Raw genomic sequence first — 112,069 nt, forward strand, 5'->3', positions numbered from 1 at the left:
GCTTCGGCGCGACCTATGGATTACGGCGGGCGGTCGCGCCGAAGCGGCGCTCCTACGAGGCCTGGTGTCGGCGCAGCGCCCACTCCACGTGTTCACGTACGACGGGATCGTCGCTCTCGCTTCGCGATTGCAGCGCGGCCACCACGTCGGGCGACGTGGGCGCGTTCCCGAGCGCCACCGCGATATTGCGCAACCAGCGTGCATAGCCGCTGCGGCGGATCGCCGAGCCCTCGGTGCGTTCGAGGAACTCCTGCTCGCTCCAGGCGAACAGTTCGGCCAGCGTCGCCCGATCCAGATCGTTGCGCGCGCGGAAGTCCGGTTCGTCGGTCTTCTTCGCGAACTTGTTCCACGGGCAGACCAGCTGGCAGTCGTCGCAGCCGAAGATGCGGTTGCCGATCAGTGGGCGCAGCGCTTCGTCGATTGACCCTTCGTGCTCGATGGTCAGGTAGGCGATGCAGCGGCGCGCGTCGAGCCGGTAGGGTGCGGTAATGGCTTGGGTCGGGCAGATATCGATGCAGCGGCGACAGGTTCCGCAGTGTTCGGTGGCGGGTGCGTCCACCGGCAACGCCAGGTCCACATAGATCTCGCCGAGGAAAAACCACGACCCGCCGTCCTTGTCGATCAGGCAGGTGTGCTTGCCGATCCAGCCCAGGCCCGCGTTGCGGGCCAACGCGCGTTCCAGCACCGGCGCGGAATCCACGAACACACGATGTCCGAATGGACCCACCAGTTCCGCGATACGTCCGGCCAGCTTCTGCAGGCGCTGGCGCATCAGCTTGTGGTAGTCGCGGCCCAGCGCGTAACGCGCCACGTAGGCACGCTGGGGATCGCGTAGCGTCGTCCATGCTTCATCCGGGTCGCGGCCGTAGTCGAAGCCGACCGAAATGACGCGCAGGGTTCCCGGAATGAGCTCGTCCGGACGCGAGCGCTTGTCGCCATGTTGCGACATCCAGCCCATCGAGCCATGCAGACCCTGCGCCAGCCATTCGCGCAGATGCGTCTCGTCCTGGCCCAGGTCGATGCCGGCGATACCGCAGCGCTGAAATCCCAGTTCGCGCGCAAGCGCCTTGATCCTCAGCGCAAGCGATGCCGGATCGACAGCGTGGTGTTGCGGTGGCTGGGCGGCGGTCTGCACGATGGCGCAAGTATAGAATCCGGCGATGCACCCGCTCTCGCCCCTGTTCGACGTTGCCGCGCTGCGCAAGGTGGAAGCGCAGGCCTGCGCGGCGCTGGGCGGAGACGAGGTCGAACTGATGCGGCGTGCGGGGCAGGCGGCATGGCGCTACGCGCTGGAGCACTGGCCGCAGGCGCGGCGCATCGTGGTCGCCTGCGGCCCGGGCAACAACGGTGGCGACGGCTATGTGCTGGCGCGACATGCGCTGGTGTCCGGCCGCGACGTCCAGGTCGTGGCCCTAGGGGCGGGCTCGCCGCAGTCCGCGCCGGCCGCACGCGCCCACGCCGAATACGTGGATGCGGGTGGCCGCGTGGCGGTATTCGAAGGCGATCTTCCGCCGGGCGATCTCATCGTCGATGCGCTGTTTGGCATCGGCCTGACGCGTGCGCCGGCAGGCCAGGCCGCCGGGCTGATCGAGGCGATCAATGCAGCACGCCGGCCGATCCTTGCCCTGGATGTGCCGTCCGGCATCGATGGCGATACCGGCCACCGCGCGGGCGTCGCGGTGCGGGCCGCACGCACGCTGCAGTTCATCGCTGCGCATGTCGGGCTCCAGACCGGCGATGCGCTCGACCACGTTGGCACCTGCGCCGTGGCCACGCTCGAAGTACCGGCGGAGGCATGGAGCGGCGTTGCGCCGATTGCCGAGTGGCTGCAGCCTCAGATGCTGGCGGCTTTCCTAGGGCGCCGGCCGCGCAACAGCCACAAGGGCAGCAATGGCCATGTGCTGTGCATCGGGGGCGATTCGGGCATGGGTGGAGCGATCGCACTCTGTGCGCAGGCTGCGCTGCGCTCGGGCGCCGGCCTGGTGAGCGTCGCCACGCGCGCCGCGCACGTGCCCACGCTGCTGGCGCGCAGCCCCGAATGCATGGCGTCCGCCGTGGAATCCGCGCATGAACTCGCCGAACTGTTCGAGCGTGCGAATGTCGTTGCCATCGGGCCCGGGCTGGGCCGGCACGACTGGGGACGGAACCTGTTCCATGCCGCGATGGCCAGCGGCAAGCCCGTGGTGCTGGATGCCGATGCACTCAACCTGGTGGCCGAAGCATCCCGGGTCCTGCAGGACGCGGTGCTGACACCTCACCCTGGCGAGGCTGCGCGTCTGCTCGGCATCGCAGCCGCGCAGGTTCAGGCGGATCGTTTGAACGCCGCGAACCGGCTTGCGCGGACCTTCGATTGCGCCGTCGTGCTCAAGGGAGCGGGCAGCATCATCGCCGCGCCAGGGCGCACGCCGCAGGTGGTCGGCGCCGGCAATCCCGGCATGGCGGTCGGCGGAATGGGCGACGTGCTGACCGGTGTGATCGCGGCGCTGCGTGCACAGGGGCTCGATCCGTTCGATGCGGCGCGTTGCGGTGCATTGCTGCATGCGCATGCAGGCGATGTCGCAGCGCGTGACGGCGAGCGCGGGCTGCTGCCTTCGGACGTGCTGGCTTGTCTGCGCGCCGCGGCGAATCCATGATCCTAGGCGTGAACGCTCCAACGCCGCAGCTGTTCCTCGCCGATACCGACGCCACCGAGCAACTCGGTCGGGCACTCGCGGCAACCCGCCCACCACGCGCGGTCGTGTATCTGCGCGGCGAACTCGGCGCGGGCAAATCGACGCTGGCGCGCGCGCTGCTGCGTGCGCTGGGCGTGACGGGCGCGATCCGCAGCCCCACCTACACCTTGGTCGAACGCTATCCGCTGGGCGACGGCGGCGAAGCCCTGCACCTGGACCTGTATCGCATCGGCCATGCCGAGGAGCTGGAGTTCCTGGGCTTGGGGGATGCGGAGCCGGAGCTGTGGCTGGTGGAATGGCCGGAGCGGGGCGCGGGCGGGCTCCCGGACGCGGACCTGACCGTGGAGCTCGCGATCGAGGGCGCCGGGCGTTCCGCCCGACTTCGGGCGGAAAGCGGCGCGGGACGGGGCTGGTTGTCGCGGCTGGAAGAGGTTGGCCGGTTGCACGCTGTTTCTTCCGTTACCTGATAGGAAGTAACTGCAGGTTACGGATTATTAAGGGAAATAGGATTGCATTTCCCGATAACAGGTGCTTAACTTCCGGTCATGCGCGTCAAGGGGGCCACGCTTCAGAATCTGCTGCTCGGGCTGGCATTGCTGGCCGGAGTCCTGTGGAATTTGGCGCACGCCAGTGAAATCAAGGACTTGCGCGTTTCGACCGGAGCGACCGGTACGCGCGCCGAAATCCGGCTCGACGCCGAATCCGCCTTCCAGGTCATTTCGCTCGCCAATCCCGATCGGCTGGTGGTGGATCTGCCGGGCACCCGGTTCGCCAGCGGCGTTTCGCTGCCGGCCCCGGGCGGGCTGGTCAAGGCGATCCGCAAGGGACAACCGGTGGCAGGCACGACCCGGATCGTGTTCGACCTGGCCAGCCCGGTGGTCGCGCTCAAGCCGCACTTCGAACCGGGCGCCGGGGGCCCTCGGCTGGTGGTGGAATGGCCGGACGACGGCGCGACCGATGCCAAGGCCTCTGCGCCTGCGTCCGCTGCTGCCAGCCCCGCCCCGGATCCGGCCCCGCCCCAGGTCGACCCGGCCGCTGCCTCCGCTGCGGCGACCTCGCGCCTGATCACGGACCTGGCCAAGGCGGCATCCAGCACTTCCGCGGCCAACAGCTCCGCTTCAACTTCTCCGGCATCGCCGCAGCCGCCAACCACGAGCGATCCGTCGCGTGCGGTGCCGGAATCCCAATCAGGCTCATCGCTGCTGAAGCAGGGCAGCGGTACGGTTGCGACTGGTGTGCCGACCCGGATTGCGACCGGCGTCCCCACGCCCGCGCCGCAGGGGGAGACGCCGGCGCCCACGTCCAGCCATGCGCCGGTGCGCACCATGCAGGACGTGATGCGCCGTGGCGGGCTGCGACCCCTGGTGATCGCCATCGATGCCGGTCATGGCGGGCAGGACAGCGGCGCGCGCGGCGCAAGCGGGGCACGCGAGAAGGATGTCACCCTGCAGATCGCGAAAGAGCTGGCACGCCAGGTCAATGCGACCCCGGGCCTCAAGGCCTATCTGACCCGCGATTCGGATTTCTTCATCCCGCTGTCGCAGCGCTACCAGAAGGCGCGCGCGCAGAAGGCCGACCTGTTCGTCTCGATCCATGCCGACGCGTTCACCAATCCGGCGGCCAGCGGCTCGTCGGTGTTCGTGCTGTCGCAACGCGGCGCGTCGTCGCAGGCCGCCAAGTGGCTGGCCAACCAGGAAAACGCCGCGGACCTGGTCGGTGGCGTGCGCCTGCACGACAAGGACAACACCCTGGCCTCGGTGCTGCTCGACCTGTCGCAAAGCGCCACCATGAAAGCGTCCGAGGACATGGCCAACTACGTGCTGGGCGGGCTCAAGCGCCTGGGCAAGACCCACAAGCCGCACGTGGAACGCGCCAACTTCGTGGTCCTGCGTTCTCCCGACGTGCCGTCGATGCTGGTCGAGACCGCGTTCATCACCAATCCGGACGAAGAGCGCCGCCTGCGCGATCCGGCGCACCAGCGGCGCCTTGCGACCGCGATCCTGGATGGCGTCAATACCTACTTCACCCGTCAGCCGCCTCCGGGCACGCTGTATGCCGCACGCGCCAGCGCAGGCGGGGCCGTCGGCGGCGGCAGTCCATAACGCAATTTCCCGTGCCGGCGCTCAGCCGGCCGGTTCGGTGTATGCGGGTTCGGCCGGTTCTCCCACCTCGTAGTCGCGTTCCCATCCTTCGTTCTGGAGAATGATGGACTGGATCGCGACGCTGCTCGCGTTCGCATCCAGATCGGGCAGCGCCTGGTACTCGGATACCCAGCAGCGATACGCCTTGTAGGCGAGCACGAGTTGCCCGGCTTCGTTGTAGAGCTCGATCACCACGTCCTTGCGGAAATCCTTGAGCGACACCTCGGCACCGGGTCCTGCGCCGAAGTTCCAGACCTTGTTGGCCCAGCGTTCGAATTCGGTGTCGTGGCTGATGCCGCGCTCCAGCACGATCGGTTCGAACGTGGTCCGGCCGGGGGATTTGCGCCGCATGCTCGGATCCCCGCCTTCGCGGTGCTCGATCACTTCCGTGGTCCGGCGCAAGGCACTGATCCGGTGGACGCCGGCGACGTAGCGGCCATCCCACTTCACCTTGAACTTGAAATTCTTGTAGGGATCGTGGCGATGCGGATTGACGGTGAATTGCGCCATGGCGTTTGCGTGGTCGGGGGATAACGCAAGCTAACGCGCCGGCGGACACAGAGCGGTCAAGCCGACGTTGCCGGACGGTGCAGCCGCTATCATGCGCGGCGTGCCGATCCGACCGCTGCCCGAGACCCTGATCAACCAGATCGCCGCCGGCGAAGTGGTCGAACGACCCGCATCGGTGGTGAAGGAGCTGGTCGAGAATGCGCTTGATGCCGGTGCGCGCCGCATCGACATCGATCTGGAAGAGGGCGGCGTGCGCCTGATCCGGGTGCGCGACGACGGCGCCGGCATGCAGGCCGATGACCTGCCGCTGGCGATCCAGCGCCATGCCACCAGCAAGATCGCCTCGCTCTACGACCTCGAGGCGGTGGCCACGCTCGGGTTCCGGGGCGAAGCGCTGCCGTCCATCGCCTCGGTCAGCCGGTTCATGCTCGCCTCGCGCCGCGACGGCGATGCGCATGGCACGGCATTGCAGGTCGAAGGCGGGCGGGTCGGCGCGCCGACGCCCAAGGCGCATCCGCGCGGCACCACGGTCGAGGTGCGCGAGCTGTTCTACAACGTGCCCGCGCGGCGCAAGTTCCTGCGCGCCGAGCGCACCGAACTGGGGCATATCGAGGAATGGCTGCGCTCGCTGGCGCTGGCCAGGCCCGACGTGGAACTGCGCGTGTCGCACAACGGCAGGCCATCGAGGCGCTACAAGGGAGACACGGAGCTGGGGCTGGGTGGCGGCTTTCCTGGCGAACGCCTGGTCGAAACCCTGGGCGCGGATTTCGCGAAGAGTGTGCTGCAACTCGACCACTCCGGCGCGGGCCTGCGTCTGCGCGGCTGGATCGCACAGCCTGCCTACAACCGCGCCAGCGCGGACCAGCAGTATCTCTATGTCAATGGCCGGGCGGTACGCGACCGCAGCGTGTCGCACGCGATCAGGCAGGCCTATGCGGATGTGCTGTTCCATGGCCGTCATCCAGCGTACGTACTGTTCCTGGAACTCGATCCGCGCGGCGTGGACGTCAATGTGCACCCGGCCAAGCATGAAGTCCGCTTTCGTGACGCGCGCCTGGTGCATGACTTCGTCTATCGCACCCTGTCTGCCGCGATCGCAGAAACCCGCGCGGGCGCGCACGTAGGGGCGACCGTAGGAGCGACGTCAGTCGCGAGCTCTTCCCAGCACCCCACATCCGACGCAGCGCTCGCGGCGCACGCCGCTCCCACGCAAAGCGGCGCCTGGCAGGCGCCGATGCGCCTGCCCCTGCCGCGCTCGGGCGTGGGCGAGGTTCGCGCTGGATATTCCGCACTGTACGGCCGCGACGATGCGCCTGCGCAATTCGACCGCGATCGCCATCCGGTCCACCAGCCCCTGCCATCGCAGGGCGACGGCGCCGTTCCTCCGTTGGGCTATGCGATCGCCCAGCTGCATGGTGTCTACATCCTGGCCGAAACCGCGGAAGGCCTGATCGTGGTCGACATGCACGCCGCGCACGAACGCATCGGCTACGAGAAGCTCAAGGCCGCGGCCGACGGCGAAGGCCTGCGCACCCAGCCACTCCTGGTGCCGCACACGATTGCGGTCTCGGAGCGCGAGGCCGACATCGCCGAGCGCGACGCCGCGGTGCTGGCGGGGCTGGGCTTCGAGGTTTCGCGCAGCGGCCCGACGTCGTTGGCGCTGCGCAGCGTACCCGCGTTGCTGGCCCAATCCGACGTGGACGCCCTGCTGCGCGATGTGCTGGCCGATCTGCGCGAACAGGAGGGCGCGGCTTCGCCAGGAGCCGATCGCGTCACCGCGGCGCGCGACACGCTGTTCGCCACCATGGCCTGCCATGGTGCGGTGCGCGCGCAGCGCCGCCTGACCATTCCGGAAATGAACGCGTTGCTGCGCGAGATGGAAACCACCGAGCGTTCCGGCCAGTGCAACCATGGCCGGCCGACCTGGGCACGGTTTTCGATGGCGGAAATGGATCGCTGGTTCCTGCGGGGTCGCTGAGATGAGATACGCCTGCGTTCTGGTGCTCGCGGCGTCCATGACGTCGCTGATTGCCTGCCGCGACGCGGACGCCCCTGCCTCCGCTAGTGGCGGCGGATCGGTCAGCGCTGGCCCGACACCCGCAGCTGTCGCCTTCGCACGCGAACAGCGGCGGTGGCGCGCGGCCCGGCTGGCCGACGTGACCCGCCCGGACGGCTGGACCAGCCTGGTCGGCCTGCACTGGGTCGGTCGCGGCCCGCATTACGTAGGCAGCGCGCCCGACAACGGCATCCGCATCGCCAAGGGACCGCCGCAGCTGGGCATGCTCGAGCTGCGCAAGGACGGTGCGCTGCGGCTGGTGCCCGCCAGTGGCGCTGGCCTGACCCTGGATGGAGCCCCGCTGACAGCGGCCGCCGAGCTCAGGAGCGATGCGGACGAGCACGGCCCGAGCGCGATCGGCTTCGACCAGGGCAAGGGCATTGCCATGGTGATCAAGCGCGGCGATCGCTATGCGCTGCGGGTCAAGCATGCCGACGCCGAAGCCCGCACCGGCTTCGTCGGCCTGGACTACTGGCCGGCGTCGCCGCAATGGCGCATCGCTGCGCGTTTCCTGCCGCATCCGCCGGGCAGGACCATCCCCATCGCCAACATCACCGGCGGCATCGACGACACCCCGAATCCGGGTGTCGTCGAATTCGCGCATGGTGGCCGGAGCTGGCGCCTGGAAGCGCTGGATGAAGGCGACGGCGAGTTGTTCCTGGTGTTCGCTGATCGCACCAACGGCCGCGGCAGCTACAGCGCCGGCCGTTTCCTCGATGCCGGCAAGCCCGATGCGCAAGGGCGCGTGATGCTGGACTTCAACCGCAGCTACAATCCGCCGTGCGCGTTCACTGCGTTCGCCACCTGTCCGCTGCCGCCCCCGGAAAACCGCCTCAACCTGGCCATCCCCGCCGGCGAAAAGGCCTATGCCAAACCGTCGCATCCCTGACCGAAGGATTCGCATGCGCGCCGTCCGCCTCCTGCTCTTCACCGGCATCCTCGCCCTGGCCACTGCCGCGCATTCGCAGGCACCCGCCGCCAAGCCCGAGGCTGCGCCCGCCAAGGCTCCGCCGGTGCCGCTGTTGTGGAAGGTGTCCGATGCCGACAACGCGGTGTACGTGCTCGGCTCGTTCCATATGCTCAAGCCCGACGACTATCCGCTGTCGAAGGACGTGGATGCGGCCTTCGCCGATGCGGAGCGGGTGGTGTTCGAGCTGTCTCCTGAAGAAATGGCCTCGCCGACCCTGGGCGTGCAGATGGGGCAGGCGGCGATGCGCACGGACGGCACGACGCTGGACAGCGAGTTGACTCCGGAGGTTGCGGCGAAACTGAAGGCCTGGATCTCGGCCAACACCGAGCACCTGCAGAAGTCCGGCATCCCGGCCCAGGCGCTGCAGATGTTCGAGCCCTGGTTCTCCGGGCTGATGATCACTCTGACCGAAATGGGCAAGATGGGCCTGGATCCCAAGCTCGGCCTGGACGCCCACTTCGCCGCAGCCGCGAAGCAGGCCGGCAAGCCCACCGAAGGCCTGGAGACCGGCGCGCAGCAGATCGCCTTCCTCGATGGCATGAGCAAGGACGAGCAGCTGCAGATGCTGGCCGAGGCGCTGGACGAGTCGGAGGAAGGTCGCACCGAGATGGAAAAGCTGCATCGCCAGTGGCGCGAAGGCGACGAGCGGGGCATCTGGGAAGGCATGGTCGCCGAGATGCAGGTCGAGTATCCCAAGCTCTACCAGCGCATCAACGTCGAGCGCAATGACACCTGGGTCGGACAGATCGCACAGCGCCTGGAGACGGACAAGGACGACACCCTGCTGGTGGTCGGCGCGCTGCACACGCTGGGCAAGGACGGCGTCGTGCACAAGCTCAAGGCCAGGGGCTACACCGTGGAACGCATCTGCTCTGCCTGCGAAGGCGCTGGCGAATCCGGCAAGAACTAGCCTCGACCCAGCCGCGCACGCCTAGGGCGCCGCCGGCTCCAGCACGATGCAGTCCACCGGGCACGCCGGCAGGCACAGCTCGCAGCCGGTGCATAGCGGTGCGATCACGGTATGCATCAGCTTCGATGCGCCGACGATCGCATCCACGGGACAGGCCTGGATGCACTTGGTGCAGCCGATGCAGTCGGCTTCGACGATCAACGCCACCTGCGGCGGCTTGTACGTGCCGCGGCTGCGGTCGTAGGGCTTCGTATCGACATGGAGCAGGCGCGCCAGGGCCAGGGCGCCGGCGTCGCCGCCGGGCGGGCAGCGGTCGACATCGGCCTCGCCACGGGCCATGGCTTCGGCATAGGGCCGGCAACCCGGGTAGCCGCACTGCCCGCACTGGGTCTGCGGCAGCAGGCGGTCGATGCGTTCGACCAGAGCGGGGATTGGGGATTCGGGATTTAGCTGGTTCATGGCCCTGGGTGGCGAGTGCGAAGGTGCCGCACTCATGGATCCCGAATATCCAATCTCCAATCCCAGCCCTACCGCACCGGCATGCCCGGCTGCGCGGCCGGGTCGGCGTCGAGCAGCGCCAGCGCGCCGCCGTCGAAACCGGCCGACAGGATCATGCCTTCGCTGACACCGAAACGCATCTTGCGCGGCGCCAGGTTGGCGATGAACACCACGTTGCGGCCGACCAGGGCAGCAGGCTCCCCGTAGCTGGCGCGGATGCCGCTGAAGATCTGGCGCTTGCCCAGTTCGCCGGCGTCCAGTTCGAAGCGCAGCAGCTTGTCGGAGCCTTCGACGAATTCGCAGGCCAGGACCTTGCCGATGCGCAGGTCGAGCCTGGCGAAATCCTCGATGGCGATGAAATCGCCATTCGCCGGAACGGCTTCAGCCGCGGGCGTCTCCGCTTTCGCCGGCTTGCCGGTCGCGGCTGAAGCCGCTTCTGCGCGCGTGCTGGCTTGCAGCGTGTCCTTGCTGGCTTCGGTCATGGCTTCGATACGCTTCGGGTCGATGCGGGTGAAAAGCAGTGGATAGGAAGAAGCAAGCGTGCGGCCTGCGAGATCGACGCGCCTGTCCAGCGCCAGTTCGACGCCGAGGTAATGTTCCGCCTTGGCAACTGTCGCTGGAAGGATTGGCTTGAGTGCGCTGGCGATATCGGCGAAGGCCTGCAGCGCCGTGCTCAGGACGACATGCAATTCCTCGCGGCGTGCCGGATCCTTGGCCAGCGTCCATGGCGCAGTATGGGCGATGTATTCGTTGACCTGGTCGGCTGCGGTCATCGCATTACGGGCGACAGCCGCGAAGTTGTTCTCCGCATACAAATCAGCTGCGAGCGTATATGTGTGGGCGGCAACGCTGCCGAGCAGGGTTGACTGTCGTGTCCATACATCGCCCAGGGCATCGGTTTCGCTGCCGAGCGATGGTGGTACCCAAAGCCTGTTGTCGAAGTGGTTCTCCAGGAGCTTCGCGCAACGGCTGGCGATGTTGACGAACTTGCCCACGATGTCGCTGTTCACGCGGGCGACGAAGTCGGACAGATTCAGGTCCAGGTCGTCCACGCCGCCAGACGACTTGGTGGCGAAGTAATAGCGCAAGGCTTCCGGATCCAGGCCGCTGTCCAGATAGGTCCGCGCCATCACGAAGGTGCCGCGCGACTTCGACATCTTGGCGCCATCTACGGTGAGGTAACCGTTGACGTGCAGCCGGCGGGGCGGCTTGAAGCCCGAACCGGTCAGCACCGCCGGCCAGAACAGCCCGTGGAAGTTGACGATGTCCTTGCCGATGAAGTGGTGCAGCTCGGCGGTGCTGTCGTGCGCGACCAGGCCGTAGAAGTTCAGCCCGTCGCGCTCGCACAGCGTCTTCAGGCTGCTGAGGTAGCCGATCGGCGCATCCAGCCACACGTACAGGTACTTGCCCGGATGTCCGGGGATCTCGAAGCCGAAATAAGGCGCGTCGCGCGAGATGTCCCAGGGTCGCAGGCCGCCTTCGCCATCCAGCCACTCCATCAGCTTGGCTTTCACGCCCGCCACCGCGACGTCGCCGGCGAGCCATTCGCGCAGGAAATCGGTGAACTGTCCCAGCTCGAAGAAGAAATGTTCCGACTCGCGCAGCTCGGGCGTGGCGCCGCTGACCACCGAGCGCGGCTCCTTCAGGTCGGTGGGTGCATAGGTCGCGCCGCAGTTCTCGCAGTTGTCGCCGTACTGGTCGGGCGTGCCGCAGTTGGGGCAGATGCCCTTGACGTAGCGGTCGGGCAGGAACATGCCGCGCACCGGGTCGTACAGCTGCTGCACCAGGCGCCGGGCGACATGGCCGTTGTTGTCGAGCTTGGCGTAGATCGCCTCGGTGAGCTGGCGATTGCCGGCCGAGTGGGTCGAATCGTAATGGTCGAAGGCCACGCCGAAATCGGCGAAGTCGCGCTCGTGCCCGGCCTGCACGCCCGCGATGAACGCCTCGGGCGTGGTGCCGGCCTTCTCCGCGGCCAGCATGATCGGCGTGCCATGGGTATCGTCGGCGCAGACGTAATGCACGATGTCGCCCGCCATGCGTCGCGCGCGCACCCAGATATCGGCCTGGATGTAGCCCACCAGGTGCCCCAGGTGCAGCGGGCCGTTGGCATAGGGCAGGGCGTTGGTGACGACGAGCGTGCGCGGCATGCGATAAGCCTGATAACGACGGGAAATTATCGCATGCCAACGCAAACGGCCCGGCGAGTGCCGGGCCGTCTGGATGCTGCCGGGAGCGGGAATTTTACTCGCGCACCCAGGTCTGCTCGCGGCAGATGAAAGCCAGGCAGCCGGACACGCCGAGTTTGTCGGCGCTGAGCATCTTCGCCTTCGACTTGTAGGTCTTGCCCTTGGCGGGATCCAGGATCGTGCCGCCTGCCCAGCCGGAACCACTCTCGCGCAGGCCCCACAGGATGGTCATGCCCTTGACCGGCTTGCCCTTGTTGGCGCCATCGCACTTGTCGCACTTCGGATTGGGGCCGCGGTCGGAACTCAGGACGTCGACCACCTTGCCCTGCAGGGTGCCGTTGGTCATCTGCTGGATCTCGACGATCGACTTCACCTTGCCGGTCTCGTCGTCGATGGTCTTCCAGCGGCCGATCGGCGAGCTCTGGGCGAATGCCGCGACCGGCAGGATGGCGAGCAGCGCCGCCACGAACTTCATACGCATGTTGTCCCCTCCAGGAGTTGCGTGATGCCGGAGGCGATGGAGCCATCCGGATGCGCGCCTTTATACCGGATTCGGTGGCGTATGGAGTGCGCGGACGCGCTGGTTCAGCCCACGGCGCGGAAAACACGGGGTGGCATTCACCTGTTCGTTAAGATGGCGCTATGTCGACCATCCATGCCCATGCCGTCCAGCCCACGCTCAGCCCGTTGCCGCGGGTCCGCAACATCATCGCGATCGGTTCGGGCAAGGGTGGAGTCGGCAAGTCCACCACCGCGGTGAACCTGGCCCTGGCGCTGGCCGGCGGGGGCGCGCGGGTCGGGCTGCTGGACGCGGACATCTACGGGCCGAGTATCCCGACCATGCTCGGGCTCTCCGGCCGTCCGGACAGTCCGGACGGAAAGGCGATCCTGCCGATGCGGGCGCACGGGATCGAGGCGATGTCGATCGGCCTGCTCGTAGACCTGGACACACCGATGATCTGGCGCGGGCCGATGGCCACCTCCGCACTCACCCAGTTGCTGGGCGAAACCCTGTGGGGCGGCGACGAAGGGCTGGACTACCTGGTGGTGGACCTGCCGCCGGGGACCGGCGACATCCAGCTGACCCTGGCGCAGAAGATCCCGGTGGCCGGCGCGGTGATCGTGACCACGCCGCAGGACATCGCCACGCTCGACGCCCGCAAGTCGCTGCGCATGTTCGAGAAGGTGCACGTGCCGGTGCTCGGGCTGGTGGAAAACATGGCGGTGCATGTTTGCAGCCAGTGCGGGCATGCCGAGCATCTGTTCGGTCAGGGCGGCGGGGAACGGATGGCGGCGCAATACGGCATTCCCCTGCTGGGGTCGCTGCCACTGGAGATCGGGATCCGCGAGCAGGGGGATGCAGGCGTGCCGATCGTGGTTGCCCAGCCGGACTCTGCCGCCGCGCAGGCCTATCGCCAGACCGCACAGAACCTGGCCGAAGCCCTCGCCCAGCGCCCCCGGGCCAAGCCCTCGATCGCGGCCAGCCTGGCCGGTTAAGGACCCGAAACGGACCTGCTGCATTGCAGCATGCAAACCCGTTTCCGATGTGACCAAATCCGTCACACGCGGCCTGAAGGCCGCGTTTCTTGTCTACTCAACCGGGAGTTGTGCCGCGTGAATCGTTCGATCCGTCGTGCCGCGCTTGCGAGCGCCGTTGTTGCTTCCCTGGGAATGAGCTCTGCCGCCATGGCTGGCGGCCGCCCCGACCTGGTCATTGCCGGCCTCAACCAGGGCCGCCCACATCAGGCCGGGGAGTTACTGGTCAAGTTCCGCGACGGCGTGGGTCTTGCGCAGTCTTCTGCGTTCATCCGCGGCCTGGGTGCGCAGAAGATTGACACCGTGATCCGTGGCAATGACAAGCGCGGCGAGCTCGCGCTGCTCAGGCTGCCGGCCGGGCTGACCGTTGCCGCCTCGGTACGCGCGCTGGCCAACGACCGCTACCTCGAGTACGTGGAACCGAACTGGACCTACCGGCACCAGGCGGTGTCGAACGACACCTATTACACGAACGGTTCGTTGTGGGGCATGTACAGCGCCACCTCGACCCCGGCCAACCAGTACGGATCGCAGGCGGCGAACGCCTGGGCTGCCGGTCACACCAGCTGCAGCGGCGTGCTGGTCGGCGTGATTGACGAAGGCATCTACCACCCGCACGAGGACCTGGCCGCCAATATCTGGACCAACCCCTACGACCCGGCCGACGGCGTCGACAACGACGGCAACGGCTATGTCGACGACGTGCGCGGCTGGGACTTCGACGGCAACAGCAACGACATCAATTCCGGCGGCGCCAACGACGACCATGGCACGCATGTGTCCGGCACCATCGCCGGCGTGGGCGGCAACGGCAAGGGCGTGGCCGGCGTGTGCTGGAGCGGGGTCAAGCTGATCTCCGGCCGCTTCCTCGGCCGCCGCGGCGGCACCACCGCGAACGCGATCAAGGCGGTGGACTATTTCAGCGACCTGAAGACCCGGCACGGCCTGAACATCGTGGCCACCAACAATTCCTGGGGTGGCGGCGGCTTCTCGCAGGCCCTGCAGGATGCGATCGGCCGCGCCAACAATGCGGGCATCCTGTTCGTCGCCGCCGCCGGCAATTCGGGCGCCAACAACGACACCACGGCGAGCTATCCGTCGAACTATCCCAACGCGAACATCATCGCGGTCGCGGCCCTCACCAGCTCGGGTGCGCTTGCCAGCTATTCGCAGTACGGCGCGGTGACGGTCGATATCGGCGCCCCGGGCTCGGGCGTCTACTCGACTGTTCCGGCCAAGTCGGGCAAGAACCTGGTGTCCGGCTACGCCAGCTACAGCGGTACGTCGATGGCGACCCCGCACGTGACCGGCGCCGCGGCGCTGTACGCGTCCTCGCATGCGGGTGCCAGCGCCGCCGATATCAAGGCGGCCATCCTGGGCTCGGCGGTGCCTACGCCATCGCTGAGCGGCAAGGTAGTAACCAATGGCAGGTTGAACGTCACCGGGTTCTGACCGGTCGGGCGTGCGTCATCGGCAGGCCCGGGTTTTCCCGGGCCTGCTTCTTTTGGCGGCAGGCGAAGCCCGTAGAATGTGCGCTCCGCAGCCCGGGTGAGCGCATGAGCATCAAGAGTGACCGCTGGATCCGCAGGATGGCCGAGCAGCACGGTATGATCGAGCCGTTCGAACCCGGCCAGGTCAAGCATTCCAAGGGCGGGGCAGGCGAGGGACACCGGATCGTCAGCTATGGCACCTCGAGCTACGGCTACGACGTGCGCTGCGCGCGCGAGTTCAAGATCTTCACCAACATCAACTCGACCATCGTCGACCCCAAGGCGTTCGATCCGACCAGTTTCGTCGACATCGAGTCGGACGTGTGCATCATCCCGCCCAATTCCTTCGCGCTGGCGCGCACGGTGGAGTTCTTCCGGATCCCGCGCGACACCCTGGTGGTGTGCCTGGGCAAGAGCACCTACGCGCGCTGCGGCATCATCGTCAACGTGACCCCGCTCGAGCCGGAGTGGGAAGGTCACGTCACCCTGGAGTTCAGCAACACCACCCCGCTGCCGGCGCGCATCTACGCCAACGAGGGCGTGGCGCAAATGTTGTTCTTCCAGGCCGACGCCGACGACATCTGCGAGACCAGCTACCGGGATCGCGGCGGCAAATACCAGGGCCAGACCGGGGTCACCCTGCCGAAGACCTGAGCCCGTCCTGACAGCGCCGCCGCGCCGCGCATCGGACCGGCGCTGGCGGTCACGGCTTTTGGTAAGTGACGAAGAACCCCTGCAGGTCGCCGTTTTCGATGTACGGCTCCACGCTGACCACCTTGTAGCCGCGCGCGGCGAAGGCCTTGTGGGCTCGGGTCAGGTCGTTGGCTGCGCCCTGGTTGCGAAACCCCCAACTGGCGTCGACCCAGATCGTGGTCGCGGGCGCGTTCTCGCTGACCGCCTGCTCGGCGGCGCGCTCGGGTGACTTGCCGAACAGCGCCGCTTGCGCGGGCAGCGTGCAGGCCAGCAGCGCGACGGACAAGGCGAGGGTCGGGAATATTTTCATGCGTGCTCCAGAGGGGTCAGTATTCGGCGCCTGCGGCGACGCGCGGATCGTGGCGGGTGGTCAATGCAGTCGAGATCGCGATCCGCAGCGCCTCGGCCACCCGCTGCAGGGTGAGGCCCGTGTCTGCGGACGTTTCCGCGGCAGGATAGGGCACGTGGATGAAGCCGGCCCGAACCGCGGGGCGCCGTCGCAGTGCATGCATCAGGCCGTAGAACACGTGGTTGCAGACGAAGGTCCCGGCGCTCTGCGATACCTCGGCGGGAATCCCTGCTTCGCGCAGCGCCACCAGCATGGCCTTGAGTGGAAGCGTTGCGAAATAGGCCGCCGGTCCGTCTTCCACCACGGCGACATCCACCGGCTGCGCGCCGGCGTTGTCGGGGATGCGCGCATCGTCCACGTTGATGGCGACGCGTTCCAGCGAGATCCGCTCGCGACCTGTGGCCAGGCCCACGCACAGCACCAGCCTGGGTTTGGTGTCGCGTATCGCCGCGCGCAACACCTTCAGCGATGCGCCGAACTCGGTGGGCAGCTCGCGCGCGACGATCCGATGGCCGGCGATGCGCCGGTTGCGCAGTGCGCGCACCGCCTGCCAGCTAGGATTGGTGGTGGCGCCCTCGAATGGAGCGAAGCCGGTCAGCAGGATCGTCGGCACAGGTTTCAAGGCGGGCATGACTGCATTGTAGGAGCGCCGCTCCGGCGCGACAGTGGCCGAAGATCGCAGATCGCGCCGAAGCGGGCCCTTACAGGCTGTGGCGGAACACGATGAAGTACATCAGCGCGATGTTGCATGCCAGCAGCGGCAGCGCGGTGCCCACTTGCTGGCGGATCACCGCATTGGGATCCTTCAGTTCCAGCAGCGCCGCCGGCACCAGGTTGAAGTTGGCGGCCATCGGCGTGAGCAGGGTGCCGCAGTAGCCCGAAAGCATCCCGATCGCGGCCAGCGGTGCGGCGTCGGCGCCGTGCAACTGCACCAGCAGCGGCAGCCCGACGCCGGCGGTGAGCACCGGAAACGCGGCGAACGCGTTGCCCATGACCATGGTGAACAGCGCCATGCCCAACGCGTAGGCCACCACCACGACCAGCCGGTTCTCGACCGGAATCACGGCGCGCACCAGCCCTGCAACGGCCTCGCCGACGCCCGCGGCGGCGAACACGCTGCCAAGGGTCGCGAGCAGCAGCGGCAGGATCGCCGCCCAGCCCACCGCATCGATCAGGCGCCGCGACTGCTCGACCGCGCTCCACGGCGTCTGTCGTGTCAGCCGGCAGGCCGCAATGGCCGCGACCACGCAGGCGATGCCCAGCGCGATCAGCGTGGTCTGTTCGCTGCCGAGCAGGCGCACGCCGCCGATCGCGGCGTCCTTGAACACCACCGCCAGCAGCACGCACACGCCGGGAATCAGCAGCGCCGGCCAGAACAGGCGGTTGCCCAGGCGCGCGGCCTCAGCGCGTTTTTCGGCTTCGCCCGTTTCCGCATAACGCCCGCGCCCCAGTCCGCCGAAGCCGGCCAGACACGCCAGGGCCAGCACGACCACGCCGACGGCCGCCGCCGGAAGGCGGTCCGCGGCCAGGAACATCGCGCCCAGCAGGCCCCAGAACAGGGCCGTCGTGATCCGGCGCGGATTGCCACGATCGCGCAGTCCCAGCGCCGCGACGCAAAGCACATAGCCGCCGGCCAGCCAGTAGATCCACTGCAGGGTGATCACGGCGCGGATCCTGCCGCGGCGCGCGCACGCAGGGCCTCGATCTCGCGCGCCAGGCGCGCGTCCATGCGCAGCAGGCGCGAGGCGTGGATCACGAACGCGCAAATCGCCGTGGGAATCCCCCAGAGCGCGATCTGCAACGGCTCGAGCGCGATCCCGTTTTCGGCGAAGAAGCCCTGCATCAGCAGCACCGCTCCGAACGCGATGAACACGTCCTCGCCGAAGAACCGGCCCACGTTCTCGCTCGCGGCGGTCATCGCCTGCAGCTTTTCGCGGGTGGCTTCGGGCAGTGCGCCGTGCGCGTTCTCGGCTGCGCCCAGCACCATCGGCGCCATCAGCGGGCGCACGGTCTGCGCGTGTCCACCCAGATCGTAAAGGCCGAGCGCGGACACCAGCTGGCGCCCGGCCAGGTAGGCGACCAGGGCGCGGCCGGCGGTCACGCCGCGCAGTTTCGCGATCCACGCTTGCGCGCGCTCTTTCAGGCCGTGGCGTTCGAGCAGGCCGATGGCCGGCAGGGTGAGCAGGAACAGCGCCAGGTAGCGCTGCTTGGTGAACGCCTCGCCCAGCAGTTCCAGCACCTGCACCGGCGTCTTGCCCGCGACCAGGGCGGTGACCACGCCGCTGACGACCACCACCAGCGCCGGGTTCATGCGCAGGACGAAGCCGATCACGACCAGCGCCACGCCGATCAGCGGCCAGTACGTCGACACCTCGCCGATCATGCCGGGGCGGCCGGGGCCAGGATCCTGATGCCGTCGGCTTCCAGCGCCTGCCGCAGCGCCTGCGCAAAGGCCGGGGCGTCGGCGCGATCGCCGTGCAGGCACAGCGTGTCGGCACGGACCGGGACGCGCTGGCCGGTGCGTGCGATCACGACACCATCGCGCAGCATCGTGCGCACCTGCGACAGCGCGGTGTCGACGTCCTCGATCACCGCATCGGGTTCGCTGCGCGGCGTGAGCCGGCCATCGGCTTCATAGCGGCGTTCGGCGAAGACCTCATGCGCGACGCGTACGCCGGTTTCCGCAGCCGCGGCCGCGCCCTGCGAACCGGAGAGCATGAACAGGATCAACGACCCGTCGAACTCGAGCACCGCTTCGGCGATCGCGGCGGCCACGTCACGGTCGCGCGCGGCCAGGTTGTACAGCGCACCGTGCGGTTTGACGTGCTGCAGCCGGGCACCGGCCGATCCGCACACCTGCGCCAGGGCCTGGATCTGCCGGCCGACCATCGCCGCGATCTGCGCGCAGGGCAGCTGCAGCTCGCGGCGCCCGAAGTGCTCGCGATCCTCGAACGAGGGATGCGCACCGATCGCAACGCCGTGCTCCAGGCACAACCGCACCGTCGTGCGCATCGATGCCGCATCGCCGGCATGCCCACCGCTGGCGATGCTGGCCGAACTGATGAACGGCATGATCGCCGCGTCGCTGCCGCAGCCCTCGCCCAGGTCGCAGTTGAAGTCGATGCGGCGCGCGGGCATGGCGGCTACTTGCGTTGCCGGAACAGCAGGGACACGCCGACCGCGATCAGGATCAGCGGCCACCACGTGGAGAGCAGCCGGCTGAGGTCGAGATCGGTCCAGCCCAGGTTGCGGGCCAGGAACAGGATCCCCAGGGCGATCAGGATCAGGGCAGTGACGAGGTGTTGGCGCATGAGGGACCAGAAAGGAAAGGGCGCCGCGAGACTAGGCAATCGCCCGCCGCGCCGCAAATGTCAGCATGCGCGCGATCGCCCTTCGATGGCCAGCGCCAGCCGTGCGAAGCGCTGCCTTTGCAGCTCCAGCGCACGGCGCGCGGCCGCCGGCGTGCAGCTCCGGAAGCTGAGGCTGTCGCCAGGCCGCAGCTGGGCCAGCTTGGGCCAGTCTGCGCGGATGGCATGGGCGATGCGCGGATAACCGCCATGGGTCTGGGCGTCGGCCAGCAGCACGATCGGGCGTCCGTCGGGCGGCAGCTGCACGGTGCCGGGGAAGACCGGTTCGCTGATCCGCTCGCGCGCGGTATCCGGCGTCAGCGCCTGCCCCTGCAGGCGCAGCCCCTGGCGGTTGCTGGCGGCGTCGACGCGCAATGGCCCGTCGCAGAGCGCTTCGATGACATCCGGCGCCTCCCCGGGCAGGATCCGGATGGTCGGGAACGGATCGTCGTCCGGCGCCTGGTCGATCCACCACGATGCGGCATGCACGGCCGCCACCGCGCGCGTCGCACGCGATGCCAGCGGGAGCACGTCGCCCATGGCGAGCGCGCGCCCGCGCATGCCGCCGAAGCCGCCGCGCAGATCGGTGGACTTGCTCCCCAGGATCTCGGGGACCGCGAATCCCCCTTCGACCGCCAGGTAGGTGCGCGCCCCCTCGTGGCATGCGCCCAGTTCCAGCACGGTGCCCGCGGGCAGGTCGACCGGACGTGCCATCGGGATGGCCTGCGCGTCCACTCGCGCATCGATCCGTGCGCCGCACAGCGCGATGCATGTGGCCACGTCGAAACGCAGCACAGGTCCGCTGAGCGTGATCTCCAGCGTGGCCGCGTCGTCGGTATTGCCCGCGATCCGGTTGGCCAGGGCATGCGACCACGCATCCAGCGCGCCTGCCGAGCCCACGCCCAGATGGCGCCAGCCCGGGCGCCCGGCATCCTGCAGCGTGGTCAGCAGGCCCGCCGCGAGCACATGCACGCTGTTCACCTGCGGCTCCTGCGCGCCCGCGGCGCGGCCAGCCGAGCGAACTCGTCCGCATCGATCGGCACAAAGCGCACTTGTTGGCCGGGCGCGACCAGGTTCGGTGTCGCGCGCGCCGGATCGAACAGGGTCAGTGGCGTGCGGCCGATGATGCGCCAGCCCCCAGGACCCTGGCGCGGATAGATCCCGGTCTGGGCGCCGCCGATACCGACGCTGCCGGCGGCCACGCGCGTGCGCGGAGTGTCCAGGCGCGGCATCGCCAGGCCGCGATCCAGGCCAAGCAGATAGGGAAACCCGGGCGCGAAGCCGAGCATCGCCACCCGGTAAACGCCTGCCGCGTGGCGCGCGATCGCCTCGTGCGCGCTGAGTCCGGCGTGTGCGGCAAGCGCCTCCAGGTCGGGTCCGTACTCGCCGCCGTAGCACACCGGCACCTCGAACAGCGGCAGCGTGGCTTCCGTCGCTTCATGCGCGTCGAACGCACCCTGCCGCAGCCAGTCCCGCGCATGTTGGAGTGCGTCTGGGGCGGCGACGGCGTTGGGATCGATCCCCAGCGCCAGGCTGGCGAAGCCGGGCACCAGTTCGCGCAGCCAGGCCGGGCGCCGGCTTTCGATGGCGGCGGCCAGCGCGTGGACGCGCTGGTTGATGGCCGGATCCAGGCGCTGCTCGAAGCGCAGCAGCAGGGCGTCTTCGCCCAGCGGTTCGACGCGCCACTCCCGCTCGTTCACCCCCGCAGCGCGTCCTGCAGCGCGGCGATGCGCTGGACCAGCGCCTCGGGTGAGTAGGGCTGCGCAGCGACCCGGCCCCAGACGGGTGCGGGCCAGGCGGGATCCTCGCGGAAGCGCGCGATCACGTGCACGTGCAGTTGCGGCACCAGGTTGCCCAGTGCGGCCACGTTGAGCTTGTACGGACGGAACGACCTGCGCAGCGCATGTGAAGCCGTGTCGATCTCGTCGCTCAGCCGGTGTCGCTGCGCCGTGTCCAGATCGAGCAGCTCGACCGCATCGGCCACGCGCGGCACCAGCACCAGCCACGGATAGTTCGCATCGTCCATCAGGCGCAGCTCGCACAGCTCGAGCGTCGCCAGCGGATGGGTGTCGTCGGCCAGCTGCGGGTGCAGGTGCCAGCCATTCATGACAGCTGCGCCTCGAAGAAGGCGAGCGTGCGCTTCAATGCAAGGTCCGCGCTTTCGGCATGGAAGTGGGCGGGATCCACGTCGCGGTTGAAGGCATGGCTGGCGCCCGGATACACGTACAGTTCCGCATCCGGGTGCGCGCTGCGGTGCGCCTCCACATCGGCCGGCGGCGTGCTGGCATCGTCCGCGCCGAAGTGGAACAGCATCGGCGCCCGCAGCGGTTCCTGCAGGAACGGCACGGTGCGCGCGCCGTAATAGCTCACCGCCGGCAGGCCCAGGCGCGTATTGGCGAGATAGGCCACGCTGCCGCCCCAGCAATACCCCACCACGCCGACCTTCAGGCCGTCACCGCGCAGGCGCTCGGCGGCCGCGGCGACGATCGCCAGGGCGCGATCGAATCCGAGCTGGGCCGCCAGCGCGCGCCCGCGTGCGAATCCGTCTTCCCCGTAACCCAGTTCCACATCGGCCTGCACCGGATCGAACAGCGATGGCGCCAGCGCGCGATAGCCGCTGGCCGCGAAGCGCTCGGTGACGCTGCGCATGTGCTCGTTGACGCCGAAGATCTCCTGCACCACCACCAGCGCGCCGCGCGGCGCGCCGTCGGGTTCGGCCAGCCAGCCGTCGACCAGGCCGTGCGAGGTTTCGATCGCGATATCGCGGCCCATGCGCCGTCCTTCGTTCGGTTCGGGACGATTCTAGCGCCGTGGCTCCTATAATTCCCCGATGTCGCTCGCCAATCCAAAAGTCGGTTTCGTCAGCCTCGGCTGCCCCAAGGCTCTGGTCGACTCCGAGCGCATCCTCACCCAGCTGCGAGTCGAAGGTTACGATCTTGTGCAGAGCTACGACGATGCCGACGTGGTGGTGGTCAATACCTGCGGCTTCATCGACTCCGCGGTGACCGAATCCCTGGACGCGATCGGCGAGGCCATGGCCGAGAACGGCAGGGTCATCGTCACCGGCTGCCTGGGCAAGCGCAGCGAAGTGATCCGCGAAGCCTATCCGGACGTGCTGTCGATCAGCGGCCCGCAGGACTACGCCAGTGTGATGGAGGCGGTGCACACCGCATTACAGCCCAGGCACGATCCGTTCGTCGATCTGGTCCCGGACTACGGTCTCAAGCTCACCCCGAAGCATTACGCCTACCTGAAGATCTCCGAAGGCTGCAACCACCGCTGCAGCTTCTGCATCATCCCGTCGATGCGCGGCGACCTGGTCTCGCGCCCGGTCGACGAGGTGCTGCGCGAAGCCGAAAAGCTGGTGCGCGGCGGGGTCAGGGAGCTGCTGGTGGTCTCGCAGGACACGTCGGCCTACGGCGTCGACCTGAAGTATGCAGAGCGTGAATGGCATGGCCGGCCGTACCAGACCCGGATGCAGGCGCTGTGCGAAGGCCTGGGCGAACTCGGTGTGTGGACGCGGCTGCATTACGTCTACCCGTATCCGCACGTCGACAGCGTGATCCCGCTGATGGCCGAAGGGAAGATCCTTCCGTACCTGGACATCCCGTTCCAGCACGCCAGCCCGCGCGTGCTGAAACTGATGAAGCGGCCCGGCGCGGTGGACAAGACCCTGGAGCGGATCCAGCGCTGGCGCGCGATCTGTCCGGAGCTGACGATCCGCAGCACCTTCATCGTCGGCTTCCCGGGCGAGACCGAAACCGAGTTCGAGGAACTGCTGGATTTCCTCGACCAGGCGCAGCTCGATCGCGTCGGCGCGTTTGCCTATTCGCCGGTGCAGGGCGCAGCGGCGAACGCGCTGCCCGATCCTGTCGACGAAGCAGTGAAACAGGAACGACTGGCGCGCTTCATGCAACGGCAGGAGCAGATTTCATCCGCCCGGCTGGAAGCCAAGGTCGGCAGCGTGCAGCGCTGCATCGTCGATGCCATAGACGGCGAGCTCGCCATCGCCCGGTCGATGGCCGACGCGCCGGAGATCGACGGCCTGGTGCAGGTGCAGAACGGGCTCGAGGCCGGGCTGCAGCCGGGCGATTTCGCCGACGTCGAGATCATGGGCAGCGACGAGCACGATCTGTACGGTGAGGTTGTGCCGGAGCAAACGGCCTAGGGTCCCGGCGCCACGCGATCGGCAAGATCGCAATCGCGGAGGGGCGCCCCGGGGAACGTCCGCGGCCTCGCGGGAGTAAGCTTCTCCCGGCCATGGCATCGACCCCGGAATCCGAAGGCCGCCTCATGCAACCGGCGCGCACGGTGCTGCGCCACCGATGGCCCTTGCGGCTGATGCACTGGATCAACCTGGCCTGCATGCTGGCCCTGGTCGGCAGCGGCCTGCAGATCTTCAACGCGCATCCGGCGCTGTACTGGGGCGAGGCTTCGCACTTCGATACGCCGCTGCTGGCGATGGAATCGGTGCGCGGCGCGGACGGCAAGGGGCAGGGGGTCACCCGCCTGGGCAATGCGACCTACGACACCACCGGGCTGTTCGGTGTTTCGGCGAATGCCGAAGGTCGCAACGTCAGGCGCGGATTCCCCGAATGGGCGACGATCCCGGGCCCGCGTTCACTGGCTCTGGGCCGGCGCTGGCATTTCTTCTTCGCCTGGGCCTGGGTGATCAACGGCATCTGCTATCTGGCCTGGTCGCTGGCCAGCCGCCACCTGCGCGATGATCTGGCGATGCGGCGCCGCGACTGGCGCGAGGTGCCGCGCTCGGTGCTCGACCACCTGCGCTTCCGGCACCCGCAGGGTAGCGAGGCCCTGCGCTACAACCCGCTGCAGAAGCTCGCCTATCTCGGCGTGATCTTTGTGCTGACGCCGCTGGTCCTCCTCACCGGCCTGTCGATGTCACCGCAGCTCGACAGTGTGATGTCCGGATTCATTGCACTGGTGGGCGGCCGCCAGTCGGCGCGCACGCTGCATTTCGTGGCGATGTCGCTGTTCGTGCTGTTCACCCTGGTGCATGTGCTGATGGTGGTGTACGCAGGCCCGATCAACGAGATGCGTTCGATGATCACCGGGCGCTTCCGGGTGCGCGGTGAGCAGGGAGGAGCAGCCCATGCCGAATGAGGATTTCGCCGCCAAGCGCCGCCGCTTCCTGCGCCTGTCGCTGGGCGCCGGCGCGGGACTGCTGGCCGGTTGCGATGCGCTATCGCAGCGCGAGGGCTTCGTCGATGCGCTCAGCCTCGCCGAGCCGCTGAACCGGCGCATGCAGCGCCTGCTCACCGGCGACTGGCTCGCGCGCGAATTCCCGGCCGGCATGATCTCGCCGGTGTTCAAGCCCAATGGATCGATCGATCCGCGCACGCCCGAATACCTCGCGTTGAAGGCGCAGGGTTTCGCCGGCTATCGCCTGCGCATACGCGGGCTGGTCGAGCGTCCGCTGGAGTTCGCGCTCGATGCGCTGCAGGCCATGCTCGCGCGCACCCAGATCACGCGCCATGACTGCGTGGAGGGCTGGAGCGTGATCGGCCAATGGACCGGCGTGCCGCTGGCGCATCTGCTGGGCCTGGCGCGGCTCAGGCCAGGCGCGCGCTATGTGGTGTTCCACTGCTTCGACGACCTGCTGGGCGACGGCAGCCGCTATTACGAAAGCATCGACCTGCACGATGCGTTGCACCCGCAGACCATCGCCGCGTACGCGCTCAACGGCGCTCCGGTTCCGGTGGCGAACGGCGCGCCGCTGCGCATGCGCATCGAACGCAAGCTCGGCTACAAGCAGCCCAAGTACGTCCACACCATCGAGGTGGTCGACGGCTATGCGCGGCTGGCGGGCGGGAAGGGCGGTACCTGGGAAGACCAGGGATACGACTGGTACGGCGGGATCTGAGCTGGTCGCTGGTGGGAGCGGCCTCGGCCGCGAATGCTTTTCTCCCGTGGCCGATTGCAGCGAAAAGCGTCGCGGCCGAGGCCACTCCCACAGAAGCAGAAATCGCGGCCCAGGCCGCTCCCACGTCAGGCACCTCCGCCAATTGACGCGGCTTTGGCATTACGCGCGCACAATCCAGTCCGTACCCGCATCGGAGCCGCGCCATGGCGCAAAGGAACCTGTTCACCCGCATGGCGAACGCGGCCTCCCGCTTCGCCGGCAGCCCGGTGAGCTTCGTGCTGGCCTTGTTGGTGGTGCTGGCATGGCTGGCGAGCGGCCCGCTGTTCAAGTTCAGCGACACCTGGCAGCTGGTGATCAACACCGGCACCACCATCGTCACCTTTCTGATGGTGTTCCTGATCCAGAACAGCCAGAACCGCGACAGCCGGGCGCTGCAGATCAAGCTGGACGAACTGATCCGGGCCACGCGCGGCGCGCACAACAAGTTGCTCGACCTGGAAGAGCTGGAGGAGTCGGAACTGAAGGCCTTCCAGGACCGATACGAAGCCCTTGCCAAGCGCGCGCGCGAGTGCGACTCGCAGGAAGAGGAGGACATTGGTTCGCCCGAGGTCGACGAGCCGCGGCGCAGTACTCAATCGAAGTAGCGCACCTCGACGATCGCATAACGGACGATGCCGCCCGGCAGCACGGCATCGAACTCGTCGTCGAAGCGCTTCTTCAGCATCGCCCGTGCCAGCGGCGAATCGATGCTGATCCAGCCGCGGCCGGCGTCGGTTTCGTCCGGGCCGACGATGCGGTAGATCACCATCTCGCCGGTCGCGGTGTTCTCCAGGGTGACGTGCGCGCCGAAGAACACGGCCCCGCGGTCGGAGGGCGGCGCATCGACCACGCGCAGCGATTCCAGGCGCTTGGTCAGGTAGCGGACCCGGCGGTCGATCTCGCCCAGCTGCTTCTTGCGGTAGGTGTATTCCGCGTTCTCCGAGCGGTCGCCTTCAGCCGCGGCGGCGGCGAGCGCCTTGACCACCTCGGGGCGTTTCACCCGCCAAAGCTCGTCGAGCTCCGCCTTCAGCCGTGCGTGGCCTTCGCGCGTGATCAGTGCGGTGCTCTTTTCGGCGGGGGGGCGCCAGCGCGACATCAGGAAGCCGGAAGGAACAAGGGGCGGTGGTTATCGCAGACCACCGCCCCGGACTCAAGCGACGGTTTGCTTATTTGTCAGCTTGTTCGACCAGTTGCTCCGCGGTGTAGGGCCCGGACACGAGGGTATCGGTGTGATAGGCCATGACCTGCCTGAATTCCAGCGAGGCGCGTGCGCCGGTGGTCAGGCCGCGCTTTTTTGCCTCGGCGTCGCTGCGCTCGGATGTCGCCTCGTCCAGATCAGGCGCGATGGCGATGTAGTCCCAACTGTCGCCGCTCAGGTGCGCATACCACTGGGTGGCGGCGACGCCGATCTCGCGATCCACCGCGTCGCGCGCGGCCATCCATTTGAGGAACTCGAGGTGCTTGCCCGGAGCGACCCGATAGAGGGAGACGATGCTGTTGGGTGCCTCCTGGGCAGCGGTTGGCAGGGTAGTGGCGAAAGCCGCGATGCCGAGCACGGTCGCGGCCAGCAGGTGCGAGGGACGTGTCATGACGGACTCCATGCGCTTCAGGCGAAGCGCGTTCCGGACGAGGGATCGATGGCGCCGCATGGTCCGGGGCAGCGGTACCGCCGCGCATGCGTGTGCCAGCCATGCGCCCGCTACAACGCCGGTCGTATGGCGCAGCGGCCAGCGGAGACAGGTCCGGTAACGGGCTGGGCGGTACCGGCGAAAATGCGCACCGGTGCGCGGGCGGATCAGTCGCTGCGGCGACGCAGCGTTTGGCCGCCCTCGGTCTGGGTGATTTCGTCCTTCGATACCACCGTGTAGCTGCGGTCGGGCTCGGACTTGTCGTCCGAATCCAGCAGCAGGGTCTTGCCGTCGGCTGCTGCGCTCCAGGTGCCCGTGCTCTCGAGGTCGGCGTCGGCGCTGGCCGCGTGCACGGTCATGGCGTAGCGCCCGTCTGCCTTGAACTCGATGCGCGCGCCTTCGGTGGCGAAAGTGCCGGCGAAGCCCTTGGTATCGACGCCGCCAATCGTATTCTCCGCCGGTTGCACTCCGGCCTCGGCCGGCGTGTTGTCGACCGCGGCGATCGCATCGGTGCCGGGAATCTTCGCCGGCTCGGCCGGCGCCGCTTCCGGTGCGGCCTGCGCCTGCGCCTGCGCTTCCGGCGCTGCGGCGGGCGCGGGTGCATCGCGGGTGCAGGCGGCGAACGCGAGCGAAATGACGGCCAGGGCCGTGAGGCGATGCGGGTTGGATGACGTCATGATCCGGCCTCTTTGTCGAAGGAAAGAAATCAGCGCTTGCCGCCGAAAATGCCGCCGAGCACGCCGCGCAGGATCTGGCGGCCGATCTGGCTGCCGATGGTGCGCGCGGTCTGCTTGGCCATGGTCTCGACCATGCCCTGGCGGCGCCTGGTGCCGAACACGGCGTCCTTCACCGCGCGGCCGAAGCCGCTGTCCTCGGCCTCGTCCTGCGCACGCGTCTTCGCCGCGGGCGCCTTGGCCTGTTCGGCCGAGGCTTCGGCCTTCTTGGCCAGCATCTCGGCGGCGGATTCGCGATCGACGCGCTCGTCGTATTTCGCACCGACCGGACTGCCAGCGCGCACCTGCTGGCGCTCGGCGTCGGTGATCGCGCCCATGCGGCAGCGCGGCGGCGCGATCAGGGTCTTTTCGACCGGCATCGGCACGCCTTTGTCCTGCAGAGTGGAGACCAGTGCCTCGCCCACGCCGAGCTGGCCGATCACCTTGGCTACGTCCAGGTCCGGATTGGCGACGAAGGTTTCCGCCGCGGTCCTGACCGCCTTCTGGTCGCGCGGCGTGAATGCGCGCAGCGCGTGCTGGAAGCGGTTGCCCATCTGCCCGAGGATCTCGTCGGGCACGTCATCGGGAAACTGGGAGCAGAAGTACACGCCCACGCCCTTGGACCGGATGATCCGCACCACCTGCTCGATGCGCTGCTGCAGCGCTGGCGGGGCGTCGTCGAACAGCAGATGCGCTTCGTCGAACACGAACACCAGCTTCGGCTTGTCGAGATCGCCGACCTCGGGCAGGTGCTCGAACAGTTCCGACAGCAGCCACAGCAGGAAGGTGGAATACAGCTTCGGTTTCAGGACCAGCTGTTCCGCGGCGAGGATGCCGATCACACCGCGGCCGTCGGGCGTGGTGCGCATCAGGTCGGCCAGCTCCAGCGCGGGCTCGCCGAAGAACTGGTCGGCGCCTTCGGACTCCAGGCGCAGCAGCGCGCGCTGGATCGCGCCGATCGACTGCGCGCTCACCAGCCCGTATTCGGTGGAGATGTCCTTGCGCTGGTCGGCGACCAGGCCGAGCAGGGCGCGCAGGTCCTCCAGGTCCAGCAGCAGCAGGCCGCGGTCGTCGGCCAGTTTGAACACGATATCGAGTACGCCGCCCTGGGTGTCGTTCAGATCCAGGATGCGGCCGAGCAGCAGCGCGCCCATCTCGCTGACGGTGGTGCGCACCGGGTGGCCGGACTTGCCCCACAGGTCCCAGAACACGACCGGCGCCGCCTCATTGCGGTAATCGGGCATGCCGATCTCGGCGATGCGCTGCTGCAGCTTGTCGCCGGTACTGCCGGCGACGGCCAGGCCAGCCACGTCGCCCTTCACGTCGGCCATGAACACCGGCACGCCGATGCGCGAGAAGCCCTCGGCCAGGGTCATCAGGGTGACGGTCTTGCCCGTGCCGGTGGCGCCGGCGACCAGGCCGTGGCGATTGCCGAACTTCGGCTGCAGCCAGACCTGGCCCGCGTCGGCAGGAATGACCGCCTTGCCCACCAGAATGGCGTTGGTCGCGAGCTGATCCATGGCATGGTCCTGGCGGGGGAAGCCGAATTCTATGCGACCGCCGCGTGCATGCACCGCGCGTGACCAGGTGTGACCGATGACCTTGTCGCCCTCACGCGGGCGCGGCTACCCTGCCACTTCCCCTGGTTGCCTTGTCTTCGATGCCCTCTTTTGCCCCACTCCGCAGCATTGTGCTGTCCTTCGCCGCGCTTCTGATGTTCGCACCCGCCGCGCAGGCGCAATCGCGCCGCGACCGCGCCAACATCGAGGTCCTGCAGCGCAATCTGGAGGGTGCGGAGGCGCGTTACCGCGCCGCGAGCGGCGACCCCGAGACCAGCGTCGCGGCCGCGCGCGACATGGAGACCGCGATCACCGGCTGCGCGAAACAGCGTGGCTGCGATCTTGCCGCCTTCCTGCAGACCTATCGCACGGCACTGCAGTCGGGCGGCGAAGAGCCGCAGGAACTCGACGTAGGCGGTGGCGACGACCCGATCGACTTCACCGCCGACGACGTACCGGCAGAGGCCACCGCGGACGCACTGCTCGACGATCGCAACCGGCGCTTCGCACAGGCGGTGCAGTTCAATCCGGCCGTGCAGGCGGGAATCCGACGCTGGTTGACCGACATGCGTCCGTCGCTGATGCAGAGCTTCGAAAACTATCAGTACCTGCGGCCGCTGATGGCGCCCGCCTTCCAGCAGCGTGGCCTGCCCGAAGCGCTCCTGTTCGGTATCCTGGCCAAGGAATCGAACGGCAAGGTGCATGTGGGTTCGCGCGCCGGCGCGGTCGGTCCGCTGCAGTTCATGCCGGCGACCGGTCGCCGTTTCGGCCTGGGCAACGATGGCAGCGGGTTCGACACCCGCTACGACCCGCGCGCTTCGGCGCAGGCGGCGGCCTCCTACCTGATCGAGCGCTACAACTCGCTCAACAGCAACATCGAGATGACCCTGGCCGCCTACAACGGGGGCGAAGGTCGCGCCCAACGCGTCTACAACGCGGGTGGGAATAATTTCTGGAGCTACGACACCTACAACCAGTTCCCCGCAGAAACTCGCGATTACGTGCCGATGGTGATCGCGGCGGCCTGGCTGTACCTGCATCCGAAGGACTACGGGCTGCGCTTTCCGCGCGTGGCCTCGAAGCCGGCGATGCTGCGGCTCAAGCGTCCGACAAGCATCTACGAGCTGACCATCTGCCTGGGCAACACCCGCTACACCGACGGCTTCTTCCGTGCGCTGCGCAACCTCAATCCGCGTCTGGATACCGACAGCCTGTTGCCCGCCGGGGGCAGCATCAATGCCACGACCCAGATCGTGCGCCTGTACAACCGCTATTGCGCGCAGGGCGAACGTGCCGAACTCGCGCACAAGCTGGTGACCAGCGATCCCTCGCTCGCGATCGTGCGCGTGGGCGACGTGAGTACGGTCCAGACGCTTCCCGCGGCGGCCGTGGGCCCGGATCCGCAAGGCAAGCAGGTCTACGTGCCGGGGCAGGGAGCGGTGCAGGCCACCGTCGCCACCGGCCAGCCGGCCAAACCGATCGCACCGAACGAGCACCTGGTCGTTCGCGGCGATACCCTGGTTTCGATCGCAGCGAAATACGGCTGCGGTACCAAGGATCTGGCCGCAGCCAACGGCATCAAGCCGCCGCGTTACGACATCCGGCCCGGTCAGCGCCTGAAGCTGCAGGGGTGCAGGCAGTAGCCGGCGGCATGCGCGCCGCGCCCGTTATTTCAGGGTCGCCAATCGCTCGCCCAGCCTGACCGGCGACTCGGCGGAAAGTGCGGACGAAAGCTGCGCCACACCGCGCGGCAGCAGCACGATCACCGTCGATCCGTAGTTGAAGCGTGCCATCTCCGCGAAGCGTTCCAGGACGATGCGCTCGCCGCGGTAGTCCTTGACGGTGATCGCGTCGCCGTAGCGCGGGATCTCCTCGCCGCTCCACACGGTTTCCACGCCAGACACCAATAGCGCGCCGACCATCACCAGGCACATCGGTCCGAAATCGGTGTCGAAGTGGCAGACCAGGCGCTCGTTGCGCGCGAACAGGCGCGGCACGCGGCGCACGGCATCCGGGCCGACGCTGAACAACCGACCCGGCACGTGCACGGTTTCGCGCAGCGTACCGGTCCAGGGCATGTGGACCCGGTGATAGTCCTTCGGCGACAGGTAGACCGTCGCGAACAGGCCGTCGGCGAAGGGGCGCGCGGCCGCTTCATCGGCCAGGAGTTCTTCCGCAGTGAATGACTGACCCTTGGCCTGGAAGATGCGCCCGCTTTCGATTGCGCCGCACTGGCTGATGCGCCCGTCGGCCGGCATCAGCAGCGCGCGCGGATCCGGGTCGGGAACGCGTGCGCCCTCGCGCAGGGCGCGGGTGAAGAACTGGTTGAAGGTGGCGTAGCTGCCCGGGTCGGGATTGCGCGCCTCCGACAGGTCCACGCCGAACCTGCGCGTCACCGTATCGATCAGCCATCGGCTGAGCCACGTGTTCGGGGAATAGGCCAGCCGCCGTGCCGCCGCCGACAACAGGCGATGCGGCAGAACATGGGTCAGCGCCGTGACCAGGCTCATTTCCCGGGTCCTGTGGCGGGGGCATGCCCGCTCAGGACCAGCAGGTCGGATGCGATGCTGCTGGGCACGAACGGCGGCGAGATGATGCCAGCCATGCGCGATTCGGGGTCGAGCACGGCGATGGTGGCCGAGTGGTCCACGCTGTACTGGTCGGCGGGCACGCCGCGGGGTGCCGGCACCTTCGCGAACACCATGCTCAGCGAGCGGGCGAAACTTTCCAGTGCGGGAATATCGGCCGTCGCTGCCAGCGTGTCGCGGTGGAAGCCATGCGCGTATTCGCCGATGCGGTCGCTGCTGTCGCGATCGGGATCGACCGAGACGAACAGCACCCGCGGCCGGGTGGAAGCCGGCAGCGCCTGCCACTGTTGCTGCGCCTGCGCCAGCTCGGCGAGCGTGGTCGGACAGACGTCGGGGCAATGGGTGAAGCCGAGGAAGACCAGGGTCCAGTGCCCCTTCAGCTCGCCCGGCACCAGCTGGGTGCCATCGGACTGGCGCAGCGCGAACTCCGGTAGCGGACGCGGCTGCGGAAACAGACGCACGACCTGGAGGTCGGGCGTCGAGCGCACGGCGCCTTCGCCGTAGAAGCGCTCGGCCGCCCACAGGCCCAACCCCATCGCGACCGCGACGAGCAGGATGTACAACGTGGTGCGATTGAACATGGTGATGCTGGTCCGGCGCCGGATCGGAGGGGCATGATAGCTGCGCAGCCGTATAATCCGGTGCCGGAGCGATCGCCGCCCCTCCCGAGCCTGGCGAAGGCCATGACCAACGAGCTGCATACCATCATCGACCTGATCCGCTACGGCGCGAGCCGCTTCAATGCGGCCGGGCTGACGTTCGGGCACAGCTACGACAATGCGCTGGATGAGGCCACCCAGCTGACCCTGCATGCGCTGCACCTGCCGCACGACCTGAGCCCGGTCTACGGCAACGCGCGGATCACCGAAGCGGAGAAGGAAGACGTGCTGGGGCTGTTCCTGCGCCGGATCGAGGAGCGTATTCCCGCGGCCTACCTGACCGGCGAAGCCTGGTTCGCGGGACTGTCGTTCAAGACCGACGCGCGCGCACTGGTGCCGCGCTCGCCGATCGCCGAGCTGATCGAAGCCGGCTTCGAACCCTGGCTCGGCGGGCGCGAGGTGAGACGCGCGCTGGACCTGTGCACCGGCTCGGGCTGCATCGCGATCGCCATGGCGCACCACAATCCCGAGTGGCACGTGGACGGCGCCGACATCAGCGACGATGCGCTGGCGCTGGCGCGGGAAAACGAGAAGCGTCTGCACGTCGAAAACGTGCGATTCGTGAAATCGGACCTGTTCTCCGCGCTGCGCGGCGAGCATTACGACCTGATCGTCACCAATCCGCCCTACGTCAGCAACGCCGAGACCGATGCGTTGCCGCAGGAATACTCCTTCGAACCCGAGCTGGGGCTGCGCGCTGGCGACGACGGCCTGGATCTTGCGTTGCGCATCCTGCGCGACGCGCCGCTGCACCTGACCGAGGACGGACTGCTGATCTGCGAAGTCGGCGAATCCGAGCAGGCGCTGGTGCGCCTGCTGCCGGAACTGCCGTTGGCCTGGGTGGAGTTCAAGGTGGGGCAGATGGGCGTGTTCGTGGCCGAGCGGCAGGACCTGGTCACCCACCATGCCAGGATCAAGGTGCTGGCCGATGCACGCGAAGGGCACGGGGCGGACGAGGCGCCGCGGGCGGCGGGTGGGTTGTTTTGACGTTGCTGCGCGCGAGCGTTTTCAAGTCCGGCACCTTTTTCTTCATAAAGCAGGGCTTTCGCCTGCGGCGAGTTACTTTTCTTTGCTGGTGCAAAGAAAAGTAACCAAAAGAAAGCACCTTTCTCGTGAGGTCAACACCGCTCAGGGGATGCGCGGTGCTGTCGCCATTTTCGGACTCGCCATCCATGGCTCGGTCCGAAAACGGCCGGCATCCATGCCGGCCGCCCTACGGGTGTTCGGATGCAGGTCGCATGCGCAGCGTCGAGAACGTCAAAGGCTTGGTCGAGCCATCAGCCGCAGGTGCGTTCTGGTGAGTTGATCGTTCCTGCCTTTGACTTTCCTGCTCCGCCAGCCGCCACTAACGTTCGGAAACCCCGAAGGGGCGGCGGCCATGGATGGCCGCCGTTTTCGGATCGAGGCAGGAGGCCGAGTCCGAAAATTCCTTCGCCACCCAGACGCCCTGAGCGATCTGTCGAGGAAGGTGCTTTCTTTGGTTACTTTCTTTGCACCAGCAAAGAAAGTAACTCGCCGAAAGGCGAAAGCTTTCGCTCCTGAGGCATCTCGACGGCGAGAGTAGTCCGTATGCGATGAAGCCATTTGACTTCCGCCCCATATCCGTGCGAACTCTCCAGCCGAGCCCCCGATCCAACCCAGAACTTCCTTGAACACCTTCGGCCACCTCCTCCGCGTCACCACCTTCGGCGAATCCCACGGCCCCGCGATCGGCTGCGTGGTCGATGGCTGCCCGCCGGGCCTTGCGCTTGAACCGGGCGATTTCGCGCACGACCTCGCGCGCCGTGCGACCGGCAAGACCCGTCACACGTCGGCGCGGCACGAGACCGACCAGGTGGAGATCCTGAGCGGCGTCTTCGAAGGCCGCACCACCGGTACCCCGATCGCCTTGCTGATCCGCAACACCGATGCGCGCAGCAAGGACTACGCCAGGATCGCCGAGCAATTCCGGCCCGGCCACGCCGACTACACCTACTGGCACAAGTACGGTCTACGCGACCCGCGTGGCGGCGGGCGTTCGTCGGCGCGCGAAACCACGATGCGCGTGGCGGCTGCGACGATCGCGAAGAAATGGTTGGCTGAGCGCTTCGGCGTGCATGTGCGCGCGTATGTCGCACAGATCGGCGACGTCGTTCCGCGCAGCCACGACTGGAGCGCCGTCGAAGACAATCCGTTCTTCTGGCCCGATGCCGGCCAGGTCGCGGAGCTGGAAAGCTACATGGACGCGCTGCGCAAGTCGGGCGATTCGGTGGGTGCGCGCATCACCGCGGTCGCCGACGGCGTGCCGCCTGGCTGGGGCGAGCCGGTCTACGGCAAGCTCGACGCCGAACTCGCCGCGGCCATGATGTCGATCAATGCGGTCAAGGGCGTGGAGGTCGGCGACGGATTCGCCAGCGTCGCGCAAAAGGGGACAGAGCATCGCGACGAAGCCATCCGCAGCGGCTTCCTGTCCAACCACGCCGGCGGCATCCTCGGCGGCATCTCCAGCGGCCAGCATATCGTGGTGTCGGTGGCGTTCAAACCCACTTCAAGCCTGCGCCTGCCGGGCCGTGGCCTGAACGTGCATGGCGAGGAAGTGCAGGTCGTGACCACCGGACGCCACGATCCGTGCGTGGGATTGCGCGCGCCGCCGATCTGCGAAGCGATGCTGGCCCTGGTGTTGATGGACCAGGCGCTGCGGCACCGCGCGCAATGCGGCGACGTGGGTGATGTGACGCCGCGTATCCCGCCGCAGGCCGATGTCTGAGGTGCGGCCGCGGGTCTGGGTCTCGCAGCCACTGTTCGACGACATCGTCGCGCGGCTCGCAGCGCATTTCGAAGTCGACAGCGCGCCGCAGGTGACCAGCCACGGCAGCGCCGCCATCGCCGCCGCCCTGTGCGAGGCCGACGGCGCGCTGGTCACCCTCAATGATCCGGTCGGCGCGGCCGAAGTCGCCGAGGCGCCGCGCCTGCGCGCGATCGCCAATGTCGCGGTCGGTTACGACAACCTCGATATCGCCGCGCTGCAGGCACGCGGCATCGTGGTCACCAACACCCCCGACGTGCTGACCGAAACGACCGCCGATCTGGGCTTCGCGCTGATGCTCGCGGCGGCGCGCCGCATCGGCGAGGCCGAACGCTGGCTGCGCGCCGGGCAGTGGCGGGGTTGGGCATTCACCCAGATGCTCGGTCGCGACGTGCACGGCGCCACGCTCGGGATTCTCGGCATGGGCCGGATCGGGCAGGGCATCGCGCGGCGTGCGATCGGGTTCGGGATGCGCACGCTGTACCACAACCGCCAACGCCTGCCCGGGCCCATCGAACAGGCTTGCCAGGCGCATTACGTCGGCTTCGACGAACTGCTGTCCGGCTCCGACCACCTGGTTCTTGCGCTGCCGTACGGCGCGCACAGCCGCCATATCATCGACGCCGCCGCCCTCGCGCGGATGAAGCCCGGCGCCACGCTCACCAATATCGCCCGCGGCGGCCTGGTCGACGAGGACGCACTGGCCGACGCGCTGGAAGCCGGCGGGCTGGCCGCCGCCGGCCTGGACGTGTTCGAAGGCGAGCCGCGGGTCAATCCGCGCCTGCTCGCACTGCCCAATGTGGTACTCACTCCGCATATCGGCAGCGGCAGCCTGGCCACGCGCCGTGCGATGGTGGCGCTGGCCGTGGATAATCTGATCGCGGCGCTGGGTTTCGGTCCCGATGCGGGGCGGCCGCCCAACCCCATCCCCCCGGTCACTCCGCCCGGCACCTAGGTGCCGGGCACGCGCGATCTCCATTCGCAGTCCGACGTTGCCGGCCACAGGTCGCCGACGTTCGGATGTGCATCAATCTCGAGAGGAAACAGATGAGCAAGCCGGCTTCAGACACGCGTTCTTCCGACCGGCGGTTCAAGGTCGCGGTGGTGGGCGCGACCGGCGCGGTCGGCGAAATGATGCTCTCGGTGCTGGCCGAACGCCGGTTTCCCGCACGCGAGGTCGTGGCCCTGGCCAGCGAGCGCTCCGCTGGCGGACACGTCGCCTTCGGCGACGACGAACTTCTGGTGCACGATCTGGCCACCTTCGATCCGGCCGGGGTCGACATCGCCCTGTTCTCGGCTGGCGGCTCGGTCTCAAAGGAATACGCGCCCAGGTTCGCCGCCGCGGGCGCGGTCGTGATCGACAACAGCTCGGCGTTCCGCTACGACGACGATATCCCGCTGGTGGTGAGCGAGGTCAATCCGCAAGCCGTGCGTCAGCGCCCGCGCGGGATCATCGCCAACCCCAACTGCTCGACCATGCAGATGCTCGTGGCGCTCAAGCCGATCTACGACGCCGCGGGCATCGACCGTCTCAACATCGCCACCTACCAGTCGGTGTCCGGCACCGGACGCAAGGCGCTGGAAGAGCTCGGCCGCCAGACCGCGGCCCTGCTCAGTTTCCAGGACGCCGAACCGGAGGTGTACCCGGTGCAGATCGCCTTCAACGTGATCCCGCACGGCGGCGATTTCACCGACAACGGCTACACCACCGAGGAAATGAAGCTGGTCTGGGAAACGCGCAAGATCCTGGGCGACGACACGATTCGGGTCAACGCGACGGTGGTGCGGGTGCCGGTCTTCTACGGCCATTCCGAGGCGGTCAACGTCGAAACGCGCGAGAAGTTGTCAGCCGCCGATGCTCGCAAGCTGCTGGTGCAGGCGCCGGGGATCGAGGTCGTGGACGAGCCCAGGGGCGGCGGCTACCCCACGCCGGTGACGCATGCTTCCGGGCGCGATCCGGTGTACGTCGGTCGCATTCGCGACGACCTCTCTCACGAGCACGGTCTCAATCTGTGGATCGTGTCCGACAACATCCGCAAGGGCGCCGCCTTGAACGCGGTGCAGATCGCGGAGCTGGTGGCGGCGGAGGACTGAGCCTGCGGGTTGCCGGGTCGCTTGCGGCGCGGCACCATGCCCGGCGGAGTGGTGGTCACGATCGGAGGCGCTGGATGCGCAAGGCAGGGATGCTGGGGGTGGCAATGGCGCTGTTGCTGGCGATGGCGCCCGCGTATGCGCTGGATGTCGATCGGATCGAAATCCGGTCCGCGCTCGGCGAGCCGCTGTTAGCGGAGATCCCGATCACCGGCGCCACCCCACAGGACCTGCAGCAGCTGCAGGCGCAGCTCGCGTCGTCCACGACCTTCGCCCGCATCGGCCTGCCACGCCCCCAGGGCGTGGTGGCGGACCTGCGCTTCGAGGTGGTGCGCGGCCCGCGCGCGTTGATCCGGGTCACCAGCACGCTGCCGGTGGAGGAGGATTTCCTCACCTTCCTGGTCCAGGTGGATGCACCGCAGGGCCGGTTGGTGCGCGAATACTCGGTATCGCTGGGAGCTACTCCGACGCTGGCGGCGCCGGTCGAGCCGCAGATCCAGATGCCGGTGCAGGCCGCGGACAACGCTATCGCGCGCCAGCCAGATCCTGCCGACGCGCTGCCGGCGCCGCTCGAACCGGCCATCGTGCCGCTCGACAACGCGCCGACTGCTGCGTTGGCGACGCCCGCGCCGATCCCCTTGCACGCCGACCAACGCCCGGAAAGCGCACCGCCACGACCGAAAGCGGCGCCGGTAACCGGCCGGCCACAGCCGTCACGGGCGCCGCGAACGCAGGCGAACTCCGCAGCCGTTCCCGGATCGCCCGTCCGTTCCGCGGTTGCGGTTCCCGCGGCGGGCGCGGCGCGCCGTCCAGGCGATTACACCGTGCGTCCGGGCGACACCCTGACCCGAATCGTCGAACGCATGCCGCTGGCCGGCGCCACCCCGCCACAGGCCATGCTCGCGCTGCTGCGGACCAACCCGCATGCGTTCGGGTCGGGCAACATCAATCTGCTCCGGCGCGGCGCGGTGCTGCGTGTCCCGGCACCCGCGGAGCTCACCCGTCTGGATGCGGTCGCGGCAGAGACGATGGTGCGGCTGCAGATCCAGCAGTGGCGCAGCGGCGACATGCCCCCGGTTGAATCGGTCGAGGCTCCACCGGGATCCGTCGATCGGCTTTCGAGTTCGCGCCCCACCGTCCGGGTCGCGCCGGCGCGGCTGGAGCTGGCGCCTTCTGCCGATGCGGCGGCATTGGCGTCGGGTTCGGGATCCACCCGGCAGCGAGACGGGGCGGCGGCCGATCGCGAGCGCGCGGCCGCCGACCTGGTGGCGACACGCTATACCGAGTTCCAGCAGATGCAGCAGCGCATCGCGGAACTCGAACAGGCCCAGAAGGCGCAGCAGCGGTTGATCGAACTCAAGAATCGACAGCTCGCGGCGCAACAGCCGCGGTCCGCGGGGATGTGGCCCTGGCTGATTGCGGCACTGGCCCTGGGGATGGCGGTCGCGGCTTTCTGGCGCCGCGCGCGGCCAGGGTCGCCGGGCCGGGTCGCTCGGCGCCTGTCCGCGATGGTGCGGGGGCCGAACTGAGGAAAGCGGTCGCACAGCGGGCTGAGCCGGGGTTGGCGGATGCGGCCGCCGTTGCGGAGGATCATGGCGCGCGGCTAGAGTGCAGCGCATGAGCGCAGGGGAACGCCATCTTCAAACACGCGCGGCACTGCGTGTCGTGCTGGGCGTGCTGCTTGGAATTCTTGCCGTTCCGGCCTTCGCGCTGGGTCTGGGCCAGATCCAGGTGAAGTCACGGCCGGGCGAGCCGCTGCTGGCCGAAATCCCGATCGTCAGCAGCGATCCGACCGAGCTGCAGGGCCTGCAGGCGCGACTGGCGTCGCCCGACACCTTCCGCCGGATCGGCCTGGAACCGCCACAGGGCATCGTGTCCGACCTGCAGTTCACCCCCGCGGTGGACGAGCGGGGGCGACCGGTGATCCGGGTGACCAGTACCGCCCCGGTGCAGCAGGCAGGGCTGACCTTCCTGGTCGAGGTGGACTGGGGTCAGGGCCGCCTGGTCCGCGAATATTCCGCGCTCGTCGATGCGCCGCGTACGGTCGCCGCGCCGCCGGCACCGTCGGTCGCGGCTCCGGACGCCGCGCCCGTGATCCAGCGCCCCGCGCCGGCGACGGCGCCTACGGCGGCACCCGAGCCGGCCGCTGCAGCCACTGCGCCTGCGCCGTCCCCAGCTCCCACGCCGCAGTCTGAAGTCGCGGCCTCGCCGCCGCCCGCTGCGCCACCGGCCGAAAACGGGGAATACGGCCCGGTCAAGCGCGGCGATACCCTCGCCGGGATCGCCGGCGGACTCGCAGGGATGAAGGGCTACAGCCTCGATCAGACCATGCTGGCCCTGCTGCAGGCGAATCCGGATGCGTTCATTGGCCAGAACATCAATCTGCTGAAGCAGGGCGCGGTGCTGCGGATTCCCCGCGGCGAGGAACTGTCGCGCTACAGCGCCCGCGAAGCTGCAAATCTGGTGCGTGAACAGGTCGCCAGCTGGCGCGAAGCGCGCCGCGCGCAGGCACAGGCGGCTACGCCGGTCGCAGCCGACGCGCAGCCCGCGGGCGCCGCGGCGGCAGGCGCCTCTTCATCGGCTGCACCGCGTCGGGTCGCCGATGCGCGGTTGGAAATCGCGCCGCCGGCCGCGGATGCGGGCGACCGGGCAGGCACACAATCCGGCGCCAGCGCCGGAGGCGAGGGCGAGATGCTGCGACAGGAACTGCAAGAGACGAAAGAAACCCTCGCCGCGCGCGATGCCGAGGTGCAGGAGCTCAAGGCGCGGGTTGCCGAGCTGGAACAGCTGCAGAAGGAGCAGCAAAGCCTGATCGCCATGAAGGATGGCGCGCTGGCGAGCGCCCAGCAGCGCCTGGCGACCACCAACGCCGGGCAGGATGCGACGCCGCCGGCTGCCGGGCAGCCGGAAACCGCGTCGTCATCGGCCTGGTGGTGGTGGCTGCCTGTCGCCCTGTTGCTCGGCGCGCTGGCATGGTGGTTCGCGCGCCGCCGCCGTCCCGTGGCGGCTGCGCCTGCGACGCGCATCTCGGAACGTTTCGCGGTGGTCCCGCCTCCTGTCGTGGCTGACGAATCCAAGGCCGGGGAGTCCGGCGCCACAGAGACTCCGACTCCTGCCACCACGCCGGTCTGGGCAGGCAAGGCCAAGCCGCCGGCAGCGGCGCCGGCGCCGGCCACCCCGGTGGTGGGCAATACGCCAACCTGGATGGCGCCCGCCGGCGCCGAGTCGGGCACGATTGCGCCCTTGAACCAGGCGCCTGGCGGGCGCGAACGGATCGAGCTGGCCCGGGCCTACGCCGATCTGGGCGACCGGGCGACCGCCCGCAGCCTGCTCCAGGAAGTGATCGAAGGCGGCGACGCCCAGGCACGCGACGAGGCCGCCGGCGTCCTGCAGTCCCTCGGATAGGTCGGGCGCTTTGACGCGACTGGCGCTGGGCGTCGAATACGACGGCGGCTCGTTTTCCGGCTGGCAACGCCTGGCCAAGCCTGGCGAGACGAGTGCGGAACCCACCCTGCAGGGGGCGCTGGAACAGGCCCTGGCCTTTGTCGCCGATGGCCCGGTGGCGACGGTCTGTGCGGGGCGCACCGATGCCGGCGTGCACGCCAGCTGCCAGGTGGTGCACTTCGACAGCGATGCCCCACGCGACCCGCGTGGCTGGGTGCTGGGAGCCACCTCGCGCCTGCCGCCCTCCATGTGCGTGCGCTGGTGCGTCCCGGTGGCCATGGACTTCAGCGCGCGCTTCTCGGCGGTGGCGCGTCGCTACCGGTATCGCATCCTGAATCGTTCAGTACGTCCTGCGCTGCAGCGCCAGTATCTGGCCTGGGAGCGCAGGCCGCTCGATGCCGCCGCCATGCATCGCGCGGCGCAGGGCCTGCTGGGCGAGCATGACTTCAGCGCCTTCCGCACCGTGCACTGCCAGGCGCCGCATGCACGACGCGAGTTGCAGGCCATCGAGGTGCGTCGTGATGGCGAGACCGTGGAAATCGATGTGCAGGCCAACGCTTTCCTGCATCATATGGTGCGCAACATCGTCGGCTCGCTGCTTGAAGTCGGCGCCGGGGAGCGCGAGCCCGACTGGATCGCCAGCGTGCTTGCCGCGCGCGACCGCACGCTTGCCGGTGCGACTGCGCCGGCCTCCGGGCTCTGCTTCCTGGGACCGCTGTACCCGGCCATTCACGGACTGCCGGCCGAGGTAACGCTTTGACCCGGCTGCCTCATTGCCGACGCTCCACACACGACGCACTTCCATTCCAATCGACTGCATGAACCGAACCCTGTTCCGCACCCGCATCAAGTTCTGCGGCCTGACCCGTGCCGGGGACGTGCGCCTGGCCGGCGAGCTTGGCGCCGATGCGGTGGGTTTCGTGTTCGCAGACGGCAGCCCGCGCCGGGTCCAGGCGCAGGAGGCGCGCGCGCTGCGGCAGGCGTTGGCGCCGCTGGTCGACGCGGTCGCGCTGTTCCGCGACAACAGCATCGACGAGATCCGTGATGTGGTGCGGCATGTGCGTCCCAGCCTGCTGCAGTTCCACGGCAACGAGGACGATGCCTTCTGCCGCGGCTTTGGCGTGCCCTACGTCAGGGCGGTGCCGATGGGCGATGCCGATGCCAAGGTCGATGCGCGCGAACTGCAGCTGCGTTATCCCGGCGCGGCCGCCTTCCTGTTCGATGCGCACGTGGTCGGTGGCTCCGGTGGTACCGGCGAGCGTTTCGACTGGTCGAAGCTCCCGACCGGGCTGGGCAAGCCGTTCGTGCTGGCCGGCGGGTTGACTCCGGACAACGTGGGTGCGGCCATCAGCCAGACCCTGCCCTGGGGCGTGGACGTCTCCAGCGGCATCGAGAGCGCGCCCGGGATCAAGGACGGCGACCTGATGCGGCGCTTTGTGGAGGCAGCGCGCCGCGCGGATTGCGTCGAAATGGCCGACAACGGCGAGGACATCGCCAGCTGCCTTGCCTGTGGACGCTGACATGGCAGCGGACGCGATCATCGATTTCCATGCCTATCCCGACGCCACGGGGCACTTCGGCCGCTACGGTGGGCGCTTCGTCGCCGAAACCCTGATCGGTCCGCTGGAAGAACTGGCAGCCGCGTACGATGCGGCGCGGGGCGATCCCGCGTTCGTCGCCGCATTCGAGGACGATCTGGCGCACTACGTCGGCCGTCCCAGCCCGATCTACCACGCGCAACGCTTGAGCGAACACGCGGGCGGCGCGCGGATCCTGCTCAAGCGCGAAGACCTGAACCATACCGGCGCGCACAAGATCAACAACACCATCGGCCAGGCACTGCTGGCCAGCCGCATGGGCAAGACCCGGCTCATCGCCGAGACCGGCGCGGGCCAGCACGGCGTGGCCAGCGCGACGGTGGCCGCGCGCCTGGGCCTGGAATGCGTGGTCTACATGGGCGCCACCGACATCGAGCGCCAGAAGATCAATGTGTACCGGATGAAGCTGCTCGGAGCCGAAGTGGTGCCGGTCACCAGCGGCTCGGCCACGCTCAAGGACGCGCTGAACGAGGCGATGCGCGACTGGGTGACCAATGTCCGCGATACCTACTACATCATCGGCACGGTCGCAGGCCCCGATCCGTATCCGCGCATGGTCCGCGACTTCAACGCCGTGGTCGGGCGCGAGGCGCGGGCGCAGATGCTGGCCGAATATGGACGTCTGCCCGACGTCATCACCGCCTGCGTCGGGGGCGGCAGCAACGCCATCGGCCTGTTCCATGCCTTCCTCAACGATCGCGACGTGCGCATCGTCGGCGCGGAGGCTGCCGGCGACGGCATCGCCACCGGCCGGCATGCGGCCTCGATCGCCGCCGGCCGGCCGGGCGTGCTGCACGGCAACCGCACCTATGTCATCTGCGACGACGATGGGCAGATCACCGAAACCCATTCGATCTCGGCCGGCCTGGACTATCCCGGCGTCGGGCCGGAGCACGCGTTCCTGGCCGACAGCGGTCGCGCGGACTACGTCGGCGTGAGCGACGACGACGCGATGGCCGCGTTCTATCTGCTGGCCAAGACCGAAGGCATTCTGGCCGCGCTCGAATCCAGCCACGCCATCGCCCAGGCGATCAAGCTCGCGCGCGAACTGCCGAAGGATGCGATCGTGCTGTGCAACCTCTCCGGCCGTGGCGACAAGGACGTCCACACCATCGCCGCGCGCGACGGGATGGCGCTCTGAACGCCGCCGCATGTCCGCGCGGTGGAATGCCGTGCCCGTCCACCGATCCACTCGTGATCACCCCGCGATGAACCGCATCGACACCAGATTCCAGGAGCTCCAGGCGACCGGCCGCAAGGCGCTGATCCCGTTCCTGACTGCCGGCGATCCGTCGCTGGAATCCACCGTGCCGGTGATGCACGCGCTGGTGGAGGCGGGCGCCGACGTGATCGAGCTGGGGGTTCCGTTTTCCGACCCGATGGCCGATGGCCCCGTCATCCAGCGCAGTTCCGAACGCGCGCTGGCGCGCGGTGCGGGCCTGCGCTTCGTGCTGGACAGCGTGCGCGCGTTCCGGGAGCGCGATGCCGAAACGCCGGTGGTGCTGATGGGCTACCTCAACCCGATCGAGATCCGCGGTGCCGGCGAGTTTGCGCGCGATGCGGCGCGGGCCGGCGTCGACGGCGTGCTGCTGGTCGACCTGCCGCCCGAGGAATCGGGCGAGTTCCGCGTCGCGTTCAACGATGCGGGCATTGCCTTGATCCTGCTGGCATCGCCCACCACCACCGACGAGCGCCTGGACCTGTTGTGCCGCGAAGCCCAGGGCTATCTCTATTACGTCAGCTTCGCCGGGGTCACCGGCGCATCCGAGCGCCTGGATACCGCCGCCGCCTCGCTGCGGCTGCGGGCGATCCGGACCCGCAGCCGGGCGCCGGTGGTGGCCGGGTTCGGCATCCGCGACGCCGCCAGCGCCGCTGCGATGGCGGTCGACGCCGAGGGGGTCGTGGTCGGCAGCGCGCTGGTGGTGGCGCTTGCGGGATCGGACGACCCGGTCACCGCAGCGCGGACATTCCTCGAACCGTTGCGCCAGGCGCTCGAAGCGTAGCGAGCGCGAGCCGCCCCCGGCGTTGATAGGCGCAAGGGAGCCGGCTACGCGGCCCTGAACCCCCATCGAAGTACACTTCCCCGCCTCAAACCTGCAGGTCTGAACCCAAGTCATGTCCTGGCTGAAGAAACTCATGCCCGCACGCATCCGCACCGAGGCGGGCGAGCGTCGCAAGCGCAGCGTGCCCGAGGGCCTGTGGGAGAAGTGCGAGCGCTGCGGCGCGGTCCTGTACCGCCCCGAGCTCGAGGAGAATCTCGAGGTCTGCCCGAAGTGCAACTTCCACATGCCCATCCGCGCTCGGGCGCGGCTCAAGGCGCTGTTCGATGGCGGAGCGGCACGCGAGATCGGAACCAGGCTCGGCCCAACGGACGTGCTGAAGTTCAAGGACCAGAAGAAGTACTCGGACCGGATCAAGGCCGCGCAGAAGGCCACCGGCGAGCGCGATGCGCTGGTCGCGATGCACGGCCAGCTCAAGGGCCGCCCGCTGGTCGCCTGCGCGTTCGACTTCGCCTTCATGGGCGGCTCGATGGGCTCGGTCGTGGGCGAGCGCTTCGCCCGCGCGGTGGACAAGGCGCTGGAACTGAAATCCCCGCTGGTGTGCTTCACCGCCACCGGCGGCGCGCGCATGCAGGAAAGCCTGTTCTCGCTGATGCAGATGGCCAAGACCTCGGCCGCGCTGGGCAAATTGCGCGAGGCCGGCCTGCCGTACATCTCGGTGATGACCCATCCGACCACCGGCGGCGTCTCGGCCTCGCTGGCGATGCTGGGCGACATCAACCTGGCCGAACCCGAGGCGCTGATCGGCTTCGCCGGGCCGCGCGTGATCGAACAGACCGTGCGCGAAACCCTGCCCGAAGGCTTCCAGCGCAGCGAATTCCTGCTCGCGCACGGCGCGATCGACCAGATCGTCGACCGCCGCCAGCTACGCGAGCGCCTGGGGCATTTGTTTGCACTACTGCTGCGTCAGCCCGAACCCGAACCGGACCTGGAGGCCGCTTCGTGAGCCGCAAGTATTTCGGCACCGACGGCATCCGCGGCCGCGTGGGCGAGGGCGTGATCTCCGCCGACTTCGTGCTGCGCCTGGGCAATGCCTACGGCCATGCACTGCGCCAGGAGCGGTGGCGCAAGCCGCTGGTGATCATCGGCAAGGACACGCGCATCTCCAATTACATGTTCGAGGCTGCGCTCGAGGCCGGGCTGGTGGCAGCCGGGGTGGACGTGCAGCTGATGGGGCCGATGCCCACGCCAGCGGTGGCGCACCTGACCCGCTCGCTGCGCGCGGACGGCGGCATCGTGATCTCGGCCTCGCACAACCCGCACCATGACAACGGCATCAAGTTCTTCTCGGCCGAGGGCGAGAAACTCGACGACGCCACCGAGCTGGCGATCGAGGCCGCGCTCGAACAGCCGTTCTCGACCGTGGCGTCCGACCAGCTCGGACGGGCGATTCGCACCCGCGACGCGGTGGGCCGCTACGTCGAGGCCTGCAAGAGTTCGGTGCCGCGCCGCTTCGATCTGGGCGGCATGGCCCTCGTCGTGGACTGCGCCCACGGCGCGACCTACCAGATCGGTCCGCTGGTGCTGCGCGAACTGGGCGCCCAGGTCGACGCGATCGGCGTGGATCCAAACGGGCTGAACATCAACGATGGAGTCGGCTCGACCCATCCCGAATTCCTGGCCGAACGAGTGCGCGCCACCGGCGCCGCGCTGGGCATCGCCTTCGACGGCGACGGCGACCGGGTGCTGTTCGTCGATGCCGACGGCACCGTGGTCGATGGCGACGAGCTGCTGTACGTGCTCGCCTCCGACTGGCAGCGCAGCGGCCGACTGCGCGGTCCGGTGGTGGGCACGCTGATGACCAATTACGGCTTCGAGCAGGCGCTGGGCGAGCTTGGCATCGGCTTCGTCCGCACCAAGGTCGGCGATCGCTACGTGCACCAGGCGCTGCTCGCGCACGAGGGCGTATTGGGCGGCGAAGCCTCCGGGCACCTGCTGTGCCTGGACCGCGCCAGCACCGGAGACGGCATCATCAGCGCGCTGCAGGTGCTGGAGGTGCTGCAGCGGCGTGGCATCGGCCTGCGCGAGGCCCTGGCCGGAATGCGCAAGCTGCCGCAGAAGACGGTCAACGTGCGCTACGAAGGCACCAGCAAGCCAGCCGAAGCCGATGGCGTCAGGGCGGCGCTGGCCGAGGCCGAGCAGGCCGTGCAGGGCAGGGGGCGCGCATTCCTGCGCCCGTCGGGTACCGAGCCGGTCGTGCGGGTGACCGTTGAGGCCGACGACGAGGCGCTGATGCGTTCCACCCTGGACCGGCTCGCCGAGGCGGTGCGCGCGGCGGCGCTCGCGCCGTAAGTGCCGGGCACTGCGGCCGCACGCTGCGCAACCATCGACCAAAGATCACTTCAGCCATCGCATGAATCCACATCGCATCCCGACCCTGGACATCCGCCGTTTCAGCCAGCCTTCCAGCCCGGAAGACCGGCGGGCGTTCGTCGACGAACTCGGCGCCGCCTACCGCGAATGGGGATTCGCGGGAATCCGCAACCACGGCATTCCGCAGTCGCTGATCGACGCCAGCTATGACGTGTTCCAGCGCTTCTTCGCGCTACCGGAAGAGGTCAAGCGGAAATACCACGTCGCCGGTGGCGGCGGCGCCCGCGGCTACACCCAGTTCGGGGTGGAAACCGCCAAGGGCGCGCAGTACCACGACCTCAAGGAGTTCTGGCACATCGGTCGCGAGATCCCGGACGATTCGAAATATCGCGATGTGATGCCGCCCAACCTCTGGCCGGAGGAGGTGGAAGGCTTCCGCGAAACGGGCTACGCGCTGTACCAGGCCCTGGACAACCTCGGCTCCCAGGTGCTGCGCGCGCTGGCGCTGCATATCGATCTGCCCGAGGACTACTTCGCCGACAAGACCGACTCGGGCAACTCGATCCTGCGCCCAATCCATTACCCGCCGATCACCACCCAGGACATTCCCAACGTGCGGGCCGGCGCGCACGAAGACATCAACCTGATCACGCTGCTGGTCGGTGCCAGCGCCGCGGGGCTGGAAGTGCTGTCGCGCAAGGGCGAATGGGTGCCGTTCACGGCCGATGCCGACACCATCGTGGTCAACATCGGCGACATGCTGCAGCGCCTGACCAACCACGTGTATCCGTCGACCACCCACCGCGTGGTCAACCCGAAGGGCGAGCAGGCGCGCCAGCCGCGGTATTCGACGCCGTTCTTCCTGCACCCGAACCCGGATTTCCTGATCGACGTCCTGCCGTCCACGATCACGCCGGACAACCCCAGCCGCTATCCCGAGCCGATCACCGCGCAGGGGTACCTGGAAGAGCGGTTACGCGAGATCAAGCTGAAGTAGACCGCTGGCCGATGGTCGATGGCTGTGGGAGCGAGCTTGCTCGCGATTGCCTTTGCCTTTGCGAACAGCAATCGCTGCCGACGCCGCCCCGCCTGAGGTCCTGCGTTACCCGGCGTCGCGGTAGTCGGCTGCGCGACGATTGACGATCGCGCGCGCCAGCCGATCCGGCAGGTACTTCGACAGCCCCGTGACCAGCCGGTTCATGCCGCCGGTCACACAGCGCATGTCGCCGCGCTCCACCGCCTCGATGCCCATGCGGGCCACCGTGTCCGCATCGAGCCATAGCGACTTGGGCAGCCGCGACACCCGCTCGCGCATGCCGTTGACGTCGTGGAACTCGGTATAGGTCATGCCCGGACACAACGCGGTCACATGCACCCCGCGTGGCCGCGATTCGAGCGCCAGGGCCTCGGAAAACTGGATCACGAACGCCTTCGAGGCCGCGTACAAGGTATGTCCGGCGGACGCGGGCACCAGCGCGGCGGTCGAGGCGATGTTCAGGATCCGGCCGTGGCCCTGCGCCTCCATCGCGGGCAGAAAGTGGTGGGTCAGCTCCGCGACCGCAGTGACCATCACCTGCAGGAAATCGGCGTGGGTCTTCCATCCCGAGGACAGGTAACGCCCGGTGACGCCGTAGCCCGCGTTGTTGACCAGCGTGTCCACGCGCAGGCCGCGTGCCTGCGCTTCGGCGAACAGCGTCTGCGGCGCCGCGCGTACGGACAGGTCGGCCACGATGGCCTGGCAGGGGACCATATCGCCCAGTTCACGAACCAGGGCTTCGAGCCGCTCGCTGCGTCGCCCGGTCAGCAGCAGCGGCTTGCCGCGACGGGCGTACTCGCGGGCGAAGGCGGCGCCCAGGCCGCTGGAGGCACCGGTGATCAGGGCATGGCCGCTGGCTGCTTGCATCGGGGAACACCGCGTGCGGGGGAGGGCCGGATTCTAGGTGAGCCCGTCGCGCCGCGGCCGGGAAGCGCTCCGGCGGTGGGCTAAACTGCCGCCCTTTGCGAACGGAGCACCGCGTGCGCCGCAGGATCGTCGCCGGTAACTGGAAGCTCCATGGCACCCGCGCCTTCGCCACGGAACTGGTAGGCGCGGTCGCCGCCGGACTTCCGCTGCCGGGCGTCGAGCTCGTGATCCTGCCGCCGCTGCCCTACCTGGGCGATCTGATCGAGGATTTCGAAGGCAGTGGGCTCGCCTTCGGGTCGCAGGACGTCAGCGCCAACGAGAAGGGCGCCTATACCGGCGAGGTCGCAGCGTCGATGCTGGTCGACGTGGGCGCCCGTTATGGCCTGTGCGGGCATTCCGAGCGCCGCCAGTACCACAACGAAACCAGCGAACTGGTCGCGCGCAAATTCCTCGCGGCCGTGAACGCCGGCCTGACCCCGATCGTCTGCGTAGGCGAGAGTCTGGACGAGCGCGAAGCCGGTGCCACCGAGGCCGTGATCGCTGCCCAGCTCGCGCCGGTGCTGGAGATCGCGGGTCCCGGGGGCCTGTCCGGAGCCGTCATCGCCTACGAACCGGTCTGGGCGATCGGCACCGGGCGCACCGCCACGCCGGAACAGGCGCAGGCGGTGCACGCCTTCATCCGTGGGCAGGTGGCGGAACTGGATGCTAAAATCGCCGGCTTGCTGCCGATCCTCTACGGCGGCAGCTGCAAGCCCGACAACGCCGCCGCGCTGTTCTCACAGCCGGATGTGGATGGCGGGCTGATCGGTGGCGCGTCCCTGGTCGCCGAGGACTTCCTGGCCATCGCCAAGGCGATGACCACCTGAACCTTCGTATTTTCGGATTTCCCCAAGATGTTGATGACGATCCTCAACGTGGTCTACGTGCTGCTCGCCATCGGGATGATCGCGATGATCCTGATGCAGCGCGGTGCGGGCGCCCAGGCCGGGTCCGGCTTCGGCGGTGGCGCTTCGGCCACCGTATTCGGCGCGCGCGGCGCATCCAACTTCCTGTCCAAGAGCACCAAGTGGATGGCGATCGTGTTCTTCGGCATCAGCCTGTTCATGGCGTGGCAGGCGACCCGCAACGCCACCGCCAATGCACCGGCCGACCTGGGCGTGATGGCCCAGGCGCCGGCCACCGGCAGCACCCCTGCGGCACCCGCGGGCGGGGCGAACGTGCCCGCGGCGCCGCCTGCCCAGTCGCAGCCGGCGACCGGATCGACCGTGCCGGCGGCGCCTGCGCAAACGCAGCCCGCGCAAACGCAGCCCGCGCAAGCGGCGCCCGAGAGCGCACAGCCATCGCAGCCGGCTCCGCAGGAACCGCCGCAGAATTGATTGGCGGCGGCTGATAACGCTTACAATATCGCGCTTGCGCGTCGCGGCGCGCAGTTGCAACAGTTTGCCCAGGTGGCGGAATTGGTAGACGCACTACCTTGAGGTGGTAGCGGCTTCGGTCGTGGGGGTTCGAGTCCCCCCTTGGGCACCAGATACAAACGGGGCGGATGTCCGGCATCCGCCCAGGTTCCATCCCCCAGAGCAACGGCCGCATCGCGGCAAGTAGCCGAGAGAACACGAGTGCTGGCCGAATACCTGCCGACCCTGCTGTTCCTGATCGTCGCCACCGGCATCGGCATCTCGCTGATCGTCATCGGCAACGTCCTCGGGCCCAAGCGACCCACCGCCGAGAAGCTCTCGCCCTACGAATGCGGATTCGCCGCCTTCGAGAGCGCGCGCATCCAGTTCGACGTGCGCTACTACCTGATCGCGATCCTGTTCATCGTCTTCGACCTGGAAATCGCCTTCATCTTCCCGTGGGCGCTGGTGTTCCGCGAGCTGGGCGTGTTCGGGCTGGTGGAAATGGGCGTGTTCCTGGCGCTGCTGGTGATCGGCTTCGTCTATGTCTGGAAAAAGGGAGCGCTGGAATGGGAGTGAGCCAGACCGTCGCGCGCCTGATGAACAACCCGTTGCCCGAAGGCCGGGTCGACGACATCCTGCGTCCGCAGGGCGAGAACCCGCTGCTTGAACGCGGCTTCGTCACCACCAGTTCCGACATCCTGCTCAACTGGGCGCGCACCGGCTCGATGTGGCCGATGACCTTCGGCCTGGCGTGTTGCGCGGTGGAAATGATGCACGCGGGCGCTTCGCGCCTGGACCTGGACCGTTACGGCGTGGTGTTCCGCCCGTCGCCCCGCCAGTCGGACGTGATGATCGTGGCCGGCACCCTGGTCAACAAGATGGCCCCGGCGCTGCGCAAGGTCTACGACCAGATGCCCGACCCGAAGTGGGTGATCTCGATGGGCTCGTGCGCCAATGGCGGCGGCTACTACCACTATTCCTACGCGGTGGTGCGCGGCTGCGACCGCATCGTGCCGGTCGACATCTACGTCCCGGGCTGCCCGCCGACCGCCGAGGCGCTGGTCTACGGCATCCTGCAGCTGCAGAAGAAGATCCGCCGCGCCACCAATTTCGGCGAGCACAAGACGGGGCTGCGCGATGGTTGAGCCGGTTGCCGTATTCGTCGAACGCCTGCGCGCGCGTTTCGCCGATGCACAGATCGAAGTGGCCGAACCGCGCGGCGAGGTGGGCATCGTGTTCGACGCCGCCGCCTACCATGCCGGTTGCCGTCTGCTGCGCGACGAATTCGGCTTCGAACAGCTGATCGACGTCGCCGCGGTCGATTACCTCGGCTACGGCAGCGACGAGTGGGACACCGACGTGTCCTCGGAAGGCTTCAGCCGCGGGGTCGAGGGCAGGGGTCCTGGCCGGTTCAAGTTCGGCGAGACTCCGAGCCGCCAGGTGCCGGAGCCGCAGGGCGAAGCCGGCATTCCCATGCCGCAGCGCCGCTTCGCCGCCGTGCTGCAGTTGCTGTCGGTCGCGAACAACCGTCGCCTGCGCGTGCGCTGCTTCGCGCCCAACGACGATCTTCCGGTCGTGCCTTCGGTCACCGACCTGTGGCCGGTCGCCAACTGGTTCGAGCGCGAGGCGTTCGACGTGATGGGCATCGTGTTCCAGGGCCATCCGGATCTGCGCCGCATCCTCACCGACTACGGTTTCGTCGGCCATCCGTTCCGCAAGGACTTCCCGCTGATCGGCAATGTCGAAGTGCGCTACGACCCGGAAAAGAAGCGTGTGGTCTACGAACCGGTCACCTCGGTCGAGCCGCGCGTGCTGGTGCCGCGGGTGATCCGCGACGATGCACGCTATGCCACCGCCGCAGGCGAGCAGGGCGACGCCAAGGTCCGCAGCACGCTGGGGCCAGCCGCATGACCGCACCTTCGCTCCAGGCGCCGCAGGCGTCCGCAGCCTTCGCCAGCGACGCCGCCGAGGCCAAGCAGGAAATACGCAACTACACGCTCAACTTCGGCCCGCAGCACCCGGCCGCGCACGGCGTGCTGCGCCTTATCCTGGAAATGGACGGCGAAGTCGTGCAGCGCGCCGACCCGCATATCGGCCTGTTGCACCGGGGCACCGAGAAGCTGGCCGAGTCCAAGCCGTTCAACCAGTCGATCGGCTACATGGACCGGCTCGATTACGTCTCGATGATGTGCAACGAGCATGCCTACGTGCGTGCCATCGAGCGGCTGATGGGGATCGAGGCGCCTGAGCGGGCGCAGTGGATCCGCACCATGTTCGACGAGGTCACGCGGATCCTGAACCACCTGATGTGGGTGGGTTCCAACGCGCTCGATCTCGGCGCGATGGCGGTGTTCCTGTACGCGTTCCGCGAGCGCGAGGAGCTGATGGACTGCTACGAGGCGGTCAGCGGCGCGCGCATGCATGCCACCTATTACCGTCCGGGCGGCGTCTACCGCGACCTGCCGGACCGGATGCCGCAATACCGCGAATCGCCGTGGCGCAAAGGCGCCAAGCTCAAGCGCTTCAACAGCTGGCGCGAAGGCTCGCTGCTCGATTACCTGGAGCATTTCTGCCAGGACTTCCCCAAGCGCATCGACGAATACGAAACCCTGCTCACCGACAACCGGATCTGGAAGCAGCGCACCGTCGGCATCGGCGTGATCCCGCCGGACAAGGCGCTGGCCTGGGGCATGACCGGGCCGATGCTGCGCGGCTCCGGCGTCGCCTGGGACCTGCGCAAGAAGCAGCCGTACGCGAAGTACGCCGAGGTGGATTTCGACATCCCGGTGGGCGTGGAAGGTGACTGCTACGACCGTTACCTGGTGCGCATCGCCGAGATGCGCCAGTCGGTGCGGATCATCGAGCAGTGCGTGCGCTGGCTGCAGGCCAATCCGGGTCCGGTCATGCTGGACAACTACAAGGTGTCGCCACCGTCGCGCGAGTCGATGAAGGACGACATGGAAGCGCTGATCCACCACTTCAAGCTGTTCACCGAGGGCTACTGCGTGCCTGCCGGAGAGACCTACAGCGCGGTCGAGGCGCCCAAGGGCGAGTTCGGCTGCTACCTGGTTTCCGACGGCGCCAACAAGCCGTTCCGGGTGCATCTGCGCGCGCCTGGATTCGCCCACCTGTCGTCGATGGACGAGGTGGTGAAGGGCCATATGCTGGCCGACGTCGTGGCGATGATCGGCACCTACGACATCGTATTCGGGGAAATCGACCGATGAGGGCGGGTGACCGATGAGGGCGACCGGCAATTTCGAGAACGCGCGCAACGTCGATCCGATGGTGGTGCTGTCGGAGCAGACCCGCGCGCATATCGACCACTGGCTGGCCAAGTTCCCGCCGGACCGCAAGCGCTCGGCGGTGCTGCAGGGGTTGCACGCGGCACAGGAACAGAACGGCGGCTGGCTGACCGATGAACTCATCGCCGGCGTGGCCAAGTACCTGGGCCTGCCGCCGGTATGGGCCTACGAAGTGGCGACCTTCTATTCGATGTTCGAGACCGAAAAGGTCGGCCGCCACAACGTGGCCTTCTGCACCAACATCAGCTGCTGGCTCAATGGCGCCGAGGACCTGGTCGCGCACGCGGAGAAGAAGCTGGGCTGCAGGCTCGGCGAATCGACCGCGGATGGGCGCGTCTACCTCAAACGCGAGGAGGAGTGCGTCGCAGCGTGCTGCGGCGCGCCGGTGGTGGTGATCAATGGCCATTACCACGAGAAGCTGGATGCGGCGAAGGTGGACGAATTGCTGGACGGGCTGAAGTAATGGGCGGGCATTCGCACTATTCCGAAGACCATGGTCCCGTCGGTCCGGCACCGAAGGAGCACCAGGTCGTCTACACCACGCTGCATTTCGACAAGCCGTGGTCGTACGAGAATTACCTCAAGACCGGCGGGTACAGCGCGCTGCGCAGGATCCTGGAAGAGAAGATCGAACCCGCGGCGGTGGTCGACATGGTCAAGCAGTCCGGCCTGCGCGGACGCGGCGGCGCGGGCTTTCCCACCGGCCTGAAATGGAGCTTCATGCCCAAGGGCGCGGGCCAGAAGTACATCCTGTGCAACTCGGACGAGTCCGAGCCCGGCACCGCCAAGGACCGCGACATCCTGCGCTACAACCCGCACGCGGTGATCGAGGGCATGGCGATCGCGTGCTACGCCACCGGCTCGACCGTGGCTTACAACTACCTGCGCGGCGAGTTCCACCACGAGCCGTTCGAGCATCTCGAGGAAGCCACCGCCGAGGCCTACGCCAACGGATGGCTGGGCAGGAACATCCTCGGCAGCGGCGTGGACATCGACATCTTCAACGCGCTCGGCGCGGGCGCCTACATCTGCGGCGAAGAAACCGCGCTGATGGAGTCGCTCGAGGGCAAGAAAGGCCAGCCGCGCTACAAGCCGCCGTTCCCGGCCAATTTCGGCCTGTACGGCAAGCCCACCACCATCAACAACACCGAGACCTACGCCTCGGTGCCGGCGATCGTGCGCAACGGCGCCGAATGGTTCCTCAACCTGGGCAAGCCCAACAACGGCGGGCCGAAGATCTTTTCGGTATCCGGCCATGTCAGCAAACCGGGCAACTATGAAGTCCGTCTCGGCACGCCGTTCGCCGAACTGCTGGAGATGGCCGGCGGCGTGCGCAGCGGCCATCGCCTCAAGGGCGTGATCCCGGGCGGCTCGTCGATGCCGGTGCTTCCGGCCGAGGTCATGATGGCCTGCACGATGGATTACGACTCGATCCAAAAAGCCGGTTCCGGACTCGGTTCGGGCGCGGTCATCGTGATGGACGAGACCACCTGCATGGTGCGCGCCTGCCAGCGCATCGCGCGCTTCTACTACGCAGAGTCCTGCGGCCAATGCACGCCCTGTCGCGAAGGCACCGGCTGGATGTACCGCATGCTCACGCGGATCGTCGACAAGCAGGCAACACTCGACGACCTGCAGATGCTGCGCGCCGCCGCGGGCCAGATCGAGGGCCACACGATCTGCGCCTTTGGCGAAGCCGCCGCCTGGCCGGTGCAGGGTTTCCTGCGCCACTACTGGGACGAGTTCGAATACGCGATCGTCAACGGCCGGTTCCTGGTTGATGACCAGAAGGCCGGTAGCGTCGTGCCCAAGGCGGTCGCGGCATGAGCACGCCTCCGTCGCCGGTCAATCCGAACCTGCCGCCCGATCAGGTGACCGTCTTCATCGACGGCGTCGAACTGGCCGCGCCCAAGGGCTCGATGATCATCCATGCCGCCGACAAGGCCGGCATCCCTATCCCGCGCTTCTGCTACCACGACAAACTGGCGATTGCCGCCAACTGCCGCATGTGCCTGGTCGAAGTGGAAAAGATGCCCAAGCCGGCACCGGCCTGCGCCACGCCGGTGATGGACGGGATGAAGGTCGCCACACGCAGCGACAAGGCGCTCAAGTCGCAGCGCAACGTGATGGAGTTCCTGCTCATCAACCATCCGCTCGACTGCCCGATCTGCGACCAGGGTGGCGAGTGCGAGCTGCAGGACCTGTCGCTGGGCTACGGGCGTTCGGTGTCGCGCTTCTCGGAACGCAAGCGCGTCGTGGCGGACGAGGACATGGGGCCGCTGGTCGCCACCGACATGACCCGCTGCATCCAGTGCACGCGCTGCGTGCGCTTCACCGCGGAAATCGCCGGTACTTACGAGCTGGGCGGCATGCAGCGCGGCGAGAACCTGCAGATCGGCACCTACGACGGCAAGCCGCTCACGACCGAGCTGTCGGGCAACGTGATCGACGTATGTCCGGTCGGCGCGCTGACCAACAAGGTGTTCCGTTTCAGGGCCCGCCCCTGGGAACTGATTGCGAAGGAATCGGTCGGCTACCACGACGCGCTCGGCAGCAACCTGTTCCTGCATAGCCGTCGGGGTGAAGTGCTGCGCGCGGTCCCGCGCGACAACGAGGCGGTCAACGAGTGCTGGCTGTCGGACCGCGACCGCTACTCGCACCAGGGCCTGTATGCCGAGGATCGCGCAGTGAAGCCGCTGATCCGCGCAGGTGAGGACTTCCGCGAGGCCTCGTGGGAAGAAGCGCTGGCGAAGGCCGCGCAGATCCTGCGCGACAACGCCGCGGACGATCTCGGCATCCTGGCGCACCCGGCTACCTCGAACGAGGAAGGGGCGCTGCTGGCGCGCCTGGCAGAGGTCCTGGGTACCGGCAATCTCGACCATCGCATCGCCCAGCAGGACCTGTCCGACGGCGCGATCGCGGAAGCTTTTGCAACGCCTTCGGCCGAGATCGAGCAGGCCGATGCGATCGTGATCGTCGGTTCGCAGCTGCGCCATGAACTGCCGTTGCTGCACCAGCGCGTGCGCAAGGCCTTCCGCCGCGGCGCGAAGGTGCATGTCGTCAACCCGGTTGACTTCGATTTCGCCTTCGACCTCGCCAGCAAGCGGATCGTGCCGCCTTCGCAGCTGGCCGATGCGCTGGACCAGGTCGACCTGGGCGGCGCGAACGCGCCGGTGGTGATCGTAGGCGCGGTGGCCGAGAGCGGTCCGCATGCGTCCGCGATCCGCGCCGCAGCCACGGCCTTCGCGAAGGCCGCCAACGCCACGCTGTGCCGCATTCCACAGGGCGCGAACGCGCTCGGACTCGCGCGCGCCGGCGTGCTGCCCGCGTCGCGCGATGCGCAGGCCATGCTGCGCGAGCCGCGTGCGGCCTATGTCATCTACGGCATCGAGCCAGGGCTGGATTTCGCCGACCAGGCCACGGCGCTGAAATCGCTCAAGTCCGCGCAGGTCGTGGCCTTCAGCCACTTCGCCTGCAAGTCCACGCGCAGCGTGGCCGACGTGATCCTGCCGATCGGCGCGCTGCCGGAGATCGAGGCGAGCCTGACCAATCTGGACGGTCGCGAGCAGCGTACCGTTGCCGCCGGCAAGCTGCCGGGCGAGGCGCGTGCCGGTTGGCGCGTGCTGCGCGCACTGGGCGCAGAGCTTGAGGTGCCCGGTTTCGAATTCACCGACATCGAAGGGCTGCGTGCGGCGGTTGCCTCCGCGAAGCCGCGCGTGCCCGCGTCGGTCGCGTCCGCCAGCGCGAACCGCGGCAACGGCGCGGAGCATGGGCTGGAAGTGGCCGTCTCGCAGGCGATCTACCGCAGCGACGGCGTCACCCGTCGCGCGTCCGCGCTGCAGGCGCACCCGCTCACCGTCGGACCGCGCGCAGTCGTGCATCCGGACGAAGCCAAGCGGCTTGGCCTTGCCGACGGCGCCATGGCGAAGTTCAGCAACGATGCCGGCACCGCGACCCTGCAGGTGGCTGTCGACGATCGGGTCGCGCCGGGTTGCGTCTGGATCGAATCCGGCTATGGCGCGACCGCGCCGCTGGCCAGCGCCCGCGTCGAGGTGCGCCCGGCATGAACACCGCGACCCTGCTCGGGACCCTGACCGATCCGCTGCGCGACTGGCTGCTATCGCTTGGCGCATTCGGCCTGGTGGTCTGGATCGTGCTCAAGATCCTGGTGATCGCTGTGCCGGTGATCCTGGCCGTGGCCTTCTACGTGGTCTGGGAGCGCAAGCTGATCGGCTGGATGCACGTGCGCCACGGGCCGATGTACGTGGGCATGGGCATCCTTCAGGCCTTCGCCGACGTGTTCAAGCTCCTGTTCAAGGAAGTCATCCAGCCCAGCAGCGCGCAGAAGGTGCTGTACGTGCTGGCGCCGCTGATCACGCTGGCACCGGCGTTCGCGGCCTGGGCGGTGGTGCCGTTCGATGCGCAGCTGGTGCTGTCCAACGCCAATGCGGGTCTGCTGTATCTGCTGGCGATGACCTCTCTGGGCGTATACGGGATCATCCTCGCCGGCTGGGCGTCGAACTCGAAGTACGCCTTCCTCGGCGCGATGCGCGCCGCGGCCCAGGTGGTCAGCTACGAGATCGCGATGGGCTTCGCCATGGTCGGCGTGCTGATCGCTGCCGGCAGCCTCAACCTCACCGAGATCGTGATGGCGCAGGCCGGCAACGGCGGGTTCCTCGAATGGTTCTGGCTGCCGCTGCTGCCGCTGTTCGTGGTGTATTTCATCTCCGGCGTGGCCGAGACCAACCGCGCGCCGTTCGACGTGGTGGAAGGCGAGTCCGAGATCGTCGCCGGGCACATGGTCGAATATTCGGGTTCGCAGTTCGCGCTGTTCTTCCTGGCCGAATACGCGAACATGATCCTGATCAGCTTCCTCACCTCGCTGTTCTTCCTCGGCGGCTGGCTGAGCCCGTTCCACGGCTGGGACATCCCGGTGCTGTCGATCGACGGCTGGTGGTGGCTGTTCGCCAAGGTGTTCTTCTTCGCCAGCTGCTTCATCTGGTTCCGCGCTTCGTTCCCGCGCTACCGCTACGACCAGATCATGCGGCTGGGCTGGAAGGTGTTCATTCCGATCACCTTGGGGTGGATCTGCGTCACGGCGCTGATGGCGTACTACGGCGTGTTCGAGGCGGGGGCGTGATGGGCAAGCTATCGTCCTGGTTCAAGGGTCTGCTGCTCATGGAGCTGCTCCAGGGGCTGGGGCTGACCCTGAAATACCTGTTCCGTCCGAAGTACACGCTGATGTACCCGATGGAGAAGACCCCGCAGTCGCCGCGTTTCCGCGGCCTGCACGCGCTGCGCCGCTATCCCAACGGCGAGGAGCGCTGCATCGCCTGCAAGCTGTGCGAGGCGGTGTGTCCGGCGCTGGCGATCACGATCGATTCCGAACAGCGCGCAGACGGCACCCGCCGCACCACGCGCTACGACATCGACCTGTTCAAGTGCATCTATTGCGGCTTCTGCGAGGAGTCGTGTCCGGTGGATTCGATCGTCGAGACCCACATCCTCGAGTACCACTTCGAGAACCGCGGCGAGAACATCGTCACCAAGCCGCAGCTGCTGGCGATCGGCGACCGGCTCGAAGCCGAGATCGCGGAGCGCCGCGCGGCCGACTCGGCCTTCCGCTAAAGGACCCGCAGACGTGGATTTCGCCTTGCTCACCTTCTTCGCCTTCGCCCTGGCCGCGGTCCTGTCCGCGGGCGCGGTGATCAGCGTCAAGAATCCGGTGCATGCCGCGCTGTTCCTGGTACTGACCTTCTTTTCGGTCGCCTGCGGCTGGATCCTGGCCGGTGCCGAGTTCCTGGGCATCGCGCTGGTGCTGGTGTACGTGGGCGCGGTGATGGTGCTGTTCCTGTTCGTGGTGATGATGCTCGATATCGACACCACGCCGATGCGCGAAGGCTTCGTGCGCTACCTGCCGGTGGGCCTGCTGGTGGCGGTGGCGATGCTGGTGGAGATCCTGCTGCTGATCGGCGTGCGCGCGAAGATGGGCACGCCGTTCGGCACCGACGGAGCGGTGACGGCCGGCCTGCCCAATACCCACTGGCTGGCGCGCTCGCTGTTCACCGATTTCCTGCTGCCCTTCGAGGTGGCCGCGGTGATCCTGACCGTGGCGGTGATCGCCGCGGTGATGCTGACCCTGCGTCGCCGGCCGGGCGCCAAGCACCAGAATCCGCTGGAACAGGGCCGGGTCAAGGCAGCCGACCGCATGCGCCTGGTGCGGATGCAGGCCGAACGACCGGTCGCACCGGCGGCGCCGGGCGAAAGCGAGGAGGCGAAATGATGGAACTCCTGGGCAATGGCCTGTCCCTGGGCCACTACCTCGCGCTCGGCGCGGCGCTGTTCTGCATCAGCGTGGCCGGCATCTTCCTCAACCGCAAGAACGTGATCGTGCTGTTGATGTGCATCGAACTGCTGCTGCTGGCGGTGAACATCAACTTTGTCGCGTTCTCGCGCGAGCTTGGGGATCCCGCCGGCCAGGTGTTCGTGTTCTTCATCCTGACCGTGGCCGCTGCCGAGGCCGCCATCGGCCTGGCGATCCTGGTCACCCTGTTCCGCAACCGGCACACGATCGACGTGGCCGACATCGACACTCTCAAAGGCTGAGCCGATGCCGGGCAACGAACTGATGATCTCCAAGGCGATGCTCCTGGCGGTGGTGCTGGCACCGCTGCTCGGCGCCGTTATTGCCGGCCTGTTCGGCCGCCAGGTCGGCCGCGTGGGCGCGCACAGCATTACCATCCTCGGCGTGGCGGTGAGCTGCGCGCTGTCGACATACGTGCTGTGGCAGCTGGTGGGGCAGGGTGCTGCGCCGTTCAACCAGAACGTGTACACCTTCTTCCAGGTAGGCGGCTACGAGGCCCATGTCGGCTTCATGATCGACCGCCTCACCGCGATGATGATGGTGGTCGTGACCTTCGTCTCGCTGCTGGTGCACGTCTACACGATCGGTTACATGGCCGACGACGACGGCTACCAGCGCTTCTTCGGCTACATCTCGCTGTTCACCTTCAGCATGCTGATGCTGGTGATGAGCAACAACTTCCTGCAGCTGTTCTTCGGCTGGGAAGCGGTGGGCCTGGTGTCCTATCTGCTGATCGGCTTCTGGTTCAAACGCCCGAGCGCGATCTTCGCCAACCTCAAGGCCTTCCTGGTCAACCGGGTGGGCGACTTCGGCTTCCTGCTCGGCATCGCGGGGGTGCTGTACTGGTTCGGCACGCTCGACTACGCCACCGTGTTCGCCAACGCGCCGCTGCTCAACGGCCAGGAAGTGCAGGTGTTCGCCGGCCACGCCTGGTCGGTGGCCACGCTGATCTGCATCTGCCTGTTCATCGGGGCCATGGGCAAGTCGGCGCAGGTGCCGCTGCACGTGTGGCTGCCCGACTCGATGGAAGGCCCCACGCCGATTTCGGCCCTGATCCACGCCGCGACCATGGTCACCGCAGGCATCTTCATGGTGGCGCGGATGTCGCCGCTGTTCGAGCTGAGCCAGACCGCGCTCAACTTCGTGCTGTTCATCGGCGCCACCACGGCGTTCTTCACCGGCCTGATCGGCATCGTCCAGAACGACATCAAGCGGGTGGTGGCGTATTCCACCCTGTCGCAGCTGGGCTACATGACCGTGGCCCTGGGCGTGTCGGCGTACTCGGCCGCCGTGTATCACCTGATGACCCACGCCTTCTTCAAGGCGCTGCTGTTCCTGGCGGCGGGCAGCGTGATCATCGGCATGCACCACGAGCAGGACATGCGCCGGATGGGCGGCCTGCGCAAGGTCATGCCGATCACCTTCTGGACCAGCGTCATCGGCACCCTGGCCCTGGTCGGCACACCGTTCTTCAGCGGCTTCTACTCGAAGGACACCATCATCGAGGCGGCCAAGCTCAACGCGCACGAGTCCCACAACTGGGTCGCCAGCTATGGCTACTGGGCGGTGCTGCTGGGCGCGTTCGTGACCTCGTTCTACAGCTTCCGCCTGCTCTACCTGACTTTCTTCGGCGCACCGCGCTGGCACGACAAGGCGCCGGCTGGCTACGTCGCGCCGGAAGCCGACTCGAGCGCGCACGAGGAACAGCTGGCACACGCGCACGAGGATGCGCATGGTCACGGCCATGACGATCATGCGCACGAGCCGCACGAGTCGCCGTGGGTGGTGACGCTGCCGTTGATCTTGCTGGCGATCCCGTCGGTGCTGATCGGCTTCTTCAGCGTCGGCCCGATGCTGTTCGGCACCGATGTGATGGGCCATCACAAGCAGCTGCCGTACTTCTTGGGATCGATTGACCTGGCGGCGGCGCGCGACACCATCGCCAAGGTGGCCGAGGAAGCCTGGCACGGGCCGGTGGCGTTCGCGCTGCATGGCTTCGTCGCCCCGGCGTTCTGGCTGGTGCTTGCCGGCTTCGCCCTGGCCACCGTCATGTACTGGTGGAAGCCCGAGCTGCCGGCGAAGGCGGCGCGCATCTTCGCCCTGCCCAAGCGGATCCTCGAGAACAAGTACGGCTTCGATGACCTGTGGATCGGCGGCTTCGCCGGTGGCGGCGTCGCCTTGGGCAAGCTGTCGCGCGGCAACGACGAAAAGGTCATTGATGGCCTGTTCGTCAACGGCAGCGCCCGTCTGGTCGATCTGTTCTCCGGCGTGCTGCGCAAGACCCAGTCGGGTTACCTGTACCACTATGCCTTCGCCATGATCCTGGGCCTGATCGGCCTGCTCGGCGCGCTGGTGTGGTGGTGGAGCTGAGACCAAGGAATCCTGACGCGTGAGCCAACTTCCCCTTCTCAGTCTGCTCGTCTGGCTGCCGGTCCTCGGCGGCGCGCTGTGCCTGATGCTCGGCAACAGCCGGCCGCAGGCGGCGCGCTGGCTTGCGCTCGGCGTGGCGCTGTTGTGCCTGGTGTTGAGCGTGCCGCTGTTCACCGGCTTCGACTATGCCAACCCCGGCATGCAGTTCCTTGAACAGCACGCCTGGATTCCCGCGTACGACATCCGCTACCGGCTCGGCGCGGACGGCATCTCGGTCGCGCTGATCGGCTTGACCACGCTGGTGACCGTGCTGGTGCTGATCGGTGCGTGGGCCTCGGTCGACAAGCGCGTGAGCCAGTACGTGGCTGCGTTCCTGGTCCTGGAAGGACTGATGATCGGCGTGTTCACAGCGCTCGACGCGATGCTGTTCTACGTGTTCTTCGAGGGCATGCTGATCCCGATGTTCATCATCATCGGCGTCTGGGGCGGCCCGCGCCGGGTGTACGCATCGGTCAAGTTCTTCCTGTACACCTTCCTCGGCTCGGTGTTCATGCTGGTCGGGCTGATCTACCTGTACCTGAAGGGCGGCAGCTGGCAGCTGGCCGACATGGCCGCGCTGCCGCTGACCATGCGCGAGCAGATGTGGCTGTTCTTCGCCTTCCTGGTTGCGTTCGCGGTGAAGGTGCCGATGTTCCCGGTGCATACCTGGCTCCCCGACGCGCACGTCGAGGCGCCCACCGGGGGCTCGGTGGTGCTGGCGGCGATCATGCTGAAGATCGGCGGGTACGGCTTCCTGCGCTTCACCCTGCCCATCGTCCCGGATGCCGGCCACGAATGGGCCTGGCTGGTGATCGCGCTCAGCCTGATCGCGGTCATCTACATCGGCCTTGTGGCGATGGTCCAGGACGACATGAAGAAGCTGATCGCCTATTCGTCGATCTCGCACATGGGCTTCGTCACCCTGGGCACCTTCATCGCCTTCGCCCTTGTGCGCGATGCGGGAAATATCGATGCCGCGCGCCTGGGCCTGCAGGGCGCCATGGTGCAGATGATCAGCCACGGCTTCATCTCCGGCGCGATGTTCAGCTGCGTGGGCGTGCTCTACGACCGCATGCACAGCCGCATGATCCGCGACTACGGCGGCGTGGCCAACGTGATGCCGTGGTTCGCGATGTTCGCGGTGTTCTTCGGCATGGCCAACTCCGGCCTGCCGGGCACGTCGGGCTTCGTCGGTGAGTTCATGGTGATCCTGGCCAGCTTCCAGAAACATCCGCTGATCGCGTTCGCCGCGGCCTTCACCCTGATCCTGGGTGCGGCCTACACCCTGTGGATGATCAAGCGGGTGATCTACGGCGAAGTCGGCAATGCCCACGTCGCCGAACTGAAGGACCTGGACATGCGCGAATGGATCGTGCTCGGCACGTTCGCCGCCGGCACCCTGCTGATCGGCGTGTGGCCCAAACCGCTGACCGACCTGATGGAGCCGTCCATCGCGCAGCTGGCCCAGCAGCTCGCCGCCAGCAAACTGATGGGCCCGTGACATGACCGCCGCAACCCCCATGCTTGCCGCCACCGCGACCCTCGCCGACCTGCAGCCGATCCTGCCCGAACTGGTGCTGACCGGCGCCGCGTTCGCGCTGCTGCTGCTCGACCTGTTCCTGGACGACGATCGCCGCTTCGTCACCCATGGGCTGTCGATCGCTGCGCTGCTCGGGGTCATGGCGATGATCGGTTTCGGCGTGGGCGGGCAGGGCACCGTGCTCGGCGGCATGTTCGTGCGCGACACCATGGCCGACGTGCTCAAGATCGTGGTCTGCCTGGTCAGCGCGCTGTCGCTGGTCTATGCCTGGCCCTACCTGCGCGCGCGCAGCCTGTACAAGGGCGAGGTGCCGGTGCTGATCCTGTTCGCGGTGATCGGCATGCTGCTGCTGATCTCCGCCGGCAGCCTGGTGATGGTCTACCTGGGCCTGGAGATGCTGGCGCTGTGCTCCTACGCGCTGGTCGCGATCGACCGCGACAATCCGCGCGCCTCCGAAGCGGCGATGAAGTATTTCGTGCTGGGTTCGCTGGCCTCGGGCCTGCTGCTGTACGGCATGTCGCTGCTGTACGGCGCCACCGGCACCCTCGATCTGGCCCAGATCCACGGCGCGGCCGAAGCCACCCAACGCAACGCCATGCTGCTGACCGGGGTGGTGTTCCTGGTCGCGGGCATCGCGTTCAAGTTCGGCGCTGCGCCGTTCCACATGTGGCTGCCCGACACCTATCACGGTGCGCCGACCGCGATCACCCTGTTCATCGGCGCGGCGCCCAAGCTGGCTGCGTTCGCGATGGCCTACCGGCTGCTCGAAGCCGGCGTCGGCCCACTCGACGACACCTGGCGGCTGATGATTGCGGGGCTCGCCGCGATCTCGCTGGCGATCGGCAACCTGATCGCGCTGGCGCAGTCCAACCTCAAGCGGATGCTGGCCTATTCCACGATCTCGCACGTCGGCTTTCTGTTCCTGGGCCTGGCGGGCGGCGGCGCGCAGGGCTACGCCGCGGCGATGTTCTACGCCATCAGCTACGCGATCATGGCCGCTGCGTCGTTCGGTGCGATCGTGGCGCTGTCCAATCGCGGGTTCGAAGCCGACAACATCGACGACTTCAAGGGCCTCAACGCCCGCAGCCCCTGGATGGCGGGACTGGTGCTGTGCGTGATGGCCTCGCTGGCGGGCGTGCCTCCGTTCCTGGGCTTCTGGGCCAAGCTGGTGGTGCTGCGCGCTGCGCTGCAGGGCGATCTGATGTGGCTGGCGATCGTCGGCATCGTGTTTGCGGTGATCGGCGCGTTCTATTACCTGCGGGTGATCAAGGTGATGTATTTCGACGAGCCGGTCGGCGGACCGCTGGTGCTGCAGGACGACCGCCCGCTGCGCATAGCCTTCGGCGTGAACGCACTGGCGCTGCTGGCGCTGGGCATCTTCTGGAATCCGATCATGGCCTGGTGCCAGGCCGCGTTCGTCTGAGAACGGCACAGGCGCCTGGCCGCCTGCGAAGTACTGGACCTGGTGTCTGATTGCCCCTGCGAGTGATCAAGACCGCTCCCGCACCCCCTTCTGTTAATGAACGGGCTTGCAAAGCCCAGCCCCGGTCGCCATAATTCCGCTCCTGTTGCGGGGTGGAGCAGTCTGGCAGCTCGTCGGGCTCATAACCCGAAGGTCGCAGGTTCAAATCCTGCCCCCGCTACCAGCTTTTCGCGATCGACGGAAAGCCTCTACGGAGGCTTTTTTTGATGGCGAAGGGTCGGGCCCGTCGAAACGAGCGCAGCTCGCGTCGGCGCCGAAATCCAGCAGACCATGCTGGTAATTTAGGACAAGGGGCCCTGTGGGCCCCTTGTTGTTTTCAGGAGTACGCATCCTTTCGATGGACAAGGCACGCGACATCGCCGCCCTGCTAGCCCCGACCGTGCAAACGCTCGGCGTGGAGCTGTTGGGCGTGGAATACCTGCCCGCGCCGGGCGGGGCGACGTTGCGCCTGTACATCGACGTGCCGGTCGCGGAAGCCTCCACGCGCGCGGTCGGCATCGAGGATTGCGAGGCGGTCAGCCGCGAGGTGTCCGCGCAACTGGACGTGGAAGACCCGATCAGCGGCCATTACACCCTCGAGGTGTCCTCTCCGGGGATCGACCGTCCGCTGTTCGAAGCTGCGCAGTTCGCGCGCTTCGCCGGCGAACAGGCCAAGGTCGGCCTGAAGCTGCCGCAGGACGGGCGTCGCCGTCTGACCGGCCGCATCGTTTCGGTCGAGGGCGACAGCGTCACCTTCGACGTCGACGGCGCGGCGTTTACGGTCGCCATCGACAACATCGAAAAGGCCCGGCTGGTGCCCGACTGGGCTGCGCTCGGGCTGGTCAAGGAAAAACCCGGCAAGGGCAGGAAGGCCGCGAAGCCGGCGCATTGATTTCCAGAGAACCGAATTCCTACGAACCTGCGGCCCGGCCGCAAGAAGCAAAGTGATCCAACCATGAGCAAAGAACTACTCCTCGTCGTCGATGCGGTCGCCAACGAAAAGGGCGTGCCGGAATCGGTGATCCTCGAAGCCATCGAAGCGGCGCTGGCCACCGCGGCCAAGAAGCGCTACGCCGACCAGGACGTGCTCACGCGCGTGACCATCGATCCCAAGGACGGCAGCTACGAGACGTTCCGCCGCTGGGAAGTGGTGGCCGACGACGTGGTGATGGAATCGCCCGACCGCCAGATCCGGCTCATGGACGCGCTCGACGAGAGCGACGACGTTGAGGTCGGCGACTACATCGAGGAGCAGATCGATAACCCGGACTTCGGCCGCATCGCGGCGCAGGCCGCCAAGCAGGTGATCGTGCAGCGCGTGCGCGAGGCCGAGCGCGCGCAGGTGGTCGATGCATGGAAGGACCGGATCGGCGAGCTGGTCAACGGCATCGTCAAGCGGGTCGAACGCGGCAACGTCTACATCGACCTGGGCGGCAACGCCGAGGGCTTCATTCCCAAGGACAAGGGCATCCCGCGCGACGTGCTGCGCACCGGCGACCGCGTGCGTGGTTATCTGTTCGACGTGCGCAGCGAACCGCGCGGCCCGCAGCTGTTCGTCAGTCGCGCCGCGCCCGAGTTCATGATGGAACTGTTCAAGCTCGAAGTGCCGGAAGTCGGCCAGGGCCTGGTGTCGATCATGGGCTGCGCCCGCGATCCGGGCGACCGCGCCAAGATCGCGGTGCTGGCGCACGACAACCGCACCGATCCGATCGGCGCCTGCATCGGCATGCGCGGCTCGCGCGTGCAGGCGGTGAGCAACGAGCTCAACGGCGAGCGCGTCGACATCATCCTGTGGAGCGACAACCCGGCGCAGTTCGTCATCAATGCGATGGCGCCGGCCGAAGTGCAGTCGATCATCGTCGACGAGGAAAAGCATTCGATGGATCTTGCGGTGGCCGAGGAGCGGCTGGCGCAGGCGATCGGCAAGGGCGGGCAGAACGTGCGCCTGGCCAGCCGCCTGACCGGTTGGCAGCTCAACGTGATGACCGCCGACCAGGTCCAGGCCAAGTCCGAGGCCGAGCAGACCCGCTCGCGGGAGCTGTTCATCGAGAAGCTCGAGGTCGACGAGGAAATTGCCGGGATCCTGGTCGCCGAGGGCTTCAGTACGGTCGAGGAAATCGCCTACGTGCCGGTGGGCGAACTGCTGGCGGTCGAGGGTTTCGACGAGGACATCGTCGAAGAGCTGCGTTCGCGTGCCCGCGAGGCGCTGCTCAACGACGCCCTGGCGGTCGAGGAAGAACTCGACGAGAACGCGCCTACCGAGAGCCTGCTGTCGCTGGAAGGAATGGACGACGAAACTGCCTACGCCCTGGCATCCCACGGCGTGCGCACCTCCGAGGATCTGTCCGACCTCGGCGCCGATGAGGTAGCTGAATTCGGCATCGAAGGCCTGGACGAAGAGCGTGCCGCGACCCTGATCCTGGCCGCGCGCGCCGAAGAGATCGCCCGCCTGGAGCAGGAGGGGTGAGCCCATAGGGTGCGCCCTGGCGCACCGGCCGCAAACCACGGTGCGCCGAGGCGCACCCTATACAATCCACAGCTTCGGCCCGCGGCACCACGGCGGGCATAGAAACGGAAACCGAATGTCGCAGCAAACCACCATCCGCAAGCTTGCCGAACTGGTCAATACGCCGGTCGAGAAGCTGTTGGAGCAGCTGGCCACCGCCGGCATGCGCTTCGACGGCCCCGACCAGGTCGTGACCAGCGCGGAGAAGCTGAAACTGCTCGGCTTCCTCAAGCGTTCGCACGGCAAGGCCGAGGTCTCCGCCGAAGAAGCCGCCGCGCCGAAGAAGATCACGCTCAGCCGCAGTCGCAAGCAGGAGATCACCGTCGGTGGCGGCAAGAACCGCAGCACCGTCGACGTGGTCGTGCGCAAGAAGGTGACGCTGGTCAAGCCGTCCGAAGCGAGCGGCGCGCCCGCTGCGCAGAACGACGAGCACGCCGAGATCCTGCGCAAGCTGGAGGAATCGCGCCAGCGCAACCTCAGCGAACAGCAGCGCCTGGCCGAAGCCGACCGGCGCCGCGCCGAGGAAGTGGCCGAGCAGCGGCGCAAGGCCGAGGAAGAAGCTGCGCGCCTGCGCGCCGAAGCCGAGCTTGCCGCCGCGGCCGTAGCGGTGGTGGGCGAGGACGAGGCGCCGAAGAAGGCGCCGGCACATGGCCACGGCCACCACAAGCCGGCGGTGCCGCCGCGCGACGATCGTGCGCTCGGCCCCAAGCACAAGGGCAATCGTGGCTCGCACGCGATGGTCGCGGGCGTGGAGGACGACGAGAACGCCGCGCGTTTCGCCGGCCAGCTGCACCTGAGTGCCAGCGAGCGCGCGCGCCGCGGCGCCGCCCGCGGCAAGCCCAAGTCGCGCCGGGCGCCGGAGCAGTCGCGCAGCGGCACCGGCTTCACCCGTCCGACCGCACCGGTGGTGCGCGAGGTCTCGATCGGCGACGCGATCACCGTGGCCGACCTGGCGCAGAAGCTCGCCCTCAAGGGGGGCGACGTGGTCAAGGCGCTGTTCAAGATGGGCGTGATGGCCACCATCACCCAGACCATCGACCACGACACCGCCGTGCTGGTCACCGAGGAACTGGGCCACAAGGCGGTCGTGGCCGAAAGCAATGACGCCGAGTCCGAGCTGTTGGCCCAGGCCGAGCAGGTGCAGGGCGACAAGGCCCCGCGTCCGCCGGTGGTCACCATCATGGGCCACGTCGACCACGGCAAGACCTCGCTGCTCGACTACATCCGCCGCACCAAGGTCGCCTCCGGCGAGGCCGGCGGCATCACCCAGCACATCGGCGCGTATCACGTCGAAACCGACAAGGGCGTCATCAGCTTCCTCGACACCCCCGGCCACGCCGCGTTCACCTCGATGCGTGCGCGCGGCGCCAAGCTCACCGACATCGTGATCCTGGTGGTGGCGGCCGACGACGGCGTGATGCCGCAGACGATCGAAGCGGTGCAGCACGCCAAGGCGGCCAAGGTGCCGCTGATCGTGGCGATCAACAAGATCGACAAGTCCGACGCCGATCCGATGCGGGTCAAGAACGAGCTGCTCGGCCAGGACGTGGTCGCCGAGGACTTCGGCGGCGATACCCAGATGGTGGAGCTCTCGGCGAAAACCGGACAGGGCGTGGACGCGCTGCTCGATGCCATCACCCTGCAGGCTGAGGTGCTGGAGCTGCAGGCCGCGCCGGAGGGGCGCGCCAGCGGCGTGGTCATCGAATCCTCGCTTGACAAGGGTCGCGGCCCGGTTGCGACCGTGCTGGTGCAGCAGGGCCTGCTGGCCCGCGGTGACTACCTGGTCTGCGGCGTCCAGTACGGACGCGTGCGCGCCCTGTTCGACGAAAACGGCAAGCAGGTCGAAACCGCAGGGCCCTCGATCCCGGTCCAGGTGCTCGGCCTGTCGGGCGTGCCGGACGCGGGCGACGATTTCGTCGTCGTGGCCGACGAGCGCCTGGCCAAGGACGTGGCCCAGCAGCGCGAGACCAAGCGCCGCGAGACCCGCCTGGTGGCCGCAGCGGGCAACCGCATGGAAGACATCATGGCCCAGATGGGCCAGGGCGAAGCGCAGCAGCAGCTCAACCTGGTGATCAAGGCCGATGTGCAGGGTTCCGTCGAGGCGCTGCGCCAGGCGCTGACCGCGCTGTCGAACGAGCAGATCCGGATCAACGTGATCGTCTCGGGCGTGGGCGGCATCACCGAATCCGACGCCAACTCCGCGGCCGCCGCCAGAGCCACGATCATCGGTTTCAACGTGCGTGCGGATGCATCCGCGCGCCGGGTGATCGAAGGCAACGGCCTGGACCTGCGTTATTTCTCGATCATCTACGACGTGATCGACCAGGTGAAGCAGGTGGCATCCGGCCTGCTGGGCGTGGAAATCCGCGAGGAGATCATCGGCACCGCCGAGGTGCGCGACGTGTTCCGCAGCTCCAAGTTTGGCGCGGTCGCCGGCTGCATGGTGGTCGAGGGCGTGGTCAAGCGCCACAAGCCGATCCGCGTGCTGCGCGACAACACCGTCATCTTCGAGGGCGAGCTGGAATCGCTGCGCCGGTTCAAGGAGAACGTCGACGAGGTGCGCAACGGCACCGAATGCGGCATCGGCGTGAAAGCCTACGACGACGTCAAGCCCGGCGACCAGATCGAGTGCTTCGAGCGCATCGAAGTGCAGCGCACCCTCTGATGCCGCAGAAGTCCTTCCACCGCACCGACCGCGTGTCAGCCCAGCTCCGTCGCGAGCTGGGCACGCTGGTGCGCGAGGCGGTGGCCGAGCACGGCCTGCCGTCGGTCAGCGTGTCGGATGTCGAGGTCACGCGCGACATGGCGCACGCCAAGGTGTTCGTGACCGCGCTGCAGGAAGAGCGTTCGATCGAGGCGGTGAAAGGCTTGAAGGCGGTCGCTCCGGAGATTCGTTTCCGCCTGGCGCGCGCGGTGAAGATGCGGCACGTGCCGGAACTGCATTTCCACTACGACGATTCGGTCGATCGCGGCGAGCGCATCGACAACCTGCTGCGCGATCTCGGAACGGGCGACGAAAGCCCGAGCGACGAGACTGCGTAGGGCGGGCCATGGCCCGCCATGGCCCGACATCGCCTCTGGTGATGGCGGGCCTGGGCCCGCCCTACAATCGCCCTCGATGAGCAAGCCGCGCCGCAAGTTCCGCAAACTCGACGGCATCCTGCTGCTCGACAAGCCGCGTGGCCTGAGTTCCAACCAGGCGCTGCAGCGCGTGCGGCATCTGTTCAGCGCGGACAAGGCCGGGCATACCGGCAGCCTCGATCCGCTGGCGACCGGACTGCTGCCGGTGTGCTTCGGCGAGGCGACCAAGATCGCGGGCGGCCTGCTGGGTGCGCGCAAGGCCTACGACGCGGTGGCCCGCCTGGGCATAGTCACCGACACCGACGATGCCGAAGGCGCCGTGTTGCGCGAGCGCGACGTGCCAGTGCTGACCATCGACGCCATCGACGCTGCGCTGCAGCGGTTCGTCGGGCGCATCCGCCAGCGCCCGCCCGTGTACTCCGCGCTCAAGCGAGGTGGCGAACCGCTCTACGCCAAGGCGCGTCGCGGCGAGACGATCGAGGTGGAGGAGCGCGAGGTCGACGTGCACGCGTTCGAACTGCTGTCCGCGGCCGATCTGCTCGATGGCGGCGAGCCGCTGCTGCGCCTGCACGTGGAATGCGGCTCGGGTACCTATATCCGCAGCCTGGTGCGCGACCTGGGCGAGGTGTTCAGCTGCGGCGCGCATGTGGCCGAGCTGCGCCGGCTCTGGGTCGACCCGTTCCGCGACCCGCGGATGTGGACGATCGAGGCGCTCGAGCAGCTTGCCCGGCGCGGTGAGCATGCGCTCGACTCCTGCCTGCTTCCGCTCGAGAGCGGCATGACGGCCTGGCCGGAGGTCGCGGTCGGCCAGGCCCAGGCCCAACGGCTCGCGCATGGGCAGCCCGTCGCAGGCGGCTTTGCGCCGCAGGGGGAAGTGGCGATCTTCGGCCCCGAGGGGCGGGTGCTCGGGCTGGGCCAGGTGGACGCTGCAGGCGAGCTGCATCCGCGTCGCATGTTCGCCTGGGCGGTGGCCCAGCCCCCGCAGGCGGCGCCCGAGCGCCGGTCACGCGAGTCGGGTGCGCGCTAACGCCTTGTCCGCAAAGGGGTTCGCGGCTACAATGCGGCGCCGGTTTTTTCCAGCCGGCATTTTATTTTTTGTCCCTTCAGCACGCGGCGAACCAGGCGGTGCGCGGATCCCACCGTGTTCCTGCCGGTTTTCGCATCCACCTAGAGGTCATTAGGCATGTCCATCGACACCAGCAAGGTCATTGAAGAACACAAGCGCGGTACCGGCGACACCGGTTCGCCCGAAGTGCAGGTCGCCCTGCTCACCGCCCGCATCACCCAGCTCACCGAGCATTTCAAACAGCACAAGCAGGATCACCACAGCCGGCGCGGCCTGCTGAAGATGGTCAACCGCCGCCGCAGCCTGCTCGACTACCTGCACAAGAAGGATTACGAGCGCTACAAGAGTCTGATCGAAAAGCTCGGTCTGCGCCGCTGATCCACGTTTTCCGACTGCGGCGCAATGCGCCGCAGTCGTTTTTTCGGCCGCTGAATCCACCGGCCACCCGGGACGGGCAAGGGCCCCGACCGGTTCATCCGCAAGTGACATCCAAGGACATTCCCTCGTGGCAAAAGTGACCAAGAGCTTCCAGTACGGCAATCGCACCGTCACCCTCGAAACCGGCGAGATCGCCCGCCAGGCCGGCGGCGCGGTGCTGGTGTCGGTCGACGGCACCGTGGTGCTGTGCACGGCCGTTGCGGCCAAGACCCAGCGCGAGGGGCAGGATTTCTTCCCGCTCACCGTCGATTACCAGGAGAAGTTCTACGCCGGCGGCCGCATCCCGGGCGGCTTCTTCAAGCGCGAAGGCCGGGCGACCGAGAAGGAAACGCTGACCTCGCGCCTGATCGACCGGCCGCTGCGGCCGCTGTTCCCCGAGGAATTCAAGAACGAAGTCCAGGTCATCGCGACGGTCATGTCGCTGAACCCGGAAGTGGACGGCGACATCCTGGCGCTGCTCGGCTGCTCGGCCGCCGTCGCCCTGACCGGCGCTCCGTTCGATGGCCCGATCGGCGCGGCCAAGGTGGGCTACAAGGATGGCCAGTACCTGCTCAACCCCAGCGTTTCCGAACTGGCCGACTCCAAGCTCGAGCTGGTCGTCGCCGGCACCAGCGACGCGGTGCTGATGGTCGAATCCGAAGCCGATGAGCTGTCCGAGGACGTGATGCTCGGCGCGGTGATGTTCGGCCACAAGCACATGCAGGTGGCGATCAACGCGATCAACGACCTGGTCACCGAAGCCGGTGCCAAGACCTGGGACTGGAAGGCTCCGGCGAAGAACGAATCGCTCGTCAGCGCGATCAAGGAAGCCGTCGGCAACCAGCTCGTCGAAGCATTCCAGGTGCGCGACAAGCTGCAGCGCCGCGAAGCCATCGGCGCGATCAAGAAGGACGTGCTGGGCGCGTTGGCGCCGCGCGCGGAAGGCGAAGGCTGGAACCCGGGCGACCTGGGCAAGGAATTCGGCGAACTCGAGTACCAGACCATGCGCGGCTCGGTGCTGGGCACCAAGGTCCGCATCGACGGCCGCGCGCTCGACACCGTGCGTCCGATCGCGTCGAAGGTCAGCATCCTGCCGCGCGTGCATGGCTCGGCGCTGTTCACCCGCGGCGAGACCCAGGCGATCGTCGCGGTCACCCTTGGCACCGCTCGCGATGGACAGATCATCGATGCCGTGGGCGGCGAGTACAAGGAACACTTCCTGTTCCACTACAACTTCCCGCCGTATTCGGTCGGCGAGGCCGGGCGCATGATGGGTCCGAAGCGCCGCGAAATCGGCCACGGCCGCCTGGCCAAGCGCGGCGTGCTCGCGGTGATGCCGACGATGGAGTCGTTCCCCTACACCATCCGCGTAGTGTCCGAGATCACCGAGTCCAACGGCTCCTCGTCGATGGCGTCGGTCTGCGGTTCGTCGCTGGCGCTGATGGACGCGGGCGTACCGATCAAGGCGCCGGTCGCGGGCATCGCGATGGGCCTGGTCAAGGAAGGCGACGACTTCGTGGTCCTGTCCGACATCCTCGGTGACGAGGACCATCTTGGCGACATGGACTTCAAGGTGGCCGGTACCGCCGAGGGCATTTCCGCCCTGCAGATGGACATCAAGATCCAGGGCATCACCGAGGAGATCATGAAGGTCGCGTTGGCCCAGGCCAAGCAGGGCCGCCTGCACATCCTCGGCGAAATGGCCAACGCGCTGACCGCGCCGCGCGCCGACCTGAGCGAGTTCGCACCGCGCCTGATCACGATCAAGATCCACCCCGACAAGATCCGCGAAGTCATCGGCAAGGGCGGCTCGGTCATCCAGGCGATCACCAAGGAAACCGGCACCCAGATTGACATCCAGGACGACGGCACCATCGTCATCGCCTCGGTCAACGCCGCCGCCGGCCAGGCCGCGAAGGCGCGCATCGAGCAGATCACGTCCGACGTCGAGCCCGGCCGGATCTACGAGGGCAAGGTCGTCAAGCTGATGGACTTCGGTGCGTTCGTGACCATCTCCCCCGGCAAGGACGGCCTGGTGCACGTGTCGCAGATCTCCAACGAGCGCGTCGAGAAGGTCTCCGACAAGCTCAAGGAAGGCGACATGGTCAAGGTCAAGGTGCTGGAAGTCGACAAGCAGGGCCGCATCCGCCTGTCGATGAAGGCTGTCGAGGAAGGCGAGGGCGTTCCGGCCGAGTAAGCCGTTCGCTTCAGCGCATCATGTGACATGAAAAAGCGGGCCGGCTTCGGCCCGCTTTTTCTTTGCGCGTATGGTGGATTTTCCGATGCGCAGACTGCGTGCGCGGATCGATGCCGTCGCCCTCGAAGCCATTCGCAGCTGGCTACGTGCCGCGGCGATCGCGCCGTGCGCGGTCGTGTCTTGCCAGCGATGCCCTGATCCGCCGGTAGACGGCAGCGCTGCCCAGCAATTGCAGGTGGCCGCTGCCATGCTCGATCCACTTGCGCGATGCGGGGATGCGCAGGTCCAGGCGGCGGTCCGGGTGCTCGCCAAGCGCGCTGGCGACCGGCACCAGGCCATCGCCGCGCGGCCGCGCCGCCGCACGATCCGCATCGCCGGCCCGCTGGGTGCTGGCGGCGATCGCATGGCAGCGCACGCCTGCCGGCAACGCGAGCGGGGTCGATGCGTCGGATCCCGCCCGGGGCGATCGGCTGTCGTGCACGCGGCCGTAGCGCAGGTCCTGGATACCGGCACTGCGAATTCGGCCGATCAGCGCGAATGGAGCGCTGTAGGGGCTGATCGCGAGCAGGCGTTCGAACCGGTCGCCGGCGCGCTCGAGCGGGGCGCCGTGGTGCGGCGTGCCCACGAAGACCACGTCGCTCAGCGCGCGGCGCCATGCGTGACCGCGCGTTTCCGCGTGATGGCAGGCGCTGCGCGCGACCAGCCCACCCATGCTGTGGCCGAGCAGTACCACGCGCTCGACCGGTACCGGCCACGCGGCGACCGCGCGTTCCAGCAGTTCGGCGAAGTCGGCGCCGTTGCGCGAGACCTGGCGGCCGCTGTTGTAGTGCAGGTAGAGCGGCGTCATGCCCTGTTCGCGCGCCAGTGCGGCGCCGTGATCGTGGCCCTGGAAGCACCACTGGCGATCGTTCATGCACAGGCCGTGGACCAGGATCAGCAGGTCGCCGGTGGCATCGGGCACGGACGCGGCCAGTGCCTTGGGCGTGAGGCGCAGCGCGCGCCCGCCGCGACGCAGGCGCATGGGGATCGCGAGCGGATTGCCGCTGGCCTCGAGGTGATCGCCGAGCACGCCATTCATGGCCGCGAGCACCGCATCGCGCCTGGCATCGTCTTCGCGTGCGCGCAGCAGCGGCGCCATCAGCGACAGCGAAGTGTCGACCCCGACGCCAACCATCCGGGTCGTGTCGTGGATGCGGCGGTAGATCCATCCCGTAAGCCCGCGCGTGCGCCTGGGTGCCGGAGCGCCGAGCGCGGCGGGCAGATGGGTGATCGCCGCGTGCATCGATTCGACCAGGCCGACGGTGCCGGCGACGGCGTCGATCGTGAGGCGGTTGAGGCCGCGCAGGTCGTCTGCGCGGAGCATGCCGGTGGCCGTGCGGCCCATGGCGGTCCCGGTGGGGAATGTCGCCGCAGGTTACAGCACGCGTCCTCGTGTCGCCGTGGCGGGGATGAATACCTGCCGCGTGCGCAGGCGCCCGGACTTGCTACATTGCCGTACACGGGCCTGAGGGAGGCAACGATGGCGGCGGGAACCTCGCAACTCGATGTGTTCGTGCGCGAAGCGCTCGCGCGCGGGCAGTCGCGTCCGTCCATCCTCGCTGCGCTGATCGAAGCCGGCTGGACCGAGCAGCAGGTCCGCGGTGCGCTGGAGGACTATGCGGAGGTCGATTTCCCGGTCCCGGTGCCGCGTCCGCGGGCCTCGTTGTCGGCGCGCGACGCGTTCGTGTACCTGGTGCTGTTCGCCACCCTGTATTACACCGCGTTCCACCTGGGCAGCCTGCTGTTCGACCTGATCAACGTGGCCTTCCCGGACGCGGCCAGCGGTCGCGGCTATGAGGTGTTCGGCGCATCGATGCGCTGGTCGGTGGCGTCGCTGCTGATCGCGTTCCCGATCTTCGCGTTCGTGGCGCGGCAGGTCGCGCGCGATGTGGAACGCAATCCGGTCAAGCGGCTCTCGCCGGTGCGGCGCTGGCTGACCTACCTGACCCTGTACCTGGCGGCGATCGCGCTGATCTGCGACTTCACCACCCTGGTCTACAACCTGCTGGGCGGCGAGATCAGCATCCGCTTCGCGCTCAAGGTGCTGGTGGTGGCCGTGATCGCCGGCAGCGTATTCGGTTACTACCTGCACGACCTGCGTCGCGAGGAGCAGGCCCCATGAACGCCCGCGGCGCGGGATTCTGGCTGCTGGTCGCGGCAGCGGTCGCGATTGCCGCCACCGTGATCGCGGCGATCGTGGTGATGGGGTCGCCGGCCGTGCAGCGCGAACGACGCATGGACGAAACCCGGGTGCAGCAGCTGATGCAGATCGAGCGCGCCGTGCGCATGGTCCATGAGCGCGAGGGCCGCCTGCCCACCGATCTGTCTGAACTGGCGCGCGAACCTGGCCTGGGGCTGGCCCTGTCCGATCCGCAGACCGCAGCGCCGTACGGCTACCGGACGAAAGGAGAGAACGCCTTCCAGCTGTGCGCCGTCTTCTCCCGCGACAGCGCGGCGGACCAGCGACGCGCCCGGTTCGAACCCGAGCTGGAGCTGGCATGGCGACACCCCGCAGGCCGACACTGCTTCGCCTTCAGGATCGATCCGGCAAAGCGTTGACCGGCGACAGTCGGCGCGCGCGCTCAACCACCGAGCTTCACCTCGAGCTTCTGTTGCATCTGCCGGCGGAACCGGTCGGCCAGCAGGGCGAAGCCGGCGCCGCTCGGGTGCATTTCGTCGAACCAGTGCGATTCGCGGCGCAGCGTTCCGCGAAGGTCGACGAAGTCGAACACGCGGCCGCTGGCCGGATCGTCGCGCAGCGGCATCAGCACATGCTCGACGAAGCCGTCGGTCATCAGCTGCGCGAACCGCCGTTGCTGCGCGATATCCGGCAGTACGTGCGCCACGCGGTTTCCGATCCACGGACCGGCGCCTTGTTTCAGCAATGCGGCGGCGCCCAGATTGCCCAGTGTCAGCTTGGCGGGCTGACCCATGCGCAGCGGGTAGTCGTAGCTGTGCGCAAGGATCGGCGTGCGCGGCCGGATCACGCGGAAGCGTTCGACGAAGCCGCGATAGGCCGCGCGCACCTGCCCGTAGCGTCCGCTGTCTAGCACGCGCTGGAAAGCCGCCGTGGCGCTCATCGGGCGCAGGCTGCGGAACAGCCGCTGCAGGAAACCGTCCACGAAGTCGTTGCCGCCCGCGCTCACCAGCACCAGGTCGAAGGCGAAACCCTCGTACCACTCGGCAAGGTCGCGGATCCGTCGCGGGGCGAACATGTCCAGCGCAAGGTCGCCGCTGTCCTCGGTGCGGAAGAACAGGCCGCCCGCGCCGAACAGCGGCACGCCGCGGGCTTCATCGGCTGGCGCGGGCCACACCAGCCAGTCCAGCAGGTTCATCGCCAGCGGCGTCGAGAACCACGAGTCGCCTTCGCAGAAGATCACCGGGGTGGCTTCGAACGCGCGGCGATCGCGCTGCAGGGCGCGGTACAACGCACGGAACTCGCCGCGGCGCGTGGTCATCAGCGATTGCGTGGCAGGCATCCGCTTCCTCCATTGCGCGGCTCATGGCATCGACGGCATTGCCATGCCCTCGCTCAGGCGATGACGCCGGTCAGATCCGCAGGAACAGCCAGCGCAGCAGCCTGATCCAGATCCGCAACGTCCAGCTGTCCACCGGTCGCGGCAAACGGGCCGGGCGCGGTCGCGCGGTCGAAACCGTGCGATGGGCCGAGTCGTGTGTCGGCAACACCGTGGCCGGCTGCCGCGAAACCACGTGCGAGGCAGTCGCAGCAGCGACGGCGTTCTGCACGATTCCCAGCGGCGCGGGCGCGACATACTCCGGAAAGACCACGCCGGTATCGGAGATCCCCATGCGTCGCACCAGCAGTTCCGAGAAAACACGCCGGAAATCGGTAGTCGCCGGCACGTCGCCGAAGTAGGGCGACAGCACTTCCGGATCCAGGCCCATCCAGCTGCCGTAAAAGCGACGGCCGTTGACCGGTCCGCCCAGCACCAGCAACGGATTGCCGTAGCCATGGTCGGTGCCGCGGCTGCCGTTCTCGCGGACCCGGCGTCCGAATTCCGATTGCACCACCACGGTCACGCGCGACATCTCGCCGCCGCTGCTCAGTTCGGAATAAAAGGCGGTGAGAGCCTGCGACAGTTCGGCGATCTTGTTCTGGTAGTAGTGATAGCCGCTGCCCGCCGACCCCTGGCTGTCATGGGTGTCCCAGCCGCCCAGGTCGAGCGTGGCGTAACGCAGGCCGAGGTTGAACCGGATCGACTGGGCGATCGTCCACAGCTGACGGGCAAACCCCGAGTCCGGCCAGCCGGCGGGCAGGGTGGTGGTGTACGGCTGCGTGGCCACCACCTGCAGCGCTGCATCGGCGCGCGCGCCGCTGTACTCCAGGCCGGTGTTGCCTTTCCAGAGCCGCGCGAGCATTTCGTTCACGCCCCTGGCTCCGGCGGGCATGCCGCTCCTGCGGGTCTGCCATTGCCAGGCGCCGGCGTTGAGCGCGAAGTCCGCGGGGCTGCCCATGACCAGCGCCTCGGTGCTGCCGAGCAGGTTGGCCGGGACCCGGTCATTCGTTGCCAGCGCGGGCATCGCGGCCTGGCCGAGCGAGGCGGCCTGCGCGTCCAGCGCGCGCGCCATCCAGCCCGTGCCGCTGGCCCGCCCGGGGGTACCGAAATCCAGGAACAGCTGCGCGTTGAAATGGCTGCGCGTCACCACGGTCGGCATGCCGCAGCTGTGCACGATCGCCAGCTTGCCGGCCTCCCAGATGTCACGCAGTCCGGTTGCAGACGGATGCAGTCCGAACGGCGTCGCGGCGCCGCCAGCCAGGGTCAGCGGCAACGCACCGTAGGTGCCGCTCGCTGCGATGGCCAGATTCGGCCGCGCCTGTTCGTAGAACGATCGGTCGTTGCCCGAGGTCGGCACGACCAGGTTCAGGCCGTCGATGCCGCCGCGCAGGAACACCAGCACGACGGTGTCGTAGGTATTGGCCGCGGCCTGCGCCTCGGGCGAGAACAGCAGGCTGGGACCCACGGCGCCGGCTGCGGCGGTGGCGCAGCAGCCTTTGAGGAAATCGCGGCGGTTCAGTTCGATGCGCGACATGGCGGGCCCTCAGCGGCTCAGGAATTCGGGCGACATGAGGATCAGCGAGACCATGCTGCGCAGGCGCTGCTGGTTGTAATGCCGCTTCAGGTCGCTCGCGGCCCATTCGTCCGTATCGGTGATCACATAAGTGGTCGCATCGCCGTTCTGCGCCATGAATGCGATCAGCTCCTGCCTGCGCGCCGCGACCGGCAGGTATCCGAGCGCGCGCCGGCACCAGAAATCCACCAGCTTGGTCGCCGTCCATTGCGCCGCGGGCAGGCCGGCGCGGGTGGTCCCAAGGATCGGCGCCAGCGGCACCCCGCCGTCGCTGGCCTCGGTGAACCAGTTGAGGATCTTCCAGGTCATCGCGAAGCTGTTCGCGCCGGACCACGCGATTCCTGTATCGGGGTAGCCGTTGGGCGCGGGCCAGTCGTAGGGCTCGTGGCCGGTCATGCCCATGCGGTACATGAACTCATCGCTCTTTGCGTCAGCGACGCGCAGGGTCCAGTCGCTACCCAGCACCCGCATCGCCGCCACGACCGCTTCGAATGGCCGTCGGTTCTTCTGGCCCCAGCTGTTGTACGCCGCGTCCGAAAGCAGAATGTGGCGCAAGGTGATACGGATCTGGTCCGGGTGCTGCCAGTGATCGCGGAACACCACGGCAGCGCTGTTGACCAGCGCCTGGCTCGGGGTGTCGGCGAAGAACCGTCGAAACAGCTTCCTGCAGATGAACCTGGCCACGCGCGGGTGGCTCGCGATGCGGTCGAGGATGTCGCGTCCGTCCTTCAGCGCGGCCTGTTCCGGGTAGATGAAGTTGCCCAGCACGTACTTCGGACCGGCGTCGTGCCACGACGGGCGATAGACGAAGGTGCCGTCGTTCTCGGTCGGGAATTGCCAGTGGCCGTTCTTTACCGACCAGCCGGTGAAGGCGGAAGCGGTCTCGTACACGTCGATGTCGGTATAGCCAATCGGATACGACGGATCCTCGGGACAGGGCGGCACCTCGAACGGATCCATGAACCCGAGATAGTTCTCGACCCCGAAGGTATGCAGTTCGAGCAGCTCGCGCGCGAAGTTCTCGTTCGGTCCGGCGCGCGTGTTCGACAGGTTGTCCAGGTAGTACAGCATCGCCGTGCTCTGCGCGACGGCTTCGAGCATCTTGCGGAAGTTGCCGAACGCGTGCGCACGGATCACGTCGCGGTCGTAGTGCACGTAGACCGGTCCGGCGGAGAAGTCGCTGAGTGTGACGTTGAAATGGTCGTGCCAGAAGGTGGTCATCACCTCGCGCAGCTGGCGCCGCGAATGCGCCGCGCGCACGAACGCGGCGCGTTGCACTTCCCACGCGGGGCGCATGCGCACGTCGTAAACAGGATCCCCGAGCACATGGTCGGCCCATAGCTGGGTCAGGCTTTTCCCCAGCGTGGCGTAGCCGGCGTTGGCCAGGCGAGTTTCCAGGGCGTTGTCGTCGATCGTGTTCCAGGCCAGTTGCGCGTCGACATGGCGGGTCAGGCGGGTGGTGTCGTCGCTGCCGAGCGCGTTGAATGCCGCGATCGAAGCCGCCGTGGCGCCGAAGCTCAGGTTGTTGAGCACGCGCACCGCGAACGCCGGCCGCGGCAGCGTGACCAGCGACGGGCGCGAAAGCGACGCCATCGAGGGCGCACGTCGCACCGCCTCCTGCGCGGCTGGCGGCGCCTTCTGGTAGCGCGGTGTTCCGCGCAGGTCATAACGCTTGCGGAAGGCCGTGCGGATCGCCGCGGCCTGGCTCGGATACAGCCGATTCCCTGCCATTCCCATATCCCCGTCGTACAGCGAACCCCTGTCGAGGAGTATTGCCGAAGGACAGCCCGGCAACGGCGGTTTGAGCTACGGTTTCGTGACGGGATGCGCAATAGCACGGCCGAGTTGCGCCGATACCCGTCGGCGCGTTGCCTTATTGCCTGGAGAACAGGTCCGATTGCGCGCCGAAGCGGTCGGCATCGACGAACCCGGACAAGCCCACCCCGACCAACCGGTAACGGGTCTGCGCAGGCAGCGCGACGCGATCGCGCAGCGCGCAGGCGATATCCGCCAGTTGCTGCGGCAACATCGGGCGTTCGTCCGGGGTCAGGCTGCGGGTCAGGATCCGGAAGTCGGACGTCTTGAGCTTCAGCACGACGGTGCGCGCGATGCGCTCGGGGTGGGCCGCGAGTTCGCGCAGGTAGGCGTCCCAGGTCTTTTCGGCGAGACGGCGGATGTGCGCTTCGGTCTCGGCCAGGGGCAGGTCCTCGGGGAAGGTGTCCTCCGCGGAGATCTGCAGGGTCGGGCGCTCGACCTGCACGGCGCGCTCGTCGATGCCATGCGCGAGCTCGTGCAGGCGGCGGCCCCAGCGACCGAAGCGCTGCTCCAGCGCTTCGGCGCTATGCGCGCGCAGGTCGGCGCAGGTGGCGATGCCCAGGTCCGCCAGCTTGCGTTCCATGACCTTGCCCACGCCAGGCAGGCGCCCGACTGGCAGGCGTGCGACGAAGGCCTCGACCTGGTGTGGGCGGATCACGAACTGACCGTCGGGCTTGTTCCAGTCGCTGGCGATCTTGGCCAGGAACTTGTTCGGCGCGACGCCGGCCGAGGCAGTCAGCTGGGTCTCCTCGCGGATCGCAGCGCGGATCGCTTCGGCGGTCGCGGTGGCGCTCGCCAGGCTGGTCTTCGTGGTGGTGACGTCGAGATAGGCCTCGTCCAGCGACAGCGGTTCGATGCAGTCGGTATGCCTGGCAAAGATCTCGCGCACCTGTCGCGACACCGCCTTGTAGCGGGGAAAGTCGGGCGGCACGAACACCGCCTGCGGACACAGTCGTTCGGCGCGCACGGCGGGCATCGCCGAACGCACCCCGAACGTGCGTGCCTCGTAGCTGGCCGCGCACACCACCGAGCGGTTGCCGCGCCAGGCCACCACCACCGGACGGCCGCGCAGGGCAGGGTCGTCGCGCTGCTCCACCGACGCGTAGAAGGCGTCCATGTCGACGTGCACGATCTTGCGCTGCGGTGGGGTGGCGGCTGGCATGGCGGGCCGGATGGTAGCGCGCCGGCACCGGGCGTATGCTCGGCCGCGCATCGATCCGATGCCCTAGGGGATACCGCATGAACGCAACGCCTTCCTCGGCGCGTCCGGGCTGGTTCCGGGTGGTCGCCGTGCTGTTGCTGCTGTGGAATCTGTTCGGCCTGTGGATGTGCTACTCGCAGTACACGATGTCGCCCAATGACCTGGCGGCACTGCCGGAAGGTCAGCGCCAGCTGTTCGAATCGTCGCCACAGTGGCTCTGGATCGCCTTCGCCGTGGCGGTGGTCGCCGGCACCCTGGGTGCGCTGTTGCTGGTGCTGCGCAAGCGCGCCGCGCTGCCGCTGTTCTGGCTGTCGCTGGTGGCGGTGCTGGTGCAGTTCGGCTATTGGCTGTTCCCGGGCGGTGCGATGGAGATCCTCGGCGCCGCCGCGGCCCTGCCGATGCCGGTCACCGTTATCCTTGTGGCGATCGTGCAGGTCTGGCTCGCGACGAAGGCGATCGCACGCGGCTGGATCGCATAGCCAGCGTCACCGGACGGACCCGGGGCACGTGCCTGGAGGGCGCTGCCCCATAGTGTGGGAGCGGCCTTGGCCGCGAATGCTTTTCCCGAGGTTCCGGGAGCAGGAATCAAAGGCATTCGCGGCCAAGGCCGCTCCCACAAGACTGACGCTCGCTCTACCGCCCGAAGCGTTCGATCGCGAACGCTTCGCTGCCTGCGCCGTCATCGCCGGCCATTACACCGCCGATCATTTCACCCGTGATCGCCGCCAGCGTCAGCCCGAGGTGCTGGTGACCGAAGGCGTAGTACAGGCTGCGATGGCGGGCACTGCGCCCGATCGCGGGCAGGTAGTCCGGCAAGGTGGGACGCGCACCGAACCATTGCACGGGTTCGCCGTGGACCGGGATGCCGAGCTGCCGCACATGTTCGTGCAGGCGCCGCCATTTCCCCGGGTCGGGCGGCGCATCGACCGCGGCGTATTCGACAAAGCTGGCGACGCGCAGCCCGCTCTCGAAGCGGGTGACGATCATCGACCGGTCCTCGAACACCACCGGCGGCAGTTCGGGCCATTCGTGGTCGCGCCACTGCAGGTGGTAGCCGCGCTCGGCGACCAGCGGCGCCGTCACCCCGATCGAGGCCATCAGTTCGCGCGAGCGCACGCCGGCGCAGACCAGGATGGCGTCGGCCTCGGGAGTGACGCCGTCCGCGCTGCGCGCATGCACGCGTCCGTCCCGTTCGATCAGCGCATCGATCCGGTCGAAGCGCCGTTCGCCACCGTTGCGCGCGAACTGCGCGGCGAGCGCACCGGACAGCGCGACCGGGTCGGCGATCTGCGCGGTGCCTTCGAATGCGATAGCTCCGGCCAGTGGTGCACGCAGGCGCGTGCGCAATGATTCGAGCCGGTCCTCCGCCAGGTCGGCGAAGCCCGCGGTGCCGGTGTCTGCACTGCGCCAGCCGCGGCGTCCGCGCTTGGCGGAACCCGCCGATTCCCAGCACACCCAATGCCCCGTCTCGCACAGCAGCTGCGGCGCCTGCACCGCGGCCGCGAGCCGGCGCCAGGCGGGCAGGGCATCGGCCAGCAGGCCGCGCAGCGCCTCCCGGCCCGCCTCGAAGCTTCGCGGGGCGCAGGCCCTCAGGTAGCGCAGGATCCACGGCGCCAGCTGCACCGGATTGCGGATGTCCAGCGCGCCGCCGAAGGCGTAGTGCCGGCGTGCGGCCGACCGCAGCACGGCCAGCGAGGCCAGGGGTTCGACCTGTTCGGTGGCGATATGCCCGGCATTGCCCCAGGAGGCGGCCAGGCCGGCACGGTCCGGATCGGTCAGCGTCACCGGGTAACCGCGCGCCTGCAGCGCCAGCGCGCAGGCATGACCGACGACTCCGGCGCCGATCACCAGCACATGTCGGGGTTGCGCAAGACTCGTCACGGGATGCGGTGGATAAAGAAATCCATGCTAGAGACGGCGGTCAGGCGTGACTATGCGGTAATCCGCACCAACGGCGCGGAAGCGCCGCAAGCCAGCGCGGCGGGTCCGGCCGACGATGCGGCTGACTGCACGGAGGATCGTCCTGGACACCATCGCCACCGGGCCTGCCATCCTGATCGCCGCATTGGCGTTGCTCTCGCTGGGCTACGCCGCGCGCTGGTACGTGCTCGAACGGCGGCGCCGGCATGCGGACGCGGGGGTGCCGGCAGCATCGCGCCGCCCGGGCTGGCTCGACGGGCTGACCGGCTTCGTGGCCAATTTCTTCGATACGCTCGGCATCGGATCATTCGCCACCACCACCGCGATCTTCAAGCTGCGTCACCGCGTCGCCGACGAACGCATTCCCGCCACGCTCAATGTCGGTCACGCCCTGCCCACCGTTGCGCAGGCGCTGATCTTCATTGCGGTCGTGAGCGTGGACCTGACGACCCTGGTCGGCATGATCGCCGCGGCGGTGGCCGGGGCCTGGTGCGGCGTGGGCGTGGTGTCACGGCTGCCGCGTCGCGCCATCCAGATCGGCATGGGCGTGGCGCTGGTGATCTCGGCGGCGCTGTTCGCCGCGGCCAACCTGGAATGGCTGCCCGGTGGCGGCGAGGCGCTGGGCCTGCACGGCGCACGCCTTGTGTTCGCGGTGGCGATGAGTTTCGTGCTCGGCGCGTTGATGATGCTCGGCATCGGCCTGTACGCGCCGTGCCTGATCCTGGTGAGCCTGCTCGGCATGAATCCGATCGCCGCGTTCCCGATCATGATGGGTGCGTGCGCGTTCCTGATGCCGGTGGGCGGCGCGGCCTTCGTACGCACCGGCCGCTACGACCTGGCCGCGGCGCTGGGCTTGACCGTCGGCGGCATCCCGGGTGTGCTGATTGCGGCGTTCGTGGTGAAGTCGTTACCGCTGGTGTGGCTGCGCTGGCTGGTGGTCGTGGTGGTGCTCTACGCCGCGGCCCAGATGCTCATGTCGTCGCGGCGCCGGCCGTCGGAGCCAGGCGCCGGTAATCGCGCGGCGTCAGCCCCACCATCGCCTTGAACTGGCGGCTGAAGGCGCTCTGGTCGCTGAAGCCGCAGGACTGGCCGATCGCGGCGATGGTGTCGTCGCCCTGCAGCTGCTGCATCGCCGCTTCGATGCGCAGGCGGGTCAGCCATTGCTGCGGCGTGAGGTGGAACACGCGGCGGAACTGCCTCTCAAGCTGCGAGAGCGAGAGTCCGGCCAGGTCCGCCAGCGCCTGCATGCGCACGGCTTCCGAAAAGTGCGCTTCCATGTGGTCGAGCACGCGGCGCAGCCGCGCGTAGCCGGGCTGGCGTCCGTCGGGTTGCGCCAGGTCGCGGGAAATGCCGATCAACCCGACGATGCGTCCGTCCTCGCGCAGCGGGGTCTTGCGGGTCAGGCACCAGCCGGGGGTGCGGTTGGGAAACAGGTGGATCTCCAGCTGGTCTTCGATCGCGTGCCCACCTAGCACCCGGTTGTCCTGTCCGGCATAGGCCGATCCCAGCTTCGGCGGGAACAGCAGCGCCGGCGTGCGCCCGACCAGGTCCTCGCGGCGCGCCAGCCCGAGCCTGCGCACCAGGGTGAGATTGGCGTGGGTGTAGCGCCCGTGCGCATCCTTGAGGAAGAACACCACGTCGGGCAGGGCATCGAACAGCGCCTGCAGCAGGTCGGCTTCGACACGGATGGGCGGTCGGTCGGTCACGGATCGATTATGCCGATTTCCGCATCGGCATCGGCGGATCGCGGCTAGACGCACCACGCCTGCGCGCCGACCATGTCGGCATGCGCACGATCGAGGTCATCGACTCCCACACCGGCGGCGAACCGACCCGCGTGGTGGTGACCGGCGCGCCGGATCTGGGTACCGGCAGCCTGGCGGAACGGCGCGCCGTGTTCGCGCGCGAGCACGACCACTGGCGCAACGCCGTGGCCTGCGAGCCGCGCGGCTCGGACACCATGGTCGGCGCGCTGCTGCTGCCGCCGGTGGAAGCCGGCTCGGTCGCCTCGGTGATCTTCTTCAACAACGTGGGCACCCTGGGCATGTGCGGGCACGGCACCATCGGCCTGGTGCGGACCTTGGCGCATATGGGCCGGATCGGGCCCGGGCGCCACGCCATCGACACGCCGGTCGGGACCGTGATCGCGCAACTCCACGACGATGGCCGCGTCTCCATCGACAACGTCGACAGCTACCGGCATGCGGCGGCGGTCACGGTCGAGGTGCCGGGCTACGGCCCGGTGCGCGGCGACGTGGCCTGGGGCGGCAACTGGTTCTTCCTCACCGCCGCCAGCCCCCTGCCGCTGGTGCTGGCGCACTGGCGCGAACTCACCGCCTACACCGAGGCGATCCGCCGCGCGCTGCAGATAACCGGCATCCATGGCGCGAATGGTGCCGAGATCGATCATGTCGAACTCGGCGCCGCCGCGCTCGATCCCGCCAACCAGGCGCGCAACTTCGTCCTGTGTCCCGGCCTGGCTTACGACCGCTCGCCGTGTGGCACCGGGTTCTCCGCCAAGCTCGCCTGCCTGGCCGCCGACCGCGCGCTGGCGCCGGGCCAGGTCATGCGCATGGAGAGCGTGATCGGCAGCGTGTTCGAAGGCAGCTATGCCGACCTGGGCGACGGTCGCATCCGCCCGCGCATCACCGGCCGTGCCCACGTGATGGCCGACGGCCGGCTGCTGATCGAGGACGACGATCCCTTCGCCTTCGGCATCGACGCGCGCTGACGCGAACACCCGCATTCCCTCCCAAGCAGATCGCAACGGACCTAAACCCATGAGCAATGCACCTTTCTGGCGCGGCGTGATCCCCGCCATCACCACCCCGTTCACCGCTGACGGCACGGTCGACCATGCCTTCCTGGCCAAGCATGCCAACCAGCTCATCGACGCCGGCTGCACCGGCATCGTGCCGCTCGGCTCGCTGGGCGAGGGCGCCACGCTTGCGTTCGACGAGAAGCTCGCGATCGTCCGCACCCTGGTGGAAGCGCTCGGCGATCGCGCGCCGGTGATTCCCGGCATCGCCGCGCTGTCCACGGCCGAAGCCGTGCGCCTGGCGCAGGAATCCGAACGCCTTGGCGCGCGCGGGCTCATGGCGTTGCCGCCGTACGTGTATTCCACCGACTGGCGCGAAATGGGCGCGCACATGCGTGCGATCCTCGCCGCGACCGGCCTGCCGGTGCTGCTCTACAACAACCCGGTCGCCTACAAGACCGATTTCATCCCCGAGCAGATCGCCGAACTGGCTGCTGAATTCCCGCTGCTGCAGGCGGTGAAGGAATCGTCCTGCGACATCCGCCGCTTCGCCGCGATCCGCGCGCTGCTCGGCGACCGCCTTGAACTGCTGGTGGGCATGGACGATGCGATCGTCGAAGGCGTGGCGATGGGCGCGGTCGGCTGGATCGCCGGCGTGGTCAACGCCTTCCCGCACGAATCTGTGCGCCTGTACGAACTCGCGCGCGAGGGCGGTGCGGGCGCCGCGATGGACCTGTACGCCTGGCTGCTGCCGCTGCTGCGCATGGACACGGTGCCCAAGTTCGTGCAGCTGATCAAGCTGATGCAGGAGCGCGTGGACATGGGCAGCGAACGCGTGCGTGCACCGCGGCTGGTGGTGGAAGGGGCCGAGCGCGAAGCGGCGCTGCGGGTGATCGACCGTGCGATCGCGACGCGACCGAGCTTTTGATTCCGCCGGCGTTACGGACGCGCTGGTCCAGCGCTCCTGATTTTGACCTTCGCATGCTCCCAGGCGCGGTTCTTCCCGAAAACCCGGAGGGCGCCGGCCATGGATGGCCGGCGTTTTCGGACCGAGCCATGGATGGCGAGTCCGAAAATTCCGTCGGCACCCACATGCCTTGAGCGGTTTTGACGTCACGAGTAGGCCGTTTTCTTTGGGTACTTTCTTTTGGGCCAGCAAATGAAAGTACCTCGCCTTCAGGCGAAAGCTCTTGATCTAAAGATGGAATCAAGATCGTTACGCTGCAGTACTTGGCCAAGGCTGGATCTCGTCTTGCCTATCAAGAGCGAAGGTCAACGGCTTTCGCCTGCCGGCGAGTTACTTTTCTTTGCTGGTGCAAAGAAAAGTAACCAAAAGAAAGCACCTTCCTCGTGACGTCAAAACCGCTCAAGGGACATGAGGTGCCGTCGCCATTTTCGCAGCGGACATCCATGTCCGCTCCGAAAACGGCCGCCATCCGTGGCGGCCGCCCTCCGGGTGTGCGGTTGGATCTGGATCTGAGGTTCAGTGAAAGGCAGAACTGCGGCGGCTGGAGCGGGATGTGAGTTCGGTGAAAGCAAGAACAGCAATAGCCATAGCGAATAGCGAATAGAAAATTGCGAATAGCAGCCAGCAAACAACCAACAGCACTGCAGCAACAGCGCAGAATGGCGGCGGGCTTGGGCCCGCCCAACGGAGATGATGGATGGAACAGGTTCTGATCGAAGGCGCATGGCAACCCAGCTCCGAGATCGTCGGAGGCTTCCGTGCGGTCGATCCGGCTACGGGCGAGGCGATCGGGCCTGAGTTTCCGCGCTCGGGTGGGAAGGACATCGAACGCGCGCTCGCCACCGCGGTGGCGGTGGCCGACGAACTCGCGCGGACGTCGCCGGAACGGATCGCCGATTTCTTCGAACGCTACGCCAGCGGCATCGAGGCCGCGGCGGAAGAACTGGTCGCCACCGCGCATGCCGAAACCGCGCTGCCGGCGCCGACGCGGCTGGCGGCGGTGGAACTGCCGCGCACCACCGGGCAGCTGCGCCTGGCCGCGCAGGCGGTGCGTGAGCGCGCGTGGACGCATCCGGTGATCGACACCAAGGCGGGGCTGCGCGCGCATTACGCGCCCCTGCACAAGCCGGTGCTGGTCATGGGCCCGAACAACTTTCCGTTCGCGTTCAACGCCGTGGCCGGCAGCGACTTCGCCTCGGCCATCGCCGCGCGCAATCCGGTCATCGCCAAGGCGCATCCTTCGCACCCGGCGACCAGCCAGCTGCTGGCGCGCATCGCGCACGAAGCCGTGCTCGCCGCAGGCCTGCCCGCCGCCAGCGTGCAGTTGCTGTACGACTTCGACCCGGCGCTGGGCCTGGCGCTGGCCGGCGATCGTCGGCTGGGCGCGATCGGCTTCACCGGCAGTCGCGGCGGCGGGCTGGCGCTCAAGGCCGCGGCCGATCGCGCCGGGATTCCGATCTATGCGGAGATGTCGAGCGTGAACCCGGTGTTCCTGCTGCCCGGAGCCGTGCGCGAGCGCGGCGAGGCGCTGGCACAGGAATTCTTCGCCTCCTGCACGATGGGCAGCGGACAGTTCTGCACCAACCCCGGGATCGTGCTGCTGCCCGCAGGCGAGGCGGGCGATGCCTTCGTCGCCGCGGCGGCGCAGCACTTCGCCGCCGCAGCGCCGGCGGTGCTGTTCTCGCAGGGCGTGCAGCAGCACCTCGCCAACGGGGTGCGCGACCTGCGCGCGGCCGGCGCGCAGGTCGTGGCCGGCAGTGCCGAAGCCAGCGGCCCCGGTGCGCGCTACGCGCCGAGCCTGATGTCGGTGGCAGCGGAAGACTTCCTCGCCAACGCGCAAGCCCTGCAGCAGGAAGCTTTTGGTCCGGTCTCGCTGCTGGTGCGCTATGACAATGCGGATCAGGCGGTGGAAGCCGCACGCGCATTCGACGGCAACCTCACCGGCAGCGTGTTCGCGGCCGGCGATGGCAGCGACGATGCGGACTACGCGCGCATCGCCGCCGCGCTGCGCCCGAAGGTGGGGCGCCTGATCAACGACAAATGGCCCACCGGCGTGGCGGTGAGCGCGGCCATGCAGCACGGCGGCCCGTACCCGAGCACCAGCCATGCCGGCTTCACCTCGGTGGGCATGCCCGCCGCGATCCATCGCTTCGCCGCGCTGCAGGCCTACGACAACGTCGGCGACGACCGCCTGCCGCCGGAGCTGCGCAACGCCAACCCGCACCGCATCCAGCGCCTGGTCGACGGCGTCTGGACCACCGCCGACATCGCCTGAGCGCCCGTCTCATGTCCCGGCCGTTCCTACCCCTGTAGGAGCGGCGTCAGCCGCGAGCCGTGACTCGCCCCCGGTACCCCAGCCGCCCAGCTGTCCCGCCGCCACCTACGCCGCGGGGTTTTCCTACCCCGGACTAGGATTTTTCCTAGGCCGATTCGGGTAGTCGCCTGAATGACCCGGTCACATCCGGCCCGCATCCTGAGCGCACCCCGGTAGCACGGTCATGCGCAGGCATCGGATGCCGCTCCGCAAGGGAACAGACCGCGACTATGAGCAAGTCGTGAGCTGGACCGGGGACTTCTTTCCCCCGCTGGAGCAGGCAAATGGTCGAGATCACCGAGGAACCGTGCGGATTCGTCGTGCGGAGCGGCCCCTTTCACGAAACCTTCCAATGCAAGGCCAACGCCCTGCTCGCCGCGCGCATCCTGGCCACGGCCGAAGCGGTGCTGTGCGACCACGACGTCGGCGTGCTGGTGCCCATGGGCAACGGCGAGGTGGTGTGCATGGACGTGCTGGCCGCGGCGTGATGCCGCGGCCCATCAGTCAGCTCGCGCGTGCGGGATTCCGGTCGCGCCTAAGAGGCGCTCCTACATCGAGCACGCTCCCGTAGGTCGGGGCTACGCCCCCGACGCACGCGCCATTCGAACCACTCGCCGCATGCTGCGCGCCTACACCGCCGGCAGCGGCGTCGCGCCGTAGAGCTGCTGCATCAGTGCATCGAGCTCGCCCACGGTATCGGGCGTGCCGTAGACCTCGGCCGCGCCAGCGGTGCTGTAGATCCATTCGCGTTCCAGCACCACGTTGCTGTCGGCGCCGAGCCGGCCGGCATCGCCGTCGAATTCGTCGGCGATGTTGTGCACCCAGTTGCGTACGTGGTCGAGCTGCTCGCCCGACATGCCGTTGAGCCAGGCGGTGAACTGCTGCTGGTGCTGCGGATTGCTCATGTCGTAGCCCTTGAGTTCGGCGTACTTCACCAGCAGCGGCATCGGACTATGCCCTTCGCCGCTCTGGTCGGTCAGCGCCTGGGCGGTTTCGGCATCCAGACCGGAGAACTCCAGGAACGGCGCGGTATCCGGATCGTCCATGTGCACGTTGGAGTCGCGCGTGCTCTGCACGGCATAGACGCCGAGCGCGGCGATCGCGGTCAGGCCGATGCCGACCGGTCCGCCCCAGGCGCCGACCAGGCCGAAGCTGGACGCGGTCGCCAGCGCGCCGCCGGCCGCGGCCACCGAATACAGCGTGCCCAGCGCGGGATCGCCTTTGGCGAAGGCGCTTGCGGCCAGCCAGCCGTCCGCGGCCGCGCTCAGGCCGCTGACGATGCGACCGGCGGTCCTGCTCGCCAGCAGCTCCGTGCCGGTGCCGCCGGCGCCGCGCGCGAACATGATCTCGGCGGTCTTCTGGCTCACGCCCAGGCTGTCGGTCACGACCTTGCCCCAGTTCTCCAGTGCGGCCGGATCGCGCCCGGCGCGCTGCAGCGACGAGGCCAGGTTGATGCCCGCCAGACCCACGCCCAGGGCGCGGAACAGCTGTCCAGCCGGCGTGGTCTTGGACAGGGCCGCGCCGTCCAGGTCGCTGTTGAGCTTGGCCATCGCCCGATCGAGATCGGCCTGGGTGGCGTTGGGGCCTTGCAGCGAGTCCTGCAGCGCCTGTACCGCGCGGTCCAGCTTGGGCTGGTCGATGCCCAGCGCGGTCGACATGCCCGGCGCCTTGAGCCGGTTGAGCGTCGATTGCAGCTGCGCGACGGAATTCGGATCGGCCGGGTCGTAGCTCGCCAGCGGCTGCAGCACCTGCGACTTGATGTACGCATTGGCCGCGATCTCCAGGGTGCGGCGTCCGCTCTCGGTGGTCTTGCCCAGCCCGGACAACAGGCTCAACGTGCGGTCGGTGACGGCTTCGGGATGGTTGCCCAGCGCGGTGGTCAGCGCGAACTGATTGTTCGGATCGTCGAGCAGCGCGGCGACCTCGTCCTCGTAACCGCCGGCCGCCAGCAGGGTCTCGATCTGCGCCTGCAGCTCCAGCCCGTCCTGCGCGAGCTGCTCCTTGAGCTCGTTGGCGGTCTGCTCCCAGCCGGGACCCTGGCGGGCGATGTAGTCCTTGATCGCAAGCTCGAGCTGCTCGGGCGTCATCGTCCCGCCCTGGTTGGCGATCAGCCAGTTCAGTTCCTGGGTGTGCTGGATGTAGGCGTCGGCGCTGTCCTTCACCGTCGAGCCGGCATAGGTATTCACGCCTTCCATCACGATGTCCTGCCCGTAGCCCGCGGCGATCGCGAAGGCGGGCGTACCGCCCTCGGCGCCGTGCTGGTACAGGCCATTCCGATCCAGACCCAGTCCGGTGTCGGCCAGCGCCTGGATCGCAGCCTGGCCTTCCGGCGTGCCGGCGGCGCGGTCGAGCACCCGCAGGAAGGTCGCGGTGCCTTCCATCCCGGTCGGCCCGCCGTAATCGTTGAGCGCGTAGTTCGAATACGCGCTGGTGGTGTTCTCCAGCACCGCGGCCACCAGTGCGGGATCCAGGTCCTGGGTCAGCGCATCGAGGTTGTTCGCGGCATCCAAGAAGGGCACGGCCTGGCCCTGCGAGCTGTCCGGCGTCTGGGTCAGCGGTGCGGTGGCGTCGAAGGCCGCGGCCCGCAGGGCCTGCTGCACCTGCGAATTTGCCAGCAGGTCGCGCCGGGTCTGCGGATCGGCCTGGGCATAGGCCTCGCCGAGGATCCGGACCTGCTCGGCCGGCGTGGCGCCGGCTTCCATGATCTGCACCACCTGCTCGACCGAGGCGTTGGGTGCCGCCTCCAGCTGCACCTCGGTGCCGTTTTCGCGCAACAGTTCGGCGGCCTTCGCGGGCAGGTAGTCGGCGGTGATGCCCTGGTCGCCGATGCCGCCGACCTCGTCGACGTACTGTTGCAACGCGTCGTAGCCCGCCAGCGTCTGCGCGTCGCTGGCGCCGGGCGCGATCACCGCGTCCACCGCCTGCAGTACGCGCGGGTCGAAGCGCAGCGCGGGATTACCGGCGTCCGCCAGCAGGTGCGCGGCCTTGAGCGGCAGGGCGTCGGCGAGGATGCCCGCATCGCCGATGCCGCCGACCTGGTCGACGTAGCGCTGCACGGTGGCGTAGGCCGCTTCGCGATCGGCCGGCGTCGCGCCATCGGCCAGCAGGCCGTTGACGCTGGTAATCACTTCCGGGCGCAGGCGCACGTCGGTGCCGGCCTCGCGTAGCATCCGCGCGGCCTGCGCGGGCAGCGCTTCGGCGGTGATGCCCTGATCGCTCACGCCGCCGACCTGGTCCACGTAGCCGGCGACCGCCTGGTAGCCGGCGATGCGCTGGTCGAAGCTTGCGTCCGGACCGATGACCTGGTCGACCGCGGACACGACTTCCTTCGGCACCGTGGGCAGGCCTGCATCCGTCAGCAGGCCGACGGCTACGCCCGGCAGCGTTTCGGGTGCCACGCCCGTGCCGCCGAGGCCGCCGTTGCTATCGACGTAATCCTGCAGCCGCACGTTGGCTTCGTTCTTCTGCTCGGCGGTGGCGTCCGCGGACAGCACGGCGTCGACGGTGCGCGACACCTGCGGGTCCACGGTGGCGTCGGGCATGTTCAGCACTTCGCCGGCGTTGAGCAGGCTCGGGTCGCGCACATGCGGATTGATGTCGAGGATCGCCTGCGGCGTGGTGCGGTGCTCGTCGGCGATCTGCTGCAGGTTCTCGCCTTGCTGCACGGTGTGCTGTTTTTCACCGCGTTGCTCGGCCGGAGGTGGGGGCGGAGGAGGGGTGTACTCGGTGCGCAGCGGATCGACCATGGCGGCGTGTCCATACGGAGGAGGCGCGGAAGGCTTCCACAGTCGCCGTGTCGTTTGCCACCGCGGTTTCGTGCGATTGAAACCGCGGTGACATCGCGGTGACACATCAGGCGCGGCGCATGCTGTGCAGCCGCGCGTACGCGACATCTAGCGAACGCAAGCTCGGGTACGCCCTAGGCAAGCATCGGCAGGAAAACCTGTACGTCGGTCACACGGGCGGTCCGCGTAGCGTGCGCTGTGCGCACGACAGCGGGCCGTGGGCAGGTAATTGATCTGGTTGGATCGAGACCAGGCGCTACACCACGCTCACCATGCTTATGCGGGGTCTCCGCTAGCGTTGCGCAGCGGTCGCGTCCGAATGTCTGGACGCTTCCGTGCCAGAAATGCAGAGGAGACACCCGCATGGCATCGGTTCGGTACATCGTGAACGACGTCGACGAAGCGGTCGATTTCTATCGTGACCGCCTGGGCTTTGCCGTCGAGAAGCACAACCCGGGAAAATTCGCAGCACTGACGCGCGAGGACCTGCATCTGTTTCTCAATGCGCCGGGTGCCGGTAGCGCCGGCAAGGCGGGAGGCGATCCTCAGCCGGGCGGCTGGAGCAGATTCATGATCGTGACAGACGATCTCGACGGCATGATCGCGCAATTGCGCAGCGCCGGCGCAACGTTCCGCGGCGACGTGGCCGAAGGGGCGGGGCGGCAAATCCTGCTCCAGGATCCGTCGGGCAACGTCGTGGAGCTGTTCGAGTACACAGACCGTTCGAGTTGAACGGCAGACCCGGCATCGCTGCGCGTGAGCAGTCTGCGCCCGGAGCCTGACCTGGCCGGGTCGCGCAGCGGTCCACCCCGCATCGATCAGACGGCTTCAGGCGATGCGCGCCTGGAATACCACGCATGGATCAACCCGGCCTGAAAGAACCGCACCGGCGTGTCGAAGCCGCCGGAGCGGATGATAGACGCCACATGCTCCGGCGGCAGCACCGCCACGTCCCTGGCATAGGCGTGGCGCATCCGCTCCAGTCCCTCGGGCGTGACGCCGCCCGAGGCCATCAGCTGCAGCCACGTCCGCAGCAATGCTGCGTACTCGGGCGAGCCGGTGTCCGACGCCAGGTCGGAACTCGCCAGGATCCCGCCGGGCTTCAGCCTGTCCGCGATCTCGCGGAAGAAGGCGGAGCGGGCTTCCGGCTCCAGGATGAACTGCGACACTAGGAAACACGTCGCTGCATCGTGCAGCTGTCCGGCGGGCAGCGAGTCGAGATAGCCCTCGTGGAAATTGCAGCGCGAGGTGAATCCTTCCGCCTCGGCGCGCCGGCGGCAAACATCCAGCATCGCGCCGGAAGGCTCCACCGCGGTGAACCGCCAGCGTGGAAATTTCCCGGCGAGATGCGCCATCTCCGCGCCCGTGCCGACCCCGACGCAGAGGATGCGTGCATCCTCGGGTAGCTCGGCGAACACCGACTCCAGCAGGTAATGCAGCGCGTCGCGCATCGGCGCCATCTTCGCCCACTGCGTGTCATAGCCGGCAGCCTGCTGATCGAAAAGGGCTTTGAGTTCGTCGCTGTGCATCGTGCTTACGTATTGCTGCAGTTAGCGGCTCAAGGGGCCGCGCCGCGAAGCGACGTCAGCCCGAACGAAGTGCTGGATGGTCGAGGCGTGCTCATTCTTCGATCGCCTCGATCCCCTGCTGTTTGAGGTTCTCAAGGTGATCATGCATCTGCTTGAGCCGTTCGGGGGAGTGGCCTTCCCATTCCGTCACTTCGCCGATGACGCGGAAGGCGCTGCGGGACCGGTACGACTTCGTCGGGTTCCCGGGAAATTTCTTGTCCGTCAGGTTCGGATCGTCCTCAATGGGGCCGGTCGGCTCCACGATGTAGATCCTGCCACGCCCTTCGCCCAGGGCCAGCTCGGCGCCCCAGATCGCCGCATCCAGCGTGGCGGACAGGTAGACGAACTTGGCCTGGTTCCGCTTGCCGTAGTTGGAGGCATAGCCCGGTTCGATCAGGGCACCCACTTCCAGGTGCGCCTTGGTGCCGTGGTAGTAGGTTTGCGTATCGGTCATCGCCTAACTCCGTTCCCTGCCACGCGACAGGCCGGCGATCCTGCATGACGCGCAGGGCCTTGCCGCAAGCCCCCCTGCGTTGTATAAATTGATTGTGGGAGGCGCCTGGCGCCTCCTTTTTTGTTTTTCGTTTGTTTCTCGTCGCAGCGGAACCTTCTTGCGCGCAGGGAGCGGGTTTGGCCCTAGGTCGTCAAGCGCGTGAATCGAACCAAGCGGCGAAGCGGGTGCGGCTGGTTCGAGAGCCGTTGATTGCCGCGCCCCAATATCCGTTAGGTGTTTTGCGATGCCATTGGCACGTCAGACGGAACGCTGCTCATCTCGAGCTCCATGTAAACATCGGCGGTCTCGTAAGGCTGATGGCCGGGAAGCGGTCTGTGCTCGAATCCGAGGGACTCATACAGCTTCAGCGCAGGGCCGAGCTTGCTGCTTGAAAGCAGGACGACACGCGTGGCTCCCCGCTCCCTGGCGCGATTCAAGGCCAGTTCCGCCAACCTTCGCCCAAGTCCTTGCCCGCGGGCTTCGTGCGCCACCGCCAGTTTTGCCACTTCGAACACGTGGTCCGAGACCGGTACGAGCGCGCAGGTGCCCACTACGCATCCGTCCTCTTCGGCAATGAAGATCTCACCGCCGGGGTCGAGAATGTACTCGCGGGGCGAGTACAGGTGCTTTCCGTCCGGCTCTTCGTAGAGACCGAAGCTGTCCAGCCACTCCCGGTTGAGCCGCGCGAAGTCATCGGCGTGCCTGTCCTGATACGCGACGATTTCGAATGGTCGTTGTTCCATGGGCTGCTACCCTCTCACGGATGTGCGAATAGTTCGGTAAGGCGCCTAAAACCTTAAAAGGCCCGCGTCGCGAAGCGGCTTAGACTTGAATGGATTGCTGCCTGCCAGCCAGATTACAAAGCGTCCGTGGTCTTTCTGACAGCAATCTCTACCAAACGCTGGTCTTGGCCAAAAACGTAAAACGCCTCGACGCTGGTCGTGAAGATAATCGTGTACCTGTTACCGGCAATAGTGTTTGGAGGATAGATGGTATTGGGCTCAACAGAGCCACGCCACAAGGGAGCGGGTTTCAACCCATTGGCTCGCAAGTGAGCCAGGACTTGATCTTCAGAGGATCCTATTGGAGTTTCCTCCAGCAACTGCGATTCGATCCTGTCGGCGCCAAGAAACCAGCGCCAGTTGGGAAGTGTGGCCACTGCAAGCACGGCCGTGATGGCGACAATGACAAGGATCGTGATGGACCTGCGAGAGACTTTCATTGTGGCTAAGGATCGATTCAGTCGTGCTTAGGACGGGGTTTCGGCCTGGATGAATCGTCAGGCGCCGGCGAACTCGCCGCGGAAGACGAAATAGACCGCACCCAGGATGCACAAACCGGCCCATAGATAGTCCAGCTTGAGCGGTTCTTTCATGTAGAACACGGCGAAGGGCACGAACACGGTCAGCGTGATGACCTCTTGCAGGATCTTGAGCTGTCCGAGCGAGAGCGCGGCGTAGCCGATACGATTCGCGGGAACCTGCAGCATGTACTCGAAGAACGCGATACCCCAGCTGATGAGCGCGGCGACCAGCCACGGCTTGGCGCTGAGTTCCCTGAGATGCGCATACCAGGCAAACGTCATGAACACGTTGCTGAGTGTGAGCAGCAGAATGGTCAATCCGATTTCGCGCATGAAAGTATCCGGTGCCTAACGTCTGAGCTGAGCCATGCCGCTAGGCGGCTCGAATGAATTGCCAGGTGCCGTCACAGCAAGTGCTGTGCAGCAGTCGCGCCGAGGACAATGTGACGACTTATTTCGCCTCATCGACCATCTGCATGGTCTTTTCCTCGACCTCTTTGGCAACTTGAACCAGCGCTTCATCCCGGGAAAGGGCCGAGAGCATCTCGACAGGTTTGATCAGCCCGATCTTCGTGCGGCCTTTCTCGGTAAAGACCGAGATGCGGCACGGGAGCGCCATGTTCAGGCGCATATCGACGGACAGGACCTTGGCGGCTTGGGCGGGATTGCACACTTCGAAAATCCTGCATTGCTCATCGAATGCAACGCCTTTGCTGCGTAGCGTGCCGGCCAGGTCATGGACGTGCAGGACCCCGAAGCCATGACGTTTGACCGCCAGCTCGAGGTCTGTCGATGCCTGGTCGAATGGCTTGTCGGTTTCGACGATGTAGTACATGAAATCACCTCGGTCGTGCGCGCGGCACATGGCGATTTGATTGGCCCAGAAGCGGGTCAAGGCTCATGCTCGCCCTGGCCCGGTTGGTCGTCAAGCCGGGTTGGTGCATCGAATGGGAACGCATCCGGCTCGACGCGTGAGGGCGCCGCGCTGCGGTAAAGCGCCAGCCGGTGTGCGATTGGCGTGCGGCTTGTGCGCGATGCCGGAAAGCAGAAGCCCGCGCACTGCGCGGGCTCCCAGGTCTGGTGCCGGAGGTGGGACTCGAACCCACACGCTTTTAAGGGCGGCGGATTTTGAGTCCGCTGCGTCTACCGATTCCGCCACTCCGGCGCGGGCGGGGATTATAGCCGGGCGTGCTTGGGATTCGGGTTCTGGTCCTTCGACTTCGCACCTGCGGCGCTACGCTTAGGACGATCCTTCGACTTCGCGCCGTTGGCGCTACGCTCAGGACGAGCGGGGTTGGATTTGCGCCTTTAGCGCTACGCTCAGAGCCTGCCCCGGACTCGATCCGGGGACGATCCTTCGACTTCGCGCCTGCGGCGCTACGCTCAGGACGAGCGGGACTAAAAGTGCAGGCCGCCGTAGCGGGCCATGCCGGCGGCGGCGACCAGGATCACGGCGATCAGCAGCAGTTCGATGCGCACGATGCGGCGCAGGGCGGCGACTTCGGTGGCCGGGGGCAGGTAGCCCGAATCGGCCTTCAGCGCCTTGCGCCAGCGCAGGAAGCGCAGTGTCGGCAGGATCGACAGCAGCGCGGCGAGCACGAAGGCGCCGAGCTTGGCGTGGAACCAGGGGTTGTGCAGGTAGAAGTCTTCGCCCTTGATGCCCTGGAACACGCGCATCAGGCCGACCACCAGCAGCAGGGTGGCCACCATGCCGTAGCCGCGGTCCACGCCAGCCAGGCGCTTGAGCGCGGCGCCGTCGACGCTGCGGCTGAGCAGCACCGCCTGGGTGACCAGCATCGCCACCAGGCCGAAGGCGAGCAGGTGGTGGAGGGAGGCGAGGATGAAGTCCTTTAGCATGTTGGTCCTTTGGGAAAGTGCGCCCTCATCCGCCTTCGGCACCCCGGATCAGGTCTGGGGCAGGTTCTTCTCCAGCACGTGGGAGAAGGAAACCGGAAACCGAAAACCGAATTACGCGGCCTCGTCGGTCACCAGCGTCGCGTCCTGGCGCACGAACCATTCGCCGGAGCGGTCGCTCGGCTGCGGCACGAACTTGGCGCAGCATTCCATCGGCGCCTTGTAGATGTGCAGCGAGATCGCCACCCGGTCGGGGCTGGCGTTGGCGATGGTGTGGTACTCGTGCGGCGGGATCAGGCTGCCGGCGCTGCCTGGACCGGCGTGCATGCCGCCCGCGGCGCGGAAGCGGTAGCGTTCGCCGTCGTGTTCGAGCAGTTCGTACTGCACGATCTCCAGCTCGCCGTCCCACACACCTTCCACGCACCACAGGCCCGAATGGTCGTGCACCGGCGTGCCCTGGCCGGGGCCCCAGGTCATCGCGACCACGCTGTAGCCGTGCTTGGCGCTGCGGTAGATCTCGCGCCGCGCGTAATGGTCGGCGATCGGCTCGTGCACGCAGGCGGGCAGGCGCACGTCGCGGTCGCGGATCATGCGGCACAGGGCGTTGCGCAGGGCCGCGGTGACCGCGTGTTCGTCGCCGCTGGCGACGGCCGCGTCGATGGCGGCGACCAGCTTGTCGTGGCCGGGGAAATCGACGTCGGGACAGCAGGCTTCGGCGTTCATGGGGCGGATTCTAACGCTTCGCCGTTGGGACCCGGAGGGGGAGGCGCCTGGCCGGCGGAACGGTAGGCCGGCCCTACGTGGCCGGCGCCGTGGCTGGATGCTCGCGCGTGCGTCGGGGGCGTAGGCCCGACCTACAGGCTGTCGAGGAAGCCACGGACCGCCGGGCCGAAGCGCTCGATGTCGACCAGGAAGGCGTCGTGGCCCTGCGGCGAGGGCAGCGGCAGGAAGGCGGCGTCGCAGCCGCCCGCGCGCAGGCCGTCGGCGATCTCCTGCTGCTGCTGCAGCGGGAACAGGATGTCGGTGCGCACGCCGATGGCCAAGGCCTTGTCGACTCGGATCGCGGCCAGGCCGCTCATCACGTCGCCGTCGTGGCCTTCGCCCAGGTCGAACCAGTCCATCGATCGGCTGAGGTAGAGATAGCAGTTGGGGTCGAAGCGGCGGACGAAGCGGCGCGCATGGCCTTCCAGGTAGCTCTCGACCTCGAATTCGAGCCCGAACGGATCCTCGTCGTCGCGGCGGTCGGACTCCAGCCGCACGCGGCCGAAGCGGCCGTCCCATTCCAGCGCCGAGCGGTAGGTGATGACGCCGAGCTTGCGGGCCATGCGCATGCCCGATTCGGGATAGCTGGTCTCGTCGTAACGGCCTTCGTTCCACTTGGGGTCGAGCCGGATCGCCTCGCGCTGCAGCGAGCGGATCGCGATCGAAAACGGCAACGCGCGCGCCGCGCCCGAGATGTTGATGTGGGTGCGTGCCGACCCCGGATGCCGCGACAGGTAGGACAGGGCGGTCATGCCGCCCATGGAATTGCCGATCAGGCAGGCGAGGCGTTCGATCCCCAGCGCGCGGGCGACATGGTGCGCGGCGTCGGCGCCGTCCTCGACCGAAAGCTCGGGGAAATCGAGGCGGTAGGTGTCGCCCGTGTCCGGGTTGATCGATGCCGGGCCGGTGGAGCCCTTGCAGCTGCCGAGCGAGTTCACGCAGATCACGTACCAGCGCCCGGTGTCGATCGGCTTGCCGGGGCCGATCATGGATTCCCACCAGCCGGGGTCGGCATTGCCCGCGTTCGAGGCGGCATGCGCGTCCGGCGACAGGCCGGTGACGATCAGCACCGCGTTGTCGCGCGCTGCGTTGGGTTCGCCCCAGGTCTCGTAGGCGATACGCGCGCCGTGCAGCGCGCCGCCGCGCTTCATCGGGAACGGAGAGGGCAGGTCGAGGAAGCGCGTGCCGGGCGGGATGAATTCAGTCATGCGGGGGAGTTTAGCGAGGCGGCGGGATTGGCAGATCGCGGCTGAAGCCGCTCCCACAAAGCCGCTCCCACAAGTGCGGATGAGTCAGGGCTGGCCCAGTACGAGTTCGACGGCCTGACTCGCTGGCAGGGCGACGCGCACGGGTTTCGATTCGAGATCGCCTTGCTGGCGCGTGGCGTCGCCGCTGGCCGACAGCCGCGCGAACACCTCGACTTCCTTCAATGCCGACAGCTTCTGCGTGGGCATGGGGCTGTCGCTGTCGTCCAGGGTGATCGTGGCCGGCACATCGCGCAGCGCATGTTTCTCGGCCGCGACCGGCATGGGCGGGCCGCCCGGGACGCGGGCGATGATGAAGACGCTGGCGTTGGGCATGCGCGCGGACAGACTCGGGTCGATCTTCAGCGACACGCTCAGCGCGCCGGCGGGCGCCGGCGCCGGCGCCTGCGCGGGCAGGGGCGGAAGTCCCGCGTCCTTGCGCGCTGCCTCGATTTGCGGGCGCAGGGCGGCGGCGGCTTTCGGGTCGACGCTGGCGAGCAGCGGTTCCCAGGTGCTGGCGGCCTGCGCGTGCTCGCCGCGCTGGCGCAGGGCGACGCCCAGGAACCAGCGGGCGCGCTGGTGCATCGGCTGCACGCGCAGCGCGTTGCGGAGCATGGCGACGGCTCCGTCGTCGAAGCGACGGTCGGCATCGGCCAGGGCGGAGGCTTCGGCGGCTTCGGTGAGGAGATCAGCGTCGTCCGGCGCCAGCTTCACGGCGCGCGCGTAGGTATCGCGCGCCTTGGCCGGTTGTTCCTGCTGCAGGTAGGCGCGGGCCAGCAGGCGCAGGCCGTCGACCTGGTTGGCGCTGTCTTTCGAAGAGCCGCGCTGCAGCTCCGCTTCCAGGCGGGTGATGGCTTCGTCCATCGTTTTGGGCATTTCGCGCTGCGCCGGATCCAGCGCGGCGGGCGTGCCGACCAGCCGATAAAGCAGGCCGGTGGCGATGGCCAGCGCTGCTATCGCTGCTAGCGCCGGCAGGGGGCGCTGGCGCCACAGCGGATGCAGCACCCAGGCGAACGTGGCCAGGACCAAGAGCGCGGCGAGGGCGACGAAGACGGCCATCACCACTCCTGCGAATCGTCGGCGGCCACGGGCGTGCGTGCGCGTCGGCGCACGATGCGCGCGACGACCACGCCGCCCACCAGCACCAGCAGCGCCGGGCCGAACCACAGCAGCCAGGTGCCGGACTCGACCTGCGGACGGTAGAGCACGAACTCGCCGTAGCGCTGCACCAGGAATTGCTTGATCTGCGCATCGGTGCGGCCTTCGCGCATCAGCTGCAGCACTTCGGCGCGCAGATCGTAGGCGATCTGCGCGTTGGAGTCGGCCAGCGACTGGTTCTGGCACATCACGCAGCGCAGCTCGGCTGCGAGCGCGTGGAAGCGGGCTTCTTCCGCGGGGTCCTGGAATTGCAGCGGCGCGGGATCGGACCGCACCTGGGCCGGCGCTGGCAATGCGATCAGCAGCGACGCCAGCAGCAGTGGCGCCAATGCCGCGATGCGATGCCAGGGCAGGCGCTTCACCTGCGCGAGCCTTCGATCTGCTGCAGCATGGGCATGATTTCCTTGCGCACGACCTCGTCGCTGATCGGCCCGACGTGCTTCCAGCGGATCACGCCATTGGCATCGACCAGGAAGGTTTCCGGCGCGCCGTAGATGCCCCAGTCGATCGCGTTGCCGCCTTCGACATCGGTCACCACCAGCCAGAAGGGATTGCCGAACTGTTCGAGCCAGCGCAGGGCATCGGCGCGTTCGTCCTTCCAGTTGTAGCCGACCACGCGCACGCGCTTGCGCTCGGCGAACCGCGTCAGCACCGGATGCTCGATCCGGCACGCCGCACACCAGCTGCCCCAGACGTTGAGCAGGAACGGCGCGCCGCGCAGGTCCTTCAGGGTCACGATGCGCTCGGGCTCGTGCAGCGAGGGCAGCGCGAAGTCCGGCGCCGGCTTGCCGATCAGCGGCGAGGGCAGGGCATCGCGGTCTGCGCGGCGGCTCATCCACACACCTGCGGCGAGCAATACAGCGAGCGCGGCGAAAACGAGAAGTGGAAGCCAACGGGAGGTCTTCATGGGTCTCCGTCTCCGAATGAATCATCAGGCCGTTGGTGGTCGCGAGCGATCATGACGCCGATTGAGGGTTCCCATGCGGTGGCAGGATCACGCGCATACGGATCGGCAGGTTCGCGCACAAGGTTTTGCATGCGAAAGCGCCGGTCGGTGGCGGTCACGAAGCCGCCGAGGGCCATCAGGATCGCGCCGAGCCAGATCCAGCGCACGAACGGCTTGACGTGCACGCGCAGCGCCCACGCGCCCCCGCCGAGCGGCTCGCCCAGCGCGACGTACAGGTCGCGGGTGAATCCGGGCTGCAGCGCGGCCTCGGTCATCACCTGTCCACCGGCGGCATAGCTGCGCTTTTCCGGATGCAGGGTATCGATGCTGGCGGTGCCGCGCATGACCTGCACGCTGCCGTAGTCGGCCGTGAAGTTGGGGCCGACGCGCTGTTGCACGCCGTCGAAGCGGAAGTCGTAGCCGCCCAGCTGCACCGACTGGCCTGGCATTACCGCCAATTCGCGCTGTGCGCTCAGGCCTTCCACCAGCAGCGCGCCGATCAGGAACACGGCAACGCCCAGGTGCGCCAGCGTCATGCCAAGCATTTCGGCGGTGAAGCGCGAGCCGTTGCCGCGCACGCGGGCCCAGACGAAGCGCAGCGTACCCGCCGCGATCCAGGTCGCACCGGCCAGGCCTGCAGCGGTTTTCCATTTGCCCTGCGGCGCCAGGAAGAAGGCCGCGATGCCGACCCCCACCGCCAGGCCCAGCCACGGCACCAGCAGGCGCAGCGGCTTGGCCATCTCGTCGCGCTGCCAGCGGGTCAGCGGACCGAACGGTAGCAACAGCACCATCGGCGCCATCAGCACGGTGAACAGCAGTGCGAAATATGGCGGCCCGACCGAAATCTTGCCCAGTTCCAGCGCGTCGGCCAGCATTGGATATAGCGTGCCGAGCAGCACCATTGCGCAGGCGGCGGTGAGCAGCAGGTTGTTGAGCAACAGCAGGGTCTCGCGCGATGCGGGTGCGAATGGCTTGCCGTCGCCGCCGTCAGGGCTGCGCAGCGCGTACAGCAGCAGCGAGCCGCCGATCACGATACCGAGGAAGATCAGCACGAACAATCCGCGGGTCGGATCCGCGGCGAAGGCGTGCACGCTGGTCAGCACGCCCGAGCGCACCAGGAAGGTGCCGAGCAGGGACAGCGAGAACGCAGCGATCGCCAGCAGCAGGGTCCAGCCGGCGAAGCTGCCGCGCTTCTCGGTGACCGCCTGCGAATGCAGCAGCGCCGTGCCGGCCAACCAGGGCATGAAGCTGGCGTTCTCGACCGGATCCCAGAACCACCAGCCGCCCCAGCCCAGCTCGTAATAGGCCCACCACGAGCCGAGCGCGATACCGAGGGTAAGAAAACCCCAGGCGACATTGGTCCACGGCCGGGTCCAGCGCAGCCAGTCGCGCCACTCGCGTTCGCCCTGGCCCTGCCGCAGCGCTGCAGCATCCAGCAGCGCCGCGATCGCGAACGCGAACGGCACCGAGAAGCCCACGTAGCCCAGGTACAGCATCGGCGGATGGATGATCATCCCCGGATCCTGCAGCAGCGGATTGAGGTCGCGCCCTTCGGCCGCGGCCGGGAGCAGGCGCTCGAACGGATTGCTGGTGAAGATCAGGAAGGCCAGGAAGCCCACGCCGACCACGCCCATCACGCCGAGTACGCGCGCGCTCACGCGCGTCGGCAGCGCATGCGAGAAGCGGGCGACCACGGCGGTCCATAGCGCCAGGATCAGCGTCCACAGCAGCAGCGAGCCTTCGTGCGCGCCCCAGACCGCGGTGAATCGGTAGACCAGCGGCAGCAGCGAGTTGGAATTCTCGGCAACGTAGCGCAGCGAGAAATCGCGCGCGACGAAACCCGCGGTGAGCAGGCCGAAGGCGAGTGCCACCAGCACCAGCTGCGCGTACGCGGCCGGGCGCGCGACGCGCATCCAGGCCTCGACACCGCGCTGCGCGCCGGCCAGCGGCAGGGCGGCCTGCAGGATGCCGACCAGCAGGGCGAGGATCAGCGCGATCTGACCGAGTTCAGGCAGCACGAGCCTGCCTCCGACAGTACATGTGGGAGCGCGCTCGCGCGCGAATGCCCTTGTTCGGGCTGCCGTGAGCAGATGCGGGGGAAACGGCAATCGCGGGCAAGCCCGCCCCCACAAGGCGGCGCCTGGCCACTGCCGCCATCAGGGCGACGTCCCGGTGCTTGGCACCTGCACATCGTGTTTCACATGCGCCTTGCCCATCTTGTCCGCCACTTCCTTGGGCATGTAGGTCTCGTCGTGCTTGGCGAGCACCTGTTCGGCGACGAAGGTGTCGCCCTGCATGCGTCCGGTCGCGACCACCGCCTGCTTCTCGCGGAACAGGTCGGGAAGGATGCCGGTGTAGACGACGGGCAGGGTCGCATCGCCATCGTCGACGCGGAAGCGCGCTTCCAGGGTGCCGGAGGTGCGCTGCAGCGAACCGGCCTGAACCATCCCGCCGAGGCGGAACCTGGCCTTGCCCGACGACACCGCTTCGCCGGCGCTGCCGCTGAGCACTTCGTTGGGCGTGTAGAGATAGGCCACGTTGCGCTGCAGGGCGAAGGCGACCAACGTCGCCGCCACCGCGGCGGCGAGCAGCAGGGCCAGGATCAACAGCAGGCGGCGTTTACGGGTGGGGTGCATGAAAGGTTTTCTTCTCGTCATTCCAGCGCAAGCTGGAATCCATTTTGATCTTGCTGGGACAGAGGACAGGCTTCCGGGACAAATCAAACTGGATCCCGGCTTTCGCCGGGATGACGAGCCTTGGATTTGATGAGTTCAGTGGTGGCCCGCGCCGTCCGCAGCTTCGCCGCGCGCAGCTGCTGCCGGATCTGCAGCTTCGGCGAGAGCCAGTCCCACAGTATCCCCGCCACGAACACCGCATAGGCGGCGATCACATAGTTCTGGTAGCTCATGCGCGCGCTCCGGCGAGCTGCGCGACCCAGTCCTTGCCCGCTTCGCGCCGCAGGTTGTCGGCGCGCGCGCGCTGCAGCAGCGCGCCGATGAACCACAGCTTGGTGCCGATGATCATCCAGATCAGCGGCTGGAGCATGCTCGGATCCATGCTCGATTCGCCCAGCAGGCGGATGGTCTGGCCCTGGTGCAGCGAGTTCCACCACACCACCGAATAGCGGATCACCGGCAGCAGCACCACGCCGACGATGGCCAGCAGACCGGCCGCGCGCGCGGCGTTGCGGCGGTCGTCGATGGCGCCGTACAGGCCCATCACGCCCAGGTACAGGAACAGCAGGACCAGTTCCGTGGTCAGGCGCGGATCCCAGTCCCACCAAGTGCCCCACATCGGCTTGCCCCAGATCGAACCGGTGACCAGGGTGATCAGGGTGAAGGCCGCACCGCTGGGCGCGCAGGCCATCGCCAGGATCTCGCACAGCTTGATCCGCCAGATCAGCGCGATGGCCGCGTACAGCGCCATCAGCGCGAAGATCGCCATGCTCATCCATGCGCTGGGCACGTGCACGTACAGGATGCGGAAGCTGTCGCCCTGCTGGTAATCCGCGGGCACCACGAACAGGGCCATGTACATGCCGACCGCCATCAGCGCCGCACCCAGCGCATACGCCCACGGCGCCCAGCGCGCGGCGAAGCGGTCGAAGGTCGGCGGCGAGCCGAGTTGGTGGAACCAGCGGAGCAGAGGATTCATCGAAACTTCAATTCACGCGGCCTAGCTCAGTGAAATCCGGATCGCGGCGGCGGCGGCCAGCGGCGCCAGCGCCAGCGCCAGCGCCAGGCCTGCGCCCAGCAGCAGCAGGGCTCCCGCGAACTCCAGGCCTTGCGCAGCCGCGGTGACGCTGCCGGCGCCGAACACCAGCACCGGCACGTACAGGGGCAGGGCGAGCAGGGCCACTAGGATACCGGAGCGGCGCATGCCCACGGTCAGCGCGGCGATCACTGCGCCCAGCAGCGCGAGCAACGGCGTGCCCAGCAGCAGCGAGGCCATCAGGACCGGCAACTGCGCATGCGGCAGGTACAGCAGTTCGCCCAGCAGCGGCGTGGCCAGCACCAGCGGCAGGGCCGTCGTGGCCCAGTGCACCAGGGTGCGCACCAGCACCAGCCAGGCCAGCGGTACCGGCGCCAGCAGCCATTGCTCCAGCGAGCCGTCCTCGGCATCGCCACGGAACAGGGTGTCCAGCGCCAGCAGGCCCGCCAGCAGCGCCGCGACCCAGAGCACCGCCGGGCCGAGCTTGGCCAGGGCCTGCCGCTCGGCACCCAGCGCCAGCGCGAACAGCACCACCACCAGCACCGCGAACAGCAGCGGCTGCAGGGCATCGCCGCGCCGGCGCCACAGCAGGCGCAGGTCGCGGGCCACCAGCGCGCGGGCTGCGGCCAGCATCATGCCGCGCCACCGAGCCGCAGTTCGCGGGTCCGCACCGGCGGCGCCGCGTAGGCGCCATGGGTGGTGACCAGCGAAGCGCCACCGTCGTCCAGGTGTCCCTGGACCAGGGCGTTGACCAGTTCGATGCCCTGCAGGTCGAGATTCGCGTAGGGCTCGTCCATTAGCCACAGCGGTGCAGGCGACAGCCACAGGCGTGCGAGCGAGGCGCGCTTGCGCTGTCCGGCGGACAGTTGCCGCGCCAGCGCGTCGTCGTAGCCGGCCAGGCCGACCAGGTCCAGCGCGGCGGCGATGCTGCGCTCGGGCCTGCGCCCGTGCAGCCCGCACAGGAAGCGCAGGTTTTCCAGCACCGTCAGGTCTGCCTTCAACGCCGGCAGGTGACCAAGATAGGCGATGCGATGGCTGCGCTCGGCGTGCCCGGCGATCACGCCGTCGATCTCCACCTCGCCGCTGTCGGCCTGCAGCAGCCCGGCCAGCACCCGCAGCACCGTGGTCTTGCCGGCGCCGTTGTCGCCGCGCACCAGCAGCGCCTCGCCGGCGTCGACCGAGAACGATAGCGGCCCGAACACCGGCGTTTCGTTGCGGGCGAACATGAGGCCGCGCGCAGCGAGGAGTGGGTGAGGAGCTGCGTTAGGCCGATGCCCTATCGGCATCGGCCGCAACTCCGAACGCCTGGCCAGGGATGGCCGGGCCGGACGATCCGGAGCCGGAAAAGCGGCGCCATGGATGGCAGCGATGATTTCACGAAACAGGACGGTCCCAAGCGTCAGACGCGGCTTGTACGCTTATTTTAGCCAGTCGACGCAGGGAAAGGCTTCGTAGCCCGGCGGTGGCGCGGCATCCATGCGCAGCCGCACCGCGCGGCCCCGGTCCCATGCCACCGTGCCCAGCTGACCGAAGCGGCGGCCCAGCGCATCGAGTTCCTGGGTCGGCAGGTCGATCACCAGCCAGCTGGGTTCGCGCCAGCTGCGGTCGGTTGCCGACGAGAACGCCGCCCGGCTGTTGTACGCGCTCTCGGCGATCAGCCGGTGCAGTTCGGCGTCCTCGCGCCGGTTGACCGCCTTTTCGCGCGGCACCGAGTACGGATCCCAGGCAGAAAGCAGCGCGAAGCAGTGCGCGCCGGGAAAAGCGGCCTCGACTTCCGGGGCGCGCTCGCCGATCCGGATCCAGCGCCATTCGCCGTCCAGCTCCCAGCGGTAGTCGGCGAGCAGGTAGGCATCGAGCAGTTCGGCGACGCGGGCTGGTGTGAGGACATGCATCCGACAGGTTTATCCGATCGCACCCGAACCGTAAACTCTTGACGAACGCAACGACGGATGGATGCGATGCCGGACAGCCCCATGCGGGTCGATACCAAGCTGCCCAAGGTCGGTACCACCATTTTCACGGTGATGTCGCAGCTGGCGGTCGAGCACGGCGCGGTCAACCTGGGACAGGGGTTTCCCGACTTCGCCGTTCCGGCGCGTCTGGTCGATGAGCTCGACAAGGCGATGCGCGCGGGCCATAACCAGTACGCGATGATGACCGGCGTGCCCGCGCTGCGCCAGGCGATCGCGCGCAAGACCATGCGCGTCTACGGGGTCGAACCCGATGCGGACCGCGAGATCACGGTGACCAGCGGCGCGACCGAGGCGATCTTCAACGCCATCGCCGCGGTCGTGCGCCCGGGCGACGAGGTCATCGTGCTCGATCCCTGCTACGACTGCTACGAGCCCGCGATCGACCTGGCCGGTGGCAAGGCGGTGCACGTCGCGCTGGACCCGCGCACGTTCGCACCGGACTGGGCTGCGGTGCGCGCGGCGATCACTTCGAAAACGCGGATGCTGATGATCAACAGCCCGCACAATCCGTCCGGCGCGATGTTGTCCGAGGCGGACATGCGCACGGTCGCGGATCTGCTGCGCGACACGGAGATCTTCCTGCTGTCGGACGAGGTGTACGAACACATCGTCTTCGACGGCGCGCGCCATGAGTCGGTGCTGCGTTATCCGGAGTTGCGCGCGCGCGCGTTCGTGATCTCCAGCTTCGGCAAGACCTACCACTGCACCGGCTGGAAGATCGGCTACTGCATCGCAGCGCCGGCCCTCAGTGCGGAATTCCGCAAGGTGCACCAGTACAACGTGTTCTGCACCTTCAACCCGGCCCAGCACGCGTTCGCCGCCATGCTCGATGCCGAGCCTGAGCACTATGAGCAACTGGGCGCCTTCTACCAGGCCAAGCGCGACCGCTTTCGCGAGCACCTGCTGACCACCAGGCTCGCGCCACTGCCGGTGCCGGGCGGATATTTCCAGCTGGTGGATTATTCCGGGGTCAGCGACCTGGACGATGTCGCCTTCTGCCGTTGGCTGACGGCCGAGCAGGGCGTCGCTGCGATTCCCTTGTCGCCATTCTACGAAACCCCGCCCCCCGATCAGCGCCTGGCACGGCTGTGCTTCGCCAAGAACGAAGCCACGCTCGACGCCGCCATCGAACGCCTGCAAAAGCTTTAGATCCCATGTGGGAGCGCGCTTGCGCGCGAATGCCTTTCGGACAGTCCCTCAATCAGCCTCTCAACCAGCCCGTCGAGAGCAATCGCGCGCAAGCGCGCTCCCACAGGGCGTCGCCCCCGTATCATCTGCCCATGAACAACCTCCGCGTCTCACTGGTCCAGGGTGAAACCCGCTGGCACGATCCTGCCGGCAACCGCGATTACTACGGCGATCTCATCGAATCGCTGCACGGCATCACCGACCTGGTGCTGTTGCCGGAAACCTTCACCAGCGGCTTTTCCAACGAGGCCATCGCCCAGGCCGAAACCATGGACGGACCCACCGTGGCGTGGATGTGCGAGCAGGCCCGTCGGCTGGACGCCGCGATCTGCGGCAGCGTGCAGATCCGCCAAACCGATGGACCGCGCAAGGACCGCGTGTTCAACCGGCTGCTGTTCGTCACTCCGGATGGAAACCTGCAGCACTACGACAAGCGCCACCTGTTCCGCTATGCGAAGGAGCATGAGCGCTACGCCGGCGGCAGCGAGCGCCTGACCGTCGAGTGGAAAGGGTGGCGGATCTGCCCGCTGGTCTGCTACGACCTGCGCTTCCCGGTGTTCTCGCGCAACCGCTACGACGTGGAACGCCCGGGGATGCTCGATTACGACCTGCTGCTGTACGTGGCCAACTGGCCCGCAGCCCGCGCGTACCCGTGGAAGACCCTGCTGCGCGCGCGCGCGATCGAGAATCTGTGCTACGTCGCCGGCCTCAATCGTGTCGGCACCGACGGCAACGGCCTGCAGTATTCCGGCGACAGTGCGGTGATCGACTTCCTCGGCCACCCGGTCAGCGAATGCACCGACGAAGAGGTGGTGGCCACCACCACGCTGCTCGCCGCCGAACTGGCCGCGCATCGCGAGCGGTTTCCAGCGATGCTCGACGCAGACCGGTTCACGTTCTCGTAGAGCCTGCCGCCGCGTCCAGCGGTTCCCCAGGCAACGGCGCGCACCAATGGCGCGTCATTGGTCATGTGGTCTGGGTCATGCGACCGGGGTCATGGCAGATCGATTTCGATGGCTTCCGTCGAAGTGCGCCGACCGCCGCCCATTCCCTCGATCATCACCAGGCCGAACGGCGGGCAATAGTGCTTGTGCTCCACCGCCCCAACTTCCAGCGGGCTCCATTCCTTGGTGACCAGGCAGCCGTCGAATTCGCCGAGACCGATCGAAACGGGCCGATCCACACCGATCACTTTGCCCATGTCTTCGGCGACATCCTCGTAGTACTCCTGCTGGTAGAACGCGCCAGGGCTCGGCTCGGCCAGCATAATCAGTCCGGCCACTGCGCCATCGAGGCCAGCCTGCCATGAGCCTTCCTTGCTGCTGCCGGTTGGATTGCCGTCCTCGTCGTAGAGGAATTCGGTCGTGTCTTCGCCGAAGTACCAGATGTTGCCGGCGTCGTCCTGCGCATACCAGTCGAACGTGTCTTCCAGCAACAGGTCGCGGCCGCCGTCGCAGTCTTCATCCAGCCACTCGCGGTCGGCGATCACGCGTGCGCTCAAGCCCGCATAAGCGCCGGTGAAATCGCTCTTGCTGGCGTCGGTGACGAGGAACTCGTTGATCACGCACTCGTCCTCGCTCACTTCCGAATAGACGACGCGCGTACCCGGCGCG

General features: G+C 67.8%; 110 protein-coding genes, 3 tRNA genes and 1 pseudogene (1 of these 114 cut by a window edge). 63 read left to right on the forward strand and 51 right to left on the reverse strand.

The features are described 5' to 3' along the window. Window positions 1-52 precede the first annotated feature (52 nt). On the reverse strand, window positions 53-1,135 hold the full coding sequence (gene queG, locus MC380_RS02410; RefSeq protein WP_242162837.1) for a tRNA epoxyqueuosine(34) reductase QueG: 1,083 nt from the start codon (window positions 1,133-1,135) through the stop codon (window positions 53-55). 25 nt (window positions 1,136-1,160) lie between these two features. On the opposite strand from queG, the gene MC380_RS02415 reads away from it, so the two are divergent. From MC380_RS02415 to MC380_RS02425, 3 genes are all read left to right on the forward strand, one after another. After that, window positions 1,161-2,633, forward strand: coding sequence for an NAD(P)H-hydrate dehydratase (locus MC380_RS02415; protein WP_242162838.1), 1,473 nt, complete (start codon window positions 1,161-1,163; stop codon window positions 2,631-2,633). Window positions 2,634-2,641: 8 nt separating this feature from the next. Then, window positions 2,642-3,139, forward strand: a complete 498-nt coding sequence (tsaE, locus tag MC380_RS02420) for a tRNA (adenosine(37)-N6)-threonylcarbamoyltransferase complex ATPase subunit type 1 TsaE (protein ID WP_242162840.1) — start codon at window positions 2,642-2,644, stop codon at window positions 3,137-3,139. A gap of 78 nt (window positions 3,140-3,217) precedes the next feature. Beyond that, a complete protein-coding gene (locus tag MC380_RS02425) occupies window positions 3,218-4,774 on the forward strand; it encodes an N-acetylmuramoyl-L-alanine amidase (RefSeq protein ID WP_242162842.1) in 1,557 nt (518 codons plus the stop codon). A gap of 21 nt (window positions 4,775-4,795) precedes the next feature. On the opposite strand, the gene MC380_RS02430 is transcribed toward MC380_RS02425, so the two are convergent. Then, window positions 4,796-5,323, reverse strand: a complete 528-nt coding sequence (locus MC380_RS02430; RefSeq protein WP_242162844.1) for a phage tail protein — start codon at window positions 5,321-5,323, stop codon at window positions 4,796-4,798. A 100-nt stretch (window positions 5,324-5,423) separates the two neighbouring features. Here MC380_RS02430 and mutL point away from each other — a divergent pair, with 100 nt between their 5' ends. Genes mutL through MC380_RS02445 form a run of 3 tightly spaced genes read left to right on the forward strand, consistent with a single transcriptional unit; the run spans window position 5,424 to window position 9,259 of the window. Then, window positions 5,424-7,301 carry a DNA mismatch repair endonuclease MutL gene (gene mutL, locus MC380_RS02435; RefSeq protein ID WP_242163034.1) on the forward strand — a complete coding sequence of 626 codons (1,878 nt, stop codon included), beginning with the start codon at window positions 5,424-5,426 and terminating at the stop codon, window positions 7,299-7,301. A 1-nt stretch (window position 7,302) separates the two neighbouring features. Next, window positions 7,303-8,268: a DUF1684 domain-containing protein gene (locus tag MC380_RS02440; protein WP_242162846.1), complete on the forward strand. Its 966-nt coding sequence runs from the start codon at window positions 7,303-7,305 to the stop codon at window positions 8,266-8,268. A 13-nt stretch (window positions 8,269-8,281) separates the two neighbouring features. Further along, entirely contained in the window at window positions 8,282-9,259 is a 978-nt protein-coding gene (locus tag MC380_RS02445; protein ID WP_242162848.1) for a TraB/GumN family protein, read from the forward strand. 21 nt (window positions 9,260-9,280) lie between these two features. On the opposite strand, the gene rnfB is transcribed toward MC380_RS02445, so the two are convergent. From rnfB to MC380_RS02460, 3 genes are all read right to left on the reverse strand, one after another. After that, the gene (gene rnfB, locus MC380_RS02450; protein ID WP_242162851.1) at window positions 9,281-9,754 is read right to left on the reverse strand and encodes an Rnf electron transport complex subunit RnfB; all 474 of its coding nucleotides are present in this window, start codon (window positions 9,752-9,754) and stop codon (window positions 9,281-9,283) included. A gap of 32 nt (window positions 9,755-9,786) precedes the next feature. Continuing rightward, window positions 9,787-11,904 carry a methionine--tRNA ligase gene (metG, locus tag MC380_RS02455; protein ID WP_242162852.1) on the reverse strand — a complete coding sequence of 706 codons (2,118 nt, stop codon included), beginning with the start codon at window positions 11,902-11,904 and terminating at the stop codon, window positions 9,787-9,789. Window positions 11,905-11,998: 94 nt separating this feature from the next. Then, the gene (locus tag MC380_RS02460) at window positions 11,999-12,424 is read right to left on the reverse strand and encodes a DUF2147 domain-containing protein (protein WP_242104273.1); all 426 of its coding nucleotides are present in this window, start codon (window positions 12,422-12,424) and stop codon (window positions 11,999-12,001) included. A 161-nt stretch (window positions 12,425-12,585) separates the two neighbouring features. On the opposite strand from MC380_RS02460, the gene apbC reads away from it, so the two are divergent. The 3 genes from apbC to dcd all read left to right on the forward strand — a co-directional run bounded on the left by apbC (window position 12,586) and on the right by dcd (window position 15,623). Then, window positions 12,586-13,440 (forward strand): iron-sulfur cluster carrier protein ApbC, encoded by an 855-nt coding sequence (apbC, locus tag MC380_RS02465; RefSeq protein WP_242162854.1) that lies wholly within the window; start codon window positions 12,586-12,588, stop codon window positions 13,438-13,440. Between the two features lie 189 nt (window positions 13,441-13,629). After that, window positions 13,630-14,931: a S8 family peptidase gene (locus tag MC380_RS02470; RefSeq protein WP_242162856.1), complete on the forward strand. Its 1,302-nt coding sequence runs from the start codon at window positions 13,630-13,632 to the stop codon at window positions 14,929-14,931. A gap of 104 nt (window positions 14,932-15,035) precedes the next feature. Continuing rightward, entirely contained in the window at window positions 15,036-15,623 is a 588-nt protein-coding gene (gene dcd, locus MC380_RS02475; RefSeq protein WP_242104270.1) for a dCTP deaminase, read from the forward strand. A 49-nt stretch (window positions 15,624-15,672) separates the two neighbouring features. Here dcd and MC380_RS02480 read toward each other — a convergent pair whose 3' ends face one another. The 10 genes from MC380_RS02480 to MC380_RS02525 all read right to left on the reverse strand — a co-directional run bounded on the left by MC380_RS02480 (window position 15,673) and on the right by MC380_RS02525 (window position 22,130). Then, window positions 15,673-15,972 carry a hypothetical protein gene (locus tag MC380_RS02480; protein ID WP_242162858.1) on the reverse strand — a complete coding sequence of 100 codons (300 nt, stop codon included), beginning with the start codon at window positions 15,970-15,972 and terminating at the stop codon, window positions 15,673-15,675. A 16-nt stretch (window positions 15,973-15,988) separates the two neighbouring features. Further along, complete coding sequence (gene pcp / locus MC380_RS02485; protein ID WP_242104268.1) at window positions 15,989-16,642, reverse strand: pyroglutamyl-peptidase I; 654 nt, start codon at window positions 16,640-16,642, stop codon at window positions 15,989-15,991. Window positions 16,643-16,712: 70 nt separating this feature from the next. Continuing rightward, window positions 16,713-17,675 (reverse strand): DUF979 domain-containing protein, encoded by a 963-nt coding sequence (locus MC380_RS02490; protein WP_242104267.1) that lies wholly within the window; start codon window positions 17,673-17,675, stop codon window positions 16,713-16,715. Next, a complete protein-coding gene (locus MC380_RS02495) occupies window positions 17,672-18,382 on the reverse strand; it encodes a DUF969 domain-containing protein (protein WP_242162860.1) in 711 nt (236 codons plus the stop codon). Before MC380_RS02495 ends, MC380_RS02490 begins: the two co-directional genes overlap by 4 nt. Window positions 18,383-18,390: 8 nt before the next feature. After that, a complete protein-coding gene (locus MC380_RS02500) occupies window positions 18,391-19,149 on the reverse strand; it encodes a 5-oxoprolinase subunit PxpA (RefSeq protein WP_242104265.1) in 759 nt (252 codons plus the stop codon). Window positions 19,150-19,154: 5 nt separating this feature from the next. Next, window positions 19,155-19,322, reverse strand: coding sequence for a DUF5668 domain-containing protein (locus tag MC380_RS02505; RefSeq protein WP_242162862.1), 168 nt, complete (start codon window positions 19,320-19,322; stop codon window positions 19,155-19,157). Between the two features lie 60 nt (window positions 19,323-19,382). Further along, a complete protein-coding gene (locus MC380_RS02510; RefSeq protein WP_242162864.1) occupies window positions 19,383-20,339 on the reverse strand; it encodes a biotin-dependent carboxyltransferase family protein in 957 nt (318 codons plus the stop codon). Continuing rightward, window positions 20,336-21,058: a 5-oxoprolinase subunit PxpB gene (pxpB, locus tag MC380_RS02515; protein ID WP_242104262.1), complete on the reverse strand. Its 723-nt coding sequence runs from the start codon at window positions 21,056-21,058 to the stop codon at window positions 20,336-20,338. The genes MC380_RS02510 and pxpB overlap by 4 nt, the downstream gene beginning before the upstream one ends. After that, a complete protein-coding gene (locus MC380_RS02520) occupies window positions 21,055-21,465 on the reverse strand; it encodes an HIT family protein (protein ID WP_242104261.1) in 411 nt (136 codons plus the stop codon). The genes pxpB and MC380_RS02520 overlap by 4 nt, the downstream gene beginning before the upstream one ends. Next, complete coding sequence (locus tag MC380_RS02525; RefSeq protein WP_242162866.1) at window positions 21,462-22,130, reverse strand: dienelactone hydrolase family protein; 669 nt, start codon at window positions 22,128-22,130, stop codon at window positions 21,462-21,464. The genes MC380_RS02520 and MC380_RS02525 overlap by 4 nt, the downstream gene beginning before the upstream one ends. A gap of 58 nt (window positions 22,131-22,188) precedes the next feature. Between MC380_RS02525 and rimO the strand changes: the two genes are divergently transcribed. The 4 genes from rimO (at window position 22,189) to MC380_RS02545 (ending at window position 25,886) form a co-directional block, all read left to right on the forward strand. After that, the gene (rimO, locus tag MC380_RS02530) at window positions 22,189-23,526 is read left to right on the forward strand and encodes a 30S ribosomal protein S12 methylthiotransferase RimO (protein ID WP_242162869.1); all 1,338 of its coding nucleotides are present in this window, start codon (window positions 22,189-22,191) and stop codon (window positions 23,524-23,526) included. A gap of 92 nt (window positions 23,527-23,618) precedes the next feature. Then, window positions 23,619-24,482: a cytochrome b/b6 domain-containing protein gene (locus MC380_RS02535; RefSeq protein ID WP_242162871.1), complete on the forward strand. Its 864-nt coding sequence runs from the start codon at window positions 23,619-23,621 to the stop codon at window positions 24,480-24,482. Beyond that, window positions 24,472-25,242: a molybdopterin-dependent oxidoreductase gene (locus MC380_RS02540; RefSeq protein ID WP_242162873.1), complete on the forward strand. Its 771-nt coding sequence runs from the start codon at window positions 24,472-24,474 to the stop codon at window positions 25,240-25,242. Before MC380_RS02535 ends, MC380_RS02540 begins: the two co-directional genes overlap by 11 nt. A 203-nt stretch (window positions 25,243-25,445) precedes the next feature. Further along, a complete protein-coding gene (locus MC380_RS02545; RefSeq protein ID WP_242162875.1) occupies window positions 25,446-25,886 on the forward strand; it encodes a low affinity iron permease family protein in 441 nt (146 codons plus the stop codon). On the opposite strand, the gene greB is transcribed toward MC380_RS02545, so the two are convergent. The 4 genes from greB to MC380_RS02565 all read right to left on the reverse strand — a co-directional run bounded on the left by greB (window position 25,874) and on the right by MC380_RS02565 (window position 29,142). Further along, window positions 25,874-26,377, reverse strand: coding sequence for a transcription elongation factor GreB (gene greB, locus MC380_RS02550; RefSeq protein ID WP_242162877.1), 504 nt, complete (start codon window positions 26,375-26,377; stop codon window positions 25,874-25,876). The two genes, MC380_RS02545 and greB, sit on opposite strands and share 13 nt — an antisense overlap. 70 nt (window positions 26,378-26,447) lie before the next feature. After that, entirely contained in the window at window positions 26,448-26,870 is a 423-nt protein-coding gene (locus tag MC380_RS02555; RefSeq protein ID WP_242162879.1) for a hypothetical protein, read from the reverse strand. A gap of 206 nt (window positions 26,871-27,076) precedes the next feature. Then, window positions 27,077-27,586 carry a hypothetical protein gene (locus MC380_RS02560; protein ID WP_242162881.1) on the reverse strand — a complete coding sequence of 170 codons (510 nt, stop codon included), beginning with the start codon at window positions 27,584-27,586 and terminating at the stop codon, window positions 27,077-27,079. Between the two features lie 29 nt (window positions 27,587-27,615). Further along, window positions 27,616-29,142 (reverse strand): helicase HerA-like domain-containing protein, encoded by a 1,527-nt coding sequence (locus MC380_RS02565; RefSeq protein ID WP_242162882.1) that lies wholly within the window; start codon window positions 29,140-29,142, stop codon window positions 27,616-27,618. A gap of 140 nt (window positions 29,143-29,282) precedes the next feature. Here MC380_RS02565 and MC380_RS02570 point away from each other — a divergent pair, with 140 nt between their 5' ends. After that, entirely contained in the window at window positions 29,283-30,824 is a 1,542-nt protein-coding gene (locus MC380_RS02570) for a transglycosylase SLT domain-containing protein (RefSeq protein WP_242104251.1), read from the forward strand. Window positions 30,825-30,848: 24 nt separating this feature from the next. Here MC380_RS02570 and asd read toward each other — a convergent pair whose 3' ends face one another. Together asd and MC380_RS02580 are read right to left on the reverse strand one after the other, a co-directional pair. Beyond that, window positions 30,849-31,691, reverse strand: coding sequence for an archaetidylserine decarboxylase (gene asd, locus MC380_RS02575; protein ID WP_242104250.1), 843 nt, complete (start codon window positions 31,689-31,691; stop codon window positions 30,849-30,851). Continuing rightward, window positions 31,688-32,350 carry an SCO family protein gene (locus MC380_RS02580; RefSeq protein ID WP_242104249.1) on the reverse strand — a complete coding sequence of 221 codons (663 nt, stop codon included), beginning with the start codon at window positions 32,348-32,350 and terminating at the stop codon, window positions 31,688-31,690. Before MC380_RS02580 ends, asd begins: the two co-directional genes overlap by 4 nt. A 102-nt stretch (window positions 32,351-32,452) precedes the next feature. Between MC380_RS02580 and prmB the strand changes: the two genes are divergently transcribed. From prmB to MC380_RS02645, 13 genes are all read left to right on the forward strand, one after another. Next, the gene (prmB, locus tag MC380_RS02585; protein ID WP_242162884.1) at window positions 32,453-33,415 is read left to right on the forward strand and encodes a 50S ribosomal protein L3 N(5)-glutamine methyltransferase; all 963 of its coding nucleotides are present in this window, start codon (window positions 32,453-32,455) and stop codon (window positions 33,413-33,415) included. A gap of 643 nt (window positions 33,416-34,058) precedes the next feature. Continuing rightward, complete coding sequence (aroC, locus tag MC380_RS02590) at window positions 34,059-35,174, forward strand: chorismate synthase (RefSeq protein WP_242163036.1); 1,116 nt, start codon at window positions 34,059-34,061, stop codon at window positions 35,172-35,174. Continuing rightward, the gene (locus tag MC380_RS02595) at window positions 35,167-36,168 is read left to right on the forward strand and encodes a D-glycerate dehydrogenase (RefSeq protein ID WP_242104247.1); all 1,002 of its coding nucleotides are present in this window, start codon (window positions 35,167-35,169) and stop codon (window positions 36,166-36,168) included. Before aroC ends, MC380_RS02595 begins: the two co-directional genes overlap by 8 nt. A gap of 92 nt (window positions 36,169-36,260) precedes the next feature. Then, a complete protein-coding gene (locus MC380_RS02600) occupies window positions 36,261-37,307 on the forward strand; it encodes an aspartate-semialdehyde dehydrogenase (protein ID WP_242104246.1) in 1,047 nt (348 codons plus the stop codon). A 74-nt stretch (window positions 37,308-37,381) separates the two neighbouring features. Next, complete coding sequence (locus tag MC380_RS02605; RefSeq protein WP_242162886.1) at window positions 37,382-38,833, forward strand: FimV/HubP family polar landmark protein; 1,452 nt, start codon at window positions 37,382-37,384, stop codon at window positions 38,831-38,833. A gap of 88 nt (window positions 38,834-38,921) precedes the next feature. Beyond that, window positions 38,922-40,709 carry a FimV/HubP family polar landmark protein gene (locus MC380_RS02610; RefSeq protein WP_242162887.1) on the forward strand — a complete coding sequence of 596 codons (1,788 nt, stop codon included), beginning with the start codon at window positions 38,922-38,924 and terminating at the stop codon, window positions 40,707-40,709. 10 nt (window positions 40,710-40,719) lie between these two features. Continuing rightward, window positions 40,720-41,508: a tRNA pseudouridine(38-40) synthase TruA gene (truA, locus tag MC380_RS02615; RefSeq protein ID WP_242162889.1), complete on the forward strand. Its 789-nt coding sequence runs from the start codon at window positions 40,720-40,722 to the stop codon at window positions 41,506-41,508. Between the two features lie 58 nt (window positions 41,509-41,566). After that, window positions 41,567-42,268: a phosphoribosylanthranilate isomerase gene (locus tag MC380_RS02620; protein WP_242162890.1), complete on the forward strand. Its 702-nt coding sequence runs from the start codon at window positions 41,567-41,569 to the stop codon at window positions 42,266-42,268. A gap of 1 nt (window position 42,269) precedes the next feature. Continuing rightward, entirely contained in the window at window positions 42,270-43,487 is a 1,218-nt protein-coding gene (trpB, locus tag MC380_RS02625; RefSeq protein WP_242162892.1) for a tryptophan synthase subunit beta, read from the forward strand. Between the two features lie 67 nt (window positions 43,488-43,554). Then, complete coding sequence (gene trpA / locus MC380_RS02630) at window positions 43,555-44,349, forward strand: tryptophan synthase subunit alpha (protein ID WP_242162894.1); 795 nt, start codon at window positions 43,555-43,557, stop codon at window positions 44,347-44,349. 112 nt (window positions 44,350-44,461) lie between these two features. Then, a complete protein-coding gene (gene accD / locus MC380_RS02635; protein ID WP_242104239.1) occupies window positions 44,462-45,352 on the forward strand; it encodes an acetyl-CoA carboxylase, carboxyltransferase subunit beta in 891 nt (296 codons plus the stop codon). Continuing rightward, window positions 45,349-46,698: a phosphoglucosamine mutase gene (glmM, locus tag MC380_RS02640; RefSeq protein ID WP_242104238.1), complete on the forward strand. Its 1,350-nt coding sequence runs from the start codon at window positions 45,349-45,351 to the stop codon at window positions 46,696-46,698. The genes accD and glmM overlap by 4 nt, the downstream gene beginning before the upstream one ends. A 61-nt stretch (window positions 46,699-46,759) precedes the next feature. Continuing rightward, window positions 46,760-47,716, forward strand: coding sequence for a 2-oxoglutarate and iron-dependent oxygenase domain-containing protein (locus tag MC380_RS02645; protein ID WP_242162896.1), 957 nt, complete (start codon window positions 46,760-46,762; stop codon window positions 47,714-47,716). Window positions 47,717-47,821: 105 nt separating this feature from the next. Here MC380_RS02645 and MC380_RS02650 read toward each other — a convergent pair whose 3' ends face one another. After that, window positions 47,822-48,622 carry an SDR family oxidoreductase gene (locus MC380_RS02650; RefSeq protein WP_242104236.1) on the reverse strand — a complete coding sequence of 267 codons (801 nt, stop codon included), beginning with the start codon at window positions 48,620-48,622 and terminating at the stop codon, window positions 47,822-47,824. A 113-nt stretch (window positions 48,623-48,735) separates the two neighbouring features. Here MC380_RS02650 and tpiA point away from each other — a divergent pair, with 113 nt between their 5' ends. The 25 genes from tpiA (at window position 48,736) to pnp (ending at window position 74,366) form a co-directional block, all read left to right on the forward strand. Further along, a complete protein-coding gene (tpiA, locus tag MC380_RS02655; RefSeq protein ID WP_242104235.1) occupies window positions 48,736-49,488 on the forward strand; it encodes a triose-phosphate isomerase in 753 nt (250 codons plus the stop codon). 27 nt (window positions 49,489-49,515) lie between these two features. Further along, window positions 49,516-49,998 carry a preprotein translocase subunit SecG gene (gene secG / locus MC380_RS02660; protein ID WP_242104234.1) on the forward strand — a complete coding sequence of 161 codons (483 nt, stop codon included), beginning with the start codon at window positions 49,516-49,518 and terminating at the stop codon, window positions 49,996-49,998. A 66-nt stretch (window positions 49,999-50,064) separates the two neighbouring features. Next, window positions 50,065-50,149: transfer RNA gene (locus MC380_RS02665), tRNA-Leu, on the forward strand. 89 nt (window positions 50,150-50,238) lie between these two features. Further along, window positions 50,239-50,595, forward strand: a complete 357-nt coding sequence (locus MC380_RS02670; protein WP_242104233.1) for an NADH-quinone oxidoreductase subunit A — start codon at window positions 50,239-50,241, stop codon at window positions 50,593-50,595. Next, complete coding sequence (locus MC380_RS02675) at window positions 50,586-51,164, forward strand: NADH-quinone oxidoreductase subunit B (protein ID WP_242104232.1); 579 nt, start codon at window positions 50,586-50,588, stop codon at window positions 51,162-51,164. The genes MC380_RS02670 and MC380_RS02675 overlap by 10 nt, the downstream gene beginning before the upstream one ends. Next, complete coding sequence (locus MC380_RS02680) at window positions 51,157-51,930, forward strand: NADH-quinone oxidoreductase subunit C (RefSeq protein WP_242104231.1); 774 nt, start codon at window positions 51,157-51,159, stop codon at window positions 51,928-51,930. The genes MC380_RS02675 and MC380_RS02680 overlap by 8 nt, the downstream gene beginning before the upstream one ends. Next, window positions 51,927-53,246, forward strand: a complete 1,320-nt coding sequence (locus MC380_RS02685; protein ID WP_242162899.1) for an NADH-quinone oxidoreductase subunit D — start codon at window positions 51,927-51,929, stop codon at window positions 53,244-53,246. The genes MC380_RS02680 and MC380_RS02685 overlap by 4 nt, the downstream gene beginning before the upstream one ends. A 13-nt stretch (window positions 53,247-53,259) precedes the next feature. Continuing rightward, window positions 53,260-53,787 (forward strand): NADH-quinone oxidoreductase subunit NuoE, encoded by a 528-nt coding sequence (gene nuoE / locus MC380_RS02690; protein ID WP_242162901.1) that lies wholly within the window; start codon window positions 53,260-53,262, stop codon window positions 53,785-53,787. Beyond that, a complete protein-coding gene (gene nuoF / locus MC380_RS02695; protein ID WP_242162903.1) occupies window positions 53,787-55,151 on the forward strand; it encodes an NADH-quinone oxidoreductase subunit NuoF in 1,365 nt (454 codons plus the stop codon). Before nuoE ends, nuoF begins: the two co-directional genes overlap by 1 nt. After that, window positions 55,148-57,391: an NADH-quinone oxidoreductase subunit NuoG gene (nuoG, locus tag MC380_RS02700; protein WP_242162905.1), complete on the forward strand. Its 2,244-nt coding sequence runs from the start codon at window positions 55,148-55,150 to the stop codon at window positions 57,389-57,391. Before nuoF ends, nuoG begins: the two co-directional genes overlap by 4 nt. Then, on the forward strand, window positions 57,388-58,464 hold the full coding sequence (nuoH, locus tag MC380_RS02705; protein WP_242104226.1) for an NADH-quinone oxidoreductase subunit NuoH: 1,077 nt from the start codon (window positions 57,388-57,390) through the stop codon (window positions 58,462-58,464). Before nuoG ends, nuoH begins: the two co-directional genes overlap by 4 nt. Then, entirely contained in the window at window positions 58,464-58,952 is a 489-nt protein-coding gene (gene nuoI, locus MC380_RS02710) for an NADH-quinone oxidoreductase subunit NuoI (protein WP_242104225.1), read from the forward strand. The genes nuoH and nuoI overlap by 1 nt, the downstream gene beginning before the upstream one ends. A gap of 13 nt (window positions 58,953-58,965) precedes the next feature. Next, a complete protein-coding gene (locus MC380_RS02715; RefSeq protein WP_242104224.1) occupies window positions 58,966-59,607 on the forward strand; it encodes an NADH-quinone oxidoreductase subunit J in 642 nt (213 codons plus the stop codon). Continuing rightward, the gene (nuoK, locus tag MC380_RS02720) at window positions 59,607-59,930 is read left to right on the forward strand and encodes an NADH-quinone oxidoreductase subunit NuoK (RefSeq protein ID WP_242104284.1); all 324 of its coding nucleotides are present in this window, start codon (window positions 59,607-59,609) and stop codon (window positions 59,928-59,930) included. The genes MC380_RS02715 and nuoK overlap by 1 nt, the downstream gene beginning before the upstream one ends. A 4-nt stretch (window positions 59,931-59,934) precedes the next feature. Then, window positions 59,935-62,058, forward strand: a complete 2,124-nt coding sequence (gene nuoL, locus MC380_RS02725) for an NADH-quinone oxidoreductase subunit L (RefSeq protein ID WP_242162907.1) — start codon at window positions 59,935-59,937, stop codon at window positions 62,056-62,058. A gap of 19 nt (window positions 62,059-62,077) precedes the next feature. Further along, complete coding sequence (locus MC380_RS02730; protein WP_242104222.1) at window positions 62,078-63,598, forward strand: NADH-quinone oxidoreductase subunit M; 1,521 nt, start codon at window positions 62,078-62,080, stop codon at window positions 63,596-63,598. A 1-nt stretch (window position 63,599) separates the two neighbouring features. Then, window positions 63,600-65,060, forward strand: coding sequence for an NADH-quinone oxidoreductase subunit NuoN (gene nuoN, locus MC380_RS02735; RefSeq protein ID WP_242162908.1), 1,461 nt, complete (start codon window positions 63,600-63,602; stop codon window positions 65,058-65,060). 146 nt (window positions 65,061-65,206) lie between these two features. Then, a tRNA-Met gene (locus MC380_RS02740) sits at window positions 65,207-65,283 on the forward strand. A 174-nt stretch (window positions 65,284-65,457) separates the two neighbouring features. Continuing rightward, window positions 65,458-65,991, forward strand: coding sequence for a ribosome maturation factor RimP (gene rimP, locus MC380_RS02745; RefSeq protein WP_242162910.1), 534 nt, complete (start codon window positions 65,458-65,460; stop codon window positions 65,989-65,991). A gap of 63 nt (window positions 65,992-66,054) precedes the next feature. Beyond that, on the forward strand, window positions 66,055-67,566 hold the full coding sequence (nusA, locus tag MC380_RS02750; protein WP_242162912.1) for a transcription termination factor NusA: 1,512 nt from the start codon (window positions 66,055-66,057) through the stop codon (window positions 67,564-67,566). 115 nt (window positions 67,567-67,681) lie between these two features. Further along, a complete protein-coding gene (infB, locus tag MC380_RS02755; RefSeq protein WP_242104218.1) occupies window positions 67,682-70,270 on the forward strand; it encodes a translation initiation factor IF-2 in 2,589 nt (862 codons plus the stop codon). Then, complete coding sequence (gene rbfA, locus MC380_RS02760; protein ID WP_242162914.1) at window positions 70,270-70,647, forward strand: 30S ribosome-binding factor RbfA; 378 nt, start codon at window positions 70,270-70,272, stop codon at window positions 70,645-70,647. The genes infB and rbfA overlap by 1 nt, the downstream gene beginning before the upstream one ends. A 76-nt stretch (window positions 70,648-70,723) precedes the next feature. Then, window positions 70,724-71,713, forward strand: a complete 990-nt coding sequence (truB, locus tag MC380_RS02765; RefSeq protein ID WP_242162916.1) for a tRNA pseudouridine(55) synthase TruB — start codon at window positions 70,724-70,726, stop codon at window positions 71,711-71,713. 156 nt (window positions 71,714-71,869) lie between these two features. After that, complete coding sequence (gene rpsO, locus MC380_RS02770) at window positions 71,870-72,130, forward strand: 30S ribosomal protein S15 (protein WP_242104215.1); 261 nt, start codon at window positions 71,870-71,872, stop codon at window positions 72,128-72,130. Between the two features lie 127 nt (window positions 72,131-72,257). Next, complete coding sequence (pnp, locus tag MC380_RS02775) at window positions 72,258-74,366, forward strand: polyribonucleotide nucleotidyltransferase (RefSeq protein ID WP_242104214.1); 2,109 nt, start codon at window positions 72,258-72,260, stop codon at window positions 74,364-74,366. Between the two features lie 142 nt (window positions 74,367-74,508). Here the strand turns inward: pnp and MC380_RS02780 are convergent, their stop codons facing one another. Further along, window positions 74,509-75,729: an alpha/beta hydrolase gene (locus MC380_RS02780; RefSeq protein ID WP_242162918.1), complete on the reverse strand. Its 1,221-nt coding sequence runs from the start codon at window positions 75,727-75,729 to the stop codon at window positions 74,509-74,511. A 156-nt stretch (window positions 75,730-75,885) separates the two neighbouring features. Between MC380_RS02780 and MC380_RS02785 the strand changes: the two genes are divergently transcribed. After that, window positions 75,886-76,527: a DUF5671 domain-containing protein gene (locus MC380_RS02785; protein WP_242162920.1), complete on the forward strand. Its 642-nt coding sequence runs from the start codon at window positions 75,886-75,888 to the stop codon at window positions 76,525-76,527. After that, complete coding sequence (locus MC380_RS02790; protein ID WP_242162922.1) at window positions 76,524-76,964, forward strand: hypothetical protein; 441 nt, start codon at window positions 76,524-76,526, stop codon at window positions 76,962-76,964. Before MC380_RS02785 ends, MC380_RS02790 begins: the two co-directional genes overlap by 4 nt. 23 nt (window positions 76,965-76,987) lie before the next feature. Here MC380_RS02790 and MC380_RS02795 read toward each other — a convergent pair whose 3' ends face one another. From MC380_RS02795 to dinB, 4 genes are all read right to left on the reverse strand, one after another. Then, window positions 76,988-77,863 (reverse strand): SGNH/GDSL hydrolase family protein, encoded by an 876-nt coding sequence (locus tag MC380_RS02795; protein WP_242162924.1) that lies wholly within the window; start codon window positions 77,861-77,863, stop codon window positions 76,988-76,990. 91 nt (window positions 77,864-77,954) lie between these two features. Then, the gene (locus MC380_RS02800) at window positions 77,955-79,457 is read right to left on the reverse strand and encodes a DUF1501 domain-containing protein (protein WP_242162926.1); all 1,503 of its coding nucleotides are present in this window, start codon (window positions 79,455-79,457) and stop codon (window positions 77,955-77,957) included. 9 nt (window positions 79,458-79,466) lie between these two features. Continuing rightward, on the reverse strand, window positions 79,467-81,227 hold the full coding sequence (locus MC380_RS02805; RefSeq protein ID WP_242162928.1) for a DUF1800 domain-containing protein: 1,761 nt from the start codon (window positions 81,225-81,227) through the stop codon (window positions 79,467-79,469). 142 nt (window positions 81,228-81,369) lie between these two features. Then, complete coding sequence (gene dinB / locus MC380_RS02810; RefSeq protein ID WP_242104206.1) at window positions 81,370-82,473, reverse strand: DNA polymerase IV; 1,104 nt, start codon at window positions 82,471-82,473, stop codon at window positions 81,370-81,372. A 77-nt stretch (window positions 82,474-82,550) separates the two neighbouring features. Here dinB and MC380_RS02815 point away from each other — a divergent pair, with 77 nt between their 5' ends. Then, window positions 82,551-82,991 carry a hypothetical protein gene (locus tag MC380_RS02815; RefSeq protein ID WP_242162933.1) on the forward strand — a complete coding sequence of 147 codons (441 nt, stop codon included), beginning with the start codon at window positions 82,551-82,553 and terminating at the stop codon, window positions 82,989-82,991. 154 nt (window positions 82,992-83,145) lie between these two features. Here MC380_RS02815 and MC380_RS02820 read toward each other — a convergent pair whose 3' ends face one another. Next, the gene (locus MC380_RS02820) at window positions 83,146-84,393 is read right to left on the reverse strand and encodes an FAD-binding oxidoreductase (RefSeq protein ID WP_242162935.1); all 1,248 of its coding nucleotides are present in this window, start codon (window positions 84,391-84,393) and stop codon (window positions 83,146-83,148) included. 115 nt (window positions 84,394-84,508) lie between these two features. On the opposite strand from MC380_RS02820, the gene MC380_RS02825 reads away from it, so the two are divergent. Continuing rightward, the gene (locus tag MC380_RS02825) at window positions 84,509-85,477 is read left to right on the forward strand and encodes a sulfite exporter TauE/SafE family protein (protein ID WP_242162937.1); all 969 of its coding nucleotides are present in this window, start codon (window positions 84,509-84,511) and stop codon (window positions 85,475-85,477) included. Here MC380_RS02825 and MC380_RS02830 read toward each other — a convergent pair. Then, a complete protein-coding gene (locus MC380_RS02830; RefSeq protein WP_242163037.1) occupies window positions 85,404-86,120 on the reverse strand; it encodes an AraC family transcriptional regulator in 717 nt (238 codons plus the stop codon). The genes MC380_RS02825 and MC380_RS02830 overlap by 74 nt on opposite strands. A 98-nt stretch (window positions 86,121-86,218) precedes the next feature. On the opposite strand from MC380_RS02830, the gene MC380_RS02835 reads away from it, so the two are divergent. From MC380_RS02835 to MC380_RS02850, 4 genes are all read left to right on the forward strand, one after another. Continuing rightward, entirely contained in the window at window positions 86,219-87,163 is a 945-nt protein-coding gene (locus tag MC380_RS02835) for a proline racemase family protein (protein WP_242162939.1), read from the forward strand. 49 nt (window positions 87,164-87,212) lie between these two features. Beyond that, the gene (locus MC380_RS02840) at window positions 87,213-88,118 is read left to right on the forward strand and encodes a dihydrodipicolinate synthase family protein (RefSeq protein WP_242104170.1); all 906 of its coding nucleotides are present in this window, start codon (window positions 87,213-87,215) and stop codon (window positions 88,116-88,118) included. Between the two features lie 736 nt (window positions 88,119-88,854). Then, window positions 88,855-90,432, forward strand: coding sequence for an aldehyde dehydrogenase (NADP(+)) (locus MC380_RS02845; protein WP_242162941.1), 1,578 nt, complete (start codon window positions 88,855-88,857; stop codon window positions 90,430-90,432). Between the two features lie 323 nt (window positions 90,433-90,755). Further along, on the forward strand, window positions 90,756-90,959 hold the full coding sequence (locus MC380_RS02850; RefSeq protein ID WP_242104168.1) for a hypothetical protein: 204 nt from the start codon (window positions 90,756-90,758) through the stop codon (window positions 90,957-90,959). A 141-nt stretch (window positions 90,960-91,100) separates the two neighbouring features. Here MC380_RS02850 and MC380_RS02855 read toward each other — a convergent pair whose 3' ends face one another. Beyond that, a complete protein-coding gene (locus MC380_RS02855; protein WP_242162943.1) occupies window positions 91,101-94,217 on the reverse strand; it encodes a LysM domain-containing protein in 3,117 nt (1,038 codons plus the stop codon). A gap of 402 nt (window positions 94,218-94,619) precedes the next feature. Between MC380_RS02855 and MC380_RS02860 the strand changes: the two genes are divergently transcribed. After that, window positions 94,620-94,988: a VOC family protein gene (locus MC380_RS02860; protein WP_242162945.1), complete on the forward strand. Its 369-nt coding sequence runs from the start codon at window positions 94,620-94,622 to the stop codon at window positions 94,986-94,988. 86 nt (window positions 94,989-95,074) lie between these two features. Here the strand turns inward: MC380_RS02860 and MC380_RS02865 are convergent, their stop codons facing one another. From MC380_RS02865 to MC380_RS02960, 20 genes and pseudogenes are all read right to left on the reverse strand, one after another. Next, entirely contained in the window at window positions 95,075-95,785 is a 711-nt protein-coding gene (locus MC380_RS02865; RefSeq protein WP_242104165.1) for a class I SAM-dependent methyltransferase, read from the reverse strand. Between the two features lie 91 nt (window positions 95,786-95,876). Beyond that, window positions 95,877-96,278: an NAD(+)--rifampin ADP-ribosyltransferase gene (gene arr / locus MC380_RS02870; RefSeq protein ID WP_242104164.1), complete on the reverse strand. Its 402-nt coding sequence runs from the start codon at window positions 96,276-96,278 to the stop codon at window positions 95,877-95,879. Between the two features lie 269 nt (window positions 96,279-96,547). Next, window positions 96,548-97,060, reverse strand: coding sequence for a GNAT family N-acetyltransferase (locus tag MC380_RS02875; protein WP_242162947.1), 513 nt, complete (start codon window positions 97,058-97,060; stop codon window positions 96,548-96,550). Between the two features lie 113 nt (window positions 97,061-97,173). Further along, a complete protein-coding gene (locus MC380_RS02880) occupies window positions 97,174-97,539 on the reverse strand; it encodes a hypothetical protein (RefSeq protein ID WP_242162949.1) in 366 nt (121 codons plus the stop codon). Between the two features lie 57 nt (window positions 97,540-97,596). Continuing rightward, window positions 97,597-97,953: a DMT family protein gene (locus MC380_RS02885; protein WP_242104161.1), complete on the reverse strand. Its 357-nt coding sequence runs from the start codon at window positions 97,951-97,953 to the stop codon at window positions 97,597-97,599. 118 nt (window positions 97,954-98,071) lie between these two features. Then, window positions 98,072-98,515: a DUF302 domain-containing protein gene (locus tag MC380_RS02890; RefSeq protein ID WP_242104160.1), complete on the reverse strand. Its 444-nt coding sequence runs from the start codon at window positions 98,513-98,515 to the stop codon at window positions 98,072-98,074. Window positions 98,516-98,698: 183 nt separating this feature from the next. Continuing rightward, a tRNA-Leu gene (locus MC380_RS02895) sits at window positions 98,699-98,785 on the reverse strand. Window positions 98,786-99,018: 233 nt separating this feature from the next. Then, on the reverse strand, window positions 99,019-99,477 hold the full coding sequence (locus MC380_RS02900) for a DUF2214 family protein (RefSeq protein ID WP_242162952.1): 459 nt from the start codon (window positions 99,475-99,477) through the stop codon (window positions 99,019-99,021). Between the two features lie 111 nt (window positions 99,478-99,588). Continuing rightward, window positions 99,589-100,197 (reverse strand): cysteine dioxygenase family protein, encoded by a 609-nt coding sequence (locus MC380_RS02905; protein WP_242104143.1) that lies wholly within the window; start codon window positions 100,195-100,197, stop codon window positions 99,589-99,591. Window positions 100,198-100,328: 131 nt separating this feature from the next. Further along, window positions 100,329-101,444 (reverse strand): homoserine O-acetyltransferase, encoded by a 1,116-nt coding sequence (locus tag MC380_RS02910; RefSeq protein WP_242104142.1) that lies wholly within the window; start codon window positions 101,442-101,444, stop codon window positions 100,329-100,331. Window positions 101,445-101,528: 84 nt separating this feature from the next. Then, entirely contained in the window at window positions 101,529-102,539 is a 1,011-nt protein-coding gene (locus MC380_RS02915) for a tetratricopeptide repeat protein (protein ID WP_242162954.1), read from the reverse strand. Then, window positions 102,539-102,958 carry a cytochrome c-type biogenesis protein gene (locus MC380_RS02920; protein WP_242104202.1) on the reverse strand — a complete coding sequence of 140 codons (420 nt, stop codon included), beginning with the start codon at window positions 102,956-102,958 and terminating at the stop codon, window positions 102,539-102,541. The genes MC380_RS02915 and MC380_RS02920 overlap by 1 nt, the downstream gene beginning before the upstream one ends. Before the next feature lie 38 nt (window positions 102,959-102,996). Further along, on the reverse strand, window positions 102,997-103,545 hold the full coding sequence (locus MC380_RS02925; protein ID WP_277929511.1) for a DsbE family thiol:disulfide interchange protein: 549 nt from the start codon (window positions 103,543-103,545) through the stop codon (window positions 102,997-102,999). A gap of 131 nt (window positions 103,546-103,676) precedes the next feature. Next, a pseudogene (locus MC380_RS02930) lies at window positions 103,677-105,602 on the reverse strand (heme lyase CcmF/NrfE family subunit); the annotation flags it as partial. A 138-nt stretch (window positions 105,603-105,740) separates the two neighbouring features. Further along, a complete protein-coding gene (gene ccmE, locus MC380_RS02935) occupies window positions 105,741-106,220 on the reverse strand; it encodes a cytochrome c maturation protein CcmE (protein ID WP_242104139.1) in 480 nt (159 codons plus the stop codon). 83 nt (window positions 106,221-106,303) lie between these two features. After that, complete coding sequence (locus MC380_RS02940; RefSeq protein ID WP_242162956.1) at window positions 106,304-106,492, reverse strand: heme exporter protein CcmD; 189 nt, start codon at window positions 106,490-106,492, stop codon at window positions 106,304-106,306. Continuing rightward, window positions 106,489-107,238, reverse strand: coding sequence for a heme ABC transporter permease (locus MC380_RS02945; RefSeq protein WP_242104137.1), 750 nt, complete (start codon window positions 107,236-107,238; stop codon window positions 106,489-106,491). The genes MC380_RS02940 and MC380_RS02945 overlap by 4 nt, the downstream gene beginning before the upstream one ends. A 21-nt stretch (window positions 107,239-107,259) precedes the next feature. Continuing rightward, entirely contained in the window at window positions 107,260-107,931 is a 672-nt protein-coding gene (gene ccmB / locus MC380_RS02950; protein ID WP_242162958.1) for a heme exporter protein CcmB, read from the reverse strand. Beyond that, window positions 107,928-108,581: a heme ABC exporter ATP-binding protein CcmA gene (gene ccmA, locus MC380_RS02955; RefSeq protein ID WP_242104135.1), complete on the reverse strand. Its 654-nt coding sequence runs from the start codon at window positions 108,579-108,581 to the stop codon at window positions 107,928-107,930. The genes ccmB and ccmA overlap by 4 nt, the downstream gene beginning before the upstream one ends. Before the next feature lie 132 nt (window positions 108,582-108,713). Next, entirely contained in the window at window positions 108,714-109,187 is a 474-nt protein-coding gene (locus tag MC380_RS02960; protein WP_242104134.1) for a DUF3293 domain-containing protein, read from the reverse strand. Between the two features lie 81 nt (window positions 109,188-109,268). Here MC380_RS02960 and MC380_RS02965 point away from each other — a divergent pair, with 81 nt between their 5' ends. Together MC380_RS02965 and MC380_RS02970 are read left to right on the forward strand one after the other, a co-directional pair. Further along, entirely contained in the window at window positions 109,269-110,417 is a 1,149-nt protein-coding gene (locus tag MC380_RS02965; RefSeq protein WP_242104201.1) for a pyridoxal phosphate-dependent aminotransferase, read from the forward strand. A 131-nt stretch (window positions 110,418-110,548) separates the two neighbouring features. Next, complete coding sequence (locus MC380_RS02970; RefSeq protein ID WP_242162960.1) at window positions 110,549-111,361, forward strand: amidohydrolase; 813 nt, start codon at window positions 110,549-110,551, stop codon at window positions 111,359-111,361. 89 nt (window positions 111,362-111,450) lie between these two features. On the opposite strand, the gene MC380_RS02975 is transcribed toward MC380_RS02970, so the two are convergent. Next, window positions 111,451-112,069 carry the 3' portion of a hypothetical protein gene (locus tag MC380_RS02975; protein ID WP_242104132.1) on the reverse strand. The gene runs 155 nt beyond the window's last position, so only the last 619 of its 774 coding nucleotides appear in the window; its start codon lies off the right edge, out of view; it ends in the stop codon at window positions 111,451-111,453.

Source organism: Lysobacter sp. M15 (assembly GCF_022662515.1).
Lineage (GTDB): Bacteria > Pseudomonadota > Gammaproteobacteria > Xanthomonadales > Xanthomonadaceae > JAKPBU01.

Excerpts from the sequence above, each read along its gene's own strand:
- MC380_RS02470 (WP_242162856.1), top strand. The coding sequence starts at position 13,630 with ATGGCTGGCGGCCGCCCCGACCTGGTCATTGCCGGCCTCAACCAGGGC.
- asd (WP_242104250.1), bottom strand. The coding sequence starts at position 31,691 with ATGAGCCTGGTCACGGCGCTGACCCATGTTCTGCCGCATCGCCTGTTG.
- MC380_RS02875 (WP_242162947.1), bottom strand. The coding sequence starts at position 97,060 with ATGGAACAACGACCATTCGAAATCGTCGCGTATCAGGACAGGCACGCC.
- nuoN (WP_242162908.1), top strand. The coding sequence starts at position 63,600 with ATGACCGCCGCAACCCCCATGCTTGCCGCCACCGCGACCCTCGCCGAC.
- rnfB (WP_242162851.1), bottom strand. The coding sequence starts at position 9,754 with ATGAGTGCGGCACCTTCGCACTCGCCACCCAGGGCCATGAACCAGCTA.
- MC380_RS02545 (WP_242162875.1), top strand. The coding sequence starts at position 25,446 with ATGGCGCAAAGGAACCTGTTCACCCGCATGGCGAACGCGGCCTCCCGC.
- nuoH (WP_242104226.1), top strand. The coding sequence starts at position 57,388 with ATGAACACCGCGACCCTGCTCGGGACCCTGACCGATCCGCTGCGCGAC.
- truB (WP_242162916.1), top strand. The coding sequence starts at position 70,724 with ATGAGCAAGCCGCGCCGCAAGTTCCGCAAACTCGACGGCATCCTGCTG.
- MC380_RS02430 (WP_242162844.1), bottom strand. The coding sequence starts at position 5,323 with ATGGCGCAATTCACCGTCAATCCGCATCGCCACGATCCCTACAAGAAT.
- trpA (WP_242162894.1), top strand. The coding sequence starts at position 43,555 with ATGAACCGCATCGACACCAGATTCCAGGAGCTCCAGGCGACCGGCCGC.
- arr (WP_242104164.1), bottom strand. The coding sequence starts at position 96,278 with ATGACCGATACGCAAACCTACTACCACGGCACCAAGGCGCACCTGGAA.
- MC380_RS02425 (WP_242162842.1), top strand. The coding sequence starts at position 3,218 with ATGCGCGTCAAGGGGGCCACGCTTCAGAATCTGCTGCTCGGGCTGGCA.
- MC380_RS02785 (WP_242162920.1), top strand. The coding sequence starts at position 75,886 with ATGGCGGCGGGAACCTCGCAACTCGATGTGTTCGTGCGCGAAGCGCTC.
- MC380_RS02805 (WP_242162928.1), bottom strand. The coding sequence starts at position 81,227 with ATGGCAGGGAATCGGCTGTATCCGAGCCAGGCCGCGGCGATCCGCACG.
- MC380_RS02480 (WP_242162858.1), bottom strand. The coding sequence starts at position 15,972 with ATGAAAATATTCCCGACCCTCGCCTTGTCCGTCGCGCTGCTGGCCTGC.
- nusA (WP_242162912.1), top strand. The coding sequence starts at position 66,055 with ATGAGCAAAGAACTACTCCTCGTCGTCGATGCGGTCGCCAACGAAAAG.
- nuoL (WP_242162907.1), top strand. The coding sequence starts at position 59,935 with ATGCCGGGCAACGAACTGATGATCTCCAAGGCGATGCTCCTGGCGGTG.
- MC380_RS02850 (WP_242104168.1), top strand. The coding sequence starts at position 90,756 with ATGGTCGAGATCACCGAGGAACCGTGCGGATTCGTCGTGCGGAGCGGC.
- MC380_RS02835 (WP_242162939.1), top strand. The coding sequence starts at position 86,219 with ATGCGCACGATCGAGGTCATCGACTCCCACACCGGCGGCGAACCGACC.
- MC380_RS02940 (WP_242162956.1), bottom strand. The coding sequence starts at position 106,492 with ATGAGCTACCAGAACTATGTGATCGCCGCCTATGCGGTGTTCGTGGCG.
- MC380_RS02535 (WP_242162871.1), top strand. The coding sequence starts at position 23,619 with ATGGCATCGACCCCGGAATCCGAAGGCCGCCTCATGCAACCGGCGCGC.
- MC380_RS02605 (WP_242162886.1), top strand. The coding sequence starts at position 37,382 with ATGCGCAAGGCAGGGATGCTGGGGGTGGCAATGGCGCTGTTGCTGGCG.
- MC380_RS02620 (WP_242162890.1), top strand. The coding sequence starts at position 41,567 with ATGAACCGAACCCTGTTCCGCACCCGCATCAAGTTCTGCGGCCTGACC.
- MC380_RS02505 (WP_242162862.1), bottom strand. The coding sequence starts at position 19,322 with ATGCGCCAACACCTCGTCACTGCCCTGATCCTGATCGCCCTGGGGATC.
- MC380_RS02675 (WP_242104232.1), top strand. The coding sequence starts at position 50,586 with ATGGGAGTGAGCCAGACCGTCGCGCGCCTGATGAACAACCCGTTGCCC.
- MC380_RS02555 (WP_242162879.1), bottom strand. The coding sequence starts at position 26,870 with ATGACACGTCCCTCGCACCTGCTGGCCGCGACCGTGCTCGGCATCGCG.
- MC380_RS02840 (WP_242104170.1), top strand. The coding sequence starts at position 87,213 with ATGAGCAATGCACCTTTCTGGCGCGGCGTGATCCCCGCCATCACCACC.
- MC380_RS02845 (WP_242162941.1), top strand. The coding sequence starts at position 88,855 with ATGGAACAGGTTCTGATCGAAGGCGCATGGCAACCCAGCTCCGAGATC.
- prmB (WP_242162884.1), top strand. The coding sequence starts at position 32,453 with ATGACCAACGAGCTGCATACCATCATCGACCTGATCCGCTACGGCGCG.
- trpB (WP_242162892.1), top strand. The coding sequence starts at position 42,270 with ATGGCAGCGGACGCGATCATCGATTTCCATGCCTATCCCGACGCCACG.
- MC380_RS02680 (WP_242104231.1), top strand. The coding sequence starts at position 51,157 with ATGGTTGAGCCGGTTGCCGTATTCGTCGAACGCCTGCGCGCGCGTTTC.
- MC380_RS02560 (WP_242162881.1), bottom strand. The coding sequence starts at position 27,586 with ATGACGTCATCCAACCCGCATCGCCTCACGGCCCTGGCCGTCATTTCG.
- accD (WP_242104239.1), top strand. The coding sequence starts at position 44,462 with ATGTCCTGGCTGAAGAAACTCATGCCCGCACGCATCCGCACCGAGGCG.
- rimP (WP_242162910.1), top strand. The coding sequence starts at position 65,458 with ATGGACAAGGCACGCGACATCGCCGCCCTGCTAGCCCCGACCGTGCAA.
- MC380_RS02795 (WP_242162924.1), bottom strand. The coding sequence starts at position 77,863 with ATGACCACGCGCCGCGGCGAGTTCCGTGCGTTGTACCGCGCCCTGCAG.
- MC380_RS02520 (WP_242104261.1), bottom strand. The coding sequence starts at position 21,465 with ATGAATGGCTGGCACCTGCACCCGCAGCTGGCCGACGACACCCATCCG.
- infB (WP_242104218.1), top strand. The coding sequence starts at position 67,682 with ATGTCGCAGCAAACCACCATCCGCAAGCTTGCCGAACTGGTCAATACG.
- ccmE (WP_242104139.1), bottom strand. The coding sequence starts at position 106,220 with ATGCACCCCACCCGTAAACGCCGCCTGCTGTTGATCCTGGCCCTGCTG.
- MC380_RS02540 (WP_242162873.1), top strand. The coding sequence starts at position 24,472 with ATGCCGAATGAGGATTTCGCCGCCAAGCGCCGCCGCTTCCTGCGCCTG.
- MC380_RS02780 (WP_242162918.1), bottom strand. The coding sequence starts at position 75,729 with ATGCTCCGCGCAGACGACCTGCGCGGCCTCAACCGCCTCACGATCGAC.
- MC380_RS02815 (WP_242162933.1), top strand. The coding sequence starts at position 82,551 with ATGAACGCAACGCCTTCCTCGGCGCGTCCGGGCTGGTTCCGGGTGGTC.
- nuoI (WP_242104225.1), top strand. The coding sequence starts at position 58,464 with ATGGGCAAGCTATCGTCCTGGTTCAAGGGTCTGCTGCTCATGGAGCTG.
- ccmB (WP_242162958.1), bottom strand. The coding sequence starts at position 107,931 with ATGATGCTGGCCGCAGCCCGCGCGCTGGTGGCCCGCGACCTGCGCCTG.
- MC380_RS02600 (WP_242104246.1), top strand. The coding sequence starts at position 36,261 with ATGAGCAAGCCGGCTTCAGACACGCGTTCTTCCGACCGGCGGTTCAAG.
- pcp (WP_242104268.1), bottom strand. The coding sequence starts at position 16,642 with ATGCCCGCCTTGAAACCTGTGCCGACGATCCTGCTGACCGGCTTCGCT.
- MC380_RS02685 (WP_242162899.1), top strand. The coding sequence starts at position 51,927 with ATGACCGCACCTTCGCTCCAGGCGCCGCAGGCGTCCGCAGCCTTCGCC.
- MC380_RS02915 (WP_242162954.1), bottom strand. The coding sequence starts at position 102,539 with ATGGCCGTCTTCGTCGCCCTCGCCGCGCTCTTGGTCCTGGCCACGTTC.
- ccmA (WP_242104135.1), bottom strand. The coding sequence starts at position 108,581 with ATGCCGATAGGGCATCGGCCTAACGCAGCTCCTCACCCACTCCTCGCT.
- MC380_RS02800 (WP_242162926.1), bottom strand. The coding sequence starts at position 79,457 with ATGTCGCGCATCGAACTGAACCGCCGCGATTTCCTCAAAGGCTGCTGC.
- MC380_RS02885 (WP_242104161.1), bottom strand. The coding sequence starts at position 97,953 with ATGCGCGAAATCGGATTGACCATTCTGCTGCTCACACTCAGCAACGTG.
- MC380_RS02880 (WP_242162949.1), bottom strand. The coding sequence starts at position 97,539 with ATGAAAGTCTCTCGCAGGTCCATCACGATCCTTGTCATTGTCGCCATC.
- MC380_RS02910 (WP_242104142.1), bottom strand. The coding sequence starts at position 101,444 with ATGACTGAATTCATCCCGCCCGGCACGCGCTTCCTCGACCTGCCCTCT.
- rbfA (WP_242162914.1), top strand. The coding sequence starts at position 70,270 with ATGCCGCAGAAGTCCTTCCACCGCACCGACCGCGTGTCAGCCCAGCTC.
- MC380_RS02945 (WP_242104137.1), bottom strand. The coding sequence starts at position 107,238 with ATGAATCCTCTGCTCCGCTGGTTCCACCAACTCGGCTCGCCGCCGACC.
- metG (WP_242162852.1), bottom strand. The coding sequence starts at position 11,904 with ATGCCGCGCACGCTCGTCGTCACCAACGCCCTGCCCTATGCCAACGGC.
- MC380_RS02645 (WP_242162896.1), top strand. The coding sequence starts at position 46,760 with ATGAATCCACATCGCATCCCGACCCTGGACATCCGCCGTTTCAGCCAG.
- MC380_RS02790 (WP_242162922.1), top strand. The coding sequence starts at position 76,524 with ATGAACGCCCGCGGCGCGGGATTCTGGCTGCTGGTCGCGGCAGCGGTC.
- MC380_RS02650 (WP_242104236.1), bottom strand. The coding sequence starts at position 48,622 with ATGCAAGCAGCCAGCGGCCATGCCCTGATCACCGGTGCCTCCAGCGGC.
- MC380_RS02925 (WP_277929511.1), bottom strand. The coding sequence starts at position 103,545 with ATGAAGACCTCCCGTTGGCTTCCACTTCTCGTTTTCGCCGCGCTCGCT.
- MC380_RS02825 (WP_242162937.1), top strand. The coding sequence starts at position 84,509 with ATGCGGCTGACTGCACGGAGGATCGTCCTGGACACCATCGCCACCGGG.
- nuoG (WP_242162905.1), top strand. The coding sequence starts at position 55,148 with ATGAGCACGCCTCCGTCGCCGGTCAATCCGAACCTGCCGCCCGATCAG.
- greB (WP_242162877.1), bottom strand. The coding sequence starts at position 26,377 with ATGTCGCGCTGGCGCCCCCCCGCCGAAAAGAGCACCGCACTGATCACG.
- apbC (WP_242162854.1), top strand. The coding sequence starts at position 12,586 with ATGTCGACCATCCATGCCCATGCCGTCCAGCCCACGCTCAGCCCGTTG.
- rimO (WP_242162869.1), top strand. The coding sequence starts at position 22,189 with ATGTCGCTCGCCAATCCAAAAGTCGGTTTCGTCAGCCTCGGCTGCCCC.
- MC380_RS02445 (WP_242162848.1), top strand. The coding sequence starts at position 8,282 with ATGCGCGCCGTCCGCCTCCTGCTCTTCACCGGCATCCTCGCCCTGGCC.
- rpsO (WP_242104215.1), top strand. The coding sequence starts at position 71,870 with ATGTCCATCGACACCAGCAAGGTCATTGAAGAACACAAGCGCGGTACC.
- MC380_RS02905 (WP_242104143.1), bottom strand. The coding sequence starts at position 100,197 with ATGAACGCCGAAGCCTGCTGTCCCGACGTCGATTTCCCCGGCCACGAC.
- nuoK (WP_242104284.1), top strand. The coding sequence starts at position 59,607 with ATGGAACTCCTGGGCAATGGCCTGTCCCTGGGCCACTACCTCGCGCTC.
- MC380_RS02580 (WP_242104249.1), bottom strand. The coding sequence starts at position 32,350 with ATGTTCAATCGCACCACGTTGTACATCCTGCTCGTCGCGGTCGCGATG.
- MC380_RS02440 (WP_242162846.1), top strand. The coding sequence starts at position 7,303 with ATGAGATACGCCTGCGTTCTGGTGCTCGCGGCGTCCATGACGTCGCTG.
- MC380_RS02865 (WP_242104165.1), bottom strand. The coding sequence starts at position 95,785 with ATGCACAGCGACGAACTCAAAGCCCTTTTCGATCAGCAGGCTGCCGGC.
- nuoE (WP_242162901.1), top strand. The coding sequence starts at position 53,260 with ATGAGGGCGACCGGCAATTTCGAGAACGCGCGCAACGTCGATCCGATG.
- MC380_RS02570 (WP_242104251.1), top strand. The coding sequence starts at position 29,283 with ATGCCCTCTTTTGCCCCACTCCGCAGCATTGTGCTGTCCTTCGCCGCG.
- MC380_RS02960 (WP_242104134.1), bottom strand. The coding sequence starts at position 109,187 with ATGCATGTCCTCACACCAGCCCGCGTCGCCGAACTGCTCGATGCCTAC.
- MC380_RS02965 (WP_242104201.1), top strand. The coding sequence starts at position 109,269 with ATGCGGGTCGATACCAAGCTGCCCAAGGTCGGTACCACCATTTTCACG.
- secG (WP_242104234.1), top strand. The coding sequence starts at position 49,516 with ATGTTGATGACGATCCTCAACGTGGTCTACGTGCTGCTCGCCATCGGG.
- MC380_RS02525 (WP_242162866.1), bottom strand. The coding sequence starts at position 22,130 with ATGGGCCGCGATATCGCGATCGAAACCTCGCACGGCCTGGTCGACGGC.
- MC380_RS02500 (WP_242104265.1), bottom strand. The coding sequence starts at position 19,149 with ATGCCCGCGCGCCGCATCGACTTCAACTGCGACCTGGGCGAGGGCTGC.
- MC380_RS02460 (WP_242104273.1), bottom strand. The coding sequence starts at position 12,424 with ATGCGTATGAAGTTCGTGGCGGCGCTGCTCGCCATCCTGCCGGTCGCG.
- MC380_RS02610 (WP_242162887.1), top strand. The coding sequence starts at position 38,922 with ATGAGCGCAGGGGAACGCCATCTTCAAACACGCGCGGCACTGCGTGTC.
- MC380_RS02970 (WP_242162960.1), top strand. The coding sequence starts at position 110,549 with ATGAACAACCTCCGCGTCTCACTGGTCCAGGGTGAAACCCGCTGGCAC.
- MC380_RS02900 (WP_242162952.1), bottom strand. The coding sequence starts at position 99,477 with ATGCTAAAGGACTTCATCCTCGCCTCCCTCCACCACCTGCTCGCCTTC.
- dcd (WP_242104270.1), top strand. The coding sequence starts at position 15,036 with ATGAGCATCAAGAGTGACCGCTGGATCCGCAGGATGGCCGAGCAGCAC.
- MC380_RS02860 (WP_242162945.1), top strand. The coding sequence starts at position 94,620 with ATGGCATCGGTTCGGTACATCGTGAACGACGTCGACGAAGCGGTCGAT.
- MC380_RS02565 (WP_242162882.1), bottom strand. The coding sequence starts at position 29,142 with ATGGATCAGCTCGCGACCAACGCCATTCTGGTGGGCAAGGCGGTCATT.
- MC380_RS02595 (WP_242104247.1), top strand. The coding sequence starts at position 35,167 with ATGTCTGAGGTGCGGCCGCGGGTCTGGGTCTCGCAGCCACTGTTCGAC.
- MC380_RS02415 (WP_242162838.1), top strand. The coding sequence starts at position 1,161 with ATGCACCCGCTCTCGCCCCTGTTCGACGTTGCCGCGCTGCGCAAGGTG.
- MC380_RS02855 (WP_242162943.1), bottom strand. The coding sequence starts at position 94,217 with ATGGTCGATCCGCTGCGCACCGAGTACACCCCTCCTCCGCCCCCACCT.
- nuoF (WP_242162903.1), top strand. The coding sequence starts at position 53,787 with ATGGGCGGGCATTCGCACTATTCCGAAGACCATGGTCCCGTCGGTCCG.
- dinB (WP_242104206.1), bottom strand. The coding sequence starts at position 82,473 with ATGCCAGCCGCCACCCCACCGCAGCGCAAGATCGTGCACGTCGACATG.